Raw genomic sequence first — 82382 nt, 5'->3', positions numbered from 1 at the left:
CAACTAAAACAGGAACAATAACAGCTAGTTCACTATATGTTAGAAGTGGAGCTTCAACATCACATAACATTTTAGGAACAGTAACTAAAGGAAATTCAGTTGAAATAAAAGATACTCAAAATGGATGGCACAAAATAAACTACAAAGGCAATGACGGATGGGTTAGCGGAAAATATATTACATCAAGCTCAAGTAGTTCAACATCAGGATCAACTTCAACAGGAACTACACAAGCTTCAAAAACTGGAACAATAACAGCTACTTCATTAAACGTTAGAAGTGGAGCAGCTACAACATACAGTATATTAGGAACATTAAGCAACGGTAAAACAGTTACTATATATGAAGAAAGTAACGGATGGTATAAAATAAACTACAACGGTGGATACGGATGGGTAAGTAAAACATATGTATCAACTGGAACAACTTCAAGTGGTTCAACATCAACAGGAACTACTAATACAACAACGACTACTAAAACAGTTAGTCAAATAAAAAGTCAAATAGCTACTACATACGCTCAAGCTAAAGCTATGACAGGAAGAACTAACTTCTCACAACAATGTTCTTTATATGTTTATTCACAACTTAGAGCATTAAATATATATCAAACACCAGATACATACTGGAATGGTAGTCAATGGTATTCAAAATTAACAAATAACGGGAAAACTCGTACTGGATACACTCAAAAGAAATATGCAGGTGTAAACTGTCTTACAAACTTAGTAAATGCTAACGGTGGAAAAGACGTATACAACGTAGTAGTTACTTTCCCAAGAAGTTATAGATCAACAAGTACAGTAGGACATGTTTTATTCATACATGCTATAAAAGACGGAAAAGTATATTACTCTGATAACTATGCATACGCTGGACAACCAGAAGGTAGCACTATAGTTAAATCAATCAGTGAATTCACTAATTACTTCTCAAGTAACTATAGTGGAATAACTGGAGCAGTACACTTTGTAAAATAATAAAATATGAATATTCAAAGGATGTATAAATTTTTATACATCCTTTTATAATTTCCAACTTATTGCCTTAAGAAACGGAATCTCTGATTCGTTGGCGATATGAACGAAGTGAATTTTATTTAACTAAATTTAGTTGCTCTATATTGTGTAGGAGAAACACCTACTATTTTTTTAAACAATTTAGAGAACCAACTTAAATCATTTATTCCTACGCTTTCTGATATTTCTTGTATACTTAAATCTGTTGTTGTTAGTAATGTTATTGCTTTTTCAATTCTCATTTCTTGTATATGCTTTGTAATTGTTTTCCCAGTCTCCCTTTTAAACTGGTTAGATAAAAACGAAGGATTCTTATCTAATACTTCTGAAATACTTGATAAAGATAATTCCATATTTAAATTTAAATTTATATATTCTATTGCATTACGAACTGTGAGTGAATAATTTTGTAAATTAAAATTACTACTCAATAAGCAATAATTTTTTAAAATTTTATAAGGAAGTTTTTCTAATGAAGATAGACTGACCTCGTTTTTTATTTGAACCTCAATTTTTTTATAAAGTAGATATACATGACTTCCAGGAATAGAGCTTTTTAATAAAGAAGACTCTAATCTAGAATTTAGCATGTATAAATTATGTTTTATTTGATCTATTGATTGTTCTTTAAAAAAGCCTGTAAGCTGTATATATAATTTTAAATATTCTTTAGCTTCATAAAATTTACCTAAAACGACACAACTTGAAATATGAGATAAATATTCCCTATACTTTTTATAATATTCACTATTAAATTCAGAATCATCCCTATTTACATAGTTGATTTTCTTTATTTTTTTCTCATCAAAATTAATATGAGCTATATGAGTATTATAATCTTTTATAAAAGCACTTAATATTGAATTTAATGTAGAGATAACTGTAACAGAATTAATTACAGGTAATGATTTATAATAAGTGAAAATCGTATCACGAAGATTCTCCTCAATATGATTTTCTTTCATTATACTTTCAATAAAATTTTCATTAAGTTGAGTCTCCAAAAATGGACCTATTAGCAATACATCATCAGAAATTTCTTCTGGTATTACCACAACTATAGATACAAATTTCATAGAACTTTTTATTACTTTTAAATTACCATCACCACTTCTATATAAGGTGTTAAGATCTTCGCCATCAAGAAAATTAGAATCAGGCCATATAATTTTTCTGAATTTAGGGTATGAATGATTATTAAACTGGTCACTTTCATTAAGTTTCATTGTTGATAAATTTAATGAGCTATTTAAGATAGAAATCATTAAATTATAGAATTCATTATAATTAAAAGTTGTTTTTAACATAGATGTCTCCTTATTTTATTTTATATTTAGTAAAATATACCTAAAAAATAGACAAATTCACCTGTAAATTATTATAACATATATCCAATATTCTCTTGTATAATTTTTAACAAGTGAGAAATAAATAGGGCTTTATATAAAAAAATATAATTATTATTAATAATAAAATGGGAAAAATTATGAAAAAGAAAACGTTTATTGAATAAAAAGTGATAATAAAGAAAACGTTTTAAAATCAAGTGTTAATTATATAACACATATCAGAAATTATAAAATATTTATATTAAAAAGGAGATTGTAACAAATGATAGCTAATAACACAGCAGAAAAAGTTAATCAGTATGAAGTAGAGCAACAAAGACCTTTTGGTTTAAGAGATAAGATTGCTTATTTATTTGGGGATTTTGGGAATGACTTTTCATTCTTATTTGTAAGTAGTTTCTTATTAGTATTTTGTACAAAAGTTTTAGGGATAAATGGTGGAGTAGTAGGGACTATATTCATGTTATCTAAATTCATAGATGCCTTTACAGACGTAGGTATGGGTAGAATAGTTGATACAGCAAAACCAACAAAAGCAGGGAAATATCGTCCATGGATCTTAAGAATGAGTTTCCCTATAGCAATATCTAATGCACTTATGTGGATGCACTTTATAAAAGATTGGAGTATGACAGCAAAAATAATTTATATAGCAGTAACTTATATAGTATGGGGAAGTTTCTGTTACACAGGAATCAATATACCTTATGGTTCAATGGCTTCAGTAATAAGTCCAGAAGCAAAAGATAGAGCTTCATTATCTACATTCCGTACTATGGGAGCTTTATGTGCAGGTTTAGCAATAAACATGATAGCACCAATGTTCTTATATGCAACTGACAAACTTGGTAACCAAGTAGTTATAGCAGAAAGATTTACAATAGTAGGTATAGTATTCTCAGTACTTGGATTAATATGTCACTTACTTTGCTATAGCTTAAGTACTGAGCGTGTAAAAGTTGATGTATCAAACAAACAAGAAAATGCACCAAAACAAAGTTTCTTTGGATTAATGAAAAGTTTAGTTCAAAATAAAGCATTAGTTTCTTTAATATTATCAACTACATTAGTATTAGTAGCTTCAACATTAACAACTGCATTACGTAGTTATTTATTTATAGATTATTTCAGAAATGCAAAAGCAATGATGCTTGCAACACTTATAAATACAGCTGCTATGGCAGGAAGTTCAATATTTGCTTCTAAATTAGCACAAAAATACGGTAAAAAAGAAGTTGGATGCGTTGGTTTAGCATTAGCAACTATAACATTAATAGCACTTTACTTTATGAGAGTTACAAACATAACAACATATTATGCATTAATGTTTGTAAATGGTATAGGATTCGGAATATATAGTATGTATTCTTGGGCTTACTTAACAGATGTTTGTGATTATCAAGAAATGAAAAATGGAAAAAGAGATGATGGTACAGTATATGCTATCTACTCATTCTTTAGAAAAGTTGGACAAGCATTAGCTACAGGTCTTGGGGGATTTGTATTAGCTTTAATCGGATATCAATCAGCAGCAACTGTACAAACTGCAGAAGTAATAAACAAAGTATATGATGTGAATATATTAATACCAGGACTTATATACTTAACAGTTTTACTAGTAATGTTATTTACATTCCCACTAAGCAAAAAAGTAGTAGACGAAGTAACAGTAGAATTAAAAGCTCGTCGTGAAAAAGCACAATAAATAAATTAAAAATTATAGTAAAAACAAACTCGCTCGAGTCGTGATTTTGGGCGAGTTTAAATAAAACTTGAAATATATTAGAAATGTACGAAGGATGGAAAGATAATGGTAAACTTAACAGCAAAACCGTATAACCTTGATGAGCAAGGTGTAAAATGGGTAAAAGATACTATTGCGAACATGACAATAGAAGAGAAAATCGGACAATTATTTATTAATATGGGAGCTAGTCGTGAAGAAGACTATTTAAAAAGTGTACTAGATAATTATCATATAGGTGGAGTTCGTTATAACCCAGCTATGTCAAATCAAGTATATGATCAAAATAAAATACTTCAAGAAAATAGTAAAATACCTCTACTAATAGCTGCAAATACAGAAGGTGGCGGAAACGGTGCATGTTTAGACGGAACTTATATAGCAGCAGGAATAAAAGTAGGTGCTGCTGATAATAAAGAGTATGCGTATAAACTAGGAAAAATTTCTGCAATAGAATCTGCTGCAATAGGATGTAACTGGAGTTTTGCACCAGTAGTAGACTTAATGATAAACTGGAGAAATCCAATAACAACAAATAGAGGATTCTCAAAAGATGCAGACAAAACTTTAGAATTCTCATTAGAATTTATGAGAGGTATGATGGAAAATGGAGTAGCACCAGCTGCTAAACACTTCCCTGGCGATGGTATAGATGAAAGAGATCAACATTTATCATTTGCTCCAAATACACTTTCACCAGAAGAATGGGATGAAACATTCGGAAAAGTATATGGAGGTTTAATTGACGCAGGACTTCCATCAATAATGGCAGGACATATAGCTTTACCAGAATATGTTCGTTATTTTAACCCAAATGCAACAAAAAAAGAATTATTAATGCCAGCAACATTAAATAAATATATATTAACTGATTTATTGAGAGGAAAAATGGGATTCAATGGTTTAGTTGTAACTGATGCGTCTCACATGGTAGCTATGACTTCAGCAATGAAACGTAGTGAAATGTTACCAACTGCTATAGCAGCAGGAAGTGATATGTTCTTATTCTTCAATGATCCAGAAGAAGATTTTGAATGGATGATGGAAGGATACAGAAAAGGTATAATAACTGATGAAAGATTAGAAGAAGCTTTAACTAGAATATTAGGAACAAAAGCTGCTTTAGGACTTCACAATAAACCAAAAACAGAAATACTTCAACCAAAAGCAGAAGCTATGGCTAAAATAGGTTTAGATAGTTATAAAGAAATAGCAAAAGAAATATCTGATAAATCAATAACATTAGTTAAAAATGAAGAAAATATATTCCCAATGAGTCCTGAAAAACATAAAAGAGTATTACTTGTAAATGTTAAAGGTATAGCTAATGGTATAGCTGACTTAATGGGTGGAGGAAAGAAAACTCCAATAGAAGAAATAAAAGAATTATTAGAGCAAGAAGGATTTGAAGTTGAGATATATGAATCTGCTATGGAAAAAATAATGAAACTTCCAAAAGAAGAAATTCTTATGAAGTTATTAGATGTTTATTCACAAAAACGTCCAATAGCAGAATTAACAGGAAAATATGATTTAATAATAAACGTAGCTAATGTAGGTGCAAATACTCATCAACGTATAGAGTGGACTATGGCAAAAGGAACACCAGATATGCCGTTTTATGTTCATGAAATACCAACAATATTTGTATCAGTATTATCACCATTCCATCTAGCTGATGTTCCTCAAGTTCAAACTTATATAAATACATATGACAGCAAAGACTACACATTAAAACTACTAGTAGAAAAAATGTTAGGTCGTTCTGAATTTACAGGGGTAAGTCCAGTAGATGCGTATTGTGGACTGTGTGACACAGTATTTTAATCTACGAAAATATAAATATAGTTTTTCATAATATCAAAGTCAAAAGAGCTGATATCAATAAGATTATTGAAATCAGCTCTTTTGCATTGTGTTTATTTTGTATTATAAAATGATTATTGTGTGATATTAGGATACTATCTTTTTGGATTTATAAAAGATGCTCCTAAGTATTTTTTTATATCTTCATCAGGAGAAAAATCATCTATTAATATTTCTCTATCAGAATCTTCAAGTATTACTAAAACTTCGCAGTTTCCTTTTAAGAATGCTTTTCTTACTGTTTCTTCTTTTACTTCTCTTACTTTAGTAAATCCTTTTTTAGTTTTTTCAAAATCCTTAGTGAAATAACTTTCCATCATATTAATAATTTTAGTATATCTGTTCATATATATACCTCCTAATTTATATTCAAAAATATGTTATAATAAGTTTTTGTATTAACTAAATAATTATAACAAGAGGAGAAAATTATGGCTAGTATAAAAAGACAACAAATACTAGAAAGTATTGCGTTTTGTGAGAAAAATGGTTATTTTGAAAAATTAAATGAAATATACTCTACATTGCCAAAAGGAGAGTGCAGTGGTTGTGGAAATTGCTGTATGGAGTCTGTTGGTATTAATTTAATAGAGTTTTTAAATATATATAGATATTTAGCTGATAAAGATGAGCTTAGAGAGGCATCTATTGAGAGAATAGTCGATTATTATTTTATGGAATTGATGAAGAAAAATTCATGTCCATTTAGAGATGAAAATAATAGATGTTTAATATATGAAGTTAGACCGCTTAACTGTAGATTATTTGGTCATTGGAAAAAGGAAGAATATAATGCTAATTTAAGCAGAGTAATAGAACAAAATATGGACTATAAAGATAGTATGAAGAAAATATATGGTGTAGATATAAGTGATGAGGTTTTAAACTTCTCTATAAAATACTGTGATGTATTTAAGCCAGAAAAAGATTATTTATCTAAAAAAGATAGACTTAACTTTGAAGATGAAATAATGAATTTAGATGCTAGAATTTTAGGAAATGAATTAATAAATATACCATATAAAGATAGAGGAATAGTTGAATACTTTATAGAGAGTATGTTGTATTCTGAATTTGCATATAAAATTAAAATTAGAATAACAAAAGAAGAAAATATAAATGTAATAAATAAAATAAAAAGAATTTTACTTGCTAAACTGTATTAAAAAATAAGCTAAATAGAGTTATCATAAAAAAATAAAGTCTTACAAATATAAACTTAAATAAATAAATTATACAAATTATAAACTAAATAATTCATAAATAAGAAAAATATACATGGTATAATATATAAAGAGTTTAAGGATATTTGAATTTATACAAGGGGTGTACTTTTATGAAATTACAGAATGTGTTTGGAAATACATACTTTGTAAAAGGCGGCACGAATACAGGTGTGTATTTATTTGAAAATAATGAAGCATTATTAATTGACCCAGGTCTTAACGGCCTAAGACCTAAAAATATGATTAAGATGTTTGAAAATGAAAAAATAATACCAAAATATATAATAAATACCCATGAACATGAAGACCATGTTGCTGCTTGTGGGCAAATAAAACATTCATATCCAAAAGTGGAGATTATTGCTTCAGAAAATGCTAAGATTTTTATAGAGAGACCGGAATTATTTTCAGATTTTATATTAGGTGGAAAACACAATAAGTTTTTGACAGCAAAACTTTTTCATAGAAATGTAGAAAAAATATACGTAGATACAATAGTAGATGAAGGTACTTTAAATAAAAATAATACAAATTTCGAAATTATAAATTTAAAAGGGCATACTCTAGCAAGTATCGGAATACTGACAAAAGATGGTGTTTTATTTGCTGGAGATTTATTAGTTGGCGAAGAAGTATTAAATAAATATGATTTTTTATTTTTACAAGACGTAGAAGAATACTTAAAATCATTAGATAAGATCCAATCTTTAGATTTTAATTATCTAGTATTAGCTCATGGAAGAAAAGTTTTAGATAAAGACAGCACTATGCTTTTAATAAACAAGCATAGACAAGCTATATACAAATATTTAAATCAAATAAAAGAAAATCTTAAAGTACCTATGAATATAGATACTTTACTTAAAAAAATTATAAAAGAAAATGAATTAACCTATAATTACAAAGAATATTATTTTTTTAGAACTTCATTAGTAACTTGTATAAGCTATTTAGCTGATTTAGATGAAATTGATTATACACTAGAAGACTCTGATTTGCTTTATTATACAAAAATAAAATAAATTATGGTAAAATAATGGTGATTGTTAATTTATTTGACGAAAGGTGAATAATATGAATTACGAAAAGTGGGATGAAATATTAGCTCCTTATCAACATGCGGTTGAAGAACTTAAGGTAAAATTTAAAAATATAAGAAAAGAATTTTTGACTAAGGGTGAATATTCTCCTATTGAATTTGTTACTGGGAGAACAAAAAAGATTTCTTCTATAATATCTAAAGCTAATAGATTAGATACTAATGATATAGAAGGTGAAATAGAAGATATTGCTGGTATAAGAATAATGTGCCAGTTTGTTGAAGATATATATACAATTGTTGAATTAATAAAAAATAGAACAGATATGACTGTTATAAATGAAAAAGATTATATAACTAATTTTAAAGAAAGTGGATATAGAAGTTATCATTTAATAATAAAATATCCTATAAACTCAATTGCTGGTTCTAAGGAGATACATTGTGAAATCCAAATAAGAACTTTAGCTATGAATTTCTGGGCAACTATAGAACACTCTTTAAAATACAAGTACGAGCACTACATACCAGAAAATGTAGCATTGAGACTTAGAAAAGCAGCAGACGCAGCATTTTTATTAGATGAAGAAATGAGTGAAATTCGAGAAGACATAATGAAAGCTCAAGTCATGTATCAAGCTAAATCTGTAACCCTAAAAGATGTATTAAAGAAAATACAAGAATTATATAATTTAGGGGAAATTAGTAGCGCTTTAAAATACCAAAGACGACTTGATAAAATAGATAGTGAAAGAGATATAGATGAAATAGTTGCTCTAAAAGAAGAAATAGATTATATTTTAGAAGACTTTAAAACACACAGAATAGATAAATAATTTTACGCTGTCTTAAATTTTGAGGCAGCTTTTAAATTATCATGTATATAAAATAATAATATTTCAAAAATATTAATAGTAATTAGGTTATCGTAAAATAAGATATTTGCGAGAGGAGATGAATTTATGGGATTATATGCAATAGGTGACTTACATTTTTCAACGGAAAATCCTAAACCTATGAATATATTCGGTGATAATTGGGACAATCATGAGAAAAAGATAGCCGATAACTGGAATGAAACAGTACAAGATGGTGATACGGTATTAGTTCTTGGAGATACTTCATGGGCTATGAATTTAAACGAGGCAAAGGCGGACTTAGATATAATTGAGTCACTTCCAGGTAAGAAGATTTTTATAAAAGGAAACCATGATTATTGGTGGTCATCTCTTTCAAAAATAAATGCTGCATATCAAAGCGAAGATATGAATTTTATCCAAAATGGATATTTTACATACGGAGATTATGCGATATGTGGAAGTAGAGGATGGCTTTGTCCTAATGAAGTAAAATTTGATAGTAATGATATGAAAATATATAAAAGAGAAGTATTGAGACTGGAGATGTCGATACAATCTGCAATCCAAAATGGGTATACTAACTTAATTGTTATAACTCATTATCCACCTACAAATGACCAACTAGAAGAGTCGGAGTTTACAAAATTATATGAGAAATATAATGTAAAAAAAGTAATCTATGGTCATCTACATGGAAAGGACTCATTTTCAATGGGGCTTAAAGGAGTTAGAAATGGTATAGAATACGTTCTTGCATCAAGCGATTATCTTGATTTTAAATTAATTAAAGTGCTTGATTAAAAATATATTGAGAAAATATGTTTTTCTAACAAAGAATTTCTTATTTATTGATTAATATTTATAAAAAATGTAAATACTAAAAATACATTACAATGAGTATTTAGTTTGAGTGCGGAAAAGGAGATTGTGCTTATGAGATGGATATTAGTATTTATATTTTTTTATTTGATACCTTTAATAGTTTTATTTAAAAATTACAAGAAGTTTAGTCGAGCATGTATTTACGCATGTACATATGTAGTATTGGCGACAACAATAGTAATAAGCAACATGTATATTAGCGGAATAAAACAAATAGAAAACAGCGAAAACCATTCAATGGTAATGAACTACAGAGATATATACACATCTAACTTAGATGTAAACCATGTAGAAGAAGATTTATCTACAATAAAACAATACAAAAAAGACATTAGATCTATAGAAGATATTGCACTAAATCCAATAAAAGAATGTGTAGCTTATGCAACTGATATAAAAACATCTTTAAATGATATAGATAAAGTTAAAGACGATATAGAAAAAGCTAAATATATGTGTGATAGAGTAGTCGAAATATACGACGATATGGATACACCAGAATTATCACAACAAGAATACACAGAAGTATTAAATGAATGTACTGAATGCATGAAAGATGCTTATAAATTAAAATACAAAGCAGTAGAAGAAACATATAATGTCGTAAACAATAAAGATATAACTTCTATTTCAAATATACAAAAATATATAAAGCAATCAGATGAAAAAATAAATCAATATAAAAAGAAAATTAATGAACTAGAAGAATCAATTAAAAATGAATAAAATACAATCAAAAATAAGATAGAAATTAGAAAGTAAATACACTATTTCTATCTTATTTTTTTGTGCAGAAATAGTGATTATATGTTAAAATTTCAATAAGATATAGCTATACGTACCTTTTTGAATTATACTAGAGTATATGGTATAATGAATTCTTAAAAACAGGAGAAAGACTATGAAAAATTTAAATATATGTATTGATATTGATGGAACTATTACAAGTCCATATCATTATCTACCGTATCTAAATAGTATATATAAGAGGGATTTGACTGAAGAGGATTATACAACAGTATATTGGGCTGAGTTATATGGAGATACTTTTGAAGGTATGCTAGATAAACTTCATTCAAATTATTTAAATTCATATTCCGAAGCACATGTTGTTGAAGGAGCTAAAGAAGTTGTTGGTGAATTATATAAAGAAAACAATTTATTCTTTGTAACAGCAAGGAATTCCACTTTAGAAGAAATTACTATGGACTGGCTTAAAAAGCAAGAATTATCATATGTACCTCTTTATTTACTTGGAACAGATAGAAAACTTAACAAAGCGAAAGAGCTAGAATGTGATATTTTTATAGAAGACCACCCAATGAACGCCTTACACTTGGCAGAGGGGGGAATAAAAGTAATATTAATTGATTGTAATTATAATAAAGATATAGATCATAAAAACATAATTAGAGTTTCTTCTTGGAAAGAAATTAAAAATGTTATTGATAAACTATAATTAAGTTGGCTTGCTGAGAGGAGGCGAAGTTTAATGATAGAATTAAAATTAAAAAATAGAAAAGGGAATTTTCATGTAAATAGTAAAGAGGTTAAAGATATTCTTGATGCACGCCAAGATATTGGTTATTTACAAGATATATCTAATTCAATAAATCAAGATAATATCATGGTGTTTGACTGTGAATTATCAGAGAGAGTATTTTCAAAAGAAGAAATACTAGAGGCTATTGAAGAACTAGGAGAATCAGTTGACGAATCATTTTTTGAAATAATATTTGATGATGTAAGACGTTTCTTAAAAGATACTACAGACGAGATAGAAGAGGAGCTTCAAGATATTTATTGTATGGACAATATAAAATGTTATTTTGAGGTTTATAATATAAATGAAGAATTTACTGATTTTAAATTTGTATTTTTAGTAAGTTTTGAAGATATTAAAATCGCCTCTTTAAAAAACCTTGCGAAAATTGTTTCTAAAAGACAATTAGTAGGTGCATCTAAATTCTATAGTTAAAGACATTTAAGTTAAATAAATAAAAATATTTTGCGAATCTTCGGTTGTTATTTATTTTGTACTTGTACAAGATTATTATTAACCAAAGGTTCGTTTTTTTAATTTTAAGCAACGGACGAAGTCGTTGGCGCCATGAGCGAAGCGAATTTTAAGCGACGGACGAAGTTGTTGGCACATAAACTAAGTACATTTTTATTTATACAAATAAGAAAAAGGATTGAAGAGATTATCTCCAATCCTTATATAATCGTTAATATTTTTAACTGTTTAGAATTAAGCTTGTCCTATAGAACCGAATAATTCCATTTTTTCTTTAACACAAGCTTTGATAGCTTCAAAACCTGGAGCTAATAATTTACGAGGATCATATCCTTTACCTTGTTGATCTTTTCCTTCTTCAACATATTTACGAGTTGCTTCAGCAAATACTAATTGGCACTCAGTATTAACATTTATTTTAGCAACACCTAAAGATATAGCTTCTTTTATCATTTCATCAGGTATACCACTACCACCATGTAATACTAATGGCATATCTCCAGTAGCTTCATTTATTTTTCCTAAAACTTCGAAGTTTAATCCAGCCCAATTTTCTGGATATTTACCGTGTATATTACCTATACCAGCAGCTAAGAAGTCTATTCCTAAATCAGCTATTCTCTTACATTCAGCAGGGTCAGCAACTTCACCAGCACCTACAACACCGTCTTCTTCTCCACCTATAGAACCAACTTCTGCTTCAACAGATATTCCTTTAGAGTGAGCTAGGGCAACTATTTCTTTAGTTTTTTCTATATTTTCTTCTATTCCATAGTGAGAACCATCGAACATTACTGAAGAGAATCCAGCAGCTATAGTTTCTTTTGCACCTTCAAAAGAACCGTGGTCTAAGTGAAGAGCAACTGGAACAGTTATGTTTAATTCTTCTAACATACCTTCAACCATTCCAACTATAGTTTTATATCCACACATATATTTTCCTGCACCTTCAGATACACCTAATATAACTGGTGAATTATTTTCTTGTGCAGTTAATAATATAGCTTTTGTCCATTCTAAGTTGTTTATATTAAATTGACCTACTGCATATTTTCCTTTTTTTGCTTTTACTAACATTTCTTTAGCAGAAACTAACATCTTATACCTCCATAAATTCAAAAATAGTTAAAAATTTACAAGACTTACCCATCAATAATATTATATACTTAAAAGGTGAAAACGTATAGACATAAATTGATAAAATTTTAATAACAAATAGATACTAGATATACATATAATATACGTTTTTGAGGTAAAATTATCAAAAAAGCTATACTTAATAAAGATTAAATGGATATATTATATACAAAATGAAGGAGGAAAAGCATTGTCTAAAAAACAAAGAATTGATAAAGTACTGTCTAATTTAGGCTATGGAAGTAGAAGTGAATTAAAGAAAATTTGTAAAAATGGGTTAGTAAAAGTAAATGGAAAAGTTATAAATAATCCAGGAGTACAAGTAGATGTGGAAAATGATGAAATAATATTTGATGGTGAAAAAGTAACATATAAAGAATTTATATATTTAATGTTAAATAAACCAGATGGATATATTTCTGCAACATTTGATAAAAGGGACCCAATAGTACTAGATTTAATTGATAAAGAAGATTTAGTATTTGAACCATTTCCAGTTGGAAGATTAGATAAAGATACGGAAGGACTTTTAGTTTTAACAAATGATGGTCAGTTAGCTCATAGAGTGTTATCACCTAAAAAACACGTACCAAAAACTTATTATGCAAAAATTGAAGGTGTTGTAACAGAAGAAGATATTAAAGCTTTTGCTAAAGGGGTTACATTAGATGATGGATACGAAACTATGCCAGCAGAACTTGTAATACTTAAAAGTGATGAAATATCTGAAATAGAGCTTACTATACATGAGGGAAAATTCCATCAAGTAAAAAGAATGTTCGAAAGTGTAGATAAGAAAGTAATTTACTTAAAGAGATTATCTATGGGTAAATTAAAATTAGATGAGAATTTAGCACTTGGAGAATATCGTGAACTAACTGATGAAGAAGTTAAAATGATAGAAGAAAGAGACTAAAGTTAATCCTAAATTTAAATATAGCAAATTTACATAATAAAGGTTTTGATATAAAGGCAAAAATCTAATATAATTAGTAAGTATGATTTAAAAAGGCAATAATTATATAGATTAATAAAGACTATATATTCAAAATAAATGTTTATATTGAAAATTAAGATATTGACGGAGGATAATTTAGTGAAAAGAAGAGAAATTATTGAATTTGAAGTAGGCAAAATGGAGTTCGGTGGAACTTCTTCTACTATAATAGGAAAAAGAAATGTTCAAATGAAGGGCGGAATAACTGGTCAAAAAGTAAAAGCATCAGTAAAAAAAGCTAATAGCCAAAAAGCAGATGTTAAATTATTAGAAGTACTAGAAAAATCTCCACTAGAAACAGAACAAGCATGTAAACACTTTGGACAATGTGGAGGATGTACAATATTATCACTTCCATATGAAAAACAATTAGAAATTAAAAAACAACAAATACTAGACTTATTTGAAAGTCATGATATAAAAGGATTTGAGTTCTTAGGAATAGAATCAAGTCCAAATAATACTTGCTACAGAAATAAAATGGAGTTCACTTTCGGAAACGAAATGAAAGATGGACCATTAACTATAGGTATGCACAAAAAAGGTAGACATATAGATATAGTTACTGTTGATGGATGTATGTTAATAGACCAAGATTTCATAAAAATATTAACAGCTACAGAAGAATTTTTCAGAGCGGAAAGGCTACCATACTACAGAGGAAATGACCACAAAGGTTACTTAAGACACTTAGTTGTTAGAAAAGGTATCAAAACTAATGAAATGATGGTTATGATAGTAACAAGTACTCAATTAGATTACGATATGGATAAGTACAAAGATATGTTACTAGGATTAGATTTAGATGCGGATTTAGCAAGTGTACTACACTGCTTAAACGACAACTTAGCAGATGCGGTTAAATGTGATGAACTTAGAGTTTTACACGGAAGAGATCATATATACGAAGAATTATTAGGTCTTAGATTTAAAATATCTCCATTCTCATTCTTCCAAACTAACACATTAGGAGCTGAAAAATTATACTCTATGGCTAGAGAGTTTGTTGGAGACTATAAAGATAAAGTTCTTTACGATTTATACAGTGGAACAGGAACTATAGGACAAGTTTTATCTCAAAAAGCTAGAAAAGTTTACGGAATAGAAATAGTAGAAGAAGCAGTTGAAGCTGCAAACGAAAATGCTAAATTAAACGGATTAACTCACTGCGAATTTATTGCAGGTGACGTTGCTAAAACAGTAAACAGCTTAAAAGAAAGACCTGACATCATAATAGTTGACCCACCAAGACCAGGTATACACAAAGATGCTGTTAGAGATATATCTAAATTTAATGCAGAAGAAATAATCTATATATCATGTAACCCAAAAACTTTAGTAGTTGACTTACAAGGATTTGAAAGTTACGGATATGAAGTTAAAAAAGTTAGATGTATGGACATGTTCCCAAATACACCACACTGCGAAACAGTAGTATTATTACAAAGAAAAGACAAATAGGAATACTTTATAGAACATAGGGATGCTTGAAATAAGTGTCCCTATTTTTTTGAATAAATTTATTGTATATTAAATTAAAAAAAATATAATTAAAATTTAAATATAAACTGTGACCAACATAATTTTTTGTTGTCTTATTATATGAAAGGAGGAAAAAACTTGGAAGACCATAATATTGTAGATCTATATTGGTTTAGAGATGAAAATGCTATATCTGAGACTGATAAAAAGTATGGGAGCTATTGCAACACAATAGCAAACAATATTCTATACAACCTTGAAGATTCAAAAGAATGCGTAAATGATACATATTTAAAAACATGGAATTCAATTCCACCGACAAGACCAAAAATTTTAAAAGCATTTCTAGGTAAAATTACAAGAAATTTAGCTTTAAATATTTATAAAAGCAAGAATTGTCAAAAACGCAAGGGAGAAGTGCCACTAGTTCTGGATGAATTAAAAGAATGTATACCTAGTCAAAATGATATTGACACAGAAATGGAAGAAAAATATCTAACAAAATATATAAATGAATTTTTAAAATCTTTGCCAAGAGAAAAAAGGATAATAATAGTTCAGCGATATTGGTATTTATATTCTATAAAAGATATTGCTGAAAAAAATAATTTAAGCCAAAGTAATGTGAAAATGACATTATCAAGGTTTAGAACAAAATTGAAAGAGTTTTTAGAAGAAAGAGGTCAATATATATGATTGATGAAAATAAATTTCTGGATGCATTTGGAGATATAGATGACGAGTTTTTACTTGAGGAGTATGATAACTATAATAAGTCAAAAAAAATTATAAGGTTTGAAAAATACTTGAAAAAAGCACAGAATATAGCACAAAAAAATCATAAAAAATTTATAAGTATTGCTTCAGTTTCAATAATTGCTATAGCTATAGGTGTAGTATTTTTCAATCAAAAAACAAATACTCTAGATAATATAGTATTAAAAGAAGATGGAAATGAATTTATGAATGATGAAAATAATAAAGTATCAGGTTTTGATTCAAAAAAAAATCTATTAAAGGAAGTAAGTTCAATCAAAAAAATGGAATCAGATTTAGGATTTACTGTTCCGGTTTTAGATAAAGAAGTTGATAAGTATTTTGTTATTGGAGAAAACAATAGAGATAAACAGGGACGAATAATATACAAAGATGGTACTGAATTTGATATAGCAAAAGGAGATAAAGATATAATCGAAATTCCTGATGGAAAATTTTTAAAAACAGAAACAATCCAAGGAGTAAATATTTCATACTACAGTGCAGATAGTATAAATTACGTAATTTGGAGCAATAAAGGATATTCTTATTCATACCAAAATATATATGGAAAAATAGACAAAGCAGAACTTAATAAATTGATTAAATTAACAAATAATTAATTGATAGTGAAAAAAAGTAGGATTTAGGAGGTAAAATATGAAAAATAAAATAAAAATATTAGGATTAAGTGCATTTATAGCAACAGGTATGGTTCCACTTGGGTCTACACAAATATTTGCTAATGAAATAAACCCAACTCAAGTTGAAGAACGAAATTTAGATATAGAGGAAGATTATGATATAGATGATAATCTAGAAGATGTAGATGAAAATGAAGATATAGACGATAGTGAAATAATACCAATAAATGATTATGTTGAAGATTATCAATCAGATAATAATCAAGAAGATCAAGATAATTCAGAAGATATAAATGAAAATAAAGATAGAGATTCTAATGGAGAACAAGATTCAGAGGATAATAACAAAGATGAATTATTAATAGCGCAACCAAAGAGTAATGATACTCCAAAAACTTCTGATGCAGGGGTTGGAGGATATATAGGAGTTATTATAGCATCTATAGGTGGTTTATTTGCAGTAATTAGAAAAATGATATAAGTTAAATTTAGATTACCTATGTTCAAAGTTGATTTAAATAAATTATAAAATATTTGACTGTTACATATTAAAATTTGTAACGGTCTTTTTTTATAAAGAAAAAAGATTTTAATAAAACTATAAAATATAGTATAATACATCATTTTTCTGTAAATATTAGACAATGCATAGTTTTAAATATATGAAAATAAATTAAGTTTGTTTTGTAAAAAATGAGAAAATAGGAAACACTATGTTAATATAGACATATTCATATAAAATTTTATAGGTATAGTTTTATATAATAGGAGGGCAGGAAAAATAATTAGTCGAATAGGAATTGTAACAGATAATCATAGCAGTATTACTCAAGATGAGGCAGATAGATTAGGTATAAAAATATTACCTATGCCATTTTATATTGGTGGAGAGTGTTATTATGAGGGGAAAAATATAACTCGAAATGAACTTATGGAGAAATTAATTAACCAAGAAGATATTAGTACATCACAACCATCACCAGAAGAAGTGATGAATTTATGGGATGAAGTTTTAGAAGAATACGATAATATTATATATATGCCTCTTAGTAGTGGATTAAGTGGTTCATATTCTACTGCGGCAATGCTCGCACAAGAGGAAAAATATAAAGAGAAAGTTTATGTTGTAGATCATGGTAGAATATCAACACCGCTACATCAATCAATATTGGATGCATTAGAAATGATAGAAGAAGGGCTTTCAGCTAGCGAGATTAAATTAAAATTAGAACAAGCTAAACAAAAAATGGCGATTTTTATAGCTGTAGATGATTTAAAATATTTAAGACGTGGCGGAAGAATATCATCAGGTGCTGCTGTAGCAGGTCAGATATTAAATATAAAACCAATTTTATCTTTAGATATCGGAATCTTAGAATTATATAAAAAATGTAGAGGTCTTCAAAAAGCTAAAAAGACAATGATTGAGGATATTAAAACTATATTGTAAGAGCAATACTCAGAAGAATTTAAAAATGGTGATATACACTTATTAGCTGCATCAAGTGCTGATGATGAAACAACGCAAAGATGGGTGCAAGATATTAAAGAAGCATTTCCGGGACATGAAGTAATGTGTGATTATTTATCATTTGGAGTTACTTGTCATACAGGACCAGGGGCATTGGGTATTGGATTTTCATGTAGACCGTAAGATTTTATTAATTGTTATGATAAAACAGGAGTGCTAGAATTACATTATCAGATTAAATTTCAAAATATATTGGGGGTATATATGGAAAATAATTTAGATAGATTTTGGGTGAGTTTTAAACAATGGTATTTATACGAATTACCACAAAATAATTTAATAAAAGAGCAATTTATTAGTTATGATGAACATGATGATGCAAAACCTTATTTAGATATAGATTTTAATCATTATTATAAATTAAACTTTGGTGTAGAATACGATGGAATTTTAGAAAAGGATGAAACAATCACAATTAAATCATTAAAGATGCTAACGGAGTTAACATATTCAGAATTTATAAAGGATAGGTATGCTTTCACAGTAGATGTAAATAAAAGATTGGTGAAATTTAATATTCCATTGAAGCTTAGAAATGGAGTACTTATTTCAGTAGGGCATAAAAGTTCAAATGAAATAAAATATATTTATAATTATGAGCAGCTTGAAAGAAAAATTAATTATTCAGAGGAATTAATTATAAGTGATGAGTTATTAGATAAAAAGACAGCACTAGATTATATCACGGATTCATTACAATATATAGTTTCTATAAATGATGGTGATGGTGTAAAAATGAAAAACCAAGAGGTTGCTTTACAAGTGGGAGAAACTAAAGAAAGCAAGCTTTACACTGTAATACATAATGAGTTAGAAGAAATAAATAAAATAATAAATGAGTATTTTGATATTAGACATAATGAATATTTAAATAAAGCAAAACAGAAGAGGGAAGTTTTAAATGATAAAGATTTTATTGAGTATTTATATAATCGTATATATTCATTATTATTTTTATTAAGAATAAAGTGTAATAAAGAGGAATCAAACGAAATTTAATAGATTATTACATAATAGTTTTTTATTTAAATAGGGGAAAGTAATAAATGAAGATTAATAGATTATTTGAAATAATATACCTTTTGATTGAAAAAGAAAGTATAACAGCAAAGGAATTAGCAGAAAAATTTGAGGTATCAACGAGAACAATTTATAGAGATGTAGAAATTTTATCTTTGGTCGGAATACCGATTTATATGACAAAAGGAAGAGGTGGGGGAATCTCACTTTTACCGAATTATATATTAGATAAAACTGTGTTAACAGATAAGGAAAGAGAAAATATATTATCCTCTTTAAGGGCTGTTCAAACAGTAGATATCGCTGATTCAAACTCAAAACAAGAATTAATTCAAAAAATTAGTAGTTTATTTGGAAATTCATACGTAGATTGGATAGAAGTCAATTTTTCATCTTGGCATGACTATAAAGATCAATCACATATTTTTCAAATTATAAAATCGGCAATATTTAATAAGAAAAAGATAAAATTTGAGTATTCAAACTCAAAGGGAGAACAAAGTTATAGAAAGGTTGAACCTTTAAAACTTTGTTCAAAAGGAGGTTCATGGTATTTATATGGATATTGTGATAAAAGATGTGATTATAGATTTTTTAAATTAATGAGAATTAAGGATTTAACAATACTAAACGAGGATACAATACATATTGCACCTCCTAAAATACTAACTACTGAAAATACATTTAAGCAAAAATGTATACATATCAAATTACATATACAGAAAGAAATGGCCTATAGAGTATATGATGAGTTTGACAATTTTACAAAAATGGAAGATGGAAGTTTTATATCTGAAATAGATATACCAGAAAGTGAATGGACGCTTTATTATATTTCTACTTTTGGACCATATTGCGAAATACTCGAACCGAATGAATTAAAAGAAAAATTTAAAGATCATTTAGAAAAAACATTAAGTATATATAAATAATAAATTTGAAAAAAATTATAAATATATGACACATAGTTGTCATATTTATCTTAGTATAATTATCTCACAATATAGATTAAGGTCTTTAAAAAAATTATGCTAGGAGGTATTTATATGGAATATGAAATAGTAAATTTAAAACAAAAAACACTTGTAGGTCTAAGTGCAAGAACATCAAATGATTCTCTTGATATGGGAAATGTTATAGGTGGTTTATGGGGAAACTTTTATACAGGTGGAATACATGAACAAATTAAAAATAGAGTTAATGAATTTGCAATAGGACTTTACTCTGATTATACAGAAGATAAAAAAGGATATTGTATTACTGTTGGAAATGAAGTTTCAAATGTAGATGAGAATAATAAAAATTTAGATGTTAAAATAATTCCTGCTGGAAAATATGCCAAATTTTCTATATGTGGAAATATGGTTACAGCTGTTGTAGATGCATGGCAACAAATTTGGCAAATGGACTTAGACAGAAGTTTTACTGGCGATTTTGAAGAATATAAAAATGCTGATGTAGAAAATGCAGAAATAGATATTTATGTCGCATTAAAATAATTAAAATTTATAAAAATAAAAATTAGTAGTTGTAAATATAAAATTAATATGTTATATTATTGCGATAAATAATATATGATACTTATATAAATTCATAATTGGATGAATGTTTCTACAAACTACCGTAATAGTTTTGCTATAAGTTTTTTCGAACAGCAAAACTATTACGGTAGTTTTTTATTGTGTAAAAAAATAACAAACTAGGAGGAATTATGGAACTAGTAAATGAAAACAAAATTTTAGAAGAAGAGAAAATTTCAAAACTTTTATTAAAATTCTCTGTACCATGTGTAATGGGTCTTTTAATTAGTGCATTCTACAATATTGTAGATCAAATTTTTATTGGAAATAGTACACTTGGTTATTTAGGAAATGCAGCTACAGGAGTTTCATTCCCGGTAATCTGTATTGCAAATGCATTTGCATGGTGTGTGGGAGATGGTGCAGCATCTTACCTGAGTATTTGTGCTGGAAGGAAAGATACGGATAGTGCACACAAATCTGTTGGAACGGGAATTACTGTAACTTTACTTATTAGTATTGTACTTATGCTTATATGCGAGGTTGCAGCAGTACCACTTATGAGCCTTTTTGGAGCATCAAACCAAACTTTAGACCTTGCAGTAACTTATTTCCGTATTATAGCGGCATTTTTCCCATTTTATTTATTATTAAATGTAATGAATAGTATGATTCGTGCGGATGGAAGTCCTGGATTTGCTATGAAAGCAATGGTGATGGGAGCTATTATAAATATTATTTTAGACCCAATATTCATCTTTTTATTAAAATGGGGAATTGCAGGTGCGGCATGGGCAACTGCAATTGGACAAGTAGTATCTTTTGCAATATGTGCAATTTATTTCTTTAAGCCAAAGAGTTTTAGACTGAAAAAGAGTAGCTTTGTACCTAATCTACCTATTTTATCTAAAATGATTAATCTTGGAGCAGCAACTTTTATAACACAGATTTCAATTGTAGCGGTGACATTAGTTTGTAATATGACACTAGCACGTTATGGTGCATTATCAAAATATGGTCCGGATATTCCGATTTCTGTGTTTAGTATCCAAACAAAAGTATATACAATCGTTTTAAATATCGTAACTGGGATTGTGCTTGGAGGACAGCCGATTTTTGGATATAACTACGGAGCAAAAAGAATGGATCGTGTTCGTGAAGCTTACAAAATAGTATTTCGTGCCACTTTAATTACTGGTATAACAGCGACGATTATTTTCCAATTATGGCCGAAAGAAGTTGTAGGAATTTTTGGGTCAGGAAATGAATTATATCAAGAATTTGCAGTAAAAACATTTAGAATTTATTTATCTCTTGTGACAGTTACTTGCCTTGTTAAAATGACAGCAGTATTCTTCCAATCTATTGGAAAATCTAAATATGCAGTTATGGCATCTGTTATACGTGATATAGTTTGTTTCACACCATTAGCAATAATATTACCTTCTGTTTTAGAAGGATCAGAGGTTGGAACAGGAATTAATGGAATTTTATATGCAGCACCGATTTCGGATTTAGTTGCTATTGTTGTGATTCTTATACTAACAATTTCGTTCTTCCACAAATTAAATAAGGAAACAGAAGTGGAAGTGGAAAAACAGGAAGAATTAGTTGTATAAGCATCTTATTAGTAGGATGATTATACTGATTATAGGAACATAAAATACTTTTATAGTTATCAATCTATATTTTAAAGGATTATAAAGTATAGATTGATAACAAAATATGACTTAAGCATAACAGAAAAAATGTTATGCTTTTTTTTATAATTAAAAGATATATTATTTATTAAATCTATAACAAAAACAAAATATTATATAATTTATATAGATAATAGATTATATAATTTAAGGGGGTAGGAATATGAAACCAATTATAGGTGTTATTCCTCTTTGGGATGATAAAAAAGAAAGTATATGGATGTTACCAGGATATATGGATGTATTAGAAAATAATAATGCGATTCCAATGATACTACCTTTATCTACATGCAAAGAGAATTTGGACAAGTGTTTTGAATTAGTAGACGGTATTTTATTTACAGGAGGTCATGATATAAATCCAAAACTTTATAATCAGAAAAAGAAAGATACATGTGGATTGCAATGTGACAGACGAGATGAAATGGAGAAATATCTATTTGAGAAATCTATTAAAAATGATAAACCTATATTGGGCATTTGTAGAGGAATTCAGCTATTTAATTCTCTATTGGGTGGTACATTATATCAAGATTTAAAAACTGAGTATAAATCAAATATTAATCATACAATGGAAAAGCCTTATAATAGAGGTGTTCATAATGTTAATGTTTTAGAAAATACGATATTACACAAAATAGTTGGTGTAAATAAATTATACGTAAACAGTTATCATCACCAAGCTATAAAAAATTTAGCACCAGGATTAATTGCAAATGCAATATCCGAAGATGGATTGATAGAGGCAGTTAGTATGCCAAACAAAAAATTTGTTATGGCAGTTCAATGGCATCCAGAATTTTTGTGGAAAGATAGTGAGGAAAATAATTTAATAATTGATGAATTTATAAAAAGTATTTAGGATAGAAGGAAAGGGGAAAAATAATGAAAGAGGTATTATTATGAAAATTATAATTTCACCAGCAAAGAAAATGAATATAGATGATGATATTTTTGAGTGTAGAAGTGAGCCTGTATTTTTAAATAAAGCAGAAGAACTAATGAATTATTTAAAAGGTTTATCATATGAAGAATGTAAAACTATGTGGAAATGTAGCGATAAACTAGCTCAATTAAATTACGACAGAGTTTTAGATATGGATTTAAATTATAGATTAACTCCAGCAATATTTTCATATGAAGGTATTCAATATCAATATATGGGACCAAGTGTACTCAGCCAAGATGCAATTGAATACCTGCAATCTAACTTAAGAATATTATCAGGATTTTATGGCATCTTAAAACCATTAGACGGTATTGTTCCATATAGACTTGAGATGCAGGCAAAACTTATAAATCATAAAAATAAAGATCTATACGAATTTTGGTCAGATAATATAGCAAACAATTTATTTGAAGAAGATGATGTAATAATTAATTTAGCATCAAAAGAATATAGTAAATGCGTAAGTAAATATATAAAAAATCAACCAAATATAAAATTCATCACATGTGTATTTGGAGAATTAAAAGGCGAAAAAATAATAGAAAAGGGCACACTTGCAAAAATGGCGAGAGGTGAAATGGTTAGATATTTAGCTGAAAATAATATATCCACTTTAGATGGATTAAAAAGCTTTAACAAATTGGGCTATAAGTATAGTGAAGAAGAGTCTAATAACGATACATATATATTTATAAAATCCATATAATTAAATGACAATAACAGGAATAATATTGATTTTTTACTAATATTATATATAAATAATTGACAGATTTTATTGGGATATTTTATAATAAAGAAGTTCTAAATAATTAAACGGATTAAAACTAAATAACTCCTATGAGGGAGTAGTTTGCGGCTAAGCCGTTGTAATGTCGACATAATGATTGCAAAATCCGGTATTACATTAAAAAGCGAGACTCATGGATAATAAAGTGTTTTATTAAAAAACGCTTTATTGTCTATGGGTCTTTTTTAATTTTAAAGGAGGGAAAAATAATGGGATTATTGGAACTTTTTATACTAGCAGTAGGGTTATCGATGGATGCTTTTGCTGTATCAATTTGTAAAGGTCTTGCTTTACCAAAAATAAACTTAAAATCAGCAGGAATAGTTGGGTTATGGTTTGGAGCATTCCAGGCATTAATGCCGCTAATTGGCTATCTACTTGGAGTAAATTTCAGAGAGTATATAGTTAGCGTGGACCATTGGATAGCATTTATATTACTAGCTTTAATTGGAGGTAATATGATTAAAGAGGCATTAACTGAAGATGATGAGGAAGAAGAAACAGAAATAAGAAACTTAAAACGTAATGCAGAAGAACAATGTAATATATCATATTCTGCTAATTCATGTTCAATATCACCAACAGGTCAAGTTGCATTAAGTAGAGAAAAAGACAGTGTAATGAAAGATATTCTAGGATTTAAAACAATGTTTTTACTTGCAATTGCAACAAGTATAGATGCATTAGCTATGGGTGTAACATTTGCATTTTTAAATGTAAAAATAGTACCAGCAATATCTTTTATAGGTATAGTGACATTTACCTGTTCAGCAATAGGCGTAAAAATCGGAAATGTATTCGGTCTTAAGTATAAGTCAAAAGCTGAAATTGTCGGAGGTGTAATACTTATATTATTAGGATGTAAGATATTAGTTGAACACTTAGGAATTATATAATTGTTAGGAGTTGGGTATTTATTATATCTAACTTCCTATTTTTTAAAATAAAATCAAGTTTTTATAGGATAAACAAACTCAAATGTCAAATTAATAATATATAAAATGTATTATTTTAGGAGAGAAATTTATATGAATTATTGTGAGAAAATCAAAAAATCTATGATTGAAGGTGACGATGACTCAGTTGTAAAGTATATAAAGAAATCTCTTTTAGTAGGATATAATCCAAAATACATATTAAAAAATATTTTAATGGATGCATTAACCTTAATTGCAAAGAAAGAAGAAAAAAATGAGTGTCTTATACCAGAAGTATTACTAGCTATGAATTCATTTAAATCTGGTTACAAAATAATAGAACCCTATTTGAAAGAGAAAGACAAAGATTATGACATAGTGATAGTTATGGGGACTGTATATGGAGATATACATGATTTAGGCAAGAACGTGATAAAGATATTTTTAGAAACGTTAGATGTTAGAATAGTGGACTTAGGTACAAATGTACCTGCTGAAAAATTTGTAGATACAATTGAAGATAATAACGCAAATATTCTTATGATGTCGTCATTATTGACAACGACAATGGGAGAAATGAAAACAGTTATGAATTTATTAGAAGAAAGAAAACTAAGAAAAAAAGTACATGTATTTATTGGTGGAGCATCAGTAGGTGAGGCATTTAGAGAAAAGATAGGTGCAGATTGTTATACAGATAGCGTTGTAGATCTTATAGACTATTTAAAAAAGAATATGGATAAAATAAAAGAAAACTCTTAAATAAAGGTGGGTATTTAGGAGTTTTTTTATTTGAAAAAATAAGCATGCCATAAATTTATACGACATGCTTATTAAAGAATAAATATATATTAATTTGAATAGTGTTTGTAAATTTAGCTTACTATTTTATAGTAACTTCTAGCTGTAATTCTATAAACTATAGCATAAAAGACTGCGAATAGTAAGAAGCCTCCACAAGTAGCTATGGCATATAATTTTATATTTGTAAGATTTAATATAACTAGTATCTTAGTTATAAAAGGAAATGCAAAGGATACATGAATTCCTGCGACAATAAGTGGCAAGAAGAAAACTGTAAGCACTTGAGAATGTATTGATTGTTTGATTTCCTTATTACTTATACCTACTTTTTGCATTATTGCAAAACGCTCTTTATCATCATATCCTTCAGATGTTTGTTTATAATACATAATTAATATTGTAGCCATTGTAAACAGTATTCCTAAGAATACACCTATAAATAATAGTCCACCATTAAGACCAATAAGGTCATATTTAGAACTTTCACGGCAATCTATTTTACCATTATAAACATATTTATTTGTGTCTTCTGGATAAGAACTCATAGTTTCTAATTCATCATAGAACTTATCATTTATTTTTAATACAGTATTTGCATCTGTATCTACATTGAAGAAATAGAAATATTGAATATCTGATGCCATTTTACCGTATTCTTTTTTCTGTAATTTATATAGATTATTTAAAATATCCATATCCTTAACTACAACAACATGATTTTTTGCAACATTGGCAGCTACATATTTATCTATAGGAAAATCTTCAAAATGACCTTTTATTTTAAAATTATAATCAAAGACTTTAAGTGTATCATAGTTATATTTATCTCTGTTAGAGGAGATAAATATTTCATTATCATCTAATTTTTTATTTGAGTTATATAATTTATTATAATCATCAAGAGTGATAAAAGATAAAGTACCTATATCATCAACACTATTAGAATACACAGGGTTAGCCTTATCTATTATATAAGAATTTTCTTTTTCTATACCAGCAAAGTTTAAAGTTGTATATTCCATTTCATCTATTGGCTTTTTATTAAAATCATCGAGTGTATTATTTATCCAAGTTTTTAGTTCTTTTATATCCTTGTCTGAGTGACTAGATGGTGAAAATTGAAATTCAGTTGGATAATAATTATTAATGATATCATTCATTCCGTACCATAAAGAGAATGTAGATGAAATCATTACTAAAACCATTGTAGATAGTATGCATATATTAGCAAGTCCTACTGCATTTTGTTTCATACGATATATCATACCTGATACTGATATAAAGTTTTTTGTTTTATAATAGTAATTTTTATTTTTACGTAGAGCTTTTAATAATACAATACTTCCAGCTGTAAATAAAAGATAAGTACCTATTATTACTAGTATTACAGCTACGAAAAATAAACTTAATGCAGCTATTGGATTAGTAGTTTTAACAGCTATATAATATCCTGATCCTAAACAGATAAATCCAAGTAAGGCAATTATCCATTTTGCTTTAGGTTCTTTTTCACCAACAGAACTTCCGTGTAATAATTCTATAGGTTTAGCAAGATGAATTTGTCTAATACTATTTAAGAATATAACAACAAATATTACTACAAATAATATAATTGTAGTTTTTAGTGATTGTGGTGATATATAAAATCCTAGTGGAACTTTTACTGTAAACATTGATAGTAAGATTAAAAGCATTAATTTATCAAATAAAATACCTACTAATATACCAAAAATTAAACTTACTAAACTTATAATAACTGTTTCACATAGTACAACTCTAGAAATATGCTTTTTCTCCATTCCTAAAATATTATAAAGTCCAAATTCTTTTTTTCTACGTTTCATAAGGAAGCTATTTGTATAAAATAAGAATATTGTTGCGAAAATTCCACATATAATTGTACCTAAAAATAATACTGTAACCATTGAGTCAGTTCCGCTGACTTTACTTAAATCAGGGTTGTTTGATAATGAGCAAATAATATAAAACATGCAGATTGTCATTATTGATGTAATCATATATGGTATATATGTTTTTGCATTTTTCTTTATGTTGGTAATTGCTAATTTAAAATAAAAGAATTTACTCATTTTTAACACCACCTGTAGCAATCATAGTTAATGTATCTGAAATTTTTTGATACATTTCTTGTTTTGTTGAAGAACCTCTATAAAGTTGGTGGAATACTTTACCGTCTTTTATAAATAGAACTCGTTTTGCAGTACTGGCAGCTTTTGTACTATGAGTTACCATTACTATTGTTTGACCATCTTCATTTATATCCTCGAATAATTGTAATAATTCGTCTGCAGAGTGAGAATCTAATGCACCAGTAGGCTCATCTGCTAAAATTAATTGAGGTTTAGTTATAAGCGCTCTTGCTATAGCAGCTCTTTGTTTTTGACCACCAGAAACCTCATAAGGAAATTTATCTAAAAGAGAGTTTATTCCTAATTTAATTGATAATGGTTGTAAAAGTGAATTCATTTCGTTGTATTTTTTACCTGATAAAACTAAAGGTAGAAAAATATTATCTTTTAGTGAAAATGTATCTAATAAATTGAAATCTTGGAATACAAATCCTAAATTATTGCGACGAAATGCTGAGATTTCTTTTTCTTTTATAGAAACTATATTTTTTCCATTTAGTAAAACTTCACCACTAGTTGGTTTATCTAGTGAAGCTAATATATTAAGTAAAGTGGTTTTACCAGAACCTGATTCACCCATTATAGCAACATATTCACCTTGTTCAACAGAGAAAGATACGTCTGATAAAGCTTGAACGTGGTTTGAACCAAAGCGTGTTGTATAAACTTTCTTTAAATTATTTACTTGCAACATTGCCATTTTAATGACCTCCATTTTATTTAAATTATAGTAATTTCTTATTTATGAGTTAATTATAACAAAATAGGGAAATGCAATACCATTTCTTTGGCTTACATTTCCCCGCATAACCTTACATTACTGTAATTTTAAATTTTAATATAGATAAATATTGAAAAATTAATAATCTCAATAAAAAATTATTCAATATTTATATCAATCATTGATAAATCAAGTATAACTTTAGTTTTTACCCCAACTTCAGATTCAATAGAAATTTTATGTGATAATTTATCTAGTATATTTTTGCATAGATAAAGACCAAGTCCGCTTGCTTTTTTGTTAGTTCTACCGTTATATCCAGTGAAGCCTTTATCGAATATTCTAGGTATATCTTCCTCTGAAATTCCGATTCCAGTATCTTCAATAACAAGTTTTTTATTTTCTAATGGATAAATAGAGACTGTACCTTTAGTTGTATATTTTATCGCATTAGAAAGTATTTGTTCTATTACGAATACAAGCCATTTTTCATCAGTTAAAACTGTATAATTTGTATTTTTGAAATTAAGTGCTATTTTCTTTCTTATAAAAAGAGGAGCATATTTTCTAATAGCTTGCTTTATAATATCGTCTAAATTATATTCTTTTATTACAAAATCATTTTCGGAACTACCAAGTCGAATATATGAAAGAACCATTTCTACATACTGTTCAATTTTAAATAATTCCGATGAAAGATCACTTGAAACTTCACATTCAGAAGTTTGTATTAATAATTTCATAGCAGAAATAGGTGTTTTGATTTGGTGAACCCACATTGTATAATAATCAATCATATCTTTTTGTGCATTATCAGATTTAGATATAAAGTTTTTATATTCATCATTTAAATTTAAGATTAAATTAGTATAATCATCTTCAATTAAATTTTTTGGAGTTGGTAAATTATTTAAAGAAATATAAATTTCATTTTGTAATTTATATAATGCTATATGTTTTTTATAGTAATTTATAAAATTTATACATATACAAATTAAGCCAATAAAGCAACATAAAAGAGAAGCATATATTACTGGTTCAGTAGATATATTATATAAAACGAATACTAAGGAAAATACTAATGTAAATAATATAAAAAGAAGAATAGGTTTTATATATTGCTTTATATATTTTGATATTATGTATGTAAATTTAATTTCATAATTATTCATAATAATTCTCCTTATTCAATAATATATCCGATTCCTTTTTTTGTTTTTATAAAATTAGAGAGACCAATTGACTCTAATTTTTTTCTTAGTCTAGTCACATTTACATTTAATGTATTTTCTTCAACATAGTTATCTGTTTCCCATAATTTGATCATAAGGTTATCTCTACTTACAGTTTTCCCTTTGTTTTCTAGTAGAGTTTGTAGTATTTTATACTCATTTTTTGTTAATTCCACTTTCTCATCATTATGAGAAATAGAGTTATCATTTATATTTAAAATTGCACCATTATGTTCTAGTAAGTTTGTCTGAGTAGAGAATGAATATGTACGTCTTAGTATAGCTTGTGTTTTTGCGATTAATACATGTAAATCAAATGGTTTTGATATAAAATCGTCACCACCCATATTCATTGCCATAACAATATTCATATTATCTGAGGCTGATGATATAAATACGATTGGAACTTTAGAAAGTTTTCTAATTTCGCTACACCAGTGATACCCATTGAAAAATGGAAGAGTGATATCTAATAAAACTAGTTGTGGGTTAAACTCCACAAATTCAGGGATTATATCTTGAAAATTAGTTACCTTTTTTGCTACAAAGCCCCAATTATTCATTTCTTTCTCAATAGATTTTGCAATAATCTCATCATCTTCAATAATTAAAATTTTATACATGTTGCCCTCCTTTAATATATTTTTTAAATAAACGTATATTTTAATTTATTGTAAATTTAATAATTTCTCGTGATAAAAATTATATATTTATTTTGACATTTTAACATAAAATCCTTGTAACTAAAATTAAAATAAAAGAAGGACAAGAAATTATGGAATAAATTTTATAAAGAAATAATATATTATAGTATGTTTTAAACATTTAAAAGGAAAGCGGATAGGGAGCGGGACTATCTTCTTTCTTTTATTTTTTTGTAATTTCGAGTATATATTTTTAAGTGATTAATTAAAAAAATATATATAGTAAATAAAGAATAAAATGTAATTTAAATAAAATTAAATAAAAAAGAAAAGTAAGGAAAATTGTAAAACTAAAACTAAAAAAATTTTAAAAGTTTTGAAGGGGATTTTATCAAAAGATAGAATTCTTATAATAAGATTATCTTCCTTAATATTTTCAATATACATTTCAATCTCAAATATTGATTAAAATTTAAATGTTTAACGATAAGTTATGCTTTTAAATTTCTTAGAAATTTTGATAAAATCGGATTGAGTAAATTTACAAGGTTCGAATTTTAGAAAAATTCTAGTTGGTGATATACACCAACTATTTTTTTTGTAAAAACCTAAAAACAAAAGAAAGTTACGCCTATTAAATAAAAAATAACTAAAAACGTATAAAAATTGTAAGTTTTTAGACTATAATATAGTATAGGAAGTTTATTTTAAAGGAGGCATGTTTTATGAATAAAGTGTCGTATCCAAGAAATAAGGTTTTAGGTGGTATTTGGGGATTAATAATCGGTGATGCTGTAGGAGTACCATATGAATTTACACCTAAAGAAAACATTCCAAACATAGATAAAATTGATATGGTAGCACCAGATTATTTTAGAAAGACGTATATTGATATACCTTTTGGTACATATTCAGATGATAGTGCACAATTTTTGTGCCTTATTGATAGTTATATAGAATGTGATGGATTTGATATCGACAATGCAGCAAAAAAACTTTTAGCATGGGTATCTCATGGTTTGTGGGCTGTTGATGGTGAAGTTTTTGATGTTGGAAGACAGACCTTACAGGCATTAACTGAGTATGCAAGAGGAACAAGTCCTAGATATTCAGGGCTATGTATACCTGAGGGAAAAGGAAATGGAGCTTTGATGAGGACTCTAGCTTTAGCACTTTTTGAAGAGGGAAGTGATGAACAGTTAGTTTTTGATTCTCATGAACAAGCAATGATTACACACGGAAATATATGTAATCATGTATGTTGTGCATTTTATAATTTAATCGCAAAATACTTGCTCGAGGGCATGGATTTTGAGGAAGCATATTCAGTAGGGATAAATTCTCTAAAGACAATATATAGTGACAATAAGAGTTATTTAGATGAATTTGAAAATAATATTTTACCCGACGGAATAATAGAAGAAAGAGGAACAGGATATGTTATTGACTGTCTAAAGAGTACTTTTAAGGTTATAAGAGAAAGCAACTCATATAAAGATGCTATAAAAAAGGCTATAGCTTTGGGCAATGATACTGATACAACGGCTGCTGTTGTAGGTGGACTTGCAGGAATTATATATGGATTTGATGATATACCAACTAATTGGTATGACCAACTTAGGGGAAAAGAAAAAATACTAGAATTAATGGATAAAATAAGTTTTGAGAATATCTAGATTTATATCTAGGTATTTTTTTGCACATATTTTATAAGTATAATAAAATTAGATCATTTCTTTTTTAAAATAAAAAAGACTGAAGATAAATTTGCATCTGCAATAAATCTACAGTCTAGAAAACTATTTAATTAAGAATTTTTTATAGACATTTCATCTATAAGTTCATCACTTAATGAAATTATTTTTTCAGATATTTTATTTCTTTGAACTTTTAAAATATGACTATATAATGGAAGAGCAAGAAGCATTCCGCAAAGACCAACTATTCCTATTATAATTCCCTGAATAAATTGACTATCTTTCCATACTAAAACGCAACATAATCCAAATCCAAATATTAAAGAACTAATTAAGCCGACTACAATTGATTGGATAGTTGCCTTTCTTGTGGCAGACTCATCAAGTTTACGTATTTTATCGAGTTTATTTTCTGTTTTAGGAAGATATTTAGTACGTATTTCTTCTATTTCTTTTTTTTGTTTTGCTGAATAACTATACACAAATTTTTCATCTTTACTCATATGTTTTCCCCCTTATATTTTTATATATTATAAATTTTATTTTTATTAAGATCTAACTTTACTGTGAAAGTTGTCCCTTTTCCTAATGTACTTTCTATATAAATGTCAGCATTCATAATATCTATAATTCGTTTAACTAATGCAAGACCTAACCCGTTTCCATTTGTAGCATGGGAAGTATCGCCTTGATAAAATTTTTCAAAAATATGTTTGCCGGTATCTTTGCTCATACCGCAACCATTATCACTAATTGATACAATTATAAAGTTATTTTCACTTTTCGCATTTATGCTTACCTCACCACTATCTTCAGTAAATTTAAATGCATTAGAATAGAGATTGTTCCAGATAATAGATGTAAGTTCCTTGTCGGCATTTAATATTAAATCTTCTTCAATATCTACATCTATATTTATATTTTTTTCTTCCCAAATACTTTCAAAACACAGTAAACACTCGATAAGTTGTTCACTTAAATTATATTCACTAGTTTCAAGAAATATTTTTTGATTTTCTAATTTATTAAGTTTTAAAATATTAGTAATTAAATTAGATAAATTTTGTGATGTTTCATAAATTGATTTTGAGTATTCTTTTCTTTCTAAATCTGTTGTACGCTCATCTTGCATTAAAGCAGAGTAATTTTGAATAATTGATAACGGTGTTTTAAGTTCGTGCGAAACATTAGATATAAAATCTGTACGGAGAGTTTCTATACTGCCTAATTCTTCTGCCATTTCGTTGAAGTTATCAATTATAATATCTAATTCATTTCTTTTTCCGAATGTATCCATTGGTTCAATTCTTACATTAAAATCGCCATTAATTATTTTTTTCGTAGCATTAAGAATTTGTTGAACAGGTTTTTCCACAACAAATCTATAATAAGCACCATGTATTAATGTGAAAATTAAACTGAGAAATAGTATATTGAAAAATGTAGGTGCAGCATTTTTTCTAAAATTGTATTTTTCTAAGTCAAATCCATTTAAAAATAAAAGGATGCTACATGTAATAACAAATGCAATCATAATAAAAAACAGTAGATACTTTCTAAAAGAAAAAAGAGAACTATGTACGGTATTTTTACACTTTTTCATATTAATTTAAGACAGCTTTATACCCAAGTCCATGAACAGTAACAATTTTAAACTCATCACATTTAGAAAATTTATCTCTAAGTTTTGTCATATAAACATCTACAGTTCTGTTACTAGATGTTGAATCTGCATCCCAAAACTCATTCATAATTTGAGCGCGTGTAAATGTTTTTTTAGGATAAGAAAGAAGTTTAAATAAAATATTAAATTCTCTCAATGTTAGTGGAATCTCTTCACCCTCAAATACAGCAGTCATTTCTTCGCTATTCATTACTAAATTACCAATTCTAAGTTCTTTGCTTGATTCTATTTTTGCCCTTCTAAGTAATGCATAAATTCTAACAAGTAATTCATCTAGCTCTACAGGTTTTACAAGATAGTCATCTATCTCTAAACTAAAACCGCGAAGTTTTGATTGTATATCATCTTTTGCTGTTAGAAATAAAAGTGGAATGTTTTTATCAATATCTCTAACTGATTTTGCAAATTCAAATCCATCAATACCTGGCATCATAATATCAGAAATAATTAGATCTATATGATTGTCATACATTACATCATATGCATCATTGGCATTTAAGCATCCAATAGCATTAAAGTTATTTTTTATTAAATAAGAACAAATAACATTATTCTGGTGTTTTTCATCATCAACTACAAGAATATTAATCATTAAAAATTACCCCCATTACAATAAGTATTTAGTTAAATATATTTTAATCTTATTGATTATTTTGAATTATAACATAGAGTTGTTAATGTTTTGTTAAAGTATAGAAGGATTTGTAATTTTATATAAATGTGATATTTAATATGAATTAATATTTCGTTAACATATTTTTAAAAACTTTTAAATAATGAAATTGGATAATATAGCTATAAAGTTGATAAAACAAAATAGAGGAGATGGATTAAATGTTAAATTTATTAAAAATAAAAGCAATAATATTAGAGGGTATTTATAAAAATGCAGAGGATTTAAAAAATGGTATGATGAATAATGAAAATAATATTAAACTTGACTACAGTATTATACATATGTACTTATAAACTACAATTAAAAAGGATGTATCGAAGTATAGAATTTATCTATTTTTCGATACATCTTTTTTAATTGCGCAAGTTTTTTTAGTTATGCTAAAATATTCTAGAGATTATTTAGAAATATATTAAATTTATAAGGGGAATTGAGGAGATAGATATGATAAAAATAATTGCTACTGATATGGATGGGACTCTTTTAGATAGCCAAAAAAATGTTCCGAAAGAGTTAGATTATGTGTTAGATAAATTGGATGAAAAGAAAGTACGATTTATTGTAGCTAGTGGGAGACAATATTATAATCTTGAAAAACAATTTAGAGATTATAAGCATGATTTAATTTATATAAGTGAAAATGGTGCAATGGTTTTTGATAAAGGGGAAATTGTATATTTAAGCGAAATTGATGGAGAAAAGTTAACTAAACCAGTTGAAATTGCTAGAAAAATACATGGTGCATCAATTATTTTATGCGGGGAAAAGAGTGCATATACTGAAAATAAGGGTGAATTTTTTATAAAAAATGCACGTCTTTACTATGAAAAATTACAAGTTGTAGATGATGTCTTAGATGTAGTTAAAGAAGGTAAAGATAAAATATGTAAAATAGCATTATTCCATGATGAAAGCTCTGAAAAATATTTATCTAAAGAATTTGATGAAGTAGAAAATGATTTTTTAATTTCAGTATCTGGTGAGTTATGGATGGATTTTATGAATGTTGGTGTAAATAAAGGTACAGCAATAGAGAGAATTCAAGAATACTATGATGTGACTTATGATGAAACAATGGCATTTGGAGATTATCTAAATGATTATGAGATGATGCAAAGTTGTAAATATAGCTATGCTATGGCAAATGCACATCCAAAATTAAAAGAAGTAAGTAATTATGAAGCTAAATCAAATGATGAAAATGGTGTTGTAGAAGTTATAAAAGAGTACTTTGAAATTTAATGATAAGTCAAAAGCATAATAAATTTTATATTGGTATATGAGGGTTAAGTATTAGTATAGGAAAATTAAATACATATTATAAATAGGGAATATAAACAGAAAGAGGAATTGAGATGAATAGAAAAAAAGTCTTAAAAAATATTGTTATAATAACATCTTTAGCATCGACATTGATGTTTGCAGGTATATCAAACATAAGTATAAGTTTTGCAGACGTTATAAAATTAGTTAATACAAGTGTATTAAATGTAAGAAGTGGGGCTGGAACTAATTATAGTAAGATAGGAAGTTTAACACAAGGAACAAAAGTAAATATAATATCAGAAAGTAATGGATGGAGTAAGATAAATTATAACGGAAAAATTGGATATATATCTAGCCAATATGTAAGCGAAGTATCATCAAATCCAGCTCCAGAAACGAATAAACCTAGTAATCCTACTCCAGATAATAATACATCAGGAAATACTATAAAAGAAGTAAATACAAATGTATTAAATGTAAGAAGTGGAGCGGGAACTAATTATAGTAAAATAGGAAGTTTAACACAGGGAACGAGAGTAAGTGTAATATCAGAAAGTAATGGATGGAGTAAGATAAATTATAACGGAAAAGTTGGATATGTATCTAGCCAATATTTAAGCAAAGTATCATCAAATCCTAAATCTGTAATACTTGATGTTCCACGTATAAGTCAATATCCAGATTTACCAATGGGTTGCGAAGCAACTTCACTAGCTCAACTTTTAAGATATAGAGGAATACCTGTAACAAAAACACAAATGGCAAAGGAAATGCCTCTGTCACCAAATAAAAATCCAAACTTAGGATTTGTTGGAAGTCAATACGAAAAACAGGAAGGCATATTCCAAACAATATATCCACCTGCACTAGAATCACTTGCAAAAAAATATAGACCAAATAGTGCAGATATTACAGGTGCAAGTGTAGAAGAGTTAGAGAAAGAATTAATAAAAGGAAATCCATCAATTGTATGGGTAACAGCATATTGCAGAAATCCAGAAATGGGTTATTGGTATGAAGGTACACCAGACCAACTATGGGTTGCTAAAAATCTTCATGTTACAACATTAACTGGATTTGATGAAGATTATTACTATTTAACTGATCCAGGTATAGGAAAATTAAAAATAAAAAAATCTCAATTTAAATATGTTTATGACACTATTGGTAAAAAAGCAGTAGTAGTTAGATAAAATTATAAAGAGGGCTGTCATACTATAAAATACTATAGGACAGCCCTTTTTGAAATTTATTTATTTGGACATAATAATTTAGAATAAATAGATTAGTTTTAATATGGATTTTAATATAGTATATTTGTGAAAGAGAGGAATATTGATGTTTATAGATAGTGAAGATATAAAAAGAGTAATTCCTGAAGTAATAAAAATCAGAAGACATATACATATGTATCCAGAAATTAGTGAGCATGAATACGAAACATCCAAATATATAAAAAAATGTTTAGAAGAAATAGGATTAGAAGCAAACTTTATTGGAGATACAGGAGTAGTATCAATGCTTATGAATAATCCAGAATTTCAAACTGTTGGATTGAGATCAGAAATGGATGCATTGCCAATAGAAGAAGAAACAAATTTAGAATTTAAATCTAAAAATAAAGGAGTTATGCATGCATGTAGCCATGATGGAATTGTAGCTACTGCATTAGGTGTGACAAAACTGCTTTATGAGCATAAAGATGAATTAAAATGCAATGTCAAATTTATTTTTGAGCCAGCAGAAGAAGTTGGAAGAGGGGCTAAAAAACTTATAAAAGAAAAAGTACTAGAAAATCCAACTGTAGATAAGATGGTGATTTTCCATTATGCAAATTCGGCACCTATAGGAATGGAGATTCAAAAGGGAGTTTCCACCGCAACCCTAGGAAGAGTCAGTATTGAGATAATAGGAAAATCATCACACTGGGGTGAGCCAGAAAAAGGGATAAATGCAATATCTGTAGCTGCAAAAGTCATAGACGCTATAGACAAAATAAATGAAGATTTAAAAGAAAAAATACAGTTTGTACTTGGAATGGGAATTATAAATGGTGGAGTAAAAAATAACATAATGGCTGAAAATGTGAAACTAGAAGGAACTATTAGAACATTTTGCGAAGAAAATCTTGAATATGTTTTAACATACCTCCAAGACAGAATGAAAGAAATTGAAGAAGAAACAAAAGCAACAATTAAAGCAACATTAACTTCACACCTTCCTGCATTAATCAACAATCCTGATTTAGTAAAAATGGGTAGCAAAGTTGGAAAAGAAGTATTTGGAGACAAGTTTGTTTTAGGAGAAAAGCCATTTTTAGCAGGAGATAATGCAGCTTATTATTTTAGATTAGTGCCTGGCGTGAGGATGGTATTCTTTGCAGAAAAAGAAAATGAAGAAAATTATCCACTTCATAATGGCAAATTTGATTTTAATGAAGATATTTTTCCATATGCAGTATGCGCACTTTATAATGTAATTTCAACTATAGAATAAATTAAACTTAATTAATAAACTATGCCTTTTTGATTTTTATATTAAAAAGGCATTTTTATACGGTTAAAAACAAATTTTTATTGATATAATTCATATTAAAGAGAGAATATGTCTAATATATTGTTAATATAGATTTTTTAGCATATTAATATAGTTTAAAACCAAATAATTTAACTGTAACTTTCTTGTTTAATAGGAAATTTTATTATATACTTGTTTAAGGAAATTTATGCAATTTAATTATAAATAATAGTGAATAGGTGATAAAAATGGCAAACGTACAGGATATTGTTTTTATATTGATGCAGGGCTTTTCTGGGGCTGTTGCAGGATATATAACTAATAAATATGCGGTTAACATGATTTTTAAAGAGTATACTCCTTTAAAAATTGGAGGAGCAGTTAAAAAAAATAAAGTGAAATTTATAGAAGAAGTAAGTGAATTAGTAGAAAGAGATATCGTAAACTCAGAAACTTTGATTGGGTCTATTGAAAGCAAAGACTTTTCAAATGTTATCGATGCAGCATGTATTGATTTTGTTACTAATTCATTAAATGATGTCTTTGATGGTGTAAAGTTAAAAGACATTCCTAAAATAAGTTCTAGTTCACAACAATGTGTAACATTTATTGAACAAAATTTACAAGAAGAATTACCAAAATTAATAGATAATATGTCTAATAAAATAGACATAAAGAAATTAATTCAAAAAGATCAGTTAGATAATATAAGTGAAAAAATAGTAAAATTAATCATAGAAGTACTAGAAACAGATGAAAAATTAGAAGAATTTTTATCATGTGTATATGATGAAAATAAAAATGAAGTTTTAGCAGATTTTTTAAGTGAAGGAGCTAAAATAAAGTTAATTCAAGGAATAACAACAATTATAAATCAGTCTATTGAAAATATAATTGATGATAAAGAAAAATGTTTAGAATTAATAGAAAAAATATATGCTCTATTAGACTTAAAATCTGTAATATCTAAATTAGAAGAGAATTTAAATCAAAAAACTTTAGAAGATATAGCTGGAGAAGAAGGCTTAAACAATATAAGCAATCTACTATTTGAAAATATAAAAGAATTAATAAACGAAGATACAAATAGAGATAAAGTAAAACAAATTGTATCTGAATTATTGGCTATAGCTAAAGATATGGATGTAACTTTATTTGAAATACTTCCAGAAGAATTAGCAAATTCAATAGTAAGTTATATTAGATTTATTATTCCAGATATCGCTCCACATATATCAAACTGGTTATATGAAAATAAAGAAAAGATAGACTTTATAATAAATACATCAGTTAATGAAACTGTGAATGATGCAGAAGATCCATCATTCAGAGGTATAGTAGACAAATTTGGAAGTATGTTATCGACAATCTCTCAAACATTGAAAATTGTTGATAGAGCTGCAAATATGGTTGATAATTATGACTTATCACCTGAAGATAGCCAAAAAATATACTTAGCTATATCAAAATTCTTTGATGAAACAAGTATCGGACATATAGTTGAACTATTAGAAGATAAATTAAATTTAAGTGATGATGATATTTGTGAAAAGTTATTAAATTTATTTAATGATAAAGGAAATGTCTTAACTAAAAAGATAGTATTTAACTATAAAGATAAGACAATATCAAATTTTGTAAACCTAGATTTAGACAAAATATTTAAATCAAGCATTACACCTTTAATTTATAACTTTATTAAATCTAAAAAAGATAATATAGAAAAAATAGTATCAAATTTAGTAGAAGAAAAAACTAATAAGGTACTATCTAATAAAATAGAAAATTTAATTTCAAAAGAAAAAGTTAGAGTACTATCTGAAAAATTACCTAAATTAATTGCAAAATATCTAGGTAATAACAAAAAAATATGCAAATTATATATAGAAAAAATAGTATCTTCATCTTTAGATAATATAGACTTTGAAAATATAATAATAGAAAATAAAGAATCGATAATTTTATTAGCATGTAATAAATTTAATGATTTAGAAAAAACAGTTATAGAACAATTAAAAAATAAAGAAGTAAAAGATATTTTAGGCTTAATTAAAGATAAAGAAGGATTTAGTTTATCATTAAGTCAAAAACTTCATAAAGGTCTTGTTAATAATGTAGAAAAAGTAATAGATAATAACGTAAAAAGAGTAATCTACAACAACTTAATAAAATTAGATGAAGATGAAATTTGTAATATAGCACAAAGTTTTATGGGTAAACAGCTTAAACCATTATCTTATTTTGGAGCTTTATTAGGAACTGTAGCAGGGTTAATATTTGCATTTGGAATAAATGGAACAATAAATAATCTAGGTTTCTATAACAGATATCAAACTACAATAATGGCGTGTGTTCTTATGGGATTAGTAGGAATACTTACAAATGTAATCGCATTATGGATGATATTCCACCCATATGAAAAAAATAAATTTGTTGCAAAAATACCTCTATTTAAAGTATTTTCACAAGGGTATATACCTGCGCACAAAGAAGGCTTTGCAAATGGTATGGCATACTTTATAGATAATGAACTTTTAAAAGGTAAGAGGGTAGAAAGTTTATTTAATAGCAAAAAAGATAAATTTTCACAAAGTATCTTTAACTTTGTATCTAAAAACAATTTTAAAATGTTAGTAGATATAGCTAGTGAAAAGAAAAATCAAATAAGCAAATTCTTATATAAATTTATTATAGATAAATGCAAACAAAACAAAACAAAAATTGCCCAAGCTTTATCTAATACAGCAGAAAATGTAACTTTAGATGAAGTATTAACTAAGAAAAAGGCTATTAGTGTATCAGAAAACTTCTTATCAAATTTAGATAAATTAGATGATGCAGTAATAAAATTTGCACAAGAAAAAATTGATAGACAAAAAACAATAAATAACTTATTGCCAGAAGCAGTAGTTCAATCTATAAATAATGGAGTAAATGAAGCTATAGACAATAGTATAAAAACTTCTGTAGATAAAATACTTAAAGAAGAGTTAGTAAAATCATTAATTTTAAATAATGAAGGAATTTATAATGATTTTAAATCAAAAACACTTTATGATGTTATTGGAAGTGAAAAATTATCTAAATTAGAATCAATGGTTGATAAAGATTTAAATAATTATATAGTTATAAATTTACCAACATTATTAGAAAAATCAATAGATGAATTATTACAAAGTGAACTTCATGAAGAGAAAACAATTGGTGAGCTTTTTGGTGGAAGTATAAGAATAACTTTAGATAAAAATTTATACTCAATAACAGCGGCTTTATTAGGAAAAGTAAATAATTATGCCCAAGAAAACAAAGAACAAGTCGTTAATATGGTTATTAATATGGTGAGAAAACAACTTAATTTCTTCGTAAAAATGGCTTATGACTTTATGAATGGAGATAGACTTGTAAGTCTTGTTGTTATAAACATCATAGAGACAAAATTAGAAGACTTTATAAACGATACTATGTATTCTACAATAAAAACAACTTCTATATGTCTAAAATCAGCTATATACCCAACTACAATACAACATGTTGGCTTTGTAGCAGAAGATGTAAATACAAAATTAATAGCAAGTACACTTGCTGAAGACATAAAACAAAATGAAATAATATTTAACAATGTTGATGACTTAGCTTTAGTTACAATTGATAAAGCGAAAGAAATAAAATTATCAGATATATTTAAAGACACAAATATAGAAAATATAGAAAATCTATACAAAGTGTTTGAGGGAGAAATTGCTCAAACTTTAAGCCTAGTAAATGATAATTATAACAATAACATAGAGAATATAAATAAATTTATAAATGATTATATTAATCAAAATATAATAGTAAAAATATTAGATGAAAAACTATCGAATATAATAGATATAGATGAAACTCTAGAATTTACGATTAAATCTATACTAGAAAAATTAAATAAAAATATTGAATCTAAAGAATTAATATTAAAATCTATTAAAATAGCTTATGAAAATAACATAGTAGGTATGAAATTAAATAATTTATTAGAACAAAATATTTTACTTTCAGAGATAGAATCATATTTAGATAAACTATTTAATGACTTAGATTTCAATGAAAATAATCAATATATAGTAGATAAAATAGTATTTAACTGTATAGAAAGTGAATTTAAATTTATTGATAAAGATACAAAAGATTACATTGTAAAATGCATAGTAGATGCATTACTTATTACAGGTATTGGATTTACTGTTGATGCTATGAAAGCACTTAAACTTAAAGAAATAACTACAGAACAAGTAGAAATTATGGACCCAAGAGAAATTCATATGCTATTTAAAGCATTTGCTGGTGACTTCTTCATTAAACTATACTTATATGGTTCAATGGGAGCAGTATTTGGTATAAATATGTACTTGTCAATTCTTTTAGGAATAGTGGACTGGTTCTATAGCAAAAAAGTAGATGAATTTGAAATTAGTACCGATAATATATTTAAGGAATAAAATAAAAAAAACTCCTCACTCTATAAATAAATAGAGGAGGAGTTTTTTTATGAAAAAATCAACAGCAATCATAATTTTAATTATAGGAATTTTAATAATATCTATGTGTAATTTTGATGAGGTAAAAGAGGCGTTTGAATTAAATATTATAACTACAACTATACAATCAAAATTAATAAATAAAGACAATAAATATATAAAGGCAGACTTGAAAATACCACAGTTAACTATGGGAAATAAGAGTATTGAAAATAATCTAAATAAAAAATTTGAAACAGATATAATGAGTTTTTATAATAACTCATACAAAGAAGCACAATCTTTTTTTGATGATTTTCCCGAAGCAGAAAATAAATTTATTGTAAGCTCTGATTATGAAGTTAAAAAAAGTAATGACGATATATTGAGTATACTTATTAAATATTATAAATATAGCGGTGGAGCACATGGAATTTATGAATATGTACCATACAATATAGATTTAACATCTGGAAATACATTTGTATTAAATGATATTTTTACTCAAAATTCAAATTATGAGCAAGTTATAAATGATGAAATAAAATCTCAGATAAAAACTTTAAATAAAGAGCAAGGCCTTCCTGAAGATAGCACACAATTATATGCTTTCAATAAAATAAAAAATAATCAAAAATTTTATATAAAGGATGATTCAATTGTTATATTTTTTGATTTATATGAAATAGCTCCTTATGTAGCAGGTGTGCCAGAATTTATTATAAAAAAAGAGCTTATAAATACCTTGCTAATTCCTAAATACAAAGAAATAATTTTTTATAGTTCTAAAGCTACCACAGTTTAATATTTTATATAAAAAAGTATCTTAGCTATATATAATGTGCCAAGATACTTTTATTTTTAGATTATAGGATGTAATGAAGCAATTTTTGTAACTGCAACATAAACTCTAGAAATTTCATACCAAGTTTTAAAGTCTACTACACCAGTTTGTGGTAATCCGAATATCTTTTGGAATGTTCTAACTGCTTCAGCAGTAGACGGACCATATATTCCATCTTCAGCGACCTTTGGAATAGCTGGGTAAGAGTTAGATATTGCGTTTAATTGATTTTGGATAGTTCTAACAGGAGTTCCTTTAGAACCAATTTCTAATGTTGTTCCAAGAAAAGAAACTGGAACTCCAGATACAATTTGTGCTTCTGCAAACAATATATTATCTCCATAAAAATATTTAAGAATCTCCTCATAATTATATCCTTGATCACCTAAACTCTTACTTCCCCATTGAGTCATTTGGTCAGGACATTGTGTTTTTTGACCATCACAATATTGTGCTAAAAGTGGCTGTCTTGCTGTAGGAGGTCTTTTTATAAATGTATTAAAAACTGTATCTACTACAACTGATATTTCATCAAAAATATTTCTGTTATGAATATACTTGTGGTCATAATTAGTAGTAGATGTAATTGTGAAGTTGTATCCTTGGTTTCTATACCACTCTGTAAAAACTCTATTTAAAGTAAATGATATAATTGCTATTACATTTGCATAAATTGTTTGTTCAGGCCATGTTGGATATATTTCGGATGATGCTACATTTTTTATATAAGTCTTAAATGGAACCCAGTAATTTTCAGCGGAAGAGTCAGATGGCAATCCGTCATGAACAACTATAAATTCTGGAACAACTGGATTATCTAATACAACAAATCCTGTTGGTGCAGGAATTGGTTTTAAGCTGTCTTCAGGTATTTTTGGTGGATAATCTCCCCATAAAGTATGTGGTCCTATATCATAAGTGATTTCATTTTGTCTTCTATAAGATCGTCTACTTCTTTGTTTTGGTGTCATCGGAATAGGTTGTCTAGCAGTTACTATAGGCAAAAGTTGTGTACCATCTATAATTATTGTTTCATATCCATCTTTTATAGCTTCGACTATATAGTCAGCATAAGGCTTTGTAGTAGAAGTTGGATCTAATGAATAATCAACATCTGGTGCAGATAAAGGAATATTTACAATTTGACCAGACTCATTAGTTTTTAAGTTTTGATATATAGCAGAAGATGTTGAACCATCTGCATTTTGTCCATAAATATTTATAGTAACATCTTGTATCGGCGCATTAGTCGTTGAATCTACAACGCTTATTGTTAAGAAACCGTCTTGCATTTAATCACCTTCTTTTCTTTTATAACACATAATATAATTTTAGTACCTACCAAGTTACATACTAAAATTGTATTATTATTAACTATATGCAATTTAATAATAACTGTTGAGAAAAAGTAAAAAATTATTGATAATTCTATTATTTATTTTATGAATAGAGCTAGTCTTTTGTGAAAAGATATTTTATAAGAGCAATAACAGAATAAAAGAGAGGAGAAAATATATTTTTATATGTTGGCTTTTTTAATTACATTTCTACCGATAATTAGCTTTATATTATGGGTTTATTATAAAGATAAATATAACAGGGAAAATATTTCTATACTTTTAAAATATTTTATTCTAGGTATAATTCTTAGCTTTTTTGCAATAATAATCGAAAAATTTTTGATAGATAGAAATATATTTGAGGATGATACAAATTTGATATATACTGCATTTGTAATAGCAGGATGTACGGAAGAAATATTAAAAGGTTTAGTACTTTATATTTTTTCAAAAAAAGAAGATTCATATGATGAAAAATTAGATGGAATAATGTATTCTGTTTTTTTATCACTAGGATTTGCAACTGTCGAAAATTTAATTCATATTAATTATGATTCCAAAATGATATTTCAAGTAGCATTTATTAGAGCTATAATATCAATACCAGCTCATATTATGTTTGCAATTACCATGGGATATTATATTTCAAAATATAAATTTGAAAAAAATATAGCTAAAAAAAGACAGAACTTAATTCTAGCTTTTTTAATACCTATATTACTTCATGGTACTTTTGATTTTATATTGATGATACAGTATAAATGGATTATTATAGTTTTTATAATATATATTATAATTTTAGCAACAATTAATTTAAATAAATTTAATAAATATATGTTATATTCAAAAAAGAGATTTTTTGATAGACTAAAACATGGAAAGAAATAAATATGACAGAGAGGAAAAAATTTTGATTAGTTTACCAGAAAGATTTTTAGAAGATGTAAAAGTAATACTAGAAGATGAGTATGAACAATTTATAAATAGTTATAATGAAAAAAAGACAACAGGTATTAGATTAAATACAATGAAAATGACAAAGGATAAGTTTGAGGAATTAAATTTATTTAAGTTAGATCAAATTCCTTGGACAAATGAAGGGTTTTACTATGATGAAACAGAGTGTAAACCAGGTAAAAATCCACTTCATGAGGCAGGAGCTTATTATCTTCAAGAGCCATCTGCAATGAGTGTAGTGCCTAAATTAGATATACAAAAAGGTGATAAAGTACTAGATATGTGTGCAGCACCAGGAGGAAAATCAACATATATATTATCTAAATTAGACGATACAGGACTTTTAGTCTCAAACGAAATAAATCCTATAAGAATTAAGGCATTAGGTGAAAATCTTGAGAGATTTGGTGCTAGAAATTGTATAATAACAAATACCGATTCAGCTCACCTTAGAAAAGTATTTACAGGTTATTTTGATAAAATAGTAATAGATGCACCTTGTTCTGGAGAAGGAATGTTTAGAAAAGATCCAGTTGCAATAGAAGACTGGACTTATAGCAAAGTTTTAGAGTGTCAATCTATCCAAAAAGAAATTATAAGAGATGGATATAAAATGCTTAAAAAAGGCGGAACACTTGTTTACTCAACATGCACATTCTCAAGAGAAGAAAATGAAGATGTTATAGAAGAATTTATAGCAGAACATGAGGGCGCAGTATTAATAGAAATGGAAAGATTATGGCCTCATAAAGTAAAAGGTGAAGGTCACTTTGTAGCTAAAATTCAAAAATTAGATGATGAAGACTGTAGAGTCAAAGAAATGAAAATAAAAAAATTAAATAATGAGATAAAAGAATACAGAAACTTTGAGAAAAAACATCTTAATATAAATGTAGACAACAAATTTATGTTAAGAGGGGACAACTTATACTTATTACCTGATGAATGTCCAAATGTAGATAAACTTAAAGTATTAAGATATGGTTTACACCTAGGAGTATTAAAGAAAAATAGATTTGAACCATCACATGCATTATCACATTATTTAAAAACAGAACAAATAAAACATACAGAAAATATATCTTTAAATGATGAAACTATATTTGATTACCTAAGAGGAAATGTAATAAATACAGGGGAAAGTCGTGGATGGGTAGTTGTAACTGTAGAAGAAATTCCTATTGGATGGGGAAAAGAATCTAACGGTGTACTAAAAAATCATTACCCAAAAGGATTAAGAATAAATTATTAAAAATTTATATTAACAGTTTATTGCACTAAGTAATTATTATAAACCTAAATGGTCAAATAAAGGAAAATAACCCTTTTTATTGAATATAATATATATTTCAATCTAATTAGTGCAGAGAGGAGAGAATATAATGGGAAAGAAAGAAGTAAATCAAACACAAAGTGTAAAAAACAGCATAATTGAATGGGTAAAAGTTTTTGGACTAGCTATTGTATTAGCATTTGTAATAACTTTATTCATAAAACCAACACTAGTTAGTGGAGATTCAATGCTTCCAACTCTTCACGAAAATGACTATCTTATAATAAATAAAATTGGATATAAAATAGGGGAACCTAAAAATGGAGATGTTATAGTTTTTAAATCTGACTTAGAAAAAAATGATGGCACAACCAAAGATTTAGTAAAAAGAATAATTGGTGTTGCAGGAGACAAAGTTGTAATTAAAGACGGCAAAGTTTATTTAAACGATAAGTTACTTGATGAAACTTATTTAAGCGAAGGTATGGATACTACTGGAGATGTAGATATAGTAGTTCCCGAAGGAAAACTCTTTGTATTAGGAGATAACAGAGAAGTTAGTTTAGATAGTAGATACGAACAAGTTGGACTAGTTGATGTAAATGATGTAGAAGGAAAAGTTTTAGTTAGACTATATCCTTTCAATGATATTAGTCTAATTAAATAGTTTATTTAATATATTTTTAAAGATTAATTAGGTACAAATATATATAACCAATAATAAAATAAATAAAAGGGGAAACATATTTTAATTTATAATATTTAAATAGATTTTCTTAGAAGAGGGGTACAACTATGATTAATTTAAATATTAATGGAAATGTAAAAACATACACTGTAAAAAATAATGAACAAGGAATTAAACTATCTGATATAGCGAAAGATGTAGAACAAGATTATTCAGGTTATATATCACTAGCTGTAGTAAATAATGAATTAAAGGAATTGAATACTTATATTAAAGAAGATAGTGATATACAATTCTTAGATACTAAAAATCCAGATGGACTTAGAGTATATACTAGAACGTTGAATCTTGTCTTTATTATGGCATGTAAATGTCTGTTTAAAGATAGTAGAGTAGTAATAGAACATTCATTATCTAATGGAGTTTATTGTGAGATACATCTTGATAGAGCTATTACTAAAGACGACATAGCAAATATTAAAGAAAAAATGGATAAAATAATATCTAATGATTATGAAATAAATAAAACTGTATATAGCAAAGAAGAGGCAATAAAAATATTTGAATCTGTTGGTTTGAATGAAAAGGCCGAATTAATCAAGTATAAAGATGGAGATACTGTAAAAATATATAAATGTAATAACTATATTGATCATTTTTATGGATATCTTATGCCTTCAACTGGATATATAAAAAGTTATGATTTATTCAAATATAAAAATGGAGTAATATTAATGGCTGCTAGCGAAGATGATAAACACATCCCTAAAAAGTTTATACCACAACCAAAGCTTGCAAGTATTTATAAAGAAGCAGAGCGTTGGTCAGATTTAATGGGTGTAGACAAGGTATTAACTCTAAATAAAATAATAGAATCAGGAAAATATGGTGAGATAATAAGAATTGTAGAAGCATTACATGAGAAAAAGATTGGACAGATTGCTGATATAATAAACGAAGAAAACAAAAGAATAATTTTGATTGCAGCACCGTCTTCATCAGGAAAAACAAGTTTTGCGACAAGGTTATCTATTCATCTAAAAGTTAATAACCTAAATCCTATATCTATCTCATTAGATAATTATTTTATAGATAGAGATAAAACTCCATTAGATGAGTTTGGACATTTAGATTATGAATCTATACGTGCGATAGATTTAAAAAGATTCAATAAAGATTTAAATGATTTATTAGAAGGAAAAGAAGTTCAACTTCCTAGATATAACTTTATAACAGGAAAAAGTGAACCAGGCGAAATTCTACAAATAGATGAAAATCAGCCGATAATATTAGAAGGTATACATGGTTTAAATCCAATGTTAACAGCGTCAATACCTGATAATGAAAAATTCAAAATTTATTTAAGTGCATTGACTCAATTAAATTTAGATGACCACAATAGAATACCAACTACTGATTTAAGATTAATCAGAAGAATAGTTAGGGACAATCAATTTAGAGGTCATACTGCTGAGATGACTATAAAGGGATGGCCATCTGTAAGACGAGGAGAAGAAAAAAATATCTTCCCTTATCAAGAGCAAGCTGATGTAATGTTTAATACTGCTTGTGTATATGAATTATCATTATTAAAAGCATACGCAAAACCATTATTAGAACAAATTGATAAAACAAGTGAGGCATATATCGAAGCGAAGAGACTTCTAAAATTGCTACAATACTTTGTGGAATTAGATGACTTATCTGATATACCACCAACAGCAATAATTAGAGAATTTATTGGTGGAAGTAAAATCGTACACTAAGTTTATAAAAATATATAAAACAAATAAAAAGTAAGAATCAATTATAATAAAATTTGATTCTTATTTTTTTATAATAAATTTGATATAGAAAAAATATTTTTTATACACTAAGTATTTGAGTTGAAATTTAGATTCAAATCATGTACTATAGTAATATCTAATGTTTAGATTATTCAAACAATTTGAAATCTGAACTTAAATTGTTGGTAAAAAATTAGAAAGAATACATGAATACATTGCCAATATATGTATTAGGTTTTTTTGACAATTATATATATTTAATATATAATTATTTTTATATTAAGTAAGTTAAGTGACTTTTTTGGGGGTAAGAAAAATGAAGGATTTGTTAGTATTGCGAGACCTAGAGTGTGTTAAAGCTATTGCACACCCAAGAAGAATAGACATACTGAATGCTTTTGATAAAGAACCATTATCGGCAAAGCAATTATCAGAGATGTTAGACGAACCACATGCTAAGATAAACTATCATATTAAAACATTATACAATGTAGGAATATTAGAATTGGTTGAGGAAAAAATAAAATCTGGTATAGTTGAAAAATATTACTACCCAACAGCTAATAATGTTGTTATGAGTAGAAAAATAATTGATTATACTCTAGATCCTGCAAGTAAAGATGGGGCTGTATCTATTTCTGATTTTGAAGATACAATAGAGCATTTTTATAATGCTGTTGAAAAAGGGGCATTAAAATTAGATAGTGTTTTAGAATACAGAGATATAAAATTATCAGATTCTGAAATTATTGAATTAAAAAATACGATTAATAATAAGGTTTCAGAAATTTTAGCAAATAGAAAAGAAAATGACGAAGTTAAAAAACATGATCTAATGATGGTAGCAATACCTGCAGATCTTGATAATGAAATTGCAGAATAAGTATCAACTATGTTGGTACTTTTTTTAGTTAATTTAAAAATCATAGTAATGTTTATACTAGCATTTTAATTATGGTTTTATTAAAAAATATATTAATAAGGTGTATTTTAGAAAGGAAATTTGTTTATGAGATATTTTGGGAAGACAGGGATGAAGATAAAACGAGTTGGATTTGGAGGAATTCCTATACAACGAATAAGCCAAGAAGATACAAACAAAGTAATTGATGAACTAGAAAAGTGTGGAGTTAATTTTATCGATACGGCAAGGGGATATACGGTTAGTGAAGAGTATTTAGGAAATGCACTAAAAGGAAGAAGAGAAAAATTCTACATAGCAACTAAATCAATGTCAAGAGATTATGAATCTATGAAGAGAGATATAGAAATCAGTTTAAAAAATCTTCAAACTGATTATATAGATTTATATCAGATGCATAATGTAAAACCAGCAGAATATGATACTTTATTTGGTGAAGATAAAGCATATAGAGCTTTGTTAGAAGCAAAAGAACAGGGAAAAATAAAACACATTGGAATAACTAGTCATGGTTTAGAAACTGTTGAAAAAGCTGTAGAAAGTGATAAATTTGAAACTATACAATTCCCATACAATATAGTTGAGAATCAAGCTGATGAAGTGTTTAAAAGAGCATATGAAAAAGGTGTTGGAACAATAGTTATGAAACCATTAGCAGGTGGGGCGATAGATGATGGAACATTAGCTATGAAATATTTATTATCAAGAGAATATATTGATGTTGCAATACCTGGTATGGATAGTCCACAACAAGTTATAGAAAATACTGATGTATTACAAAATTATGAGTTAACAGAAGAAGATAATAAAAAGATTGCTAAAATTAAATCAGAATTAGGAACTAATTTCTGTAGGAGATGTGAGTATTGTCTTCCATGTCCAAAAGGTATAAATATACCTCAAAACTTTTTATTAGAAGGATATTATAATAGATATAATTTAAAAGATTGGGCAGTAGATAGATATAGAGGACTTGCTGAAAATGAAAGAGCGAGTAATTGTATTGAATGTGGTGCCTGTCAAAAGAAATGTCCATACGAATTACCAATAATAGATATGTTAAAAAAAGTAGTTGATACTTTAGAAAAATAAATATAAATAAAATAGATTGCATCAACAATATGTTAGACTGCAATCTATTTTTATTGTTTATTTTTCAGTTATTGTATAAGAAACATCATATTTTGAGGCAGGATAAAGAAATATTTCAACTCTAGGATCTTCTTTATCTATATAGTTAAATAATAAAACAGGTTTAAGTTGTTTATCATTTTTTATTATTCCACTTTTCTCAATTCCATCACATATACTCTTAGGATAATTGTGTAAATCACCCATTCTTTTATTTGGGAAATAAAGTTTTAAAACAGTTATTAAATCTTCTTCTATTTGTTCACCCTGATATTGTTGGTTTATATATCCCGCAATCATGTTTTCATACGCTAAATATTTAGAATGTTTTCCTTTTGCTGGCATCCAGGCTTGACCATGAATATTAGTAAGTTTAAAATTAGATTTACTAATAGGTCGACCTGGGATTGTTAGTTTTATCAAATTATCACTCCCTTACCTTTAGTTATTATAAAACTAAAATGCAATTTACGAAAGGAAATTTTATGGATAAAAATAGATTAATAGAAATTTGTAACAACTTGGGAATAGATACTGTAGGAATTGCACCAGTTGGCCCATATACTGAATTGAAAAAAATTTTGATAGATAGAAACGAAAAGCAATATTTAACTGGGATGGAAGAGGAAGATATAGAAAAAAGAACAAATCCAAAGTTAATAATGGAAGATGCAAAATCAATAATAGTATGTGCATTTCCATATTATGCAGGAGAATATGAAGATACAAATCTATCTAAATATTGCTATGGTGAAGATTATCATATTGTAACAAAACAAATATTAAATGAGGTATGTCTACAAATTGAAAATGAAATCCCTGAATTTAAATATGAAATATTTGCAGATAATGGTCCTTTGGTTGATAGATATTTAGCATATTTAAGTGGAATAGGGTATTTTGGAATAAATAACAACATAATAACAGATAAGTATGGCTCTTATGTATTTATTGCATACATAGTGAACAATTATGATTTTGAAAAAGATATACCGCTAGATAAAACTTGTTTAAAATGCAATAAGTGCGTTAAAGCCTGTCCAGGAAATGCTCTTTTAGGAAATTTTGAAATAGATCCAAGAAAATGCCTTTCATACATTACCCAAAAAAAAGAAGAGTTATCTGAACAAGAAGAAGATGCATTAAGAAAAAATAAAAAAGTTTTTGGATGTGATATATGTCAGGATATATGTCCACACAATAAAAATATAGAAGTTACAAACTTCCCTCAATTTAAAGAGAATTTAATGACAAAAATAGATATAGATGAAATTAATGAAATATCTAATAAAGAATTTAAACGAAGATATAATAATAAGGCATTTAGTTGGAGAGGAAGAAAACTTATTAAGCGAAATTTAGATATAATTTATGAAGAAAACAAAATAAATCTTTAAAATTTTGATAAATAAAGTAAATATTCATAATTAATAATATCCCTCAAACATATAATTAGATAAGATGAAAAAATGTTGTATTGAGGGGAGAGGGCTATGAAAAAATTTAAAAATACTTCTGAAGTTGAACCTTATGATGGTATTATTGGTCAAGAAAGAGCTGTAAGCGCAATGCAATTAGGGCTACAAATGAATAATCCAGCTTATAATATATATGTTTCAGGATATTGTGGAAGTGGAAGAATTACTTATGTTATAAATGAAATTCAATCCCAGCAAATTGATGAGAGCAAAATAAAGGACTGGTGTTATGTATATAATTTTAAAGACGGAAGATGTCCAGTTGCTATTGACTTTCCAGCAGGGAAAGGTATGGAATTTAAAGAATACATGGAGGATTTAATTGAAAGCTTAACAGAAGAAATTAACGAAGCATTTGAAAATGAGGAGTATGAACTTACAAAAAATAAATTATTACAGACGTATGAGTTTGAAAAAGAAAAACTATTAAAAAGTGTAAGAAATTATGGTAGAGAAAAAGGATTTAAGCTTAAGAGTAGCTCTTCAGGCTTTATATTTATGCCTATAGATGATAATTATGAAGAAGAAATATCAGCAGAAGAATTTTGTCAGACTAAAAAAGAGCTTGAAGAAATGGCTATACAAGTCTTATATAAATTAAAAGAATTAGAAGAAAGAGTAAAACAAGTCGTTATTGAAACAGAGAACCAAATCGGCAAATTAGTAGTAGTACCATATATAGAAGCTGCCAGAGAAAAATATAGTGATAATAAAAAAGTATTAGATTATTTAGATGAATTAGAAGAAAATATATTAGAATATATATATCTTTTCTATTTAGATGAAGATGATTTAAAAGATAAATATGATAAAAACTATACATTAAAATACGAAGTAAACTTATTTGTAGATAATTCAGAGTTTAAGAAAGTTGTTGTTGAAAATGACCCAAGACCAAGTAATTTATTTGGAAAAGTAGAATATGAATATCAAAATGGAAATCTAAAAACAGACTTTACAAAGATAATTCCAGGTGCATTTCATAAAGCTAATGGAGGATACTTAGTTTTATATGTAGATCAACTTTTAAGATATGCAAATACATGGGAATTGCTCAAAAAGACATTAAAAACTGGACAAATAGACATAGAAGGGCAAGGTTTTATAAATCCAATGCCTATTCCAACTGACTTAAAAATAATACTTATAGGAAGTAGATATTTATATAATCTTATATATAATTACGACCCAGAATTTATGAAATACTTTAAAGTATTTGTGGATTTTGATGATGAGATGAATAAAACAGAAGAAAATGAAGATGCAATAAGTGGTTTTATATCATATCAATGTAAAAAAAATAACTATAAACACTTATCTTATGACGCTGTTACACAAGTAATTAATCAAAGTATGAGAATGGTAGAGGATAAAAAGAAATTATCTACTAATTTTAATAAAATAATGGAAATGATAAATGAAGGAAATCTATATGCACAAATGGATAATTCAAAATATATAGAAAAGAGACATATAGAAAAGGCTATACAATCAAAAAAATATAGAATTGATAAAATTGAAGAAAAAATAGATGAATCATATAAAAGAGAAAATACATTAATCGACATAAAAGGGAAACAAGTAGGCGTAATTAATGGATTATCTGTTTTGAGTACTGGTGAACACACATTTGGCAAACCTTCACGAATAACTGTTTCGACAGCCTGTGGAAGTAAGGGCATTGTAAATATAGAAAGAGAAGCCAAAATGAGTGGTTCTATCCATAATAAAGGGGTATTAATACTAGAAGGATATTTAGCAGAAAATTTTGCACAAGAGTTTCCATTATCGCTAAATGCATATATTTGTTTTGAACAAAATTATGGCGGTGTAGATGGAGATAGTGCCTCATCTGCGGAATTATATGCTTTATTATCATCATTAAGTAATATAGGAATTAAACAAAATATTGCTGTTACAGGCTCTATAAATCAAAAAGGTCAAATTCAAGTAGTGGGTGGAATTCCTAAAAAAGTAGAAGGATTTTATTACTGCTGCAAACATAAAGGACTAACAGGTGATCAAGGTGTAATAATTCCAGCAAAAAACGAAGACAATTTAGTGCTTTGTAGTGAAGTGGAAGAGGCTATAAAAAATAAAAAATTCCATATTTATAAAGTAAATAGAATCGAAGAGGCAATGGAAATTTTAACAGATGAAAAATTTAAACTAATAAAAGAATTATCTATAGAAAAATTGAGAAAATATAGTGAATATAAAACAAAATAATCTTACTTAAATCTTTAAATAAAATTGAAAATATTAAAAAGTCAATTTTGAGAATATTACTATGTCCAAAATTGATTTTTTTTGTTGTAAAAGGAAAAATATAAATAAAATGTTTTGTAATATATTAATTAAATTTAAAGATAATAAATTTAAAGATAAAATGATAAAATATGAATTTACTAAACGAGGGGGACAAAAAAATGAAAGATATAAATAAAATACTAGATGAATTAGAGAAATTATACCCAGATGCACAATGTGAACTAAATTATGAAACGCCATTTGAGCTTTTAGTAGCAACTATATTATCAGCTCAATGCACAGATGTAAGAGTTAATAAAGTAACAGAGAAATTATTCGCAAAATATAACACACCAGAACAATTTGCACAATTAACAGAAGAAGAAATAGGAGAGGAAATCAGAAGTTGTGGACTTTATAAAAGTAAATCAAAAAAAATAAAAGAAACTTCTAGAATGATTTGTGAAAACTTTGAAGGTGAAGTACCACAAACTTTAAAAGAATTAACTACACTTCCTGGTGTAGGAAGAAAAACAGCAGATGTAGTTTTAAGTAATGCTTTTAACCAAGATGCTATAGCAGTTGATACTCATGTATTTAGAGTAACAAACAGAATAGGGATAGTAAACGAGAAAACAGCAGAAAAAACAGAATTTGCACTAATGGAAGCTATTCCAAAAAATAGATGGTCACATTCTCACCATTTATTTATATTCCACGGAAGAAGAATGTGTAAAGCAAGAAAGCCAGAATGTGATTTATGTCCAATAAGAGAGGAATGTAATTATTATAATAGCACTCAAAGAAATGATTAATTACTACAGGAAGGGATGACAGCGTTGAAAAAAAATAAACTTTTAATGATGTTAGTAATTATTTTTATGCTACTAAATAATAGTATAATTTATGCATTTGACTTAGAAGGAAAAATATCAAAGAATGTATACATTGGAGAAATAGATGTATCAGACTTAACTATTGAAGAGGCTACAAAAAAGGTAAACTTATATATAGAAGAAAATAGATATTTTAATTTAATTTATAATGATAAAAAAATAAAAATAGATAAAAATACATTTGATTTAGACTATAAAATCCCACAATTAGCTCAGAATGCGTATAATGTAGGTAGAGACAAGGATATAATAACAAATATAAAAACAAAAGTTAGCTTAAAACGAGGAAATAAAGAAATAATACCAATCGTTTCTTATTATAATATTTCAAAAATAGACGAATTAATAAAACAACTTAATGAACAATTTTATATCTCACCTGTAAATGCAACTGCAGAAGTCATAAATGACAAAGTAGCTGTTACCAAAGGGAGTTATGGTCAAAATATAAATAAACAACAATTAAAAAGTATAATAATCTATAAAATTGATAACTTAAACTCTAAAGACTCTGAAATACCAATAACAGTTTTAAAGCCTAAATATACTTCTAAACAACTATCAAAAATAGACACATTATTAGGGAGTTATGAAACGTATTTTAATCCTAAAAATATAAATAGAGTAAATAATATTAGTGTTGCAACACAAGCTACAAGCAATGTAATTATAAATACTAATGAAAAATTTTCTTTTAATAATGAATTAAGAGAAAAAAATGTATATAATCAATTAAGAGAGGCTCCTATTATCTTAAATGGAAAACCAGATAAAGGAGTTGGTGGTGGAATATGCCAAGTTTCAACGACAATCTATAACGCCGCATTATATGCAGGTATGGATATAGTAGAAATAACAAACCACTCTATACCAAGCCCTTATGTCAATAAAGGACGAGATGCTACTGTATGTGAGGGGGCTATAGATTTTGTTTTTAAAAATAAATACAATACTCCAATAATAGTACACAATACAATTTTATCAAATAAAATTGTATCTAATATATATGGGAGTAGTGACGATAAAAGCGATATAGAGATTGATACAGAAGTGATTGAAACAATCACAAATAAAAAAATATATAAAAATAATTCTAAATTACGAAAAGATGTAAAAGTAGTTGAACAACCTGGAAGATTAGGATATACTGTAAATACTTTTCGCATATATAAATCAAATGGTGAAATTTTGAAAAAAGAACTGATAAATAAAAGTTATTATCCACCTTGTGATGAAATAATTTTGAAAGGAACAAAAGAAGTTCAAAATGAGGTAACAAAATAATGTTTAAATAAGTTATATTTATTTAAATCTATTTTTTAAATAATAAGTTTTTTGATATAATATAATTTAGATTTATTATAGAGTTATAATTAAATAAATTATTAAAATAATTAGCAATTGTGAATAGTATAAGGAGGAAAACATGTCAATAAACGTTGTATTAGTAGAACCAGAAATACCTCAAAATACTGGAAATATAATAAGAACTTGTGCAAATACAGGTGCAACTTTGCACTTAATTAGACCATTAGGTTTTTCATTAGAAGATAAATATTTAAAAAGATGTGGACTGGATTATTGGGATATTTCAGAAATAAAATATTATGATAGCTTTGAGGAGTTACAAGAAAAATATCCAGATGCAAAATATTATTATTCAACAACTAAAGCAGAAAAAACTCATTCAGAAATGGAATATGAAGATGGATGCTTTTTAGTGTTTGGGAAAGAAACAAAAGGGTTGCCAAAGCCTCTAGTAGAAGCTAATATGGATACTTGTATTAGAATACCTATGCTAAATATAGAAAAGGCTAGATCTCTAAACCTATCAAATTGTGTAGCTATAGTAGTATATGAAGCTATGAGACAAATTGGATATCCAGGCATGAGATAACAATTTTATGATGAAGGAGTAGTTTAACTATGGGCAAAATTAAATTAATTTGTGACAGCATGGCGGACTTAACTAAAGAACAAATAGAAAAATATGATATAGAAGTTTTACCGCTAACTGTAATATTAGAAGATAAAGAATATAAAGATGGAATAGATTTTAACTTAGATGAATTCTATGAATTATTAAAAAATAAAAAATACCCAAAAACTTCACAAGTAACATATGGCCAATTTAAAACTGCATTTGATAAATATGTAGCTGAAGGTAGAACTATTTTCTACATAGCATCATCAGCTAATGCTACAGGTAGTTATCAAAGTGCTGTAATGGCTAAAAATGATACAGAAGGGGATATACATTTATACGACGCGAGCAACCTTACTTTCGGAGCAGGTATGTTTGTACTAAGAGCAGCACAATTATTAGAAGAAGGTAAGAGTATTGATGAAATAATTTCTGAACTTAATATAATAAAAGAAAAATATTGTTTAGTATTTTCTATAGATTCTTTAAATCACCTTCAAAAAGGTGGTAGAATATCTTCTACAAAAGCTATAGTAGGAAATTTATTAAATGTAAAACCTATATGTGAGGTAAAAGATGGATTAGTTACTCAATTAGGACAAGTAAGAGGTAAGAAAAATGTTATAAACAAACTAATTGAAGTTACAGATGAATTAACAGGCGGAGATATCGATACTAGCATTATGTATGTAGGATATATGGATAATGAAAAAGAAAAAGATAAGATGGTTGAAGCCTTAAAAGAAAAATACAATCCTGACCAAATAGGAACATTTAAAGTTGGCTCTTGTATAGGGTCTCACTCAGGTCCTGGTGTTTTAGGAGTATTAAGTTTTAAAAAATAGTTGTATTTAGAGATATTTAAAGTACATATAAATAAAAATGAGTCATAATATATACAGTTTTATGACTCATTTTTTATTCGAATTTTTATGTCTATTTATAGTGATAAAGTTTCTATATATACAAATAATAAATAAATGAATTTATACAATGATTTGTGAATAAAAAGTAATTTTGAAAAAAAAGACGAACAAAAAGAAAAAAATGAAAAAAAAAGATTGATTTTTTTGAAAGAAAATAGGATAATGTAAGTGGATATATTTCGCGTGATTTCGACATATAATGTATACTAATTAAAATATTATTAAAAAAATAATATGACTTATAAATAGTCGAAATCTGCACAAAATAAAAATAACAAAAATTAGACAGTTTTGTAGGAGGACATTATGCAATTAAAAAAATTATTTGCAGTAGGGCTTGCAGCGGTAATGATGAGTTCATTATTAGTTGGATGTAGCGGAAATAAAACAGACAATAGTGAAGATGTATACAAAATAGGTATGATATCTGATACTGGTGGAGTGAACGACGAATCATTTAACCAATCTACTTGGGAAGGGTTACAACAAGCTCAAGAAAAATACGGAAAAGATAAAGTACAAGTTAAATATGTAGAGTCTAGTCAAGAAGCTGACTATACACCAAACATAGAAACATTTGTAGAAGAAGATTTAGATTTAATAATTGGTGTTGGATATAAAATAGCAGGTGCAATAGAAGAAGCATCTAAAAACTATCCAGATGTACAATTTGCAATAATAGACCATGCTTATGACAAACAACCAGAAAATGTAACTTCATTAATATATGAAGATAATACAGCAGCTTACTTAGCTGGATTAATAGCAGCTAAAAAGACTGAAACTAATAAAGTTGCATTCATAGGTGGAATGAAAAGTGCTACATTAGATAAATTCGAATATGGATTTAGAGCAGGAGTTAAAGCTGCAAATCCAGATTGTGAAATATCTGTAAGATATGCAAACAGCTTCAGCGATGCAGCATTAGCAAAATCAATAGCTAACCAAATGCACAAAGACGGTGTTGATGTAATATATACAGCAGCAGGTGCAGCTGGAACAGGTGCTATAGAAGCAGCTAAAGAAAACAAAAAAATGGCTATAGGTGTTGATATAGATCAAAATCCTTTAGCTCCAGAAAATGTAATATCATCAACAGTAAAAAATATAAACGTATCAATAGTTAACTTAGTAGGTGAAATATTAGATGGAAACTACCAAGGTGGACAAGTTATAGTTAATACACTTGCAAGTGGTGGTGTTGGATTATCAGATTCAACAAAAGATCATGTTTCTAAAGACATACTTGACTATGTTAACGAACAAGCTGATAAAATAAAATCTGGAGAAATAAAAGTTCCAGAAAATGAAAAACAGTACAATGAAATAGTTGGGAAATAAGTTATACTATAAATAATATATGAATTAATTAATAGCTATCAAAAGGTTTAAACCTATTGATAGCTATTTTTATGTCGATATTATGTCGATATATAGTGTATTTTTGGAAAATAAGTAAAATTAAATATTTAATGTAATAAAAAATTAAAAAAAAATTAATTTTATATTGAAATTTTAATGAGAAAATAGGATAATAGATAAAGGTAAAAAATCGTGCAATTATTATATATGTGTTACACAATATGAAATATTACTATAAGTTTATCATAATATATAAAGAATTAATAACTTATAAATAATATAAGAAAATTTGCACAAAATAAAAACAGAATAGAGAACGCTAGGAGGACAAAATGCAATTAAAGAAATTATTTGCAATAGGACTTGCATTCACAATGATGACAACACTATTAGTTGGATGCAGCAATAAGAATGATGGTGCTGATAATACTTCAAAAGACGTATACACTATTGGGATGATAACAGATACAGGTGGAGTTAATGATGAATCATTCAACCAATCTACTTGGGAAGGTTTACAAAAAGCAGAAGAGAAATATGGAAGTGACAAAGTAAAAGTAAAATACTTAGAGTCTACTAAAGATGCAGATTACGTTCCAAACATAGAAACATTCGTTGAAGAAGATTTAGATTTAATAATAGGTGTTGGTTATAAAACTGCAGATGCTATAGCAGAAGCAGCTAAAAACTATCCAGAAAAACAATTTGCTGTAGTTGACCATGCTTATGAAGAACAACCAGAAAATGTTACTTCATTAGTATATGAAGATAATACTTCATCATATTTAGCAGGATTAATAGCTGGTAAAATGACTGAAACAAACAAAGTAGCATTTATAAGTGGTATGGAGAGTGTTGTATTAAACAGATTCCAATATGGATATATGGCAGGAGTTAAAGCTGCAAATCCAGATTGTGAAGTAGTTGTAAGATGCGCAAATAGTTTTAATGATGCTGCATTAGGTAAATCAATAGCTAACCAAATGCATAAAGACGGTGTTGATGTAATATTCACAGCAGCAGGTGCAGTTGGTACAGGAGCTATAGAAGCTGCTAAAGAAAATGGAAAAATGGCTATTGGTGTTGATACAGACCAAAATGTATTAGCTCCAGATAACGTAATAACATCAGCTGTTAAAAATGTAGACGTATCAGTTATAGACTTAATAGGTCAAATGATAGATGGAAATTACAAAGGTGGACAAGTTATAACAAATACACTTGCAAGTGGTGGTGTTGGTATAGCTAAAACTACTGATAAAAATGTTCCAGCAGACATATTAAAATATGTTGAAGAACAAGCTGAATTAGTTAAAAGCGGTGAAATAAAAGTTCCTCAAAATGAGAAAGAATACAATGAAATAGTTGGAAAATAATTTTTTAAAACTAACTAAATAAAGTATATTTCTGGCGGAATTAGAAAACTTTTAAAATACAAATAGATTCTATAAAAAATGGATAATATATATATGTATTATCCATTTTTTTAAGTAGACGATTAATGTCGGATATAGAATATTATTAATTAAAAAAATAAGGAGGACAGTGTGAGCATGGAAAATAGTTATATAGATTACAATCATAAAAGTATACAAATGAAAAATATAACTAAGAAATTTGGCGATTTCGTTGCCAATGACAACATCAACTTGACTGTACACAAGGGAGAGGTACATGCACTTTTAGGTGAAAATGGTGCAGGTAAATCAACTCTAATGAACATCTTATATGGATTATACACTCCAACTTCAGGTGAAATTCATATAAACGAAGAATTAGTTAATATCGAAAATCCTAGCGTTGCAATAAGCAAAGGGATAGGAATGGTTCACCAACATTTCATGTTAATAGGAACTTTTACAGTTGCACAAAACATAATTTTAGGTAGTGAAACTACTAAATTTATGGGAACTTTAGATATGAACAAAGCTATAAAAGATGTAGAAGAAATATCTAAAAGATATGGTTTAGCTATAGACCCAATGGCAAAGGTAGATGATATATCAGTAGGTATGCAACAAAGAGTTGAAATATTAAAAGCTCTATATAGAGGAGCTGATATGTTAATACTTGACGAACCAACAGCAGTTTTAACACCACAAGAAATAGAAGATTTAATAAAAATCATCAGAAACTTAACTAAAGAAGGTAAGTCAGTTATAATAATAACTCATAAATTAAAAGAGATAAAAGCAATAGCAGATCATTGTACTGTTATAAGAAGAGGTAAATACATCGATACTGTAAAAGTTGATGAAGTTACAGAAGATGATTTAGCAACAATGATGGTTGGTAGAGAAGTTAACTTCAAAGTTGATAAAGAAGATGCTCAACCAAAAGAAACAGTACTAGAAATAAATGATTTAGTTGTAAAAGACAGCAGAAAAATTTCAGCTGTAGACGGATTATCTTTAGAAGTAAGAGCTGGAGAAATAGTAGGTATAGCTGGTATAGACGGAAATGGACAAAGTGAATTAGTTGAAGCTTTAACTGGTCTTAGAAAATGTCATAGCGGAAGCATAAAAATAAACGGACATGAAATAGTAAATAATACTCCAAAACAAATCTTCAAAAAAGGTATAAAAAATATACCAGAAGATAGACATAAAAGAGGTCTTGTTTTAGATTTCACTGTTGCAGAAAACTCTATATTACAAAACTACAAAGATGCTAGATTCTCTAAAAATAGCATAATAAACAAAGACGCAATGGACAAACATGCAAAATCAATAATTTCAAGATTTGACGTTAGACCTACAGATTACACTCAAAAAACTAGAGCACTTTCTGGTGGTAACCAACAAAAAATAATCATAGGTAGAGAGGTTATGAATATAGAGAGATCTAGACAAGAAACAAATGAATCTCAATTATTAATAGCGACTCAACCTACAAGAGGACTTGATGTTGGTGCGATAGAATTCGTTCACAAAGCATTAGTTGAACAAAGAGATGCAGGAAATGCTGTTTTACTTGTATCATTAGAATTAGACGAAGTAATGAACGTATCAGACAGAATAGCTGTTATGTACGAAGGTAAAATAGTAGGAATAGTAGATGCAAAAACTACAGACGAAAATACTCTTGGACTTATGATGGCAGGAGGTGCAGTAGATGGAAAATAAAATAGCAAAAAAGAAAAGTTTTCTTAATGATACTTTCTTATTCTCAGTACTATCAGTAGTATTAGGACTTCTAGTTGGTGCAATAGCATTAATGTTATCTGGACATAACCCAATAACAGTTTATGCTGCATTAATAGACGGTATAATCGGTAAGCCTAAATATATAGCATGGACTATAATAAGAGCGACACCATTAATACTTACAGGTTTATCAATTGCCTTTGCATTTAAAACAGGTCTGTTCAATATAGGTGCAGAAGGTCAATTTATAATAGGTGCTTTAGTAGCAGTTTTAGTTGGTGCAGGTTTAGATTTACCAGCAATAATCCATATACCACTTACTTTACTTTGTGCAGCACTTGCTGGTGCAATATGGGGTGGAGTAGCAGGATGGTTAAAATCTAAATTCGGAATAAATGAAGTTATAGCAAACATAATGTTAAACTGGATAGCTTTCTATCTAAGCAACTTTGTATTAATGACTTCATGGTTAAAAGTACCTAATAGTGAAACATCAGTACCTATAAAAGATAGTGCAAAAATAAGCATAGATTGGTTAAAAGGTTTAGTTGGTCCAGCGACTAGTGTAAACTGGGGGATTGTTATATCTATAATTATAGTTATCATAATCGCATTTATATTAGCAAAAACAACTTTAGGATTCGAGCTTAGAGCAGTTGGATTCAACAAATTCGGTGCAGAGTATGCAGGTATAAATGTAAACTCTTCTATATTAAAATCTATGGCTATAGCAGGTATGATAGCTGCAATAGCAGGTGCAATACAAGTTATGGGTGTTACAAATGTTATAACAGTACTTCCAGCTCAAGAAGGATATGGATTTGATGGTATAGCAGTTGCACTTATAGCAAACAATAACCCAATTGGTGTTATATTCTCAGGATTATTATTCGGTGCATTCAAATATGGTGGAACAAAAATGCAATCAGTTGGTGCTCCATCAGAAGTTATAAGTATAATAATCGGATCAATAGTTTACTTCATAGCATTAGTACATGTTATTAAAATAGCTGTTCAAAAAATGAGCAAAAAAAGAAAAAATGAAGGGGTGAATGAATAATGAATGATTTAGCGATAATCCTTAGTACAACTTTAATGTATTCTACTCCCCTTATATTTACAGCACTTGGTGGTATCTTTTCAGAGAATTCAGGTATAGTAAATATAGGACTTGAAGGGATGATGACAATAGGAGCTTTTGTCGGAGCTACAGCAGGATACCTAACAGGTAATCCATGGATTGGTTTATTATGTGCTGGTATAGCAGGTGGTATATTCGCCTTAATTCACGGTATAGCAACTATTAGTTTCAATGCAGACCACACAATATCTGGGGTTGCAATAAACTTATTAGCTCCAGGGGTTGCATTATTTACATCTAAAATATTATTCAATGGTTCAGTTACAACACCAACTATACCAATGGAAAATAAAATTCCAAGACCTTTAAATGGTGTATTTGAATCAGGAAGCATATTAGATACTATATTCAATACTTATGCTACAACATATATAGCATTAGCAATGATAGTTGTAGTTTGGTTTGTATTATATAAAACTAAGTTCGGTCTTAGAGTAAGAGCTGTTGGTGAGCATCCAGGTGCAGCAGATACTTTAGGTATAAATGTATCAAGAGTTAGATATACAAGTGTTATTCTTTCAGGTATATTAGCAGGTATAGGTGGAGCTTCTATGAGTTTAGCTATAGTTTCAACATTCAGACCAGCTTTAATATCAGGACAAGGGTATATAGCTTTAGCAGCTGTTATATTTGGTAAATGGAGACCACAATGGGCAGGAGCGGCTTGTCTATTATTCGGTTTCTCAACAGGACTTACAGTTTATTTAGGAAATCCATCATTAGGAATAACTATAAACGAAAACTTATTATCAATGTTACCTTATATAGTAACATTAGTAATGTTAATATTATTTGTTAGAACATCTAAAGCTCCGGCTGCTTTAGGTAATCCATACAAAAAAGGTGAAAGATAATAAAAATTAAATTATAAAAAAAGCTGTAGATTTTAAATTAATCTACAGCCTTTTTTATTCTATAAAGTTATCAATTTAATTTAACCAATATATCCAAAATGTGAATTAAAAAATAAAAAATAGACATAATACTATATAGATATATTTAAACTACTTTTCTGATTTGACGGAAGGGAACGATTATATTGACTAATAATATGATACATATAAGTTATTTACCACAGCATGATTATATGGTTAAGTTATTTATGAAAAATAATTGTAATAAATATATTATATGTAATGAGCATTTAAGAGATTTATGTGTAGATATTGATATGGAAAATGAGGAACATAAAGAAGAAGCAATTAATGGGGTAATAGAACTAATATTAATTATCTTAAAGGATAAAAATTTAAAAGAATACATATGGAATAACTACAGAAATTTAAATAATGAAGAAAAGGAGGAAATATATCGAGAAGCTAAATGTCTCCTTGATAAAAAAGAACCATTTATAATAAATACGATTTACAATAAATTAGTTGAATTTATAGAATCAGAAAAGGTGTTAAATATAGACGGTTTTTTTAGGTTTAGAATGAGAGATTTTATGGTGTATATATCTATAATAAGTGATATAGCACTTGAAGAATATTTAATAAAGAGAGATAAAAATCAATTTATAAATACTTTAAAATATTTTATAGAATCACAAGAACATAAAATTGATTTATTAATAATACATATAATGAAAGATAGCAGCTTTAGGTTTTTTGACAGAAATGGAATCGAAATAAATAATAAAGAAAGCGAAGAAATGATGAGCATGATTATGAAGGAGGATCTAAACTACGAAGACTGTCTAATAAGTGTATTATTAGCTTTATGCCCTAAAAAAATAGAAATAATAGATGATTTAAAAAATGATACTTCAAAGGAAATAATAGAAAATATAAAGATAATATTCGAAGACAACGTAAAAATTATTAATAGAAATTAATTTGGCTTATAAAGTTAAAAAACTATCATAATTATAAAGTCTTATAAAAATTTTGTTGAATATTATTATTGAATGATTTTTAAGTATCTGTTATAATCTAAATCATAATAGTTAATAATTAAAATATAATCGCTATGAAGAGGACAAGTAAATAAGAATTTATTTTACTAGAGAGTAAGGTCACCGGCTGAAAGCCTTATAAAATAAACTTGTTGAAAAACTACCTCGGAGCGGAACTTATTAGCACATAGTGTGAAAGTGTTCGGTTGACAACCTTATAGTCATCAAGAGGATTTATTTTCATTAAATAAATCAACTTGGGTGGAACCACGATATCGTACTCGTCCCAACTTTCTGGGACGAGTTTTTTTATTATTTATATGAAATCTAAATAATGGAATCAAAGAATATATTTTCTTGATTTAGTTAGAGTAATTATAAATTTAAAATTTATTAGAAAAAATACAGGAGGAAAAAAATGATTAAAGTTACATTAAAAGACGGTTCAATTAAAGAATTCGAAGGCAAAATATCAGTATTAGATATAGCAAAATCAATCAGTGAAGGTTTAGCTAGAGCTGTTGTTGCAGCTTCAGTTAACGGACAAACTGTAGGTCTTGACTACGTAGTAAGTGAAGATTGTGAATTAAACTTATACAAATTTGATGATGAAGAAGGAAAAGACGTATTCAGACATACATCAGCTCATATGTTAGCACAAGCTTTAAAAAGATTATATCCAGGAGTTAAACTTGCTATAGGGCCAAGTATAGAAAATGGATTCTACTATGATATAGATTTAGATCATAGAATAACAGAAGAAGAATTAGCTAAAATAGAAGCTGAAATGAAAAAAATAGCTAAAGAAGATTTAAAAATAGAAAGATATGAACTTCCAAAAGAAGAAGCTTTAAAATGGGCTAAAGAAAATGGAGAAGACTACAAAGTTGAATTAATAGAAGAATTACCAGAAGGTGAAGTAATATCATTCTACAAACAAGGTGATTTCGCTGACTTATGTAGAGGGCCACATCTTCCATCAACTAAAAAAGTTAAAGCTGTAAAATTATTAAGTGTTGCAGGTGCTTACTGGCGTGGAGATGAAAAAAATAAAATGCTTCAAAGAATATACGGAACTTCATTCGAAAAAAATAAAGATTTAGAAGCATACTTACACTTAATGGAAGAAGCTAAGAAAAGAGACCACAGAAAATTAGGTAAAGAATTAGATTTATTCTTCATACCAGAAGAAGGACCAGGATTCCCATTATTCATGCCTAAAGGTATGCAACTTAAAAATGCATTATTAGAATTCTGGAGAGAAGTACATAGAGAAGATAACTATGTTGAAATAGAAACTCCAATAATATTAAACAGACATTTATGGGAAACTTCAGGACACTGGTATCACTACAAAGAAAATATGTATACTGTTAAAATAGACGACCAAGATTTCGCTATAAAACCAATGAACTGCCCAGGTGGAATGTTATATTACAAATCAAAACCACATTCTTATAGAGATTTCCCTATGAGAGTTGCTGAGCTTGGTAGAGTTCACAGACATGAATTATCAGGTGCTTTACATGGTCTTATGAGAGTTAGAGCATTCACTCAAGATGATGCGCATATATTCATGTTACCAGAACAAATAAAAGACGAAATAAAAGACGTAGTTAGACTTATAGACAGCGTATACAAAGTATTCGGATTCCAATATGGAATAGAGTTATCTACTAGACCAGAAGATTCTATGGGTACTGATGAAGAGTGGGAAATAGCTGAAAATGGTTTAAGAGAAGCTTTAGAAGAATTAGGTTTAGCTTATGAAATAAATGAAGGTGATGGAGCATTCTATGGACCAAAAATAGACTTCCACTTAAGAGATTGCTTAGGTAGAACATGGCAATGTGGTACTATACAATTAGATATGCAATTACCACAAAGATTCGATGCTACTTATATAGGACAAGATGGTGAAAAACATAGACCAGTTATGATACACAGAGTTTTATTAGGTAGTATAGAAAGATTTATAGGAATATTAATAGAGCATTATGCTGGTAAATTCCCAGTTTGGATAGCTCCAACTCAAGTTAAAATACTTCCTATATCTGATAAATACAACGATTATGCTAAAGCAGTTAAAGATGCTTTATTTGCTAAAGGTTTAAGAGTTGAAATAGATGACAGAGCGGAAAAAATGGGCTTCAAAATAAGAGAAGCACAATTAGAAAAAGTTCCTTACATGTTAGTTGTAGGTGAAAAAGAAGTTGAAGCAAATGCTGTTTCAGTTAGATCAAGAGATAAAGGTGAGATGGGTAGCTTATCAGTAGACGAATTTGTTGCTATGGTATGTAAAGAAGTTGAAGATAAAGTTAACGTAATACAAGACTAATTAAAATTTTTATATAATAAAAAGAGCTTTTGGATATTCTATATCTTAAAGCTCTTTTTTTATTATATATATGAAATTAAATTTATTTATTATATTAATGACTGTAATAATGTTCTTCTACTAACTCCAATTGCTTCATATTTTTAAATTCTATACTTATAGTGATTAAACATGTTATTGCTGCAATCAAATCAGCAGCCGGGCCAGCAAAAATTATACCATCAATACCAAAGAATAGAGGTAGTATAATTATTAAAGGAAGTAAATAAATTATTTGTCTAGTTAAAGATAAAAATATACCTTTTATGGGTTTTCCTATAGAAGTAAAAAATGTCGATGTAATAGGTTGTATAAAGTTTATACATATAAAGAATAAGAAGATACGGAAAAACTTTGTTGCAAATTGATAATATTCTTCTGTACCAGAACCAAATAAAGATATAATTTCCATAGGGAATAGTTGAAATAATATAAATGCAATAATTGATATAATCGCACCTGCTTTGTTTGCTAATATATAAGTGTATTTAACTCTGTGATATTTTTTAGCTCCATAGTTAAAACTTTCAATTGGTTGACTTCCTTGGCTAAGACCGATTACAACTGAGAAGAATAGTTGTGAAACTTTCATTGTGATTCCTGCACATGCAATGGGAATTGCCTCTCCATATATTGATAAACCACCATAATATCTAAGTGAATTATTTAAAATAATTTGAACAATCATCATAGAAAGTTGATTTATACCAGATGCCATACCTATAGAAGCAACCTCTTTTATATAATTTATATTTAATTTGAAATGTTTTGCCAAAAGAGGGACTGTTTTAAAGTTTTTCATATAAATGATAACAACAACCGTAGATGCAATTTGACCTATTATAGTAGCATAGGCTGCACCAGCCATTCCCATATTAAATCCAAATATAAAGATAGCGTCTAAAATAACATTAATAACTGCTCCTAATATATTACAGAACATTGATATTTTGGGACTGCCATCAGCACGAATTATATGACCTCCACCTACAGATAAAATTAAAAATGGGAAACCAAATGAGGTAATTCTCACATAAGTTTGAGCATATGGAAGTACATCATTAGGAGAACCACAAGCTTTTAGTATCTGTGTTAAAAATAGTTGCGTAATTATAAATAATATTACACCAGATGAAAATAACATAATAATCGCATTTCCTATGTAAAATGGTGATTTTTCTTTTTCACCACGCCCCATACTTAAATTGAAACACGATGCTGCACCAATTCCGAATAATAATGATACAGCTATGCATGATGTGGAAAGAGGGAAGGCAATATTTGTTGCAGCATTGCCGAGAGTTCCTACTGCCTGACCGATAAATAACTGGTCTACAATATTGTATAATGCTCCAACTATCATAGCTATAATACTTGGCACAGAAAATTTAAACATTAATTTTGGTATAGAATCTGTACCTAATGGGTTTTGTTGAACATTTTCCATGATTTATCCTCCTAGACTACAAAATTAAACTTACTATTAAAACTTTATTTTTATAATTTATTATTTTTATTTATCAAAAGTTGATTCATAAGAAATTATAACAATTTTAAAGTTTTGATTTATTTTATAACTTTATAGTAGGGAATAAATTAAGTTAAGGCAACTTAAAAAAACATAAACATATAAAAAGTCCTAAATTTATAGGACTTTTTATAGAATAATTTTAATTGGCTGCTTCTTTTCTAATGAGATCTTCTAATTGGTCACAAGTCATAGTTTCATTTTCGAATAGGAATTTTGAAACTATATGTAAATCATTGATATTTTCTCTAAGAATTTTTAGTGTATTTTCATAACATGTATTTACAATGTTGTTTATTTCTTTTTGGATAGGTTCCGATAAAAAATTCTTAGTATTTTTATCAATAGTTATTAAACCTAATTTGCTCATACCATAATCACATACCATGTTAGTTGCTATGTCTGTTACTTTTTGTAAGTCGTCTTTGGCACCAGTTGATTGATGGTTAAATATTAATTCTTCGGTTGCTTTTCCAGCTAATAGTATTTGTATTTTTGATATTAGTTCTGTTTTTGTGTAAATATATCTATCTTCGTCTGGGAGTTGAAGAACATAACCCAATGCTTCACCTCTAGGGACTATAGATATTTTTTGGATTTTGCATAAATTTAAGATATTGCTAACTAATGCATGTCCAGCCTCATGATAAGAAACAATTTCTTTTTCTTTTTCGATTAGGGCGGAACTTTTACACTCGACACCTGCGATAACTCTTTCAAGAGCTTTATCGAAGTGTTCCGAAGTTACAACTTCGCTAGCATCTCTAACAGCATATATTGCAGCTTCATTAGCTATGTTGGCTAGATGGGCACCATTAAATCCATGTGTTTTTTTAGCTAATAAATCTAAATCTACTGATTTATCTAATGGTTTATTATTAGTATGAACTTTTAAAATTTCATATCTAGTACGCACATTTGGAGCACTAATATGAATGTGTCTATCAAATCTTCCTGGTCTTAAAAGGGCATCATCTAGAAGGTCAAGTCTATTAGTTGCACCTATTATGATAATGTTTGAATCCTTATTGAACCCATCCATTTCAACTAAAAGTTGATTAAGAGTTTGGTCTTTTTCGTTATTGCTTTCTAGGTGACGTTTTGCTCCTATAGCATCAATTTCGTCAATAAATATGATACTTGGGGCTTCTTTTCTCGCTTTTTCAAATAAAGTTCTAACTCTTTTAGCTCCTACGCCTACGTATTTTTCAACAAATTCAGAACCTGTAACATTAAAGAATGATGCGTTTGTTTCTCCTGCAACGGCACATGCTAAAAGTGTTTTACCTGTTCCAGGTGGACCGTAAAATAAAATCCCTTTGGGAACTTTAGCGCCCATTTTTTGATATTTTTCTGGGCATTTCATGAAATCTACTACTTCAAATAGTTCTTCTTTTATTTCTTCGAGTCCGGCAACATCTCTAAATGTTGTTTTAGGTTTTGTGCTCAGTGAAGGTTCAGTATTATTCTCTTTTTCGAGTTTAGTGTGAACAAAAGCAGGAACAGGATTATTTAGTTTTTTAAAAAAATTATTAAGTAAGTTCATATCTTGCACCTCAGGTAATAGAATTTTCCTTTATATTATTTTTTCCAATGATGTGAAGTTTTATTATGATTTTACAACAAAATTAAACTATGTAAACTAAGATGTCTTACAGTAAGTATAACCAGCTGACATTTTATTATTCTAAAATAATGAAATACTACAATTAAAATCTAGTATAAAAATAAAAAAGGTTTTATATTGGAAATATTTAAAACGTGAAATTTAATGAATAATAAGTTATAATAAAAAAAGAGCAAAACTTATAAAAATATGATTGCATAATTTAAAAATTAGCATATTATATATTGTACGACAAAAATTAGAAGTTAAAAAACAGTTGACACCGCATCATTAAAGTTGTATAATTGATACGGTAACAAGATAACAAAAGAAAATAAGAAGAATTTCATTCTCACCTTGCAACTAGAGTTAGTAAGGTAAATATAAGTATAGACTATCATTAAGATAGTATAATTTTGATGACTTATAGCGGATGAATTCTCATTCGCTTTTTATTTTATATTTAATATAATAATTTGGAGGTGTCCTACAATTAGCAAAGAATTATCAATCAATGATCAAATAAGAGATAAAGAGTTAAGAATAATCTCTGAAACTGGAGAACAACTTGGAATAATGTCTGCCAGAGAAGCTCAAATAATAGCAAACGGAAAAAATTTAGATTTAGTTAAAATTTCTCCTAATGCTAAACCACCAGTTTGTAAAATTATGGACTATGGTAAATATAAATACGAACAAGCTAGAAAAGAAAAAGAAGCTAAGAAAAAACAAAAAACAATAGCTGTTAAGGAAATAAGATTAAGACCAGGTATTGAATCAAACGACTTAAATACTAAAGCGAATAATGCTATTAAATTCCTTAAAAAAGGCGACAAGGTAAAAGTAGAACTTCGTTTTAGAGGTAGAGAATTAGGACATAAAGACATTGGTAAAGAAGTAATGCTTAAATTCATAGAAATTGTTAAAGAGTTTGGTGAACCAGTGAAAGCCCCTGCTTTTGAAGGGAATAACATGGTTGTAATTATAGATCCAAAAAAATAAACAGATAAGATAAATAGATTTTATTGACGATTAACTGAGAGGAGGAAGTTATCATGCCAAAAATGAAAACTCATAGAGGAGCTGCAAAAAGACTTAGAAAAACAGGAAGCGGAAAATTAAAAAGAAATAAAGCTTACAAAAGTCATATATTAACTAAAAAATCTCCAAAAACTAAAATGAACTTAAGAAAATCTGCTATAGTTAGCGATGGAGATGCTAAAAGAATAGCTCAATTATTACCATATTAATTAGAATTAATTAATAAAGATAAACTAATCAGAACGGATTAGTACAAAAAAACACAAAATAAAAAATAATCGAAAAACATAAGGAGGTCATCGACATGGCAAGAGTTAAAGGCGCAATGAACGCTCGTAAAAAACATAAAAAAGTGTTAAAACTTGCAAAAGGATACAGAGGATCTAGAAGCAAATTATATAGACCAGCAAATACTTTCGTAATGAAAGCATTAAAAAATGCATATATAGGAAGAAAATTAAAGAAAAGAGACTTCAGAAAACTTTGGATACAAAGAATAAATGCAGCTGCTAGAATGAATGGTATATCTTATTCAAGATTAATGAATGGATTAAAATTAGCAGGTGTTGAAGTTAACAGAAAAATGTTATCTGAAATGGCTATACAAGATCCAGCTGGATTTGCTCAATTAGTAGAAGTAGCTAAAGCTAAATTAGCTTAATTATAGATAAAAGCGAACTCATTAGAGTTCGCTTTTTTTAATTGTATGAAAATTATATATTATCTAAGTTATGAGTAATATTTGATTTTAAATTTAAAACTTTAAAAATAATTCAAATAAAAAAGTCACATTAGCATTAAATTCATTCAAAATGATAAAAATAAATTAAAATTTAATACAATATAAATTGTTTTATAGTGTGGATTATTGTTAAAATATGAGATTTATCATATAATAATTTATTATATAACTTGATTTATTTTAATAAATAAAAGGAGGAAATTTTTGAGTTGAGAATCATGCATAAGAATATTAGATTTCTTGAAAAGTGGAGTTCGGTTCAAATTATTACTGCGGGATTTTTATTTATAATATTATTAGGAGCAGCAATATTATCTTTACCAATTTCAAGCCAAAGCGGTCAAGGAACTAATTTTGTAGATTCACTGTTTACTGCTACATCAGCAGTGTGTGTCACAGGATTGGTCGTATTTGATACAGCTACACACTGGAGTTTATTTGGAAAGGTTGTAATTATATCACTTATTCAAATCGGTGGTTTAGGATTTATGACTATTGCAACAATGATTTCTTTAATAAGAGGTAAAAAAATAAACTTAAAAGAGAGATTATTAATACAAGAATCTCTAAATCAAATTGATTTATCTGGAATTGTAAGTTTAACTAGAAAAATAATACTAATGGTATTAGCAATTGAATGTATTGGGGGAATTTTATTATCTATAAGTTTTATCCCTAAATTTGGTATTATTACTGGATTAGCATATGGATTTTTCCATTCAATTTCTGCATTTTGTAATGCTGGTTTTGATTTAATGGGTTCTATAAGTGGGGAGTTTTCATCATTAACATCATTTTATGATAATTCATTTATTATGATAACTGTATCGTTACTTATAATACTTGGGGGATTGGGATATCCTGTCATATTAGATGTACTAAAAAATAAAAGATTTTCTAAATTAAATGTTCATTCAAAACTTGTTATCGTATCAACAGCAATACTATTACTTATAGGATTTGTTTTTATACTTGGAGTAGAATATAACAACCCAGATACTTTAGGAAATATGAATATGAAGGGAAAAGTACTTTCTTCTATATTCCAAACATCAACACTTAGAACAGCTGGATTTAACAGTATAGACCTTGGTTTAACAAAAGAGCCAACAATATTTTTAATGGTAATGCTTATGTTAATTGGAGCATCACCAGCTTCTACAGGTGGTGGAATCAAAACGACTACAGTAGCTATACTATTTTTAACAGTTAAAGATTTCTTATGTGGGAAAGATGAAATACATATATTTGAGAGAAGTATAAGTTCTGAAGCGATTAAAAAAGCTATAGTTATATTCTTTATAGCAATTTTTATATTTATAGTTGGTACATTAGCTTTATCAATAACTAATCCTCAGTTCTCACTTATAGAATGTGTATTTGAAGTGATGTCAGCATATGCGACAGTCGGTCTGAGTATAGGCGGAAGTCCAAATTTAAATACAATAGGAAAGTTTATAATAATGATATTGATGTTCCTAGGAAGAGTAGGTTCATTAACTATATTTACAGCAATACTATCAATTAATATAGTTAAAAAAGATAAAAACATAAAAAGACCAAAAGGAAAAATAATAATAGGTTAATAGAAAATAAGAGGTATTGATATATGAAAAGAACATTTTTTAATAGTAAGGGCAAAGATAAACAATATATTGTTATCGGATGTGGTAGATTTGGCTCATCTGTAGCTAAAAAGATGTGCCAATTAGGAAATGAAGTAATGGTTATAGATAAAGATGAGGATTCTATTGAAAATATAGCTGAACAAGTTACGCATACAGCAATAGTAGATGTTACAGAAGAGAGAGATCTAAAAAGTATTGGATTAGGCAATTTTGATGTCGTAATAGTTGCAATAAGTTCGGATATAAGAGCATCTATAATGGTAACAATAATGGCTAAAGAGATGGGCGTACCTAAAATTGTTTGTAAAGCAAAAGACGAGTTACAAGCAAAGGTATTATATAAAATTGGAGCAGACAAAGTAGTATTCCCAGAAAGAGATATGGGTATTAGGCTTGCTTATAATTTAGCATCAGAAAATATCTTAGACCAAATTAACCTAGACCCAGAATACTCAATTATGGAAATTGTTACACCGACAAATTGGGTTGGTAAAACAATAATAGAGTTAAATCTAAGAGCAAAATATGATATTACTGTATTGGCAGTAAAAACTCCAAGCGGACTAAAAGTTATGCCTTCTCCAAACTATAAAATGCAAGAGAAAAATATTTTAATTATTATCGGAAATACAGATAAAATAGGTGATATAATTTTACATGATTAAATTTTAACTAGGAGAAAAAGATGATTAACATAATTAAGAGTAAGGACAATGACAAAATTAAATATACAAAGTCTTTATTAAAAACTAAAGGTAGAAATAAAGAAAAAAAATTTATAATAGAAGGATACAGAATTTTAACTTTAGCATTAGAGTGTGATGCAAAATTAGAATATGTTTTTATAAATGAAGATTTCGAGAAAAAACAAGAGCATAGAGACTTCTTAATAGAACTAGAAAACAAAGGAATAAAAGTATATAAAACTTTAAATAAAATATTCTCAGAGATGGTAGATACTGAAAATACACAAGGAATTTTAGCTGTATTAGAGTATAAAGAAAGAGATTTAGTCAATAATATTAACCAAGACGATAAGTTTGTATTAATTTTGGATAGAATACAAGACCCTGGAAATATGGGAACAATAATAAGAACAGCCGATAGTGCAGGTGTAGATGCAGTTATCCTTCTAAAAGGCTGTGTAGATATATACAATCCAAAAGTAATAAGATCAACTATGGGTTCTATATTTGATATGAATATAATACATGCAACTCAAGATGATGCAGTAAACTTCTTAAAATCAAATGATTTTAACATAGTATCAAGCTATTTACAAACTGACAATTACTATCACGAAACTACATACGACGGTAAAATTGCCTTAGTAATAGGTAATGAAGCAAATGGAATTAATGATGAATTAATTGCGCAGTCAGACAAACTAGTTAAGATACCTATTTACGGAAATGCAGAATCTTTAAACGCAGCAATTAGTGCAGCTGTGCTTATGTATGAGATTAAAAAATATTTATCCTAATTGTTGAAAGGCAAAATTACATATGTTATAATTATTTGCGTATACAAAAATACAGGCGCAATTAGTCGAATATGTATTAAATATAATTTACGATGAAAGAGAAAAGTATTTTAAATAACTCTATAACAGAGAGTAATACCAAGGCTGGAAGTATTATATAGATAGTTTAAAAGAAGTTCACTCTGGAGTATCAAGGCTGAAACTATAGTAGGCTTTGGCGTTTGAAACGCGTTAAGTTTCTTCGAGTGGTTTATAAATTATGTATTTATAAACTACTAGGGTGGTACCGCGAATAATAGCTTTCGTCCCTAGCTGGGATGAAAGCTTTTTTTAATTAGAAAAATAATTAGAATTTTAATAAAAAATTAAAGAAAGGGTGAAATAACGTGAAAGAACAATTACTTAAATTAAAAGAAGCTGCTTTAGAAGAGATACAAGCTGTTTCTGCTATGGATGAATTAGATAGCATAAAAGTAAAATATTCAGGTAAAAAAGGTGAATTAACTAAATTATTAAAAGGTATGGGTAAATTATCTGCTGAAGAAAGACCAGTTATGGGTAAAGTTGCCAACGAAGTAAGAGAGTTAATCGAAACAAAAATAAACGAAAAGAGAGCTAATCTTAAAAAAATAGAACAAGAAGCTAAATTACAATCAGAAGTTATAGATGTAACTATGCCAGGAAAAGTTTTTAATGTTGGTAAAAAACATCCAATAACTCAAATAATAGATGAAGTTTCAGAAATATTTATGGGACTTGGATTCTCAGTTGTTGAAGGTCCAGAAGTTGAAACAGTAGAAAATAACTTCGATGCATTAAATGCACCAAAAGACCATCCATCAAGAGATATGTCAGATACATTCTACTTTAACGAAAACTTATTACTTAGAACTCAAACATCTCCAGTTCAAGTTAGAACAATGAGAAGTCAAGAGTTACCAATAAAAATAGTTTCTCCAGGGAGATGTTTCAGAAACGACTCATTAGATGCGACACATTCACCAATGTTCCATCAAATAGAAGGATTAGTTGTTGGTAAAGATGTAACAATGGCTCAATTCAAAGGAACTGTTGAAATGTTCGTTAAGAAATTATTCGGTGAAGAAACTAAAACTAAATTCAGACCACACAACTTCCCATTCACAGAACCAAGTGCAGAGATAGACGTTACTTGCTTCAAATGTGGTGGAGAAGGATGCTCAATGTGTAAAGGTGAAGGTTGGATAGAAATACTTGGTTCAGGTATGGTACATCCAAACGTACTTAGAAACTGTGGTATAGACCCTGAAGTTTATTCTGGATTTGCTTTCGGTATGGGTGTTGAAAGACTTGCAATGCTTAAATACGAAATAGACGATATAAGACTTTTAGTTGAAAATGATATAAGATTTTTAGAACAATTTTAATTAAACTTTGAGTTTACATAAATTTATAAATTATAAGAAATTATATTTTTAAAATTCTAAAACTAAAGAATTTGATTTGATAAACGGAAAAATTTAAATACTTAATTTAAAATAGGAGGAAAATATAGATATGTTAGTACCTGTAAAATGGCTTAAAGATTACGTTGATATAGATATAGATACAGTTGAGTTCGCTGACATGATGACAATGACAGGAACAAAAACTGAAACTGTAGAATTTTTCGGAGAAGGAATAGAAAATGTAGTAGTTGGTAAAATCTTAGAAATAGCACCACATCCAAATGCTGAAAAATTAGTAGTTTGCCAAGTTGAAGTTGGAAATGGAAAAACTGTACAAATATGTACAGGAGCTAAAAATGTAAGTGAAGGTGACATAGTTCCAGTAGCTTTAGATAAAGCTAAATTACCAGGCGGAATCAAGATAAAATCTTCTAAATTAAGAGGAGAATTATCAGAAGGTATGATGTGTTCTGCTAATGAATTAGGAATAAACGAATTCTACGTAGATGACAAAAGTAAAGACGGTATATACTTACTAAATGATTTCGATGGAATGGAAATCGGAAAAGACATAAAAGAAGCATTAGGTTTATACGATGCAGTTATAGATTTCGAATTAACTGCTAATAGACCTGATTGTAGATCTATAATAGGTATAGCTAGAGAAGCAGCTGTAACTATAGGCAAAAAAACAAAATACCCACAAATAGAAGTAAAAGAATGTGACGAAGAAATAGACTTCGATGTTAAAGTAGAAAATCCAGAATTATGTATGAGATATGGAGCTAGAATAATCAAAGACGTTAAAATAGGGCCATCTCCATACTGGATGCAAAGAAGATTAATAGAAGCTGGTGTAAGACCAATAAACAACATAGTTGATATAACTAACTTTGTAATGCTTGAATATGGTCAACCACTACATGCTTTCGATTTAAACCAAGTTAAAACTGGTAAAATAGTAGTAAAAACTGCAGAAAACGGAGAAAAATTCACTACACTAGACAACGTAGAAAGAACTTTAGATGACCAAATGTTAGTTATAACTGATGGAGAAAAATCTATAGCTTTAGCTGGTGTAATGGGTGGTTTAAACTCAGAAATAACTGAAGAAACTACAGCAGTTTTATTTGAAGGTGCAGCATTCAACGCAGAAAATATAAGAAGAACTTCTAAAGTTTTAGGACTTAGAACAGAAGCTTCAGGAAGATATGAAAAAGGTGTTGCTGTTGAAACATCAAAAACAGGTGTTGAAAGAGCTTGTCAATTAGTTGAAATGTTAGGATGCGGACGTGTTCTTAAAGGAATAGCTGAAGATTATCCAACCAAACAAGAAAAAGTTGTATTAAATGTAAATCCATCTAGAATAATCAAAAACATAGGAGCACCTATAACTTTAGATGAATTCGTTAAAATACTAGAAGACTTAGAATTCAAATGCAACTTAAAATCAGCAGAAGAAATAGAAATAGAAGTTCCAGACTTTAGATTAGATATGAAACAAGAAGCTGATGTTTATGAAGAAATAGCTAGAATCTATGGATTTGATAAAATACCTTCAGCACAATTAGAAGGAAATGTTACTGCTGGTATAAAAACTGATAAACAAAAATTCATGGACAAAATAAAAGATACAGCAACAAGTATAGGATTATATGAAATATTAACTTATTCTTTCGTAAGTCCTAAATCATTAGATAAAATAAAATTACCACTTGATAGTGCAAAAAGAAATTATATAAAATTATTAAACCCATTAGGTGAAGACACTTCAATAATGAGAACAACTATGATGCCATCTACTTTAAATGTATTATATACTAATGCATCAAGAAAAGTAGAACAAGCTTTAGTATTCGAATGTGGACATACTTTTACTCCACAAGAAGGTCTTCCAATAGAAAACAACCACTTATGTATAGGTATGTATGGTAAAGATGTAGATTTCTTCGTATTAAAAGGTTCTATACAAAAAATATTCTCTGAAATAGGATTCGATGGATATGAAATAGTACCAGAAACTAATAATTCTACATTCCACCCAGGTAGATGTGCTACAATAATGTATAAAGGACAATATGTTGGAACATTTGGTGAAGCACATCCAGAAGTTATAGAAAACTATAACTTAACACAAAGAGTTTATCTTGGTGAAATAGACTTAGATTTAGTATATGATAATTCAAACAGAACTATAATCTACAATCCATTACCAAAATACCCTTCAACTTCTAGAGATATAGCTCTATTAGTTAAAAAAGACGTATATGTAGGCCAAATAGAAGCAATAATAGAAGCTAATGGTCAAGGTTTAGTTGAAAGCTATAAATTATTCGATGTTTATACAGGATCTCAAATAGCTGATGGATACAAATCAGTTGCTTATTCTATAACTTATAGAAGCAAAGATAAAACTCTTACTGATGAAGATGTAGCTAAGGTTCATGATAAAATTTTAAGTGAGTTAGAATCAAAACTAGACGCTAAATTAAGAACAAACTAACTCATCTTTTGGTAGGGGGAATTAGTTAATGAACAAAGTAATAGTGACAATACAAGGCGCTAATTATACAATGGTTGGCGAAAAAAGCGAAAAAGAAATGCTTACAATCGCTAATTATGTAAATAGTGAGATGGAAAAATTAAAAGAAAGTGCTCCAAATTTAGGCTCACTTAAAATATCAATTTTAACATCTTTAAACTTAGCAGATTTATTATTTGAATGTTCTAGTGAAAATGAAGATTTATTAAACGAAATTGATAAATTAAAAGAGCAACTAGGGCAACCAAATGAAGAAATAGAAGCTCAAGTAGCGGAATTAAGAAATATATTAAGCACTAAAGAAATGGAACTTTTAAATAGTAGACATGAAATAGAAAGATTAAATAATATAGTCTCTGAACAACAAAACCAAATTGATGGATTAAGCAATGTTTCAGAGGGAAGCAAATCTGAAATAGAAGATTATAAAGCACAGATAGAAAGCCTACAAAACTCATTAAATGAAATGACACAAAGGGCTGAAATAGCTGAAAATCTTTCTTCAGAATGGCAAAATAAATCTTTCAATCTGCAATTAGCGTTAACAGAATTAGAAAATCAAATTAAAGAAGGATCAAGCTCAGAAGAAGTAGCTGGAGAATCTCTTTAATATAAAAATAAAAAAGGTTGTTGAAGTAATATATCTTCAATAACCTTTTTTATTTTTATAAGGAAATTATATATTATCTGGTTTGTGGATAATGTATAATTTCCAACCTA

Annotated in this window: 73 protein-coding genes, 1 riboswitch and 2 other annotated features; of the genes, 59 read left to right on the top strand and 14 right to left on the bottom strand. The window is 27.8% G+C overall.

Going from position 1 to position 82382, the window contains the following annotated elements:
* A partial coding sequence (locus RDX53_RS02005; protein ID WP_307993636.1) for an SH3 domain-containing protein occupies positions 1 to 980 on the top strand: 980 nt, incomplete at its 5' end.
* A gap of 119 nt (positions 981 to 1099) precedes the next feature.
* On the opposite strand, the gene RDX53_RS02000 is transcribed toward RDX53_RS02005, so the two are convergent.
* Positions 1100 to 2326: an AraC family transcriptional regulator gene (locus RDX53_RS02000; RefSeq protein ID WP_307993635.1), complete on the bottom strand. Its 1227-nt coding sequence runs from the start codon at positions 2324 to 2326 to the stop codon at positions 1100 to 1102.
* A gap of 304 nt (positions 2327 to 2630) precedes the next feature.
* On the opposite strand from RDX53_RS02000, the gene RDX53_RS01995 reads away from it, so the two are divergent.
* Both RDX53_RS01995 and RDX53_RS01990 read left to right on the top strand, forming a co-directional pair.
* Positions 2631 to 4073, top strand: coding sequence for a glycoside-pentoside-hexuronide (GPH):cation symporter (locus RDX53_RS01995; protein ID WP_307993634.1), 1443 nt, complete (start codon positions 2631 to 2633; stop codon positions 4071 to 4073).
* Between the two features lie 105 nt (positions 4074 to 4178).
* Positions 4179 to 5939, top strand: a complete 1761-nt coding sequence (locus RDX53_RS01990; RefSeq protein ID WP_307993633.1) for a glycoside hydrolase family 3 N-terminal domain-containing protein — start codon at positions 4179 to 4181, stop codon at positions 5937 to 5939.
* A gap of 134 nt (positions 5940 to 6073) precedes the next feature.
* Here RDX53_RS01990 and RDX53_RS01985 read toward each other — a convergent pair whose 3' ends face one another.
* The gene (locus tag RDX53_RS01985; RefSeq protein WP_195931275.1) at positions 6074 to 6325 is read right to left on the bottom strand and encodes a hypothetical protein; all 252 of its coding nucleotides are present in this window, start codon (positions 6323 to 6325) and stop codon (positions 6074 to 6076) included.
* Positions 6326 to 6409: 84 nt separating this feature from the next.
* Here RDX53_RS01985 and RDX53_RS01980 point away from each other — a divergent pair, with 84 nt between their 5' ends.
* From RDX53_RS01980 to RDX53_RS01950, 7 genes are all read left to right on the top strand, one after another.
* Positions 6410 to 7144, top strand: a complete 735-nt coding sequence (locus RDX53_RS01980) for a YkgJ family cysteine cluster protein (RefSeq protein ID WP_295677612.1) — start codon at positions 6410 to 6412, stop codon at positions 7142 to 7144.
* 170 nt (positions 7145 to 7314) lie between these two features.
* Positions 7315 to 8226, top strand: a complete 912-nt coding sequence (locus RDX53_RS01975) for an MBL fold metallo-hydrolase (RefSeq protein WP_307993632.1) — start codon at positions 7315 to 7317, stop codon at positions 8224 to 8226.
* Positions 8227 to 8278: 52 nt separating this feature from the next.
* Positions 8279 to 9079, top strand: coding sequence for a GTP pyrophosphokinase family protein (locus RDX53_RS01970; RefSeq protein ID WP_195931135.1), 801 nt, complete (start codon positions 8279 to 8281; stop codon positions 9077 to 9079).
* A 126-nt stretch (positions 9080 to 9205) separates the two neighbouring features.
* Positions 9206 to 9904, top strand: coding sequence for a metallophosphoesterase (locus RDX53_RS01965; RefSeq protein WP_307993631.1), 699 nt, complete (start codon positions 9206 to 9208; stop codon positions 9902 to 9904).
* A gap of 132 nt (positions 9905 to 10036) precedes the next feature.
* Complete coding sequence (locus tag RDX53_RS01960; RefSeq protein ID WP_295677615.1) at positions 10037 to 10711, top strand: hypothetical protein; 675 nt, start codon at positions 10037 to 10039, stop codon at positions 10709 to 10711.
* A gap of 175 nt (positions 10712 to 10886) precedes the next feature.
* Positions 10887 to 11444, top strand: coding sequence for a hydrolase (locus RDX53_RS01955; RefSeq protein ID WP_195931132.1), 558 nt, complete (start codon positions 10887 to 10889; stop codon positions 11442 to 11444).
* A gap of 33 nt (positions 11445 to 11477) precedes the next feature.
* Complete coding sequence (locus RDX53_RS01950; RefSeq protein WP_195931131.1) at positions 11478 to 11963, top strand: hypothetical protein; 486 nt, start codon at positions 11478 to 11480, stop codon at positions 11961 to 11963.
* A gap of 273 nt (positions 11964 to 12236) precedes the next feature.
* On the opposite strand, the gene fba is transcribed toward RDX53_RS01950, so the two are convergent.
* Positions 12237 to 13100: a class II fructose-1,6-bisphosphate aldolase gene (gene fba / locus RDX53_RS01945; protein ID WP_295677616.1), complete on the bottom strand. Its 864-nt coding sequence runs from the start codon at positions 13098 to 13100 to the stop codon at positions 12237 to 12239.
* A gap of 229 nt (positions 13101 to 13329) precedes the next feature.
* On the opposite strand from fba, the gene RDX53_RS01940 reads away from it, so the two are divergent.
* The 14 genes from RDX53_RS01940 (at position 13330) to RDX53_RS01875 (ending at position 26204) form a co-directional block, all read left to right on the top strand.
* A complete protein-coding gene (locus RDX53_RS01940) occupies positions 13330 to 14055 on the top strand; it encodes a pseudouridine synthase (RefSeq protein WP_307993630.1) in 726 nt (241 codons plus the stop codon).
* Positions 14056 to 14235: 180 nt separating this feature from the next.
* Complete coding sequence (rlmD, locus tag RDX53_RS01935) at positions 14236 to 15597, top strand: 23S rRNA (uracil(1939)-C(5))-methyltransferase RlmD (RefSeq protein ID WP_307993629.1); 1362 nt, start codon at positions 14236 to 14238, stop codon at positions 15595 to 15597.
* 159 nt (positions 15598 to 15756) lie between these two features.
* Entirely contained in the window at positions 15757 to 16314 is a 558-nt protein-coding gene (locus tag RDX53_RS01930) for an RNA polymerase sigma factor (RefSeq protein WP_039905766.1), read from the top strand.
* Positions 16311 to 16997, top strand: a complete 687-nt coding sequence (locus tag RDX53_RS01925; protein WP_295732799.1) for a hypothetical protein — start codon at positions 16311 to 16313, stop codon at positions 16995 to 16997. Before RDX53_RS01930 ends, RDX53_RS01925 begins: the two co-directional genes overlap by 4 nt.
* A gap of 37 nt (positions 16998 to 17034) precedes the next feature.
* Positions 17035 to 17499: a hypothetical protein gene (locus tag RDX53_RS01920; protein WP_307993628.1), complete on the top strand. Its 465-nt coding sequence runs from the start codon at positions 17035 to 17037 to the stop codon at positions 17497 to 17499.
* Positions 17500 to 17763: 264 nt separating this feature from the next.
* A complete protein-coding gene (locus RDX53_RS01915) occupies positions 17764 to 18468 on the top strand; it encodes a DegV family protein (RefSeq protein WP_307993637.1) in 705 nt (234 codons plus the stop codon).
* 285 nt (positions 18469 to 18753) lie between these two features.
* Positions 18754 to 19548, top strand: coding sequence for a hypothetical protein (locus RDX53_RS01910; RefSeq protein ID WP_307993627.1), 795 nt, complete (start codon positions 18754 to 18756; stop codon positions 19546 to 19548).
* Between the two features lie 47 nt (positions 19549 to 19595).
* Positions 19596 to 20501, top strand: a complete 906-nt coding sequence (locus tag RDX53_RS01905) for a YafY family protein (RefSeq protein ID WP_307993626.1) — start codon at positions 19596 to 19598, stop codon at positions 20499 to 20501.
* Positions 20502 to 20615: 114 nt separating this feature from the next.
* Entirely contained in the window at positions 20616 to 21068 is a 453-nt protein-coding gene (locus tag RDX53_RS01900; RefSeq protein WP_307993625.1) for a GyrI-like domain-containing protein, read from the top strand.
* A 62-nt stretch (positions 21069 to 21130) separates the two neighbouring features.
* Positions 21131 to 21227: riboswitch (purine riboswitch) on the top strand.
* 53 nt (positions 21228 to 21280) lie between these two features.
* Positions 21281 to 22708: an MATE family efflux transporter gene (locus tag RDX53_RS01895; protein WP_307993624.1), complete on the top strand. Its 1428-nt coding sequence runs from the start codon at positions 21281 to 21283 to the stop codon at positions 22706 to 22708.
* 244 nt (positions 22709 to 22952) lie between these two features.
* Positions 22953 to 23651 carry a gamma-glutamyl-gamma-aminobutyrate hydrolase family protein gene (locus tag RDX53_RS01890; RefSeq protein ID WP_307993623.1) on the top strand — a complete coding sequence of 233 codons (699 nt, stop codon included), beginning with the start codon at positions 22953 to 22955 and terminating at the stop codon, positions 23649 to 23651.
* A gap of 40 nt (positions 23652 to 23691) precedes the next feature.
* Positions 23692 to 24444 carry a peroxide stress protein YaaA gene (yaaA, locus tag RDX53_RS01885; protein WP_295677092.1) on the top strand — a complete coding sequence of 251 codons (753 nt, stop codon included), beginning with the start codon at positions 23692 to 23694 and terminating at the stop codon, positions 24442 to 24444.
* Between the two features lie 290 nt (positions 24445 to 24734).
* Entirely contained in the window at positions 24735 to 25421 is a 687-nt protein-coding gene (locus tag RDX53_RS01880; RefSeq protein ID WP_295677095.1) for a manganese efflux pump MntP family protein, read from the top strand.
* A 132-nt stretch (positions 25422 to 25553) separates the two neighbouring features.
* A complete protein-coding gene (locus RDX53_RS01875; RefSeq protein ID WP_307993622.1) occupies positions 25554 to 26204 on the top strand; it encodes a cobalamin-dependent protein in 651 nt (216 codons plus the stop codon).
* A 113-nt stretch (positions 26205 to 26317) separates the two neighbouring features.
* Here the strand turns inward: RDX53_RS01875 and RDX53_RS01870 are convergent, their stop codons facing one another.
* The 4 genes from RDX53_RS01870 to RDX53_RS01855 form a co-directional block, all read right to left on the bottom strand.
* Entirely contained in the window at positions 26318 to 28336 is a 2019-nt protein-coding gene (locus tag RDX53_RS01870) for an ABC transporter permease (RefSeq protein WP_307993621.1), read from the bottom strand.
* Positions 28329 to 29096 carry an ABC transporter ATP-binding protein gene (locus RDX53_RS01865; RefSeq protein WP_195929473.1) on the bottom strand — a complete coding sequence of 256 codons (768 nt, stop codon included), beginning with the start codon at positions 29094 to 29096 and terminating at the stop codon, positions 28329 to 28331. The genes RDX53_RS01870 and RDX53_RS01865 overlap by 8 nt, the downstream gene beginning before the upstream one ends.
* 179 nt (positions 29097 to 29275) lie before the next feature.
* Positions 29276 to 30289 carry a HAMP domain-containing sensor histidine kinase gene (locus RDX53_RS01860; RefSeq protein WP_195929474.1) on the bottom strand — a complete coding sequence of 338 codons (1014 nt, stop codon included), beginning with the start codon at positions 30287 to 30289 and terminating at the stop codon, positions 29276 to 29278.
* An 11-nt stretch (positions 30290 to 30300) separates the two neighbouring features.
* Positions 30301 to 30972 (bottom strand): response regulator transcription factor, encoded by a 672-nt coding sequence (locus RDX53_RS01855; protein WP_295677102.1) that lies wholly within the window; start codon positions 30970 to 30972, stop codon positions 30301 to 30303.
* A 746-nt stretch (positions 30973 to 31718) separates the two neighbouring features.
* Between RDX53_RS01855 and RDX53_RS01850 the strand changes: the two genes are divergently transcribed.
* Complete coding sequence (locus RDX53_RS01850; protein ID WP_307993619.1) at positions 31719 to 32669, top strand: ADP-ribosylglycohydrolase family protein; 951 nt, start codon at positions 31719 to 31721, stop codon at positions 32667 to 32669.
* Between the two features lie 131 nt (positions 32670 to 32800).
* On the opposite strand, the gene RDX53_RS01845 is transcribed toward RDX53_RS01850, so the two are convergent.
* The 3 genes from RDX53_RS01845 to RDX53_RS01835 form a co-directional block, all read right to left on the bottom strand.
* Positions 32801 to 33193, bottom strand: a complete 393-nt coding sequence (locus RDX53_RS01845; protein ID WP_307993617.1) for a hypothetical protein — start codon at positions 33191 to 33193, stop codon at positions 32801 to 32803.
* A 20-nt stretch (positions 33194 to 33213) separates the two neighbouring features.
* Complete coding sequence (locus RDX53_RS01840) at positions 33214 to 34224, bottom strand: HAMP domain-containing sensor histidine kinase (protein ID WP_307993616.1); 1011 nt, start codon at positions 34222 to 34224, stop codon at positions 33214 to 33216.
* Positions 34225 to 34294: 70 nt separating this feature from the next.
* Positions 34295 to 34966 carry a response regulator transcription factor gene (locus RDX53_RS01835; RefSeq protein WP_295732788.1) on the bottom strand — a complete coding sequence of 224 codons (672 nt, stop codon included), beginning with the start codon at positions 34964 to 34966 and terminating at the stop codon, positions 34295 to 34297.
* 242 nt (positions 34967 to 35208) lie between these two features.
* On the opposite strand from RDX53_RS01835, the gene RDX53_RS01830 reads away from it, so the two are divergent.
* The 6 genes from RDX53_RS01830 (at position 35209) to RDX53_RS01805 (ending at position 44131) form a co-directional block, all read left to right on the top strand.
* Positions 35209 to 35343 (top strand): hypothetical protein, encoded by a 135-nt coding sequence (locus tag RDX53_RS01830; RefSeq protein WP_295677140.1) that lies wholly within the window; start codon positions 35209 to 35211, stop codon positions 35341 to 35343.
* Between the two features lie 151 nt (positions 35344 to 35494).
* Positions 35495 to 36292, top strand: a complete 798-nt coding sequence (locus RDX53_RS01825; protein WP_295677144.1) for an HAD family hydrolase — start codon at positions 35495 to 35497, stop codon at positions 36290 to 36292.
* A gap of 113 nt (positions 36293 to 36405) precedes the next feature.
* Complete coding sequence (locus RDX53_RS01820) at positions 36406 to 37509, top strand: SH3 domain-containing protein (RefSeq protein WP_307993613.1); 1104 nt, start codon at positions 36406 to 36408, stop codon at positions 37507 to 37509.
* 145 nt (positions 37510 to 37654) lie between these two features.
* Positions 37655 to 38812, top strand: coding sequence for a M20 family metallopeptidase (locus tag RDX53_RS01815; protein WP_307993611.1), 1158 nt, complete (start codon positions 37655 to 37657; stop codon positions 38810 to 38812).
* 269 nt (positions 38813 to 39081) lie between these two features.
* Entirely contained in the window at positions 39082 to 43308 is a 4227-nt protein-coding gene (locus RDX53_RS01810) for a DUF445 family protein (RefSeq protein WP_307993609.1), read from the top strand.
* 49 nt (positions 43309 to 43357) lie between these two features.
* A complete protein-coding gene (locus RDX53_RS01805; protein WP_295778825.1) occupies positions 43358 to 44131 on the top strand; it encodes a DUF3298 and DUF4163 domain-containing protein in 774 nt (257 codons plus the stop codon).
* Positions 44132 to 44187: 56 nt separating this feature from the next.
* Here RDX53_RS01805 and sleC read toward each other — a convergent pair whose 3' ends face one another.
* Positions 44188 to 45462, bottom strand: coding sequence for a spore cortex-lytic germination protein SleC (sleC, locus tag RDX53_RS01800; protein WP_307993607.1), 1275 nt, complete (start codon positions 45460 to 45462; stop codon positions 44188 to 44190).
* A 231-nt stretch (positions 45463 to 45693) separates the two neighbouring features.
* On the opposite strand from sleC, the gene RDX53_RS01795 reads away from it, so the two are divergent.
* The 6 genes from RDX53_RS01795 (at position 45694) to RDX53_RS01770 (ending at position 52229) form a co-directional block, all read left to right on the top strand.
* Positions 45694 to 46398, top strand: a complete 705-nt coding sequence (locus RDX53_RS01795) for a PrsW family intramembrane metalloprotease (protein WP_195929484.1) — start codon at positions 45694 to 45696, stop codon at positions 46396 to 46398.
* A 22-nt stretch (positions 46399 to 46420) separates the two neighbouring features.
* On the top strand, positions 46421 to 47719 hold the full coding sequence (locus RDX53_RS01790; RefSeq protein ID WP_195929485.1) for an RsmF rRNA methyltransferase first C-terminal domain-containing protein: 1299 nt from the start codon (positions 46421 to 46423) through the stop codon (positions 47717 to 47719).
* Between the two features lie 130 nt (positions 47720 to 47849).
* Positions 47850 to 48407 (top strand): signal peptidase I, encoded by a 558-nt coding sequence (gene lepB, locus RDX53_RS01785; RefSeq protein ID WP_195929486.1) that lies wholly within the window; start codon positions 47850 to 47852, stop codon positions 48405 to 48407.
* Positions 48408 to 48535: 128 nt separating this feature from the next.
* Positions 48536 to 50194: a nucleoside kinase gene (locus RDX53_RS01780; RefSeq protein WP_295572748.1), complete on the top strand. Its 1659-nt coding sequence runs from the start codon at positions 48536 to 48538 to the stop codon at positions 50192 to 50194.
* Positions 50195 to 50531: 337 nt separating this feature from the next.
* Positions 50532 to 51098 (top strand): helix-turn-helix domain-containing protein, encoded by a 567-nt coding sequence (locus RDX53_RS01775; RefSeq protein ID WP_307993605.1) that lies wholly within the window; start codon positions 50532 to 50534, stop codon positions 51096 to 51098.
* Between the two features lie 126 nt (positions 51099 to 51224).
* On the top strand, positions 51225 to 52229 hold the full coding sequence (locus tag RDX53_RS01770) for an aldo/keto reductase (RefSeq protein WP_195929489.1): 1005 nt from the start codon (positions 51225 to 51227) through the stop codon (positions 52227 to 52229).
* A gap of 57 nt (positions 52230 to 52286) precedes the next feature.
* Here RDX53_RS01770 and RDX53_RS01765 read toward each other — a convergent pair whose 3' ends face one another.
* The gene (locus tag RDX53_RS01765) at positions 52287 to 52691 is read right to left on the bottom strand and encodes a RusA family crossover junction endodeoxyribonuclease (RefSeq protein ID WP_295572739.1); all 405 of its coding nucleotides are present in this window, start codon (positions 52689 to 52691) and stop codon (positions 52287 to 52289) included.
* Between the two features lie 62 nt (positions 52692 to 52753).
* On the opposite strand from RDX53_RS01765, the gene queG reads away from it, so the two are divergent.
* From queG to thrS, 13 genes are all read left to right on the top strand, one after another.
* Complete coding sequence (queG, locus tag RDX53_RS01760; protein ID WP_195929491.1) at positions 52754 to 53665, top strand: tRNA epoxyqueuosine(34) reductase QueG; 912 nt, start codon at positions 52754 to 52756, stop codon at positions 53663 to 53665.
* Positions 53666 to 53761: 96 nt separating this feature from the next.
* Complete coding sequence (locus tag RDX53_RS01755) at positions 53762 to 55975, top strand: Lon protease family protein (RefSeq protein WP_195929492.1); 2214 nt, start codon at positions 53762 to 53764, stop codon at positions 55973 to 55975.
* A 200-nt stretch (positions 55976 to 56175) separates the two neighbouring features.
* Complete coding sequence (nth, locus tag RDX53_RS01750) at positions 56176 to 56811, top strand: endonuclease III (RefSeq protein ID WP_195931765.1); 636 nt, start codon at positions 56176 to 56178, stop codon at positions 56809 to 56811.
* A 24-nt stretch (positions 56812 to 56835) separates the two neighbouring features.
* The gene (locus RDX53_RS01745) at positions 56836 to 58176 is read left to right on the top strand and encodes a VanW family protein (protein ID WP_195931766.1); all 1341 of its coding nucleotides are present in this window, start codon (positions 56836 to 56838) and stop codon (positions 58174 to 58176) included.
* Positions 58177 to 58318: 142 nt separating this feature from the next.
* Positions 58319 to 58789 (top strand): tRNA (uridine(34)/cytosine(34)/5-carboxymethylaminomethyluridine(34)-2'-O)-methyltransferase TrmL, encoded by a 471-nt coding sequence (trmL, locus tag RDX53_RS01740; RefSeq protein ID WP_195931767.1) that lies wholly within the window; start codon positions 58319 to 58321, stop codon positions 58787 to 58789.
* Positions 58790 to 58818: 29 nt separating this feature from the next.
* Complete coding sequence (locus RDX53_RS01735) at positions 58819 to 59661, top strand: DegV family protein (RefSeq protein ID WP_195931768.1); 843 nt, start codon at positions 58819 to 58821, stop codon at positions 59659 to 59661.
* Between the two features lie 387 nt (positions 59662 to 60048).
* Positions 60049 to 61083: a BMP family protein gene (locus RDX53_RS01730; RefSeq protein ID WP_195931003.1), complete on the top strand. Its 1035-nt coding sequence runs from the start codon at positions 60049 to 60051 to the stop codon at positions 61081 to 61083.
* A 353-nt stretch (positions 61084 to 61436) separates the two neighbouring features.
* Positions 61437 to 62480, top strand: coding sequence for a BMP family protein (locus tag RDX53_RS01725; protein WP_195931002.1), 1044 nt, complete (start codon positions 61437 to 61439; stop codon positions 62478 to 62480).
* Positions 62481 to 62657: 177 nt separating this feature from the next.
* Positions 62658 to 64229 (top strand): ABC transporter ATP-binding protein, encoded by a 1572-nt coding sequence (locus RDX53_RS01720; RefSeq protein WP_195931001.1) that lies wholly within the window; start codon positions 62658 to 62660, stop codon positions 64227 to 64229.
* On the top strand, positions 64219 to 65310 hold the full coding sequence (locus RDX53_RS01715; RefSeq protein ID WP_195931000.1) for an ABC transporter permease: 1092 nt from the start codon (positions 64219 to 64221) through the stop codon (positions 65308 to 65310). Before RDX53_RS01720 ends, RDX53_RS01715 begins: the two co-directional genes overlap by 11 nt.
* Complete coding sequence (locus RDX53_RS01710) at positions 65310 to 66245, top strand: ABC transporter permease (protein WP_195930999.1); 936 nt, start codon at positions 65310 to 65312, stop codon at positions 66243 to 66245. Before RDX53_RS01715 ends, RDX53_RS01710 begins: the two co-directional genes overlap by 1 nt.
* 197 nt (positions 66246 to 66442) lie before the next feature.
* A complete protein-coding gene (gene ytxC / locus RDX53_RS01705; protein ID WP_295572715.1) occupies positions 66443 to 67228 on the top strand; it encodes a putative sporulation protein YtxC in 786 nt (261 codons plus the stop codon).
* Between the two features lie 125 nt (positions 67229 to 67353).
* Positions 67354 to 67580: a binding site (T-box leader), on the top strand.
* Between the two features lie 126 nt (positions 67581 to 67706).
* Entirely contained in the window at positions 67707 to 69626 is a 1920-nt protein-coding gene (gene thrS / locus RDX53_RS01700; RefSeq protein ID WP_195930997.1) for a threonine--tRNA ligase, read from the top strand.
* 94 nt (positions 69627 to 69720) lie between these two features.
* Here the strand turns inward: thrS and RDX53_RS01695 are convergent, their stop codons facing one another.
* Positions 69721 to 71112, bottom strand: coding sequence for an MATE family efflux transporter (locus tag RDX53_RS01695; protein ID WP_307993601.1), 1392 nt, complete (start codon positions 71110 to 71112; stop codon positions 69721 to 69723).
* 223 nt (positions 71113 to 71335) lie between these two features.
* Positions 71336 to 72739: an ATP-dependent metallopeptidase FtsH/Yme1/Tma family protein gene (locus RDX53_RS01690; RefSeq protein WP_195930201.1), complete on the bottom strand. Its 1404-nt coding sequence runs from the start codon at positions 72737 to 72739 to the stop codon at positions 71336 to 71338.
* A gap of 552 nt (positions 72740 to 73291) precedes the next feature.
* Between RDX53_RS01690 and infC the strand changes: the two genes are divergently transcribed.
* The 9 genes from infC to zapA all read left to right on the top strand — a co-directional run bounded on the left by infC (position 73292) and on the right by zapA (position 82272).
* On the top strand, positions 73292 to 73801 hold the full coding sequence (gene infC, locus RDX53_RS01685; protein ID WP_195930203.1) for a translation initiation factor IF-3: 510 nt from the start codon (positions 73292 to 73294) through the stop codon (positions 73799 to 73801).
* A gap of 53 nt (positions 73802 to 73854) precedes the next feature.
* Positions 73855 to 74049, top strand: a complete 195-nt coding sequence (rpmI, locus tag RDX53_RS01680) for a 50S ribosomal protein L35 (RefSeq protein ID WP_007286396.1) — start codon at positions 73855 to 73857, stop codon at positions 74047 to 74049.
* Positions 74050 to 74144: 95 nt separating this feature from the next.
* Complete coding sequence (rplT, locus tag RDX53_RS01675) at positions 74145 to 74501, top strand: 50S ribosomal protein L20 (protein ID WP_007286395.1); 357 nt, start codon at positions 74145 to 74147, stop codon at positions 74499 to 74501.
* Between the two features lie 299 nt (positions 74502 to 74800).
* A complete protein-coding gene (locus RDX53_RS01670; protein WP_195930202.1) occupies positions 74801 to 76168 on the top strand; it encodes a TrkH family potassium uptake protein in 1368 nt (455 codons plus the stop codon).
* 23 nt (positions 76169 to 76191) lie between these two features.
* The gene (locus RDX53_RS01665; protein WP_195930200.1) at positions 76192 to 76875 is read left to right on the top strand and encodes a TrkA family potassium uptake protein; all 684 of its coding nucleotides are present in this window, start codon (positions 76192 to 76194) and stop codon (positions 76873 to 76875) included.
* 20 nt (positions 76876 to 76895) lie between these two features.
* Complete coding sequence (locus RDX53_RS01660) at positions 76896 to 77693, top strand: RNA methyltransferase (RefSeq protein ID WP_195930199.1); 798 nt, start codon at positions 76896 to 76898, stop codon at positions 77691 to 77693.
* A gap of 83 nt (positions 77694 to 77776) precedes the next feature.
* Positions 77777 to 78006, top strand: a binding site (T-box leader).
* Positions 78007 to 78079: 73 nt separating this feature from the next.
* Positions 78080 to 79099 (top strand): phenylalanine--tRNA ligase subunit alpha, encoded by a 1020-nt coding sequence (pheS, locus tag RDX53_RS01655; protein WP_195930198.1) that lies wholly within the window; start codon positions 78080 to 78082, stop codon positions 79097 to 79099.
* Positions 79100 to 79229: 130 nt separating this feature from the next.
* Positions 79230 to 81623, top strand: coding sequence for a phenylalanine--tRNA ligase subunit beta (pheT, locus tag RDX53_RS01650; RefSeq protein ID WP_195930197.1), 2394 nt, complete (start codon positions 79230 to 79232; stop codon positions 81621 to 81623).
* Positions 81624 to 81651: 28 nt separating this feature from the next.
* The gene (gene zapA / locus RDX53_RS01645; RefSeq protein WP_195930196.1) at positions 81652 to 82272 is read left to right on the top strand and encodes a cell division protein ZapA; all 621 of its coding nucleotides are present in this window, start codon (positions 81652 to 81654) and stop codon (positions 82270 to 82272) included.
* Positions 82273 to 82382 lie beyond the last annotated feature (110 nt).

The sequence above is a fragment of the uncultured Intestinibacter sp. genome, assembly GCF_902468165.1.
In the GTDB taxonomy this organism is placed as follows: domain Bacteria; phylum Bacillota; class Clostridia; order Peptostreptococcales; family Peptostreptococcaceae; genus Intestinibacter.
This window is presented reverse-complemented; position numbering and strand designations above follow the sequence as displayed.

Excerpts from the sequence above, each read along its gene's own strand:
- nth (WP_195931765.1), top strand. The coding sequence starts at position 56,176 with ATGAAAGATATAAATAAAATACTAGATGAATTAGAGAAATTATACCCA.
- RDX53_RS01995 (WP_307993634.1), top strand. The coding sequence starts at position 2,631 with ATGATAGCTAATAACACAGCAGAAAAAGTTAATCAGTATGAAGTAGAG.
- RDX53_RS01665 (WP_195930200.1), top strand. The coding sequence starts at position 76,192 with ATGAAAAGAACATTTTTTAATAGTAAGGGCAAAGATAAACAATATATT.
- RDX53_RS01730 (WP_195931003.1), top strand. The coding sequence starts at position 60,049 with ATGCAATTAAAAAAATTATTTGCAGTAGGGCTTGCAGCGGTAATGATG.
- RDX53_RS01780 (WP_295572748.1), top strand. The coding sequence starts at position 48,536 with ATGATTAATTTAAATATTAATGGAAATGTAAAAACATACACTGTAAAA.
- RDX53_RS01770 (WP_195929489.1), top strand. The coding sequence starts at position 51,225 with ATGAGATATTTTGGGAAGACAGGGATGAAGATAAAACGAGTTGGATTT.
- RDX53_RS01925 (WP_295732799.1), top strand. The coding sequence starts at position 16,311 with ATGATTGATGAAAATAAATTTCTGGATGCATTTGGAGATATAGATGAC.
- RDX53_RS02000 (WP_307993635.1), bottom strand. The coding sequence starts at position 2,326 with ATGTTAAAAACAACTTTTAATTATAATGAATTCTATAATTTAATGATT.
- RDX53_RS01870 (WP_307993621.1), bottom strand. The coding sequence starts at position 28,336 with ATGAGTAAATTCTTTTATTTTAAATTAGCAATTACCAACATAAAGAAA.
- queG (WP_195929491.1), top strand. The coding sequence starts at position 52,754 with ATGGATAAAAATAGATTAATAGAAATTTGTAACAACTTGGGAATAGAT.
- RDX53_RS01975 (WP_307993632.1), top strand. The coding sequence starts at position 7,315 with ATGAAATTACAGAATGTGTTTGGAAATACATACTTTGTAAAAGGCGGC.
- RDX53_RS01725 (WP_195931002.1), top strand. The coding sequence starts at position 61,437 with ATGCAATTAAAGAAATTATTTGCAATAGGACTTGCATTCACAATGATG.
- RDX53_RS01805 (WP_295778825.1), top strand. The coding sequence starts at position 43,358 with ATGAAAAAATCAACAGCAATCATAATTTTAATTATAGGAATTTTAATA.
- RDX53_RS01865 (WP_195929473.1), bottom strand. The coding sequence starts at position 29,096 with ATGGCAATGTTGCAAGTAAATAATTTAAAGAAAGTTTATACAACACGC.
- RDX53_RS01910 (WP_307993627.1), top strand. The coding sequence starts at position 18,754 with ATGGAAAATAATTTAGATAGATTTTGGGTGAGTTTTAAACAATGGTAT.
- RDX53_RS01860 (WP_195929474.1), bottom strand. The coding sequence starts at position 30,289 with ATGAATAATTATGAAATTAAATTTACATACATAATATCAAAATATATA.
- RDX53_RS01880 (WP_295677095.1), top strand. The coding sequence starts at position 24,735 with ATGGGATTATTGGAACTTTTTATACTAGCAGTAGGGTTATCGATGGAT.
- RDX53_RS01830 (WP_295677140.1), top strand. The coding sequence starts at position 35,209 with ATGTTAAATTTATTAAAAATAAAAGCAATAATATTAGAGGGTATTTAT.
- thrS (WP_195930997.1), top strand. The coding sequence starts at position 67,707 with ATGATTAAAGTTACATTAAAAGACGGTTCAATTAAAGAATTCGAAGGC.
- RDX53_RS01795 (WP_195929484.1), top strand. The coding sequence starts at position 45,694 with ATGTTGGCTTTTTTAATTACATTTCTACCGATAATTAGCTTTATATTA.
- RDX53_RS01965 (WP_307993631.1), top strand. The coding sequence starts at position 9,206 with ATGGGATTATATGCAATAGGTGACTTACATTTTTCAACGGAAAATCCT.
- RDX53_RS01835 (WP_295732788.1), bottom strand. The coding sequence starts at position 34,966 with ATGATTAATATTCTTGTAGTTGATGATGAAAAACACCAGAATAATGTT.
- rplT (WP_007286395.1), top strand. The coding sequence starts at position 74,145 with ATGGCAAGAGTTAAAGGCGCAATGAACGCTCGTAAAAAACATAAAAAA.
- RDX53_RS01710 (WP_195930999.1), top strand. The coding sequence starts at position 65,310 with ATGAATGATTTAGCGATAATCCTTAGTACAACTTTAATGTATTCTACT.
- ytxC (WP_295572715.1), top strand. The coding sequence starts at position 66,443 with ATGATACATATAAGTTATTTACCACAGCATGATTATATGGTTAAGTTA.
- pheT (WP_195930197.1), top strand. The coding sequence starts at position 79,230 with ATGTTAGTACCTGTAAAATGGCTTAAAGATTACGTTGATATAGATATA.
- RDX53_RS01890 (WP_307993623.1), top strand. The coding sequence starts at position 22,953 with ATGAAACCAATTATAGGTGTTATTCCTCTTTGGGATGATAAAAAAGAA.
- RDX53_RS01905 (WP_307993626.1), top strand. The coding sequence starts at position 19,596 with ATGAAGATTAATAGATTATTTGAAATAATATACCTTTTGATTGAAAAA.
- RDX53_RS01825 (WP_295677144.1), top strand. The coding sequence starts at position 35,495 with ATGATAAAAATAATTGCTACTGATATGGATGGGACTCTTTTAGATAGC.
- RDX53_RS01895 (WP_307993624.1), top strand. The coding sequence starts at position 21,281 with ATGGAACTAGTAAATGAAAACAAAATTTTAGAAGAAGAGAAAATTTCA.
- RDX53_RS01715 (WP_195931000.1), top strand. The coding sequence starts at position 64,219 with ATGGAAAATAAAATAGCAAAAAAGAAAAGTTTTCTTAATGATACTTTC.
- RDX53_RS01720 (WP_195931001.1), top strand. The coding sequence starts at position 62,658 with ATGGAAAATAGTTATATAGATTACAATCATAAAAGTATACAAATGAAA.
- RDX53_RS01955 (WP_195931132.1), top strand. The coding sequence starts at position 10,887 with ATGAAAAATTTAAATATATGTATTGATATTGATGGAACTATTACAAGT.
- RDX53_RS01670 (WP_195930202.1), top strand. The coding sequence starts at position 74,801 with ATGCATAAGAATATTAGATTTCTTGAAAAGTGGAGTTCGGTTCAAATT.
- RDX53_RS01775 (WP_307993605.1), top strand. The coding sequence starts at position 50,532 with ATGAAGGATTTGTTAGTATTGCGAGACCTAGAGTGTGTTAAAGCTATT.
- RDX53_RS01690 (WP_195930201.1), bottom strand. The coding sequence starts at position 72,739 with ATGAACTTACTTAATAATTTTTTTAAAAAACTAAATAATCCTGTTCCT.
- RDX53_RS01815 (WP_307993611.1), top strand. The coding sequence starts at position 37,655 with ATGTTTATAGATAGTGAAGATATAAAAAGAGTAATTCCTGAAGTAATA.
- sleC (WP_307993607.1), bottom strand. The coding sequence starts at position 45,462 with ATGCAAGACGGTTTCTTAACAATAAGCGTTGTAGATTCAACGACTAAT.
- RDX53_RS01970 (WP_195931135.1), top strand. The coding sequence starts at position 8,279 with ATGAATTACGAAAAGTGGGATGAAATATTAGCTCCTTATCAACATGCG.
- RDX53_RS01920 (WP_307993628.1), top strand. The coding sequence starts at position 17,035 with ATGAAAAATAAAATAAAAATATTAGGATTAAGTGCATTTATAGCAACA.
- RDX53_RS01950 (WP_195931131.1), top strand. The coding sequence starts at position 11,478 with ATGATAGAATTAAAATTAAAAAATAGAAAAGGGAATTTTCATGTAAAT.
- trmL (WP_195931767.1), top strand. The coding sequence starts at position 58,319 with ATGTCAATAAACGTTGTATTAGTAGAACCAGAAATACCTCAAAATACT.
- RDX53_RS01840 (WP_307993616.1), bottom strand. The coding sequence starts at position 34,224 with ATGATTGCATTTGTTATTACATGTAGCATCCTTTTATTTTTAAATGGA.
- RDX53_RS01900 (WP_307993625.1), top strand. The coding sequence starts at position 20,616 with ATGGAATATGAAATAGTAAATTTAAAACAAAAAACACTTGTAGGTCTA.
- yaaA (WP_295677092.1), top strand. The coding sequence starts at position 23,692 with ATGAAAATTATAATTTCACCAGCAAAGAAAATGAATATAGATGATGAT.
- zapA (WP_195930196.1), top strand. The coding sequence starts at position 81,652 with ATGAACAAAGTAATAGTGACAATACAAGGCGCTAATTATACAATGGTT.
- RDX53_RS01985 (WP_195931275.1), bottom strand. The coding sequence starts at position 6,325 with ATGAACAGATATACTAAAATTATTAATATGATGGAAAGTTATTTCACT.
- RDX53_RS01990 (WP_307993633.1), top strand. The coding sequence starts at position 4,179 with ATGGTAAACTTAACAGCAAAACCGTATAACCTTGATGAGCAAGGTGTA.
- RDX53_RS01875 (WP_307993622.1), top strand. The coding sequence starts at position 25,554 with ATGAATTATTGTGAGAAAATCAAAAAATCTATGATTGAAGGTGACGAT.
- RDX53_RS01855 (WP_295677102.1), bottom strand. The coding sequence starts at position 30,972 with ATGTATAAAATTTTAATTATTGAAGATGATGAGATTATTGCAAAATCT.
- RDX53_RS01660 (WP_195930199.1), top strand. The coding sequence starts at position 76,896 with ATGATTAACATAATTAAGAGTAAGGACAATGACAAAATTAAATATACA.
- RDX53_RS01695 (WP_307993601.1), bottom strand. The coding sequence starts at position 71,112 with ATGGAAAATGTTCAACAAAACCCATTAGGTACAGATTCTATACCAAAA.
- RDX53_RS01810 (WP_307993609.1), top strand. The coding sequence starts at position 39,082 with ATGGCAAACGTACAGGATATTGTTTTTATATTGATGCAGGGCTTTTCT.
- RDX53_RS01960 (WP_295677615.1), top strand. The coding sequence starts at position 10,037 with ATGAGATGGATATTAGTATTTATATTTTTTTATTTGATACCTTTAATA.
- rpmI (WP_007286396.1), top strand. The coding sequence starts at position 73,855 with ATGCCAAAAATGAAAACTCATAGAGGAGCTGCAAAAAGACTTAGAAAA.
- fba (WP_295677616.1), bottom strand. The coding sequence starts at position 13,100 with ATGTTAGTTTCTGCTAAAGAAATGTTAGTAAAAGCAAAAAAAGGAAAA.
- RDX53_RS01845 (WP_307993617.1), bottom strand. The coding sequence starts at position 33,193 with ATGAGTAAAGATGAAAAATTTGTGTATAGTTATTCAGCAAAACAAAAA.
- RDX53_RS01980 (WP_295677612.1), top strand. The coding sequence starts at position 6,410 with ATGGCTAGTATAAAAAGACAACAAATACTAGAAAGTATTGCGTTTTGT.
- lepB (WP_195929486.1), top strand. The coding sequence starts at position 47,850 with ATGGGAAAGAAAGAAGTAAATCAAACACAAAGTGTAAAAAACAGCATA.
- RDX53_RS01735 (WP_195931768.1), top strand. The coding sequence starts at position 58,819 with ATGGGCAAAATTAAATTAATTTGTGACAGCATGGCGGACTTAACTAAA.
- RDX53_RS01850 (WP_307993619.1), top strand. The coding sequence starts at position 31,719 with ATGAATAAAGTGTCGTATCCAAGAAATAAGGTTTTAGGTGGTATTTGG.
- RDX53_RS01755 (WP_195929492.1), top strand. The coding sequence starts at position 53,762 with ATGAAAAAATTTAAAAATACTTCTGAAGTTGAACCTTATGATGGTATT.
- RDX53_RS01820 (WP_307993613.1), top strand. The coding sequence starts at position 36,406 with ATGAATAGAAAAAAAGTCTTAAAAAATATTGTTATAATAACATCTTTA.